At 55.8% G+C, this 115,343-nt stretch carries 99 protein-coding genes and 3 tRNA genes (1 of these 102 running past the window's edge); 70 read left to right on the top strand and 32 right to left on the bottom strand.

From position 1 onward, the window contains the following. A protein-coding gene (locus B5D49_RS00510) for a type II toxin-antitoxin system RelE/ParE family toxin (protein ID WP_078715696.1) crosses the window boundary here: on the top strand, positions 1–120 show its final stretch. Its footprint begins 180 nt before the window's first position; only the last 120 of its 300 coding nucleotides appear in the window; the start codon falls outside the window, past its left edge; it ends in the stop codon at positions 118–120. Between the two features lie 14 nt (positions 121–134). Here the strand turns inward: B5D49_RS00510 and B5D49_RS00505 are convergent, their stop codons facing one another. The 3 genes from B5D49_RS00505 to B5D49_RS00495 all read right to left on the bottom strand — a co-directional run bounded on the left by B5D49_RS00505 (position 135) and on the right by B5D49_RS00495 (position 2,302). Next, positions 135–545 (bottom strand): HNH endonuclease, encoded by a 411-nt coding sequence (locus tag B5D49_RS00505; RefSeq protein WP_078715695.1) that lies wholly within the window; start codon positions 543–545, stop codon positions 135–137. A gap of 259 nt (positions 546–804) precedes the next feature. Next, complete coding sequence (locus tag B5D49_RS00500) at positions 805–1,350, bottom strand: hypothetical protein (protein ID WP_078715694.1); 546 nt, start codon at positions 1,348–1,350, stop codon at positions 805–807. Positions 1,351–1,462: 112 nt separating this feature from the next. Then, on the bottom strand, positions 1,463–2,302 hold the full coding sequence (locus tag B5D49_RS00495; protein ID WP_078715693.1) for a hypothetical protein: 840 nt from the start codon (positions 2,300–2,302) through the stop codon (positions 1,463–1,465). A gap of 502 nt (positions 2,303–2,804) precedes the next feature. Here B5D49_RS00495 and B5D49_RS00485 point away from each other — a divergent pair. Continuing rightward, entirely contained in the window at positions 2,805–4,208 is a 1,404-nt protein-coding gene (locus B5D49_RS00485) for a toll/interleukin-1 receptor domain-containing protein (RefSeq protein ID WP_078715692.1), read from the top strand. A gap of 7 nt (positions 4,209–4,215) precedes the next feature. Here the strand turns inward: B5D49_RS00485 and B5D49_RS00480 are convergent, their stop codons facing one another. Continuing rightward, on the bottom strand, positions 4,216–5,625 hold the full coding sequence (locus B5D49_RS00480) for a DUF6035 family protein (protein ID WP_078715691.1): 1,410 nt from the start codon (positions 5,623–5,625) through the stop codon (positions 4,216–4,218). 36 nt (positions 5,626–5,661) lie between these two features. Further along, the gene (locus tag B5D49_RS00475; protein WP_159447078.1) at positions 5,662–9,861 is read right to left on the bottom strand and encodes a protein NO VEIN domain-containing protein; all 4,200 of its coding nucleotides are present in this window, start codon (positions 9,859–9,861) and stop codon (positions 5,662–5,664) included. 177 nt (positions 9,862–10,038) lie between these two features. Between B5D49_RS00475 and B5D49_RS00470 the strand changes: the two genes are divergently transcribed. The 3 genes from B5D49_RS00470 to B5D49_RS00460 all read left to right on the top strand — a co-directional run bounded on the left by B5D49_RS00470 (position 10,039) and on the right by B5D49_RS00460 (position 11,645). Next, positions 10,039–10,416, top strand: coding sequence for a DUF6573 family protein (locus B5D49_RS00470; RefSeq protein WP_078715689.1), 378 nt, complete (start codon positions 10,039–10,041; stop codon positions 10,414–10,416). A 179-nt stretch (positions 10,417–10,595) separates the two neighbouring features. Beyond that, complete coding sequence (locus B5D49_RS00465; RefSeq protein ID WP_078715688.1) at positions 10,596–10,850, top strand: hypothetical protein; 255 nt, start codon at positions 10,596–10,598, stop codon at positions 10,848–10,850. Between the two features lie 390 nt (positions 10,851–11,240). Continuing rightward, positions 11,241–11,645, top strand: coding sequence for a hypothetical protein (locus B5D49_RS00460; RefSeq protein WP_078715687.1), 405 nt, complete (start codon positions 11,241–11,243; stop codon positions 11,643–11,645). 218 nt (positions 11,646–11,863) lie between these two features. Here the strand turns inward: B5D49_RS00460 and B5D49_RS00455 are convergent, their stop codons facing one another. After that, positions 11,864–12,823: a radical SAM family protein gene (locus B5D49_RS00455; RefSeq protein ID WP_078715686.1), complete on the bottom strand. Its 960-nt coding sequence runs from the start codon at positions 12,821–12,823 to the stop codon at positions 11,864–11,866. A 790-nt stretch (positions 12,824–13,613) separates the two neighbouring features. Between B5D49_RS00455 and B5D49_RS00450 the strand changes: the two genes are divergently transcribed. From B5D49_RS00450 to B5D49_RS00435, 4 genes are all read left to right on the top strand, one after another. Further along, positions 13,614–14,642: a hypothetical protein gene (locus B5D49_RS00450; RefSeq protein WP_078715685.1), complete on the top strand. Its 1,029-nt coding sequence runs from the start codon at positions 13,614–13,616 to the stop codon at positions 14,640–14,642. Continuing rightward, positions 14,639–15,613 carry a hypothetical protein gene (locus B5D49_RS00445; RefSeq protein WP_078715684.1) on the top strand — a complete coding sequence of 325 codons (975 nt, stop codon included), beginning with the start codon at positions 14,639–14,641 and terminating at the stop codon, positions 15,611–15,613. The genes B5D49_RS00450 and B5D49_RS00445 overlap by 4 nt, the downstream gene beginning before the upstream one ends. Before the next feature lie 247 nt (positions 15,614–15,860). After that, positions 15,861–16,910, top strand: coding sequence for a replication initiation protein (locus B5D49_RS00440; protein ID WP_078715683.1), 1,050 nt, complete (start codon positions 15,861–15,863; stop codon positions 16,908–16,910). Positions 16,911–17,895: 985 nt separating this feature from the next. Beyond that, entirely contained in the window at positions 17,896–18,936 is a 1,041-nt protein-coding gene (locus B5D49_RS00435; RefSeq protein ID WP_078715682.1) for a tyrosine-type recombinase/integrase, read from the top strand. A gap of 192 nt (positions 18,937–19,128) precedes the next feature. Here B5D49_RS00435 and B5D49_RS00430 read toward each other — a convergent pair whose 3' ends face one another. After that, complete coding sequence (locus B5D49_RS00430) at positions 19,129–19,779, bottom strand: hypothetical protein (protein WP_078715681.1); 651 nt, start codon at positions 19,777–19,779, stop codon at positions 19,129–19,131. A 416-nt stretch (positions 19,780–20,195) separates the two neighbouring features. Beyond that, a tRNA-Ala gene (locus B5D49_RS00425) sits at positions 20,196–20,271 on the bottom strand. Between the two features lie 173 nt (positions 20,272–20,444). Between B5D49_RS00425 and B5D49_RS00420 the strand changes: the two genes are divergently transcribed. The 3 genes from B5D49_RS00420 to B5D49_RS00410 all read left to right on the top strand — a co-directional run bounded on the left by B5D49_RS00420 (position 20,445) and on the right by B5D49_RS00410 (position 23,739). Next, positions 20,445–21,032 carry a hypothetical protein gene (locus B5D49_RS00420; RefSeq protein WP_078715680.1) on the top strand — a complete coding sequence of 196 codons (588 nt, stop codon included), beginning with the start codon at positions 20,445–20,447 and terminating at the stop codon, positions 21,030–21,032. 426 nt (positions 21,033–21,458) lie between these two features. After that, positions 21,459–22,778 carry an APC family permease gene (locus tag B5D49_RS00415; protein WP_078715679.1) on the top strand — a complete coding sequence of 440 codons (1,320 nt, stop codon included), beginning with the start codon at positions 21,459–21,461 and terminating at the stop codon, positions 22,776–22,778. A 346-nt stretch (positions 22,779–23,124) separates the two neighbouring features. Then, on the top strand, positions 23,125–23,739 hold the full coding sequence (locus B5D49_RS00410; RefSeq protein ID WP_078715678.1) for a CDP-alcohol phosphatidyltransferase family protein: 615 nt from the start codon (positions 23,125–23,127) through the stop codon (positions 23,737–23,739). A gap of 131 nt (positions 23,740–23,870) precedes the next feature. Here the strand turns inward: B5D49_RS00410 and B5D49_RS00405 are convergent, their stop codons facing one another. From B5D49_RS00405 to B5D49_RS00395, 3 genes are all read right to left on the bottom strand, one after another. After that, complete coding sequence (locus B5D49_RS00405) at positions 23,871–25,100, bottom strand: hybrid sensor histidine kinase/response regulator (RefSeq protein ID WP_078715677.1); 1,230 nt, start codon at positions 25,098–25,100, stop codon at positions 23,871–23,873. Further along, the gene (locus B5D49_RS00400; RefSeq protein WP_078715676.1) at positions 25,097–28,423 is read right to left on the bottom strand and encodes a hybrid sensor histidine kinase/response regulator; all 3,327 of its coding nucleotides are present in this window, start codon (positions 28,421–28,423) and stop codon (positions 25,097–25,099) included. The genes B5D49_RS00405 and B5D49_RS00400 overlap by 4 nt, the downstream gene beginning before the upstream one ends. 150 nt (positions 28,424–28,573) lie before the next feature. Further along, positions 28,574–28,999, bottom strand: a complete 426-nt coding sequence (locus B5D49_RS00395) for a response regulator (protein WP_200806749.1) — start codon at positions 28,997–28,999, stop codon at positions 28,574–28,576. A 388-nt stretch (positions 29,000–29,387) separates the two neighbouring features. On the opposite strand from B5D49_RS00395, the gene B5D49_RS00390 reads away from it, so the two are divergent. Further along, positions 29,388–31,172 (top strand): ABC transporter ATP-binding protein, encoded by a 1,785-nt coding sequence (locus tag B5D49_RS00390; RefSeq protein WP_078715674.1) that lies wholly within the window; start codon positions 29,388–29,390, stop codon positions 31,170–31,172. A 105-nt stretch (positions 31,173–31,277) separates the two neighbouring features. Here B5D49_RS00390 and B5D49_RS00385 read toward each other — a convergent pair whose 3' ends face one another. The 5 genes from B5D49_RS00385 to B5D49_RS00365 form a co-directional block, all read right to left on the bottom strand. Then, a complete protein-coding gene (locus B5D49_RS00385) occupies positions 31,278–31,649 on the bottom strand; it encodes a cupin domain-containing protein (RefSeq protein ID WP_078715673.1) in 372 nt (123 codons plus the stop codon). Next, the gene (locus tag B5D49_RS00380) at positions 31,646–32,140 is read right to left on the bottom strand and encodes an Lrp/AsnC family transcriptional regulator (protein WP_078715672.1); all 495 of its coding nucleotides are present in this window, start codon (positions 32,138–32,140) and stop codon (positions 31,646–31,648) included. The genes B5D49_RS00385 and B5D49_RS00380 overlap by 4 nt, the downstream gene beginning before the upstream one ends. A 328-nt stretch (positions 32,141–32,468) precedes the next feature. Continuing rightward, positions 32,469–32,555: transfer RNA gene (locus tag B5D49_RS00375), tRNA-Leu, on the bottom strand. 98 nt (positions 32,556–32,653) lie between these two features. After that, positions 32,654–33,967, bottom strand: a complete 1,314-nt coding sequence (locus tag B5D49_RS00370; protein ID WP_078715671.1) for a citrate synthase — start codon at positions 33,965–33,967, stop codon at positions 32,654–32,656. A gap of 182 nt (positions 33,968–34,149) precedes the next feature. Next, positions 34,150–35,580: a sigma-54 interaction domain-containing protein gene (locus B5D49_RS00365; RefSeq protein ID WP_078715670.1), complete on the bottom strand. Its 1,431-nt coding sequence runs from the start codon at positions 35,578–35,580 to the stop codon at positions 34,150–34,152. Between the two features lie 210 nt (positions 35,581–35,790). Here B5D49_RS00365 and B5D49_RS00360 point away from each other — a divergent pair, with 210 nt between their 5' ends. The 4 genes from B5D49_RS00360 to B5D49_RS00345 all read left to right on the top strand — a co-directional run bounded on the left by B5D49_RS00360 (position 35,791) and on the right by B5D49_RS00345 (position 39,759). Beyond that, a complete protein-coding gene (locus B5D49_RS00360; protein WP_078716020.1) occupies positions 35,791–36,879 on the top strand; it encodes a 4Fe-4S dicluster domain-containing protein in 1,089 nt (362 codons plus the stop codon). Then, on the top strand, positions 36,872–37,339 hold the full coding sequence (locus B5D49_RS00355; RefSeq protein WP_078715669.1) for a hypothetical protein: 468 nt from the start codon (positions 36,872–36,874) through the stop codon (positions 37,337–37,339). The genes B5D49_RS00360 and B5D49_RS00355 overlap by 8 nt, the downstream gene beginning before the upstream one ends. Positions 37,340–37,465: 126 nt before the next feature. Continuing rightward, positions 37,466–39,103 (top strand): tetrathionate reductase family octaheme c-type cytochrome, encoded by a 1,638-nt coding sequence (locus tag B5D49_RS00350; protein ID WP_144019057.1) that lies wholly within the window; start codon positions 37,466–37,468, stop codon positions 39,101–39,103. Between the two features lie 2 nt (positions 39,104–39,105). Next, entirely contained in the window at positions 39,106–39,759 is a 654-nt protein-coding gene (locus tag B5D49_RS00345; RefSeq protein WP_078715667.1) for a cytochrome b/b6 domain-containing protein, read from the top strand. 103 nt (positions 39,760–39,862) lie between these two features. Here the strand turns inward: B5D49_RS00345 and B5D49_RS00340 are convergent, their stop codons facing one another. Beyond that, on the bottom strand, positions 39,863–40,516 hold the full coding sequence (locus tag B5D49_RS00340; RefSeq protein WP_078715666.1) for a hypothetical protein: 654 nt from the start codon (positions 40,514–40,516) through the stop codon (positions 39,863–39,865). Between the two features lie 26 nt (positions 40,517–40,542). Continuing rightward, positions 40,543–41,742: an aminopeptidase gene (locus tag B5D49_RS00335; protein ID WP_078715665.1), complete on the bottom strand. Its 1,200-nt coding sequence runs from the start codon at positions 41,740–41,742 to the stop codon at positions 40,543–40,545. A 313-nt stretch (positions 41,743–42,055) separates the two neighbouring features. On the opposite strand from B5D49_RS00335, the gene B5D49_RS00330 reads away from it, so the two are divergent. From B5D49_RS00330 to B5D49_RS00310, 5 genes are all read left to right on the top strand, one after another. Further along, on the top strand, positions 42,056–42,244 hold the full coding sequence (locus B5D49_RS00330; RefSeq protein ID WP_078715664.1) for a ferredoxin: 189 nt from the start codon (positions 42,056–42,058) through the stop codon (positions 42,242–42,244). Positions 42,245–42,495: 251 nt separating this feature from the next. Beyond that, positions 42,496–43,317 carry a YkgJ family cysteine cluster protein gene (locus B5D49_RS00325; RefSeq protein ID WP_078715663.1) on the top strand — a complete coding sequence of 274 codons (822 nt, stop codon included), beginning with the start codon at positions 42,496–42,498 and terminating at the stop codon, positions 43,315–43,317. 5 nt (positions 43,318–43,322) lie between these two features. After that, positions 43,323–43,670, top strand: a complete 348-nt coding sequence (locus B5D49_RS00320) for a hypothetical protein (RefSeq protein ID WP_078715662.1) — start codon at positions 43,323–43,325, stop codon at positions 43,668–43,670. 20 nt (positions 43,671–43,690) lie between these two features. Further along, entirely contained in the window at positions 43,691–44,314 is a 624-nt protein-coding gene (locus tag B5D49_RS00315) for a tetratricopeptide repeat protein (protein WP_078715661.1), read from the top strand. Positions 44,315–44,416: 102 nt separating this feature from the next. Next, positions 44,417–45,118 carry a DVU0298 family protein gene (locus B5D49_RS00310; protein WP_078715660.1) on the top strand — a complete coding sequence of 234 codons (702 nt, stop codon included), beginning with the start codon at positions 44,417–44,419 and terminating at the stop codon, positions 45,116–45,118. A gap of 116 nt (positions 45,119–45,234) precedes the next feature. Here B5D49_RS00310 and B5D49_RS00305 read toward each other — a convergent pair whose 3' ends face one another. Then, complete coding sequence (locus B5D49_RS00305; RefSeq protein ID WP_078715659.1) at positions 45,235–46,203, bottom strand: LuxR C-terminal-related transcriptional regulator; 969 nt, start codon at positions 46,201–46,203, stop codon at positions 45,235–45,237. Between the two features lie 73 nt (positions 46,204–46,276). Further along, on the bottom strand, positions 46,277–49,468 hold the full coding sequence (locus B5D49_RS00300) for a sensor domain-containing protein (protein ID WP_159447077.1): 3,192 nt from the start codon (positions 49,466–49,468) through the stop codon (positions 46,277–46,279). Between the two features lie 126 nt (positions 49,469–49,594). On the opposite strand from B5D49_RS00300, the gene B5D49_RS00295 reads away from it, so the two are divergent. Further along, positions 49,595–49,669: transfer RNA gene (locus B5D49_RS00295), tRNA-Val, on the top strand. A 128-nt stretch (positions 49,670–49,797) separates the two neighbouring features. Here B5D49_RS00295 and B5D49_RS00290 read toward each other — a convergent pair. Continuing rightward, a complete protein-coding gene (locus tag B5D49_RS00290; protein WP_078715657.1) occupies positions 49,798–52,119 on the bottom strand; it encodes a methyl-accepting chemotaxis protein in 2,322 nt (773 codons plus the stop codon). 289 nt (positions 52,120–52,408) lie between these two features. On the opposite strand from B5D49_RS00290, the gene thrS reads away from it, so the two are divergent. The 8 genes from thrS to B5D49_RS00250 all read left to right on the top strand — a co-directional run bounded on the left by thrS (position 52,409) and on the right by B5D49_RS00250 (position 62,752). Next, positions 52,409–54,367, top strand: a complete 1,959-nt coding sequence (gene thrS, locus B5D49_RS00285) for a threonine--tRNA ligase (RefSeq protein ID WP_078715656.1) — start codon at positions 52,409–52,411, stop codon at positions 54,365–54,367. Next, on the top strand, positions 54,330–54,878 hold the full coding sequence (gene infC, locus B5D49_RS00280) for a translation initiation factor IF-3 (RefSeq protein ID WP_078715655.1): 549 nt from the start codon (positions 54,330–54,332) through the stop codon (positions 54,876–54,878). Before thrS ends, infC begins: the two co-directional genes overlap by 38 nt. Before the next feature lie 87 nt (positions 54,879–54,965). Further along, the gene (gene rpmI / locus B5D49_RS00275) at positions 54,966–55,163 is read left to right on the top strand and encodes a 50S ribosomal protein L35 (protein WP_078715654.1); all 198 of its coding nucleotides are present in this window, start codon (positions 54,966–54,968) and stop codon (positions 55,161–55,163) included. 94 nt (positions 55,164–55,257) lie between these two features. Then, entirely contained in the window at positions 55,258–55,611 is a 354-nt protein-coding gene (rplT, locus tag B5D49_RS00270) for a 50S ribosomal protein L20 (protein WP_078715653.1), read from the top strand. 1 nt (position 55,612) lies between these two features. After that, a complete protein-coding gene (gene pheS, locus B5D49_RS00265) occupies positions 55,613–56,665 on the top strand; it encodes a phenylalanine--tRNA ligase subunit alpha (protein WP_078715652.1) in 1,053 nt (350 codons plus the stop codon). A 21-nt stretch (positions 56,666–56,686) separates the two neighbouring features. After that, complete coding sequence (gene pheT, locus B5D49_RS00260; RefSeq protein ID WP_078715651.1) at positions 56,687–59,083, top strand: phenylalanine--tRNA ligase subunit beta; 2,397 nt, start codon at positions 56,687–56,689, stop codon at positions 59,081–59,083. A gap of 115 nt (positions 59,084–59,198) precedes the next feature. After that, positions 59,199–59,618, top strand: a complete 420-nt coding sequence (locus B5D49_RS00255; RefSeq protein WP_078715650.1) for a MerR family transcriptional regulator — start codon at positions 59,199–59,201, stop codon at positions 59,616–59,618. A 74-nt stretch (positions 59,619–59,692) separates the two neighbouring features. Then, a complete protein-coding gene (locus B5D49_RS00250) occupies positions 59,693–62,752 on the top strand; it encodes an AsmA family protein (protein ID WP_144019032.1) in 3,060 nt (1,019 codons plus the stop codon). A gap of 261 nt (positions 62,753–63,013) precedes the next feature. Here the strand turns inward: B5D49_RS00250 and B5D49_RS00245 are convergent, their stop codons facing one another. From B5D49_RS00245 to B5D49_RS00225, 5 genes are all read right to left on the bottom strand, one after another. Continuing rightward, a complete protein-coding gene (locus tag B5D49_RS00245) occupies positions 63,014–63,913 on the bottom strand; it encodes a DMT family transporter (RefSeq protein WP_078715648.1) in 900 nt (299 codons plus the stop codon). An 8-nt stretch (positions 63,914–63,921) separates the two neighbouring features. Next, positions 63,922–65,463 (bottom strand): sigma-54-dependent Fis family transcriptional regulator, encoded by a 1,542-nt coding sequence (locus B5D49_RS00240; protein WP_078715647.1) that lies wholly within the window; start codon positions 65,461–65,463, stop codon positions 63,922–63,924. Between the two features lie 154 nt (positions 65,464–65,617). Then, positions 65,618–66,211: an indolepyruvate oxidoreductase subunit beta gene (locus tag B5D49_RS00235; protein WP_078715646.1), complete on the bottom strand. Its 594-nt coding sequence runs from the start codon at positions 66,209–66,211 to the stop codon at positions 65,618–65,620. Next, the gene (gene iorA, locus B5D49_RS00230) at positions 66,212–68,050 is read right to left on the bottom strand and encodes an indolepyruvate ferredoxin oxidoreductase subunit alpha (RefSeq protein WP_078715645.1); all 1,839 of its coding nucleotides are present in this window, start codon (positions 68,048–68,050) and stop codon (positions 66,212–66,214) included. It abuts the gene before it with no gap. A gap of 197 nt (positions 68,051–68,247) precedes the next feature. Continuing rightward, on the bottom strand, positions 68,248–68,907 hold the full coding sequence (locus tag B5D49_RS00225; RefSeq protein ID WP_144019031.1) for a hypothetical protein: 660 nt from the start codon (positions 68,905–68,907) through the stop codon (positions 68,248–68,250). 288 nt (positions 68,908–69,195) lie between these two features. On the opposite strand from B5D49_RS00225, the gene B5D49_RS00220 reads away from it, so the two are divergent. Continuing rightward, the gene (locus B5D49_RS00220) at positions 69,196–70,458 is read left to right on the top strand and encodes a glutamate-5-semialdehyde dehydrogenase (protein WP_144019030.1); all 1,263 of its coding nucleotides are present in this window, start codon (positions 69,196–69,198) and stop codon (positions 70,456–70,458) included. Positions 70,459–70,551: 93 nt separating this feature from the next. On the opposite strand, the gene B5D49_RS00215 is transcribed toward B5D49_RS00220, so the two are convergent. After that, on the bottom strand, positions 70,552–73,257 hold the full coding sequence (locus tag B5D49_RS00215) for a sigma 54-interacting transcriptional regulator (RefSeq protein WP_078715642.1): 2,706 nt from the start codon (positions 73,255–73,257) through the stop codon (positions 70,552–70,554). Between the two features lie 292 nt (positions 73,258–73,549). Here B5D49_RS00215 and B5D49_RS00210 point away from each other — a divergent pair, with 292 nt between their 5' ends. The 14 genes from B5D49_RS00210 to B5D49_RS00145 all read left to right on the top strand — a co-directional run bounded on the left by B5D49_RS00210 (position 73,550) and on the right by B5D49_RS00145 (position 88,013). Continuing rightward, entirely contained in the window at positions 73,550–75,292 is a 1,743-nt protein-coding gene (locus tag B5D49_RS00210) for a sensor histidine kinase (RefSeq protein ID WP_078715641.1), read from the top strand. A gap of 322 nt (positions 75,293–75,614) precedes the next feature. Continuing rightward, positions 75,615–76,031, top strand: a complete 417-nt coding sequence (locus B5D49_RS00205; protein WP_078716019.1) for a response regulator — start codon at positions 75,615–75,617, stop codon at positions 76,029–76,031. A gap of 19 nt (positions 76,032–76,050) precedes the next feature. Beyond that, positions 76,051–76,950: a CBS domain-containing protein gene (locus B5D49_RS00200; RefSeq protein WP_078715640.1), complete on the top strand. Its 900-nt coding sequence runs from the start codon at positions 76,051–76,053 to the stop codon at positions 76,948–76,950. A 49-nt stretch (positions 76,951–76,999) separates the two neighbouring features. Further along, positions 77,000–78,853 (top strand): SLC13 family permease, encoded by a 1,854-nt coding sequence (locus B5D49_RS00195; protein WP_078715639.1) that lies wholly within the window; start codon positions 77,000–77,002, stop codon positions 78,851–78,853. An 84-nt stretch (positions 78,854–78,937) separates the two neighbouring features. Next, positions 78,938–79,132, top strand: coding sequence for a hypothetical protein (locus B5D49_RS00190; protein WP_078715638.1), 195 nt, complete (start codon positions 78,938–78,940; stop codon positions 79,130–79,132). Next, the gene (locus B5D49_RS00185) at positions 79,129–79,731 is read left to right on the top strand and encodes a YIP1 family protein (RefSeq protein ID WP_078715637.1); all 603 of its coding nucleotides are present in this window, start codon (positions 79,129–79,131) and stop codon (positions 79,729–79,731) included. The genes B5D49_RS00190 and B5D49_RS00185 overlap by 4 nt, the downstream gene beginning before the upstream one ends. A 32-nt stretch (positions 79,732–79,763) precedes the next feature. After that, positions 79,764–80,132, top strand: a complete 369-nt coding sequence (locus tag B5D49_RS00180) for a response regulator (protein WP_078716018.1) — start codon at positions 79,764–79,766, stop codon at positions 80,130–80,132. Between the two features lie 12 nt (positions 80,133–80,144). Next, the gene (locus tag B5D49_RS00175) at positions 80,145–82,820 is read left to right on the top strand and encodes a PEP/pyruvate-binding domain-containing protein (RefSeq protein WP_078715636.1); all 2,676 of its coding nucleotides are present in this window, start codon (positions 80,145–80,147) and stop codon (positions 82,818–82,820) included. Positions 82,821–82,823: 3 nt separating this feature from the next. Next, positions 82,824–84,461 (top strand): ATP-binding protein, encoded by a 1,638-nt coding sequence (locus B5D49_RS00170; protein WP_078715635.1) that lies wholly within the window; start codon positions 82,824–82,826, stop codon positions 84,459–84,461. A 37-nt stretch (positions 84,462–84,498) separates the two neighbouring features. Then, positions 84,499–84,891, top strand: a complete 393-nt coding sequence (locus tag B5D49_RS00165; protein WP_078715634.1) for a response regulator — start codon at positions 84,499–84,501, stop codon at positions 84,889–84,891. Then, the gene (locus B5D49_RS00160) at positions 84,888–85,841 is read left to right on the top strand and encodes a sensor histidine kinase (RefSeq protein ID WP_078715633.1); all 954 of its coding nucleotides are present in this window, start codon (positions 84,888–84,890) and stop codon (positions 85,839–85,841) included. Before B5D49_RS00165 ends, B5D49_RS00160 begins: the two co-directional genes overlap by 4 nt. 2 nt (positions 85,842–85,843) lie before the next feature. Continuing rightward, complete coding sequence (locus tag B5D49_RS00155; RefSeq protein WP_078715632.1) at positions 85,844–86,266, top strand: response regulator; 423 nt, start codon at positions 85,844–85,846, stop codon at positions 86,264–86,266. Between the two features lie 110 nt (positions 86,267–86,376). Continuing rightward, positions 86,377–87,078, top strand: a complete 702-nt coding sequence (nadD, locus tag B5D49_RS00150; protein ID WP_078715631.1) for a nicotinate (nicotinamide) nucleotide adenylyltransferase — start codon at positions 86,377–86,379, stop codon at positions 87,076–87,078. Next, the gene (locus B5D49_RS00145) at positions 87,075–88,013 is read left to right on the top strand and encodes a hypothetical protein (RefSeq protein ID WP_078715630.1); all 939 of its coding nucleotides are present in this window, start codon (positions 87,075–87,077) and stop codon (positions 88,011–88,013) included. Before nadD ends, B5D49_RS00145 begins: the two co-directional genes overlap by 4 nt. A gap of 74 nt (positions 88,014–88,087) precedes the next feature. Here B5D49_RS00145 and B5D49_RS00140 read toward each other — a convergent pair whose 3' ends face one another. After that, on the bottom strand, positions 88,088–89,251 hold the full coding sequence (locus B5D49_RS00140; RefSeq protein ID WP_078715629.1) for a cysteine desulfurase family protein: 1,164 nt from the start codon (positions 89,249–89,251) through the stop codon (positions 88,088–88,090). 2 nt (positions 89,252–89,253) lie between these two features. Continuing rightward, on the bottom strand, positions 89,254–90,312 hold the full coding sequence (locus B5D49_RS00135) for a glycosyltransferase family 9 protein (protein WP_078715628.1): 1,059 nt from the start codon (positions 90,310–90,312) through the stop codon (positions 89,254–89,256). 135 nt (positions 90,313–90,447) lie between these two features. Here B5D49_RS00135 and B5D49_RS00130 point away from each other — a divergent pair, with 135 nt between their 5' ends. The 20 genes from B5D49_RS00130 to hisA all read left to right on the top strand — a co-directional run bounded on the left by B5D49_RS00130 (position 90,448) and on the right by hisA (position 108,972). Next, a complete protein-coding gene (locus B5D49_RS00130; protein ID WP_078715627.1) occupies positions 90,448–91,503 on the top strand; it encodes a hemolysin family protein in 1,056 nt (351 codons plus the stop codon). A 71-nt stretch (positions 91,504–91,574) separates the two neighbouring features. Continuing rightward, on the top strand, positions 91,575–91,991 hold the full coding sequence (locus B5D49_RS00125; protein ID WP_078715626.1) for a cytochrome c maturation protein CcmE: 417 nt from the start codon (positions 91,575–91,577) through the stop codon (positions 91,989–91,991). 120 nt (positions 91,992–92,111) lie between these two features. After that, positions 92,112–93,998 (top strand): heme lyase CcmF/NrfE family subunit, encoded by a 1,887-nt coding sequence (locus B5D49_RS00120; RefSeq protein ID WP_078715625.1) that lies wholly within the window; start codon positions 92,112–92,114, stop codon positions 93,996–93,998. Then, positions 93,995–94,654, top strand: coding sequence for an ABC transporter ATP-binding protein (locus B5D49_RS00115; RefSeq protein WP_078715624.1), 660 nt, complete (start codon positions 93,995–93,997; stop codon positions 94,652–94,654). Before B5D49_RS00120 ends, B5D49_RS00115 begins: the two co-directional genes overlap by 4 nt. Next, positions 94,648–95,325, top strand: a complete 678-nt coding sequence (locus B5D49_RS00110; RefSeq protein ID WP_078715623.1) for a heme exporter protein CcmB — start codon at positions 94,648–94,650, stop codon at positions 95,323–95,325. Before B5D49_RS00115 ends, B5D49_RS00110 begins: the two co-directional genes overlap by 7 nt. Before the next feature lie 99 nt (positions 95,326–95,424). After that, complete coding sequence (locus B5D49_RS00105; protein ID WP_078715622.1) at positions 95,425–96,108, top strand: cytochrome c biogenesis protein; 684 nt, start codon at positions 95,425–95,427, stop codon at positions 96,106–96,108. Then, positions 96,105–96,242 (top strand): CcmD family protein, encoded by a 138-nt coding sequence (locus B5D49_RS14680; RefSeq protein ID WP_144019029.1) that lies wholly within the window; start codon positions 96,105–96,107, stop codon positions 96,240–96,242. Before B5D49_RS00105 ends, B5D49_RS14680 begins: the two co-directional genes overlap by 4 nt. Beyond that, positions 96,235–96,861 carry a tetratricopeptide repeat protein gene (locus tag B5D49_RS00100; protein WP_144019028.1) on the top strand — a complete coding sequence of 209 codons (627 nt, stop codon included), beginning with the start codon at positions 96,235–96,237 and terminating at the stop codon, positions 96,859–96,861. The genes B5D49_RS14680 and B5D49_RS00100 overlap by 8 nt, the downstream gene beginning before the upstream one ends. A gap of 181 nt (positions 96,862–97,042) precedes the next feature. Next, positions 97,043–98,230 carry a branched-chain amino acid ABC transporter substrate-binding protein gene (locus B5D49_RS00095; protein ID WP_200806748.1) on the top strand — a complete coding sequence of 396 codons (1,188 nt, stop codon included), beginning with the start codon at positions 97,043–97,045 and terminating at the stop codon, positions 98,228–98,230. A gap of 95 nt (positions 98,231–98,325) precedes the next feature. Beyond that, positions 98,326–99,228: a branched-chain amino acid ABC transporter permease gene (locus B5D49_RS00090; protein WP_078715620.1), complete on the top strand. Its 903-nt coding sequence runs from the start codon at positions 98,326–98,328 to the stop codon at positions 99,226–99,228. 9 nt (positions 99,229–99,237) lie between these two features. Next, the gene (locus B5D49_RS00085; RefSeq protein ID WP_234990576.1) at positions 99,238–100,719 is read left to right on the top strand and encodes an ABC transporter permease subunit; all 1,482 of its coding nucleotides are present in this window, start codon (positions 99,238–99,240) and stop codon (positions 100,717–100,719) included. Continuing rightward, on the top strand, positions 100,712–101,503 hold the full coding sequence (locus tag B5D49_RS00080) for an ABC transporter ATP-binding protein (protein WP_078715619.1): 792 nt from the start codon (positions 100,712–100,714) through the stop codon (positions 101,501–101,503). Before B5D49_RS00085 ends, B5D49_RS00080 begins: the two co-directional genes overlap by 8 nt. Positions 101,504–101,507: 4 nt before the next feature. Beyond that, a complete protein-coding gene (locus B5D49_RS00075) occupies positions 101,508–102,215 on the top strand; it encodes an ABC transporter ATP-binding protein (RefSeq protein ID WP_078716016.1) in 708 nt (235 codons plus the stop codon). A gap of 41 nt (positions 102,216–102,256) precedes the next feature. Further along, complete coding sequence (gene guaB / locus B5D49_RS00070; protein ID WP_078715618.1) at positions 102,257–103,714, top strand: IMP dehydrogenase; 1,458 nt, start codon at positions 102,257–102,259, stop codon at positions 103,712–103,714. Between the two features lie 130 nt (positions 103,715–103,844). Next, positions 103,845–105,383, top strand: coding sequence for a glutamine-hydrolyzing GMP synthase (guaA, locus tag B5D49_RS00065; protein WP_078715617.1), 1,539 nt, complete (start codon positions 103,845–103,847; stop codon positions 105,381–105,383). Positions 105,384–105,425: 42 nt separating this feature from the next. After that, entirely contained in the window at positions 105,426–105,815 is a 390-nt protein-coding gene (tatB, locus tag B5D49_RS00060; protein WP_078715616.1) for a Sec-independent protein translocase protein TatB, read from the top strand. Continuing rightward, complete coding sequence (gene tatC / locus B5D49_RS00055) at positions 105,812–106,888, top strand: twin-arginine translocase subunit TatC (RefSeq protein ID WP_078715615.1); 1,077 nt, start codon at positions 105,812–105,814, stop codon at positions 106,886–106,888. The genes tatB and tatC overlap by 4 nt, the downstream gene beginning before the upstream one ends. 124 nt (positions 106,889–107,012) lie before the next feature. Next, positions 107,013–107,600 carry an imidazoleglycerol-phosphate dehydratase HisB gene (hisB, locus tag B5D49_RS00050; RefSeq protein WP_078715614.1) on the top strand — a complete coding sequence of 196 codons (588 nt, stop codon included), beginning with the start codon at positions 107,013–107,015 and terminating at the stop codon, positions 107,598–107,600. Further along, entirely contained in the window at positions 107,600–108,244 is a 645-nt protein-coding gene (locus B5D49_RS00045; protein WP_078715613.1) for a hypothetical protein, read from the top strand. Before hisB ends, B5D49_RS00045 begins: the two co-directional genes overlap by 1 nt. Next, a complete protein-coding gene (gene hisA, locus B5D49_RS00040; protein WP_078715612.1) occupies positions 108,241–108,972 on the top strand; it encodes a 1-(5-phosphoribosyl)-5-[(5-phosphoribosylamino)methylideneamino]imidazole-4-carboxamide isomerase in 732 nt (243 codons plus the stop codon). The genes B5D49_RS00045 and hisA overlap by 4 nt, the downstream gene beginning before the upstream one ends. An 82-nt stretch (positions 108,973–109,054) precedes the next feature. Here the strand turns inward: hisA and hflX are convergent, their stop codons facing one another. The 3 genes from hflX to B5D49_RS00025 all read right to left on the bottom strand — a co-directional run bounded on the left by hflX (position 109,055) and on the right by B5D49_RS00025 (position 112,055). After that, positions 109,055–110,650: a GTPase HflX gene (gene hflX / locus B5D49_RS00035; RefSeq protein WP_078715611.1), complete on the bottom strand. Its 1,596-nt coding sequence runs from the start codon at positions 110,648–110,650 to the stop codon at positions 109,055–109,057. Between the two features lie 89 nt (positions 110,651–110,739). After that, positions 110,740–111,339 (bottom strand): IMP cyclohydrolase, encoded by a 600-nt coding sequence (locus B5D49_RS00030; RefSeq protein ID WP_078715610.1) that lies wholly within the window; start codon positions 111,337–111,339, stop codon positions 110,740–110,742. A 152-nt stretch (positions 111,340–111,491) separates the two neighbouring features. Continuing rightward, a complete protein-coding gene (locus B5D49_RS00025; RefSeq protein WP_078716014.1) occupies positions 111,492–112,055 on the bottom strand; it encodes a tetratricopeptide repeat protein in 564 nt (187 codons plus the stop codon). A 432-nt stretch (positions 112,056–112,487) separates the two neighbouring features. Here B5D49_RS00025 and flgB point away from each other — a divergent pair, with 432 nt between their 5' ends. From flgB to fliF, 4 genes are read left to right on the top strand one after another with little or no spacing between them, the layout of a single operon-like run. Beyond that, the gene (flgB, locus tag B5D49_RS00020) at positions 112,488–112,898 is read left to right on the top strand and encodes a flagellar basal body rod protein FlgB (protein ID WP_078715609.1); all 411 of its coding nucleotides are present in this window, start codon (positions 112,488–112,490) and stop codon (positions 112,896–112,898) included. Continuing rightward, on the top strand, positions 112,899–113,336 hold the full coding sequence (flgC, locus tag B5D49_RS00015) for a flagellar basal body rod protein FlgC (RefSeq protein ID WP_078715608.1): 438 nt from the start codon (positions 112,899–112,901) through the stop codon (positions 113,334–113,336). A 43-nt stretch (positions 113,337–113,379) separates the two neighbouring features. Beyond that, complete coding sequence (fliE, locus tag B5D49_RS00010) at positions 113,380–113,703, top strand: flagellar hook-basal body complex protein FliE (protein ID WP_078715607.1); 324 nt, start codon at positions 113,380–113,382, stop codon at positions 113,701–113,703. Positions 113,704–113,743: 40 nt separating this feature from the next. Continuing rightward, positions 113,744–115,342 (top strand): flagellar basal-body MS-ring/collar protein FliF, encoded by a 1,599-nt coding sequence (gene fliF / locus B5D49_RS00005; protein ID WP_078715606.1) that lies wholly within the window; start codon positions 113,744–113,746, stop codon positions 115,340–115,342. Position 115,343: the final 1 nt, after the last annotated feature.

Genomic DNA, 115,343 nt, shown 5'->3' with positions numbered 1-115,343 from the left:
GAGTTGGTCATCCCTCACGTTCCTTATTTTCTGGTTTATCAGGTGCAACAGGATGTGGTTGATGTGCTGCGAGTCATGCATACATCGAAATTGTGGGCCGGAATAATTGAAGAAGATTAAACAGCTCCCCCAAACTACACCTTCGCGCCTTTGCCGAGATTGCAAGCATCACAAAGGGTCTGCAAATTCTCAGGAACCGTTAAACCACCCTTGGACCAAGGTTTGATATAATCAATGTGCAACTTGCAGTTGAAATCTGTCGCTGGACTTCTGCCACAGATAACACATTTGAAATTATCTCTTTTCAAAATATCATATCGAAAATCAAATTGAATATCGCTTGACTCGGCCTGAGTCTTTGTCCGTTTTATTGTTGGCTTTTCATCTTTGGCGACCTTAACACCCTCCTCCTCTTGAACTGGGTCCAAATCCGGACATGCTCGGAACAGTTCGCTTTCGTGACTGCCCCCGTTTTTGGTGTAGACCCACAGCCGGTTGACCAATTGGTTCACCACAAATAGAAAAAGGACCGCATAGCCTATCAAGCTAAACGGTCCTTTTACTTAAGAAAAATATGTGGTGGAGCTGGAGGGAATTGAACCCACGACCTCTTGAATGCCATGCCAGGATTGTTTACTTTATTCGTTGAAATTGTTCGACTTTTTGTTTTGCAGTCAACAGAAAATCAGGGATGTTGGATAGGTGTTAGAGGCACTTGGTTCTCCAAATGGTTGACCAAAAAGGTGTGACGCTTTGCGCTGCAACCCCAATATCGTCAGATACATTTGAACGTAGTGATTCCAGCTAATATGTGTAATCTAACAATTTTCTTTGAGAATCTAGTTCTTTAACAAAAGTCACACCAGCGTCACTAAGTTCTTTAACGCGCTGATAGGCCACATCTGCTACAGAGCCATCCAAATACTCTGAGTTGGGGATCTTTAGTAAACGACCATATGCATTCTTACAGACTTTTATATGATTCAAGGCCTTTACTACTGACTCAACAGTATTGAAAGATGTCTCAACCAGTGCGCTCTCTATGTCGTCTAAACAAACAATAATGTAAGAAATCTGTTCTTTTACTACTTCAATGTCTTCAACCGAAGCACTATACCTCCAATCTTCAAAACTACTGTATATATCATTTTTTGCTATATAAACTTGTATCAAAGACTTTCCGACTTCTCTTAATTCAACAATTATCTTTTGCTTTCTTACTCTTTCTTTACGTGAATGGCTTTCACACTGAAAATCTGAAATCAACTGATTCAATGTATTTGGAAGGTGTATTAAATAGTCAATAGATATCCGAATTTCTCGAATCAAGTCCGAAAGCTTGAATTCCATCTTCCACCTCTTATCTATGCATTATAAATATGTCTCAAAGAACCATACTAGAAGCCTTTATAATGTTCATTCAGCTCTCAATCAGTAACAATGTTTCAATTATTCACTCATCTCAATGTCCAACTATGGTTCGAATCCTATTAGCTAATTTATGTCTGAGTTTTAAAAGTCCCTCTCCGTTATTGAGGTATTTAATATAGCGAATATGCCTCAAATCAAAAGGAATATCGTATTCGTTCTGTGTCACCAAAACAACATCCCGACCAAGGGTATGAGCAATACCTACTTCATAAAACACATTTGGATTCTTTCCTGTGCAGTCGCAAACAACAACTCTAGAACGATCAATAAGCGAAACGACATCTTGTATGATTGATGGAGCCTCCCATATATCATCAACCCGCCTACACCTCAGACCTGCATCTTCCGAAGCTTGATTGATAACCTCGTGCACTTCCCTGAACCCAGCATCGAAGGGCATCATAGCGGACAAAAGTGAGGCATCAATCCTTTCGTGCTCAGGAAGCTCAAACACTGTTGGTCTTTGGCGTCGAGGGCGAACATTTCTAAGCAGAAAACGGTACAGGTCTACATTCTTGACTGCCCAATGATTCCGAGAGAATTCAAAGTCATGAGGCATGTCCAAGTCAATACGGTTTTCGTATAGCATCTCATTTTGCAGCACAGGAACATCTCTATCGAAGGCAACCTCAAGAGCCAAGGCGTCCCCTGCGAGCCTTGCCTGTACAATTCTACCGACATAAGCACTTTCTTGTCGTGTTCCTTCTTCACAGAATAAGCATGGTAAAGACTTCAAGAGATCAAGCTGTAGAGCTCCATTTTCTTTATACATATTAACAAGAGAATCTTCTGTATATTCAAAAACTCTTCCTAAGGGGACTTGCACTCGGCCAGATTCCCAGTCCACGTTAAACATCATGAGATTAAACAAGCATATCTCCTTACAATAAAATGTACCACACTCTTTATCCAATATCGATTATATCGTACCAGCCTCTTGACCAACATTCAAGCGCCTACCACACCACATCCCCCAGCTATCCCACACCTTTTCCCAGCCCAGTCAACACCTCATCCTCCCAAATTCTCCCTCATTGGTTGACCAACCGGTTCACCACAAACGAAAAAAAGGCGGTCAGACTCTTCGTCTAACCGCCCTTCTTCTTTGGGAAATTTTTGGTGGAGCTGGAGGGAATTGAACCCACGACCTCTTGAATGCCATGCAAGGAGACTCGTCTCCAAGCTCCAGGATTATTGAATTTATTTTTTCCCGGTCAACAGAAAATCAGTGATGTTGGAGGCGTGTTAAAGGCTCCGGTTGACCAATTTGGTTGACCAAATTTTGGTGCCACTGAGAACGGACATTCTATTCACATTTAGATGTGATTTGATTATGGATAGCTTGTTTCAACACTCTACGAACAAATAGGTCTATGCTACACGATATTTTTATTAGTCACGCATCAGAGGACAAAGACAAGTATGTCCGCGGACTTGCAGAAGCTCTTGAAAAAGAGAATGTAGCTGTTTGGTATGACGAGTTTTCCTTAAAACCCGGTGACAGCCTCAGAAGATCAATCGATCTAGGATTATCCAAATCCCGCTTTGGAATCGTTGTATTAAGCCCATCCTTCCTCGCGAAAAAATGGCCCGAATGGGAACTCGATGGACTCGTTCAGCGGCAGAACTCGTCAAACGATCCCGTCATCATACCCGTTTGGCTTGATGTCTCAGCAAAAGAGATCATCAATTACTCTCCTTCTCTCGCGGACAAATATGCGTTGCAAGCATCTGCCGGTGTGCAATCAAATGTTCAAGAAATTCTGAAGGTTGTAAAGCCACAAGGGTCTTCTTTAGTTGTAGCCAGAGATCGCTTGCTAAGCTTAGGATACAATCCCCCTGTCGTGACTGACGACTGGTGGCACAAGGCAATCGAATATACCGGCTCGAATGAGCTTGAAGGGACATTTCAAGATGCCATGGGGTGGGGGAGATGGGGATTTCCACTACCCGAAAATGGGCCAAGTACTGCTCAAAAGGGTGAGAGGATTGCTTGGGCTGTACTACAAACCGAGTGGATGGAACGGGCTGAACGCGAGCAAATCACACAAATAACTCACCCAGACATTGTACATGATTTTATTAACTCATCTATAGGGCTAGAAGACAGGTGTGGCAACAATCTGCATTACCTAGCCACCTATGCCCCTCAAACAACAATACGTGGATGCAGTGGACTATTTGAAGAACAATTTGATGCTGCTTTACGTTGGTCACAACAGAAGAATAATGAGAGGAGGCAAACCAATTCAAAATACGGCTCCGCCTTAACTACAGACGGTACCAGCCCTCGCTGCGATGAATTTATTGCACTCCGCGATGACAACTTTGGCTTTTATGGACCTGCAACCATAGCGTGCTTTTTTGTCCAAGGGCACCTAATGGGGCCAGAAGTCAAGTTTTATGACACAATCGATTACTTGGTGTGGATGCTCTCAGATCAAAGCTACTGGCTCCCCAAGGACCACCGCTCATATCTTATCGACGGAATGAAGCAGTGGGGTACTTGGGATTGGGAAGAATACGATAACTGGACTCACTTCCCTTCAAACAAAGATACTGGAGCCTTGTCTAAAGCAATTCTCAAGTCAAAATCCCCTAAAGACTTTAAATTAACCCCACGAGTTCTCAAAGACATCAAAACAAGATTTCAATACTCAGTTGAAATATTAGGACTCGACAACTCTGTGGAAGAACTTGTTGATGCATTTATTGAAAAAGAATTTATCAGTGACCTAATACTGAAACGCAAAAGAGGACGTAAACGTAGAAAGTGAATAAGAATCAACTACCCTTCTTAGATTTTGACAAAATTTTCTTATACACTTCATGTACCTCCGGAAATAAAACCTCTGTCAGCTCAGAGTAAATAGAATCATGGTGAAATTTTGAATTCTCGCCATCAGCACAAACAGACCTCCAGGCTTCTTCCTTCCGGTCAGTGATTGATGTGCTAGTTTCGTCCCTTGAGTATGCTTTCATTGCACAGCAAAACAAGAAGTATAGTGAAGTATGGGACTTATACACGTTGTCGTATATATTCTTGAAGTTTGAAAATCCCCAACCGCCGCCTCTCTTAGTCGGATCGCCAGTCCTCGCCGCGTTCATCATCCGCAAGTAGCCACTTAATCGCCACTTAATATCATTTGAACGCAAATTCATTTCAGGAAAGAACTTGTTCGCGTATTTTGATTGGTCATCAGCATCAAGAGTTGGATCGAAGGCATCGAAGAAGCTCTCCCGTATATTTCGGACTCGCTCTACTTCCCTCCACCTCTCCAACTCGGCATCAACAATTGCTCTTTTCCCATTGTAATCGAACCAATAAATCTGCTGATCTTCAACGCTTTTGCTCAAATCTTCAAAGTCAATAATATCGGAATATTCCGAATGAGAAAGCTGACCATCTTCATGTTTAGGCTCAACCCAAACACACTTCAGCCCCAGCTTTCCGTGCTGTTGGCACCATTCCTGCGCTTTCTGATCTAACACTATCGCGTTCATGTTGTTTGCGTGAAAGGTGTCAAATTCCATCATACGAGCATCGCGGAGTGAGAATTTTTTAAAAACCCAAACAAGCAATTCGCCTTTTTCTCGATAGAAATCTCTCCTAGCCAACACCACTTCCAGAAAAGTGGTCGATAACTGTATTTCAAAAACAACTCGTAAAGCACCATTGTACAAAGCCCTGACATCGGGCTTGCGCCACGTACTTGGGTCCTCTCCTTTTACAACCTCTTCAACTGCAATATCTGAAAAACGAGAATCAGCCTCCAACACCCTGCACAGGTCTCCTTTCATCTGTTTGTGAGGCAGAGACTCCTTTTGACCATTATACTTAGCTGCTTCAATGCGTTCTTTGGTCCAGTTCTTTTTCTCTAGTTGTGGGCAGTTATTTTCGCGTTTGATATGTGCAAAGTAGAAACGCTGTCCGCTCATAAGACAGTTTAAACGCAAAGGTTTGTGGCAATAGGGACAAATCACCTCTAACTGATCATCGTCGGTGATTTTATGCTGCCCTGCCAGTTTCCTACGCAATCTCATTGCGCCATTTACGTCACTCCCAATGGCATCCTGAGCAAGAAGAACTTTCCCCGTGCCAAGGTCCAAAACTTCTTTGACTTCAGGATTCTCGCAGCAAAGATTTTGGCGATTATCTAAATTGCCAGCTATGCGCTTATAGTCATCATCCACTTGCACACACCTCACCCAACTTACCACGTTAGCGCATTATTCTGCTGAACCACCTGAGACATTAAATCTCTCCAGAGACTCTGCACGATCCATGTCTACATAAATGGATTGCTCTAACGCATTCTTATGCGCCATCGGATTATTTAATATGCTTAATTCAAACGAACCTTCACCGTTTTTACTCATTCGATAGATGTAGTATTTTTCTTGTCTCTCATGTGCAGCATTCATTTCGTTGCCACGCAATTCAATCGCAGCTCCTTTGTCTCGACGTCCTTTAACTTCAATAAATCGTTCAACCCGGTCAGAATCTCTATTTTCTCCTGAAAGAAATTCATCTCTATGTTCCGCAGATGAAAAACTGAGAATATCGCAGCCAGGAGCTTCATAACCGGTAATATGTCCAACGAGTACAGGGAACCTATCAAAGAACGCCTCAACCTCTAGGGCTTTTCGTTCAACAAAATTATAGTCTGTCACCCGCCGAGTATGGCCTCCCTGCTTATTCACAACTCTCTTAACCGTTATATTACGCTTGGTTCTTTCTTTAGGATCAACGCAGTCCTTCCCTTCCACTTTCAAATCAGCTTCCTCTACCTTGTCTGGAGCTGGTGAAGGCGTACTGTCAACGGGTTCTGAGGTTGATGGAGAATCACTTTTACCCTCTGTTCGTTTTTCCAGTTCGGGAACTGGCACCCCTTGGGGAAGTACTGGTACAGATTCAATGACGGGAGTTCCAAAATCTTTAAGTATCCGTTCCATCTCTTCAGTAGTCGTTTCGATTCCCTTTTGCTCAAGAAGAGCCTCCCGGTCTTCTGGATCAGTTAAGAACATCGTCACAAACTCCGCGCCACTCGCAATCCTAAACAGTGAAGCGATAGCTGCGCCAATAGCTTCAGCTAATAGAGTAGACTTTGAATTGACGGATTTTGCAGGGTCGCTCCGCACATACAAAACACCATTATCAATAAGCCAGCCCCACACTGGAACAGAGTAGTTAATGGTTTTCCCCTGATAAAGCAGAGTCGTGCTTATCTTGGAACACACTCTTAATTTCAACCGCTTCAGAGACTCCAAATTCTGAACTTGGCTGGATTGTGCAACACGGAGACAGTACCAAAATGGCTTTACACTTTGAAATTCTACATCAAAATTTCCAGCCAAATCATAGCTGTTCACACGCTGCTCAATGTCCTCTTTATCAAGCGAGTTTACACCAAATGTTCGCCTCACTTTATCAGAGCCAACTCGGTGAGGCAGATCAACTAATGTAAACTCATCCAACAGAGCTTGTGGGAATCCTTGCAAGTCATCATGGCGCATCTCACCAATAGGGTAATACTCACCACACTTGCTCCACATCTTGCCAGACTCAAAAAACAGGCTACGCGCTCCTCTATCTTCTCCAAAAGCTGTGTCTATCGCGTCAATAACAGCTTTGTATAATGCTCTTGCAGACTTTCCATCAGGGTGGCGTTCAGGCCACTCAAGCAACAACTCATACAGACGATTTTTTTCAAGCTCCGCGATGCTGGAAGCGACACCCCCACGCCGCCAACCTTCAATCAGATCATTAATATCAAGGCCATACAATTCTAGCACATCACTTTCTGGATATACTGGTCTTAGAAAAAGTGCTTCATTTAATCGCGTACCTAAAACACAATCCTTAGGACGCATTTTGCTTCCATCTTTAGCAATTAACCATTCAGAACCTTCAAGCTTCCATTTGATAAAACTTGGCAATCTCCCCCTGTAACTCCTCCAGTTACGATCATTCCCTTTCTTCGCGCTAAAACGAGCATTCCACTCCCCGGCCCTAAGAAGTTGAGGCATCTTTTCATCCAGCGCTAACCAAGCAGCAATTGCTGCTGTCGGTGCGCTCTCAATTATTGCTTCCAGTCCATCAATGTTCTTCATGTCCCGAACAAAGAAACGAGCATTCCGGGAAGCCTCTTCTCTACTGTTAAAATGATATTCATTGAAGTTAACTGGATAGCTTATGGTTCCTAGCAGATACTCCTTATACTCTGTGTCGCTGCAATTTGTGGAGGTTTCTCTGGGCCACCTGGAGACACCAATCCACTGCATAAATGAGATTAACTCATCCTTTTCACAGTTCTTCAGCCCCAACGCATGAGGGGCTGCGACAAGTTGTTCAGGATGACATGCCCCATACAAGCTTTGAACGATGTTCCCATCACTACCGTAGCCCGTCCCCATATAAAGCGTATTAACGGGGCAACGGTCTCCATTGATATTGATTAATGACAAGGAAGCCCTTTCAGGAAATGCAGGACGTTTCTTGGTGGAGTCCTCCAACTCAAACAATTTGAAAAGGTATTGAATTAGCTCCTTTTGAACCATTTCTGAGGAGTCGCCTTCTTCCTTCGCGTATTGGTTTGAATTTGCAATCACACGTTGAATTAGATTCGCTAACGAGTACTCTTGTAGCCCGAAAGACCTCATCTTTCGTTGCAAATCACGAGAGTCAGACACGCGCAATCTATCGCTCAGCATACGCGCTAAATCCGAGTCCAAATATCGCAATGATACCCATGAAGGGGTTGAGGGCAGCTTTGATTCTTTTGGTGCAATCAGGACGGTTGCGTTATCAGGCACAGACTCCGCACTTGAACTTAATAAAAGGGCTGAACTATGGACGCTTGAAGAAACACAGTTCTCAATCAACCCAACAATCAATCGTACTCTTTCGCCTAAAGAAAGATTTTCAATAGCAAGCAACCGTTGTCGAAAGTCACTATCACTCAAAGCTTTCACTCCGAGCTTTTTGAAAAAGTCCCTCTCAGACACATCGGCTATAGGAGTTACATCTTCGAAAACTTCTGCGGGGAGCCAGGACTCATCTGCCCCATCAACAGAGTAAGCTTGGTCGTAGCGCACAGCCTTACCACCCAATGTTGGAACTATGCATTTTGTCCGAGCAGCATTTAGTAAAGCCTCTGGAAATACCATTTGTTCCAGATCGTGAGGGTACGAACTTCGAAGAGGGATTAATAAACGAAATCCAGCATTGCACCCGGCAGGATATTGAACAGCCCTTTGTTCAGCAATTGTGGCAACAAAACCAGCCAGCTCATGCAAGACATACCGATTACTGTTTTTGTCCAGAATGTGATTTCTACTTTGGTCAAGCTCTAGCGAGGCGTGACAGACTACCGGAATCGGCATCAAAATATTCGTCGGGAAATGAGAGAAAAGAGGTGATGCAACAAGTTCCCCACAATCCTGCACTTCAGGGACAGCTACAATAAGTTCAAACTGTACTTGGCCTTGCTGACTATCATCTACTTCTTCTTTCGGAACGATCCCTTCATAGTGAAAGACCCTCCATATTCCGATTGGGGCACCATTTTTCATCACCATCATTTGGGAATCATCATCTTTAATACGGGACCAGTTGTATTCATCCTCGTCGTGCAACCTAAATGCAATTTTATCTAGATGATGAACGAATAGGAGAATCTCTGGACGCAATGTCTGGATTTGCAATTTGGCAACTTCGTACAAGTCCTCAGACTTGAAAGGCATACCAATTACTGTCGTGTACTTCTCATCTAAATGCAGTTCTTGACACCTTTGGTACACAGCTTTTTGAGATGCCTCAGTCATATATTCTGACAAATCTCCGTTCTCGGAAAAAGCTGGAAAAGGCAGCCCGGGAGAGACACTGCCGTTGAGCCTTTGACTCTCATCCTGCACCAAGGAGTTTAACTCAGGACTCGCTTGGCACAACTGCTCTGTCTTTCTGGTCAAATATTGTTCGCAATAAGTAAGTGCTAACGACTGACTTAAGATCACTGGCCAATCGCTCCAGTTAAGGACAGCGCGAAAGCCAAGTCCTTTATTGCCAATATAAACGCCTTCGTTAAATTTCGGACTAAAATCTGGAGTCTGTAATGATTGAACACCACCTGTAGAAAATGCAGCACCACTATTGGCTACGATCAATCCAGCAGGACTTAACTCGATAAGGACTTGCCCTTGTTGTCCTATTTTTTTTGCTGCGTCGGCAGCATTTTGAAGCAACTCCAGTACTTCTCGTCCTTTGTACTCAGCAGTCGTGTCTCTTTCTCTACGGAAATGACCTATGAACAGCTCCGGCTTTGTACGGTATGCGTTTACTGTTTTCTGCTCCTCACCAGATAACCATTCATACCAATCTGATACGGAGGAAAGAACATCATTTTTAACAACACTGGACTGATCTAGCATGTCTGGAACCATCGGTATTGGGGAACGACTTTATTACATCAAATTGAACAAATATTCGGTCAACCGAAATCCGTCACACTCAGCACTGGACCGGGACTGGCAATTCGCCCGTGACCACATCTTCAAGCCGAGGATAACCTTCAGATTTCAACCAATTTTAATCTGGAGGAAGTATCCATGAATTTCGACGACTTTGATCTTGTGTACGCGTATACCAGAACGCAGGCAATAGCCGATGGTGTTTTGATTCCCATCTCTGAAGAAGAAAGCGGACTGAAGATACCTGCCGTTGTCTCAAGCAATCTCTTTCACCATTACATTGAGCCACCAGAAAAGCTCGTAGGGGAAGGGCAATCAACCACGGGTAGGCTCCATGACACGATAATGATGTTCAAAGCAGCCGCTTCTGTTCGATGGGATGGAACCAGAGTAGCGTTTGATGTGCTGTATCTGATGGGACCAGGACGACTTGAGAAAGTAAAAATACTAGGATTACTTTGTACTGATGACAAAGAGAAAGCCTGTTTGACGTTTTGTCTACCAGAAGACGAATAATTTTCATTATAACCCATAATAAATCTGATCAGACTTCTTTTGAGATAATTTTGTTTCGAGAGAAGTCCTTTCTATTTTTTGAACGGCAGATGCACTTCATAAGAGTATTTATTCTTTTCTCCTACTAATTACATTATGAAATTACTCGAATAGATATATCGATATAAAAGGAGTATCTTATGGAGGCATCAGTTGTTGCAAAGGTAGTGTTTGAGGATATCGTATACTTTTATGATACAACCGATTTGAACGCTGGAAACGGTTCAATACATTTCGGCTTAGAAAAAAATGAAGAAGATGGTGCTTATCTTGCCACAGTTTCCATCAAGGATGCTGATGGCAATGACATTGCATTTTGCGGACTCAAACCTGAAGACTTGTTGAATTCAGTAAGTCTTTGCCAACCGAACAAAATCAGAGACATTCTAGCCTAATAAAAGGCGGGTGAAATATCCCGCCTTCTGTCTCTACTATTTTTGAACGGCAGATGTGCTTCACCAGCGCAAGCAAACACGCCGTTATCGCATCACAAAGCATCTGGATAGATCAAAACTTCGGTCAACCGAAATCCAACAGCCCCTCCACTTCCCCGTCATATTTTTCTGCCCATCCAGCCCCACCCCCCACCCAAAATTCGCGCAAAACACCCTCAAGGACAAATCCAAACAAAAATCCTGACCAACCCTGCTCCAACCCCCAAAACGGGCAGGAGGAGCGAAATTTGGAAGCTTCCAAAACCAGTCACTTTAAGCACTGGCCCCACCTATGTCTGTTTCAAAGTTGATATATAGATATCCAATAAAAACAAATACATAGGAGGAAAAATGGCAAAGAAGAATGAATCCAAGAGGCGAATAGTCGAGAGCAAATACGATGCTCCTTTGCTCCGTCAATTGTGCGAAGAAGGAGCCGATGCCCAGACAGCGAAGAAGAAGCTGGGACTGGCATCGCTTCAGAGTCTCAGGACGCACTTGATGCGGTTGTCTGTGGAGGACAATCAACTGAGAACTCTTCCCGGCCTGTATGAACGAAGCAACAGTCGAGTTCGTGTCACCAAGCATGGCATCAAGATCACTCTCAAGAAACTGGAAGCCATTGAAGGAGACTTCCAGATCAACAGCGAGTTCACCATCGAAGTGGATGAGGACAACAGGATCATCCTTTCGCCCGTCACTGCCGCTGGCCCGGACGATGAAGAGGAAGCACCTGAATCGGACGGTGAAGCTTAACGAAATAGGAGCCGCAGTACTGACCTACTGTGGCTCCTGTCCTATTTTTTGCCGAGTTAATTTGGAATGTACGTTTCACTGCCCAATATCCCCGCCTGCTGATTGTCAATCCAGAGAAATAAAAATGACGGGATTGCTTGGTCATGGACCGAACAACCCCGCCTAAACTAGCGAATCTTAATGGTTCTGGAGCCTATTCGTGCTCCTGATTCATTTTCCTACAGCCAAATTACGTGTGAATCGTCAATCAGCTTTGCGCTGATAGCATCCTTACGATTGTACGAAAGGAAACGGATCGGAACGTCCAAAGCCAGATTCTTGCTCACCAGAGCCACGGTGTTGATGAGACCAGCGACATACTCATCATGGGAGTCCTTATTCTTGATCGCCTTGATGGAGCTAGCCCATTCGTGCTTACCGGCTTCATCCAGTGCCGCAACCATGTTGTTGAATCCCTGTCCACGACTGTTCACAGGCTCGACCCAGATAGTTTCGGGGTTGAACTGAAGGACTTCCTTAAACACAGACTCGACCTGATGATACTCAGTCAGAATACCAGGAATGCAGGGACAGACCATGCCATACATCCTGAATCCCAGACCATGTGCCTCCTTAAGCGCATCAATACGCTCTGTGATACTGGAGGTGTTGGGTTCAACGATGTCAATGAAGTCCTGCTGACTGGTCGGGGCCGTTAGACTCAGCGAGAAGTGGATACGGTCAGCGTACTCGGTGAAGTCCTTGAGTACATCAACAATACCCGCGTTCTTTGAAAGGACCCTGACCTGACAATGAGGGTTGTTGGTCAGCAACTCATACAGGCAATCACGGAACAGGTTAGTCTGCTGCACAGCAGGGCTAAACGGGTCAACCTTGGTACACATCATCACAACATCGGATGCGGTCAACTGCTTTGCGTCAGCAGCGACACGTTCCGGCGTTCCAAGGTCTATACAAGCAAGCTGCGCGTTGTGCGCCTTCTGAGCGGTGGTTCCGTTTTCTTTAAAAACGGGATTGGTCCGAGCGGATGCGATGGTGGGGGTGGAACAATATAGACATCCATGATCGCAAATCAAACCGATATCTAAAGAGTGACTGCAAAGTTCCTTCTTATCAAACTTAACAGTCCGATAAATAGCCTTCTTGCGAGTTGCAAGAAGCGGATTCATTAAACGCATGATAAAATCCTCCTAATTCGCCAGTTTGGTCGAACAGGAGAAATTCGGCTGCCCTAATATGAGCAAACGAAGTCAGAACCCCAGAAGGTCCGTCATGCATATATGAAGCTGCCTTGATCATTTTGTGCGAAAATTGATGTCCGTTTTCGTGGTTAAATTGCATCTGAGACAATAACCACTCGATCCCGGTTGGCAAGGGGGAGGACTCAACAAATCGATCAAGGTCCAGGATTCATGAGAATATGATGGCAGTCACAGCAACATCCATTGTGACTCCACCTTCTTTTTTGTCGTGATCGACCCTGAAGCAGACATCCACATGAGTGTGTAACCAGCCAAATAAGATGGACCCCATCAAAAAATTGCCAGACGGTTATTTCAAAACTGCCTGAATGAACAACAGTGACTGGTTCAAAGACGGACGTTGGCGTGTCATTGACGCATCGCATGAACAATAACCCCATGAGGTAGTCCACCCTTGATCTTGCACCCATTCTTACCCCGATATTTTTTCAGCCATGAAGAAAATGGACCACCTGAAAAATGGCGTCCTTTTTGCGATACTATTTCTTGACATGGCTGCTGTTGCTGTTTAAATTCTTCTTGTATTTTATGTAGTTGTGACACTTTTTTTATTTTTGAGATGTATGATGAAGAATACCCATGAAGTATGAGCAACCCACAGTGAACCCACAAGCAGACCTTTTCCGAATTTCTTCTGCAAGCTGATACGCTCATACACAGGCGGAAAGTCCAGGCGGCTGGACTTTTGAGCTGACGGAGGACGAAAATGGTAGACCAGCCAGAACAGCATGAAATCATCACCCAAGAGACACTGGATAAGATTCGGGAATACCACTGGACTCAGCTTGAGGCTGGCCCGCTCAATAAGAAGACCGTCGAGCGACTGCATCACATCTCTTTTCACTATAGAGATGGAACGACCCATGCTGAGATGAATCTCAATGAAGCTGTTGAAATTCTCACAGAGATCAGTCGTGACCTAGCTGTCTCTACTGGCCTGAAAATGGCTTCAGAAGCGTTATATAAGATTCAGTATGGGAAGTTGCTTCTCATGGTCGAAGAGCATATCCAGCACCATAACAAAAACATCACTGACGCAACCGTTAAACGAGAAACGTTTGAGGAAATCTCTGACAAGCTGTTCGACTCGATTGGGAAAAGGGCCAGACGATTTGACTTCATGCGAGTTGCTAAAATACCCAATGTTGAATCGTATTCGTTTCTGGGAATAACGAGGCTGGTAGCTCTTGCAAACGTTCTGGAGAGCATAGAGAACCCTGATCCGTTGCAGAAGCTGCTCAGTGAATCTGGGTACGAGTTCAAACTGGAAAACGATGATGACACAACCGAATTCGTATCCTTGGTGTCCAAAGCAGCAAACCGAAAATTATTGGCTGACAAAAAAGTCATCGTTGATGAACAGACATTAGCTACGATCACCCAACAGACAAAAGGTGGAATCTTACCGAAGTCTGCCGTTCAAAAAATTTCATCCGCAGTAAAAAGAAACAATACGATTGATAGCGAAGTTATTAGCTCAATTCAGAAGACAACGAAAAAATCTACCTCCCCTGATCTTTCGCCTTCCTATAACAAGTTGGAAGAAACTGTTTTGCAACTTACTGACATGATGGAAGAGATTCTCGATGATGGTTATATTCCTGATGGTTATCGGGGTGAGAGAACGGCGCATATGTTCGCCACCCTTGTCTCCCTTCAGGAAGAAGTTTTTCATGCTTGGTCGGATAGCACAAAAATGAAGTGGGCTGGCTTCAAGGAAGGTCTTGGTCGATGAAAATTTTTCAATCCTCCCTCAGCTACTATACGTTCGAACTTATCCATGAGTTCGCACCAGAAATAAAAGTCAATCTGCTCCGTTCATTTGGCCTGGACGATAACCAGACGTTCAAGATTCTGAAGGATTACCCACAGCACATCGACAAGGTTATTCTGGACAGTGGTGTCTGGTCCAAAAACCAGAACCCTGGAAAGGTGACGCATACCGTATATGACTATGGTGCGTTCCTGAAAGAACACGGCGACAAGTTCTACTGCTACTTCAACTACGATGAAGATTTCAATGAAGCAGAAAAGGACAACTTCGCCAGCAAGAATTGGGATAACCAGAAGATACTGGAAGACATGGGACTTAACCCTGTTCCTGTACTGCACTCCTTAGGCGACGATGAACTAAGCAGAATTATCGACCAGAGAGAGAAGTATCCACTGATCGCCATTGGCTCAAATGCTATCGGGATGAAGAATTTCAGGAATGCTGTAAAACAACTCTATGATGCAGGTGTCCGAGTCCATGCGTTTCGGATCGGTAGCGCAGACGTACTCCAAGGATTGCATGCGTGGTCAAGTGATTGCTCCAGCCATGCTCAATGGACCAAAGGAGGACGATGTGTCTTCTTTGATAATGCAACCAAGAAAGATCAGGCTGTCTCATTTCGTCCGTTCAACAAGCAAGGGAAGAAAAACGACGATTATTACCATCTGCACAAGGACATTGATAGGTTCAGATGGTTCGTTGAAGAATTCATTGGGTTCGAATTTGATGACCTGATTAAAAATTCCAGTTTCAGGACCTTTTCAAATTCCATGTATTTTTGGTGGCTGGAGAAATATGTGACTTCAGTTAATCTAGATTTGCAATCTCCTGATGGTCCCATAGTTTTTGAGCAAGATGGTGAAGATGCTCAGACGTTCGTACCTATATGGGACTTTCCCGATTCTTTGTGGGAAATGGATCGAGATTGGTAACGGCAGAATCAACAGGTCTCCCCGCCAATCTGCCGTTACCCCACAGCCTACCGATCAAATCTCACTTTCAATCATATCTCTAACGATTTGGCACTTTCTTGAAGTGCAACAGTATCTCATCCTCCAACACTGACGGACGATCCTGATTCAGATTGGCTCATTCTGATGACCGTTCTGCGTTGCTCTACGGATGAGAGCAACTTTGCTAAAGATATAAATGGGATGAACCCTAAACAGGAGGAATCCCATGAAACACGATGGTCCCGAAGTTCGTTTCTACAACCACCTTAGCCCACGCCCCAGAGCAACTGATGACAAAAAGAACAGGTGGTACATTTATTCAAAAGATCAAGCCTTGCAATACCAGTTTATCCAGCTCCCAGGTCAAAAACGAAAGTATATCTGCTTGGACCTGGACTATGAGATGGCAGGTAGCAGATGGATGGATGAAGTCATGTTGGAACCAACGATTGTCATCATCAACCCTAAAAACACTCACGCCAAGTATCTGTTTGAACTCAAAAGACCTGTTTACTTTCCATTGGCAGATGGAAGGAAGGCCAATTGGATCAGCCAGAAAGCAATCCGTTTTTTCAACAACGTGAGACGCGGCATGGATGTAGTTCTTGACGGTGATCATGGATACACAGGAAATGCGATTAACAACCCGTTCCATGATCACTGGAAAGTCCACTGGTGTGATGTGCAGTACGACCTTCAAGAGCTTTCCGAGTTCATTCCGTATGTTCACAAAGAATACGTACAGGTTGACGATGAGGTCTATGAGGGCCGCGAGAAGACAATGTTCCATCACTGCCGGAAGCTTCTGTATCCGAAAGTGAAGAACTACTCAGACTTTGATTCTTGGAAAACTGCCGTTGAAAAGGTTGTTCTCGATTACTATCACAATGTTGCGAAACAAATGGAAGGTGATCACGAACTAACCATTTCAGAGGCTTATTGTGTCATCAACTCAATCACTAAATGGACCTGGAACAAGAAGGATGATCCCAACTTCAAACAACACATGTACAACCGTGGCGTGATGAATCTCGGATCAATTGGCTATGATCTGCCAGATGACGAACTTGAAAAGGAACGTAAGCACCGCCTGTCACTCGGCGCTCACTACGTTAACCAGAAACGGACAAATCAAACTCGTCAGAAAATCCTGGACGCTATCGAAACTATGAAAGCAAACGGAGAGAAAGTAACACGGAAGAAAATCTGCAATGTCACTGGTCTTGGACAATCCACCTTAAATAGATACAAATCTATCATTAATAACCATAAATAATACCCTTATTATATTTTATATATATCGTATATTTATAACTAATTTAAATGACCAGTGATTACCGTGACTATACTCCCCCTTTAATTGCCACTATCTAATAAAGCGGGTGGGCATTTTTTTGTTGTATTGTTCGATTCTGATGAATGAAATGAAAGAACTATTACTTTCATCTGCATTATCTAGTTCTATACTTTTTATTCTTAGAGATATTTTATAAAGATATATATTACCATGGTGAAACTCTTTCACTGAAGGAGGTGACAATGGTTCATGCAACGATTGTTTCGAAAGAGACAATCTTCAGAATTTTACAGTTGAAACTCACTAAGAAAATACTCAAGAAGACACTGAAGGTCGTTATCATCGTCCTCATCGACGAAGGATTGCGAGATAAGCGTTGAAGGAGTGTTTTGGGAAAGGAAGATTCTCTTCGGGGTGTCTTCCTTTCTTTTTGTCTTTTGTTGAATGGCTTGAACGGCAGCACCGTCGAACACCTTAGCATAATTTTACAGTATTTTCAAATAGATATATATATTCCATCCACCGTCAAGGTCGTTCTGGCATGGCCCTGATCAAAAAAAATCAAAAAAAATTGCGCATCACCTGCCGGGTTCACCGGCTGATGATGAAGGGTCTTTACTTAGATGTATGAAAAACTGTTTGAGATGATGAAGAGACTAGCAGGAGAAATGGTGTAGAATTTACCAAAATATTTCAGCGTGTTACAGGCACAGGATGACAAAATCTACACCTACTGGACCATACCACACGGCACAGTCTGCGGCAACATATTTGGACTACAGCTACGACCGATTTCGGTTGCTGGCTCGTAAGCACCAGATCCCCAGACGCGGCCCTGGCAAGAACCGTTTCGCACAGTCGGATTTGGACCTGTTTATGGTCGATCCAGATGCATTTCTGGATGCTCCACTGCTGGTGAAACCAAAGAGACGCAAAGTTAAGAAACTCTAGCAAAGGAGGCTATATGGGAACCGTTTTCCCGCACCCGACCACCGGGCAATACGTTGCTCGTTGGTACTGGAAGGAAGGCAAGAAACGCATACAGAAGCAGAAGTCCTGCGGTTTCGGTGAAGAAGGCAAGAAAGCTGCTGAAAAGCTCGTCGCAGAAATGGATGCGAAAATCGAGCACAAGAAGAAGTCGTTACTGGATTCGCTCACAGGTGACATCGTGTATTTCGATGAACTCAGCCAGCATTACTTCGCGGCAGATGCACTCAAAGAACCGAAACGTTGGAAGACTGATTGGAAAAAATTGTTAAACGATCATTTGCTTGAAGATCTCGGTCAATTGCCGATGACCCAGCTCACTGAAGGATACGTTACAGCACTGGTGATGAGGGCATTTCCAGAAGCATCGCCAGTGACGCAGAGCGCGTACCTCAACTACATTAAGCGCATGTTCAACTTCGGAATTGAACGTGGGTACTTGAAGGAAAATCCGTTGCGTTTTGTCAAGAAGAAGAACTCGCCCCAGAAGCACTTGCTTTTGGACCTGGAGATGATCCGCAAGCTCAGAGAAACTGCCTCCAAGCATTCAGCTCAAGCGATCGAAATCCTTGCAAATACGGGAGTACGACCTGGGCCAAGCGAACTGCTCAGCCTGCGGTACGACACTGTATTATGGGACAAATCTGCGATCCGTGTTTGGTCTGCGAAGAATCAACGCTGGCGCACGATCCCGCTGAAGGCTTCGTTTCTCAAGAAACTCCGTGCATGGAAGAAGGAGAACAAGAGCGGCTATATCGTCGAGTATCGTGGCAAGCAGATCATGAGTTGCGCTGGAGCTTTTCGGCGCACCTGCGACAAGCTTAAAATCGACAAGTCGGTAGAGCAATACGACATCCGCCACTGGTTTTGCACTCAACTGCTGTCTAACGGCGTACCTGTGAAGACTGTCTCAGTGCTGATGGACCACTCATCTGCCAAGATGACCCTGGACCGCTATGCACATGTAATAATTGGAGATACAGAGAAAGCGATTGAACATTTACCCGATCTGGACTAGCTGGCCCGTCACGGACCAAGCGATGAAGGGAGGGCCAGAAATGGTCCTCCTTCATTTTTTTGGACGGTCCATTGCCGAATTCAGCTCAAGCGGTGGTGGGATGATGGGCCCAAGGATCGAACTCTTCTCACGGCGCGAACCAGCGCAGTCTATTTTCCGCCAGCACAGGGCTTAATGCCACATAATAAAAACTCAGGACCGTTTTTTTAAGCCATTCAAGTATTGACTATAACTTCGGTAAAGCAAATAATTCATTTTATACATATGGAACAAGGCGGTAGCACCATTCAGGAGCAATTCCTCTCTATCAACATCCATGGGCCATAAAACCTCCACTCCTCCTAAATCGCCTGAACCTCCGCCATGCATTTCAAGCAAAAGATAATTCTTCACGATATTGAAGATGTTACTCTTTGAAGACGAATACTTCTCTAGGAGCTTTCCCTCGTCACCGGCTAGCCCTGCATTTTCAGAAAACTTACAATCTCCACACTTGTTAAGTTCAATCAAATGCTCCCAAAAATCATCCCCCATGTACTTGAGGCGGTATGGATGCACAAAAGAAACGTCCAAGAAGAGCTTCCCTTCGTAAAAACCAAAATTAAAAGACTCTTGAAGTTTTTTTGACCGGGCTTGTCCAAGGTAACACCATGAGTTCTCTTGATGACCAAGGTAGAATTTCCATGTGTCCTTTACTTTCATGCTGCCAACCCAAAGAGAAAGAATTTCGGCAAAGACATGATCTATTTCTTGCGTTGACTCAGACTTTTTTACTCCAGAAGAAACATTGCCATAGGCGGTGGCAATGAGTTCATCCCATTCTGGCTTCCAAATATCTTTCATAACCACCCGTCCTGTTCGAAATAGTGTACAGTTTTTTTGAAACAGCATTTCTATAAGCGATTTAGGTAGAAACATACACCCTTCTGGCACGAAAAATCCTACGCGCCGCCACAGCCAGAGACACATAAAGATACACACAGAAAATACGATCCTAAAATTCTGCTTTGCGTACCTCCTGTATCAGTCGATGATGGAGGGTAGATGGGGATTTTGCTGAAGGATGTCTAACCCCGCAGGGTAATTAAGGGTTGAGCGTTTTCCGCTTCATACACCTTCATAAACAGTTCATACAGCGACTTAATCAGTGATCTCAAACACTTAGTCAACATAATGGTTGACCAGCTGGTTGACCAACCATAGAAAAAGGACCATCCAGCCTATCAAGCTAAACGGTCCTTTTACTTAAGAAAATATGGTGGTGGAGCTGGAGGGAATCGAACCCACGACCTCTTGAATGCCATTCAAGCGCTCTCCCAACTGAGCTACAGCCCCACTGCGTTGGGAAGAGTCGTGTGACACAAAAGCCACAAGCATGTCAACAACGAATCGCAAAAAGATATCCAGGCATTGCTATGCATGCAGTTGATTGGTATCCAGACCAGCCTTTCGACTATGGGATAATGGGAGTACCTTGCGAAGGCCTGTTTGGGGAAGGAGAGTGCAGGATGCAGGAATTGTTTGCGCGTTCGGAGCAGACTCTGGAGCGCGCCCGGCGTGTCGTACAGGATTCCGGCGTCATCTCATGCTGGGCTGCTGTTGGGGCGCGAGTGGAGCTTGTGGGGTCCATGCGGACAGGGTTGATGCTGCACCATCTTGATATTGATATGCATGTGTATACTTCGGATTGCAGTATTGCTGAGAGTTTTGGTGCAATGGCGAGCCTGGCGGGGGATTCGCGCATCCAGCGTGTGGAGTATGTGAATCTGCTGGAGGCCGAGGATCATTGTTTGGAGTGGCATGCCTGGTACAAGGATACGCAAGGAGCAATTTGGCAACTGGATATGATCCATATGTCGGAAACATCTCCTTTTGCAGGATATTTTGAGCGTGTTGCCGACGCCGTCCGCAATGCTCTGACTCCGGAAACCAGGCGGGCCATTCTGGAAATACGCCATGCGTTTCGGGATGATGCCGAGGTAAAGGGCATTCAGGTCTATCAGGCCGTGTTGCGGGATGGAATACGTGGACCCGGCGAGTTCCAGCGCTGGCAAGACGAGCATGCCGTGCAGGGGATCATTGACTGGATGCCGTGAACGGATGCGCTGTATGCGTGATGGCAATGCGTTGGCCGTTGGCTTTTGAGGGGAAGTCTCCGGGCTGACTTACGAAAGAGAAAACCAGTATTTTATAAACTTTCCAAATCGTTCTCCTGGTGCATCATAATTTATAGATTGCAAAATCAGCGAGGAGGGGATATCGCCATTGGGCGATTTCTCCCCCCTTTGGCCGTGCTGGAAAGTGCGCTCAGCTTGGAGGAACGCACAACGCTACGGATACAAAATGAGGTTTGTTGAAGCAGCGTTTTTTGTACCTTGTCCCGTGAAGCGCCTGGATTGGGAGGCGCGCCTATCGGTTGCAGTGTGTGATGTTCGGCTGGGAGCGTTGTTTCCGGCCAGGCCGTGACGCGTTCGGGCCTGCCTTGTACGGGACGTAAATTTTAAACCAAGCGTGTAGTGAGTATGGCTGAATTACAGAAGAAGTATGGATTCTGGACCGCGACCGCCATGGTCGTGGGAATCGTGATCGGGTCGGGCGTTTTCTTCAAAGCTGATGACGTGCTCAAGGCCTCGGGCGGCAGCCTGACCACCGCCCTGACCGCATGGCTCATCGGTGGATTGATCATGGTGGTCACGGCCTATGTGTTTTCCAAAATTGCCACCCGCATTGAAAAGGTAAACGGTGTGGTGGACTATTTTGAACAGGCATATGGGAGTAAGGCCGGATATCTGGTGGCCTGGTTCATGACCTTCATTTATTATCCCACACTGGTGGCTGTGCTGGCCTGGGTTTCGGCCAACTATACGGCGGGTCTGCTCCAGATGGAAAATGGCGTTTGGCCGATTTCCGCCATTTATCTGACCGCCTTTTTCCTGCTGAACTATTTTTCGCCCATTCTGGCGGGCAAATGGCAGGTCACTTCCACAGTGGTGAAGCTGATACCACTGGGACTTGTGGCCATTGTCGGCGGTGTGGTCGGGCTGAGCAGCGGCCAGACCATGACCAACTTCATGCAAACCGCGGACACGGTATCCGGCGAGGGCGGTCTGGCCGTGGCAACGCTTTCCACTGCGTTTGCGTATGAGGGCTGGATCATTGCCACGGTTATCAACGCGGAATTGCGGGACGCCAAGCGCACCCTGCCTCGAGCCTTGGTGGTGGGAACCATCGCCGTGGCCGCCATCTACATGCTCTACTACCTCGGTATTTCCGGCGTGCTGACCAACGCGGAAGTCCTGGCCGAAGGCGACGGCGCTCCGGTCAAGGTCATTGCCCTGATTTTCGATAAACTCAGCGGTACGGTTCTGACCGTGTTCGTGATCATTTCCTGCCTGGGTACATTGAACGGTCTGATTATGGGATCGGCCCGAGGCATGTATTCCATTGCTTCCCGCAGGATGGGACCAGCCCCGGACGTGTTCCGCAAGGTCAATCCCGTGACCAACAGCACCATCAATTCCGCAGTGCTGGGCTACCTGCTCTCCTGCATGTGGCTGGTCGTCTGGTACGGGAACTTCAATGGCTGGTGGGGACAGTTTATGGATATTTCCGAACTGCCGATCGCGTTTTTGTATGTGATCTACATCTCCATTTATATATGGGTGATGCGTACGTTCACAGACTTGGGAAGCTTTAGCCGTTTTCTTTGTCCACTGCTGGCGGCGGCCGGATCCCTATACATCATTTGGGGTGCAGTGCAGAAGGACATGTTCCTGCACTTTTTGGTTATCTCGCTGATCATTGTCGCGGTCGGGCTGCCCTACATGCGGGTGCGGCGCTAACGGATCAACGAGACTGCAAAAACCAGCATTGTCGGAAACTGGCGGATTGCCTTTTTGGGCAGCTTGCCAGGCTTCTGACAGTTTTGGGGAACTGTTGAAGTTCTGTGCGACGGGCCGCTTTTTCGTTTTCCCGGGAAGCGGCCCGTCTGCTGTTTCCAGGGTGTGGACATTTCTCCCGCATCGTGGAAAATATCTTTTTTCCCCTTCGTAAAGTCGTTTGCAGGTACGCGAGGACCGTGCTAGGCAACGTCTGTCGGCCAGTGGTGCCGGATCGCCGGGGGGCGGATTCGACTCGGCAAACCCCATGGGGGGGGAGGCATTCTGTCGGCGTAGCACGAGGTTGCAGATGGATTCATTCAATAGTCGCGAACGTGCGCAACAACGGCGCTTCGCGGAAAAGCGGGACCAGCTGTTTCGTCCCGTGGTGAACTGGCTGATGCAAAAGGGCATCACCTCCAACCAGGTTTCATTGCTTGGGGTGGGCTTTTTGGCGCTGGCTTGTCTCATGCCTCCGCCCCTGGCTTTGCCCGCGGTGGTGCTGATTATTTTGTATGTGCTGTGCGACGGCATCGATGGTCCATTGGCCCGGCAGTCCGGCAAGGCCCATGACGGCGGGTCATTGGTGGACATTGTTGCGGATCAAATGGGCGTGGTGTTGCTTACGGCTTCAGCCACCTACCACCTGGACGCGTTTGGACCGGCCATGGTGTTGTTCAGCGCGGCCTACACCGTGTTTATCGGTCTCGTGGTCTATGCCAATGAGCTGGACGTTTCCGTGCGCATCTTCGTACGTTCCAAGTATCCGTTTTACACGCTGTATGGAATCGGCCTATACCAAAATCAGGATATTGTTTCCTGGTTTTGTGGGCTGTTTGCAGTGTATTATGCCGTGGAGTCCTCCACGGTGCTCAAGAAGATTTACGATTACCACGCGTCTCAAACAGAACAGCGCGATTCATAGCCGGTGGAGGGCAGAGCGGTCTCGGTCATGGTCCACCCATGGCTGCTGCGCGGACCGACTGCCGGAATCGATCGGCTCAGGACTCAGCCGCTGTGCCGCGCAGTGTTGGTGTAAGCGTCTTCCGACAGTTGTCAGGCATGTTCGGGGGACGGGAGTTTGCACGGCACGGTGAAATAGGCCGACGTCCCCTGATCTTCCTTGCTTTCCAGCCAAATGGTGCCGCCCATGCGTGAAATCAGTTGACGCGAGATGGTCAATCCTAATCCCGCCCTGCTGAACCGTTTGGTCATGAACGGCTCGCCAATGGCAAACGCGTCAAACAGTTCGTCCAGATTCTGCTGGTCGATGCCGGTTCCCGTGTCCCGCACCTCAAAACAGAGCACCACGGTTCCGCTTTCCTGCATACGGCCGGGGGCGGAATGCTGTTCCTTTGAGGACGGCTGGGAGTGCGGTGAATCGGTCCATTCATAGACGGTGACGTTGATTTCTCCCTCCCGCGTAAAACGAGCAGCATTGTTGAGCAGATTGATGAGCACCTGCCGAACCTTGGGAGCGTCAAAAATCAGGGTGTCCGGAAGATCGGCATTGACCTGCCAAACAAATTCCAGCCCTTTTTCCCGGGCCTGTCGGTCGTACATGGTCAGGACCGGCGCCAGGGCATCAGGGAGGTTGTGCGCCTCCATACAGGCTGGCACCTTGCCGGAGTCCAGTGAAGACAATTGCAGCAAATCTTCCACCAGGTTGAGCAAATGCTGGGCGGAGTGGAGTTGGTCATGGAGAAAAGCGGCCTGCTCTTCCATGGGGTTGCTGTCCAGCAACAATTCCGTCATGCCGATGATGCCGTTGAGCGGAGTGCGAAGTTCGTGACTCATATTGGCCAGGAAGGCGCTTTTGGCTTTGGCGGCCTGTTCGCTGGAGTGTTTTGCCTGGACCAGCTCCCTGGTGCGTTCGTTCACGGTTTGTTCCAGCAGCCGTTTTTCGTTGGCCAGGGCCAAGTGGGTTTTGATGCGGGCCAGAATAATAGGCGCGCTGAACGGCTTGGTGATGTAGTCCACGGCTCCGGCTTCAAGGCCGCGTGCCTCGTCCTCTGTGCGGGTCAGAGCCGTGACGAATAACACGGGAATGCCTTTGGACCGGTCATCGGCCTTCAGCAAGCGGCAGACCGCGTATCCGTCCAATCCGGGCATCATCACGTCGAGTAAAATCAGGTCCGGCGGGTTGGAGAAGGTCAGCTCCAATGCGTCCGGACCGTTGGTCGCCACGCTGACATTGTATTCATCCATGAGCAATTCGCTCAGGATTTCTATGTTGAAGGGCTGGTCATCCACGATGAGGATGCGGGCCTTTTCCTTTTCCGTCATTGGTTGGCTCCCTGCGAGGTCGGATAGTTGCTCAACAGCTCGTGAAGCTCGTCATGGGCTGCGGCCAGATCGAAAATTTCCATGTGTTTTTCCATGCGCCTGGCCCGGCCGGGATCCAGTCCGGCCAGGGCTGGGCCGAGTTCCTTTAACAGGTGTTTGGCGGAAATGTCCGCCTGTGCCAAAAGTTCGAGCAATGCTTCCAGGCGTTGCCGTAGCTGCGGGGTGAGCGCGGTGGGTGTGGCCAGTGGAGACGGGGATGGTTCGTCGCTTCCGGAGGATGACTGCGTGCTTTTCCAGTCACGGAGAAAGCGGGAAGCATGCTTATGCAGTTGTTCCAGCGCGGCATGTTCCTGTTCCTCGTTTTCAATGGATTTTTCCAATGCGGCTGCCGCGTTTGCCAGGAGATTAAGCCCGAGATTCCCTGCCACGCCTTTGATGGCGTGTGTTTGCCGCAGGGCCGACATGCGTTGTCCCTCTGTGAGCAAGCGCGCTACAGCTGCGAGGGTTTCAGGGAGTTCTTGGGCAAAATTGTCCAGCAATCGAAGCAGGAGCTGATGGTTGCCGCGGACGCGGCGCAAGGCTGTCTCGGTATCCATGCCGGGAATCCGGGGTACGGATGCGGCGGCATATTCTGCCGATGGCATGGACGCGACGGGAGCGGAGGATGCTTCGGGTGCGCTGTTTGGTTTGATCCAACGGGCCAGCGTGAGCATGAGTTCTTCCGGGTCAATGGGTTTGGAAACGTGGTCGTTCATGCCGGCGGCCTTGCTTCGTTTCTTGTCCACGTTCAGGGCGTGGGCGGTCATGGCGATAATGGGCAGCTTTTGGTGTTCCGGCAAATTGCGGATCCGGCGTGTGGCCTCATATCCATCCATGCCAGGCATTTGGATGTCCATCAGCACGGCATCATAATTGTTGTTGACGACGTTCGTGAGTGCCTCGTTGCCGTTGGTGGCCACGTCGGGATTGATTCCGGCGCTTTGGAGGATCTCCTGGGCAACCTGGCGGTTGATCGCGTTGTCTTCCACCAGCAACACGTTGGCTCCATGCAGTGCCTCGGGGACGCCCACGGTGTTGCGGATTTTTGGAGTTGCTTGAAGATTCGACCGCTCCGAGTCCTGGAATAAGGACATGATGGTGTCCAATAGAATGGACCGGTTGAAGGGCTTGAGCAGAAAACCGTCGAGATTGACCCGTTCGACCCTGGCCATGGCTTCGTGCTGGCCGTGGGCCGTGAGCATGATGAGCTTGGGGGGCGGCGTAAATGTCTCCTTGACGCGTTGGGCCAACTCCATGCCGTCCATACCGGGCATGCGCCAGTCCGTGATGATCAAATGATATGGAGCGTTGTTCTCCTGAGCGCTTTGGATCATGCGGAGCGCTTCAATCGCGTCTTCAGCCGTGTCGGCATGAAGCTTGAATCCTTTGAGCATTTTTAAGAGCACCACGCGGGAGATCTGGTTGTCGTCCACGGCGAGTACGCGCAGACCTTCCAGCGGCACCAGAGCCGGGCGTGAAGGTTCGCGATGCTCTTCAGGGATGGAAAGCCGGATGGTAAAGCTGAAGCGGCTCCCTTCGCCGGGCGTGCTCCGCAGGTCCATTTGGCCGCCCATCAGTTCGACGATGCGTTTGCATATGGCAAGGCCCAACCCGGTCCCGCCGAATTTCCGGCTGATGGAGCCGTCGGCCTGGCTGAAGGGGGTGAAAAGCTGACCCACCTGTTCCGGGTCGATTCCGATACCCGTGTCCTGTACCGCGAATTCCAGCAGCACGGTGGCTCCCTCACGCTCCAGCATATCCACGCTCAGGAGCACTTCACCTTCTTGCGTGAATTTAACGGCATTGCCCAACAGATTCAGCAGCACCTGCCCGATTCTTGCCGAATCTCCCTGAAGCCGATGCGGTATTTCGCTTCGAATCTGGATGCGCAGGTCCAGGCCTTTATCTTCAGCGCTCACACTCACGATGTTCAGCACGTTGTCGAGCACGTCATCCAGCCGGAACGGTTCGTTTTCCAGGGTAAACTGGCCGGACTCGATCTTGGAAAAATCAAGCACCTCATTGATGATGCCCAGCAGTGACTTGGCTGATATATCGATTTTGGTTAGATAGTCTAATTGTTTAGGGGTAAGGTTCGTTCGAAGGGCAAGATACGTCATGCCGATGATGGCGTTCATGGGCGTGCGGATTTCATGGCTCATGCGTGCCAGAAATTCGCTCTTGGCACGGCTGGCCTCGATGGCGTGTCGGCGGGCGCGGTCCAATTTATTGCGGTTTTGCAAACTGATGTAGACGAGCCTGGCACGCATTGTCGCGAAAACAAGGATCAGAATCAGGGCGGCGAAAAAGTAGCTTAGAAATCGCTCCCGGCTTTCGGCTCGGAAGAGGGCATCTTCCGCAGGCAGGTGGGCAACGATTTTCCAGTGGAGCGCTTTGGGGCTGCGGCGGGTTCCGACGCGTGGTGACGTCACGAACAGGGTGGCAAAGGTGTAGCTTCCCTGAGGGGTGCTGCGTTGTCCTTGGAAATGTTGGCGGATGAAAGTCCACGCCTCGGGATGCTGCTGAAAGAAGGAGTGGTCTTCCTGGTCTGGAAACATGAAGGCGAATTCGTCACGCGGGGTAGGACCGAGCAGGTAGTAGCCGTCGCTATTGAGCAGGAACGACCGTACGCCGAGCCGAAGATTGGTGCGTCGCAGCGCCTGCAGGAGAATCTCGGCATTGTAGTTGAGCAGCAGCAACCCGTTTGGTTTTCCCCCTTGAAACAGAGGCATTCCAACACGCAGCATGGGGCGATGGGGCGTTTCAATCTGTTGGTTCTCAATATTCAGATCCATGGGGGAAATATAGATTTGCCCCTCTGGCAAGGCCATGGCTTCCCGAAAATAATAACGTTGGGACTTGTCCTGAAGTTGTTCCGGGGGGACCACTTCGGGGCGGCCCTGTTTTAGGTTCACGCGTAATAATTCCAGACCGGTGGCGGACAGGAAGCGAAGCTGGTCGTAGCCGTTGCTGATTTCAGCCAGAGAAATAAATTCCGAAGCCAGCCGTTTCATTTCTTCCGGAGTATCCTGGTGCGGCCTGTCCGGGCGATGGCGGGCGGAGAGCAGCTTCAGGTCGTGAAAAATTATGTCCAATTCCCGTCGGACCACCTGGGTGAGGGATTCCACGGCGGAGACTTGTTCACGATGTAAAATACGACGCTTTTCATCCAGATCCTGACGATAGAGCAGGTACATGCCCGTCCCGACGATCAGGGCGAGCAGGATAAAAGTAACGAAAAAGCTGCGGGCTGGAATCCCGTATGAGCGAAGTTGATTGAGCATGCTGTTTCCTCAAACGAGGGAAGGTGCCCCCTGAAAGATTGAGAGGAATTTAGCATACCAGACTGTCGGGGTGTGTTATAAACCGGGATGGTCGGCAAAAGGAAGGAACCGTCCCATGGAAAAGGGGGGGACGGTTCCGCTGTGGAGCGTTTAGTTGGGGCGGTGGTTCCATCCGAGCCAGTAAAAGCCCAGATCCGAAAGGAGCGTGTTGAAATTGGAAAAATCAACCGGCTTGACGAGATAGCTGTTGGCGTATTGCATATACGCATGCTTCACATCGCTGTCCGCCTCGCTGGTGGTCAGAATGACCACGGGAATGGCCCGCATCTGTTCATTGGTCTTGATGGTCTTGAGAACCTCCAGGCCGTCGATTTTGGGCAGCCGGAGATCCAGCAGAATCAAGCCGGGGCGTGGGCTTTTTTCCGGGTCTTCATATTGATTCCGCCGGAATAGATAGTCCAGTGCCTCTTCGCCGTCCTGCACATGGCAGATGCGGCTGCGCATCTTTTGGTCCCGCAATCCCCGGATCACAAGCTCGGCATGGGCGTCATTATCTTCCACAAGCAGTATGGTCATGGCCTCTCCTGAAACCTCGTCAATGCTGAACATTCTTGCACTCCAAAGGTAGGCATGGGGTTGTGCCGTGGGCTGTGTCAGCGTCTGGCCCGAGGCGAATTACCAGATTTGTATTCTCGCTCAAGTAAAAAAAAATTGCAACGATCCGAAGACATCATTGCAAAGGTTTGACCCGGGGGTGTCCGTGAAGGGGAAAAACAGGAAACGAGTCTCATAACAATCTGTTAACACGAAATAAAAAATGAAACTTGGGCGACGGTCCCATGAACATGGGCTTCTTGCCATTTTGATCGTTTTTGGTAGGTTGCGACAGCGCCGTGCCGGGCGCGCAGAACTTCGCATTTTCTCTCCGAATACCCGTTAGGAAGCCCGCAAGGGCGGAAGGACTATGAGTCAGCATACCAAGCAAGAATTTCAAAGCGATATCAAACTGCACCATTTCAACAACCGTCATTTGCTGTGGCGCTCATTCCATTATTTTTATCCACACATCTGGAAAGTGATCATCGCATCCGTGTCCGCACTGGTTGTTTCGGCCACCAACGGCGGCGTGGCCTATCTTGTGAAGCCCGCCATTGACGACATCTTCGTCAACAAGGATGTGGAAGCCCTGAAGTTGGTGCCGCTGCTGTTTATTGGCGTGATGCTGGCCAAGGGAGCCACGCGTTTTTTGCAGGTCTACCTCATGCGGGTCACCAACCTGCGGGTCGCACAGGTCTTGCGGGACCATTGCTACGACAAGGTCATGCGCATGCCCATGCGCTTTTTTGACGACAACCGCGTGGGCGTGCTCATGTCCCGCGTTATTGGTGATGTGGCTGGGGTCGGCGGCACCATGCCCGCGCTGATCATGATCGTCCGCGAGACGCTTACCGTGATTGGCCTGCTGGGGGTCGTCTTGTACCAGGATGCGTATTTGGCCATGTGGTCCATCTTGGTCATGCCCCTGGCTATTTATCCTTTTTTCTATTTCGGGAATAAACTGCGGAAAATCGGCAGAGAAAGCCGTGTCCGCGCTTCCACCATCAACACCGTGGCCCAGGAGACCTTCAGCGGGGTCCGTGTGGTCAAAGCCTTTGCCAACGAAAAGAACGAGATCAAGCGGTTTGTGCGCCAGAGCGCCGACGTGGTCCGCATTGCCCTGCGAGGGGTGTTGGCGTCGGAGCTTTCGTCGCGGGTCATGGAACTGGTGGGGGCTTTCGGCACGGGCCTGGTGATCTGGTACGGCGGCATGCAGGTTATTCAGGGCGTATCTACGCCTGGAACGTTTTTTTCCTTCATGGCTGCCATCATCATGCTCTATGAACCGGTCAAGAAAATCAACACCAGCTATCAGGATCTGCAAAAGGCCTTGGCCAGTGCGGAGCGCACTTTTGACCTGCTGGATTCGCCCGAGATCGTCCCTGAAAAAAGCGGCAGTGAGGAACTGAAGGAAACGTTCCAGCGGCTTGATATCGAGGATGTCCGGTTTTTCTATCCCGGGAACGCCAAGCCTGCGCTGGACGGGGTGAATCTGGAAGTTCGACAGGGGGAACGCGTGGCCATTGTGGGACCGTCGGGTTCGGGAAAAACCACGCTGGTGAACCTCTTGCCCCGTTTTCACGATGTGAGCGAAGGCCGGATTTTGCTCAACGGTCGTCCCGTGGCGGATTATACGCTCGAAAGCCTGCGCTTGAGCATGGGGATTGTTTCCCAGGATTCGTTCCTTTTCAACGATTCGGTGCGGAACAACATCGGGTATGTCAGCGGAGAACACAGTCAGGCGGATATTGAGCGCGCGGCCAAGGCAGCGTATGCGCATGATTTCATTATGGATCTTCCAGATGGTTACGACACCGTGGTTGGAGAGCGCGGAGTGGCCCTTTCCGGTGGGCAAAAGCAGCGCATCACCATTGCCCGCGCTCTGCTCAAAAATCCGCCGCTTATGATCCTGGATGAAGCGACCAGTGCGCTGGATACCGAGTCCGAACGCATCGTGCAGAAAGCGTTGGACAATCTCATGCGTGAGCGCACAAGTATTGTCATTGCCCATCGGCTTTCCACGGTGCTCAACGCACATCTGATCGTGGTCATGGAGCAGGGCAAAATCGTGTCTCAGGGTCGGCATTCGCAATTGCTGGAAAAGTGTCCCTTGTACCAGCGGCTGTATCGAATGCAGTTTGAAGGCGAGTAGGCGCGTGGATTGATGCATTGAACCGTTTTGAAACGAAAAAAAGCTCCGGGCATGATGTCCGGAGCTTTTTTACTGCCGCTCAAGCGGGCTTCGGTCAGTGCGTACTTATATCCATTCCGGTTCCACACGGCGATCGCTGTCCGCATCGCCCGTATTAACGGTGCCTTTTGGCTCGATGAGCATGATTTTGACTTCTTCGGGGCAAATCGGCATGTGCTCCACCCCACGCGGCACAACGATGCATTCCCCTTGTCCCACGGTCACGTCGCGGTCCCGGAAGCGCATGGTCAACTCCCCCTCCAGCACATGGAACATTTCGTCCTCGTGGGCATGGCTGTGCCAGAGAAACTCTCCCTGGAGCCGTGCCAGCTTTATGTACATGCCGTTCATTTCGGCCACGACTTTTCCCTCCCACTGTTCATTGAAGAGGGCGAATTTCTCTTTCAGTGAAATTTTATCCGGGGAAAGTTGACTCATGAGGGGACTCCTTGCTCCGTGATGGTGTCGGGAACGGTGGGACCGGGAGCTTCCTTGACCGGCCGTAGGCAGATGATGGTGCGGGTGGAATTGACGGAGGGAATGTCGTTGATGGTCAGGAGCAGGTCTTCCAGCTCCTCGGTGTCTCGGCAGCGGACTTTGGTGAGAAAGCACTCCTCGCCTGCCAGGTGAAACACCTCTTCCACATTGGATATGCCGGAAAGCGCCTGGCCGACGGCCCGGGCTTCGCGGTGGGGAGAAATGCGTACCCCCACGAAGGCCAGAAGGCGGAGGTCCAGTGGTTCGGGAGCCAAGATGGCGGCATACCCACGGATAATGCCCCGCGATTCCAGTTTGCGCACCCGCTCATGCACGGCGGAGGTGGTCAGCCCCACTTGGCGGGCGATTTCCGCATTGGACGTGCGGGCATCATTGCGCAGAATATCCAGAATCCGTCTGTTGGTTTCATCAATGCTTATCTGATCCATCATATTTTGACTATATTCCGGAAAGCAGCGCTTCGTCAACGACGAATCAACATGTTTTGGTGTTTTGATGGAACGAAATTACGGAAGAAAAAGGTTGAGTAGCTGGGAAAAGCCTTTGTGGGCAGAGCCTGGGAGATTGGCGCGAGCGGATAAGGGAATCGGGATTGGGGGAGACCGGGCAACCGTGTTTGTCGGTGCCGTTGCAGCAGGGTGAGGCGCGAACCTCCATGGCCCGGAAACAAAGCCGGACCGTGGCAAGTTGGGATCTGGATTCCCAGAGAGGAACAGCCCACAAAAAAACCCCGATACAAGATCGGGGTATATACTCAAGTGGTGCCCGGAAGAGGAATCGAACCTCCACTCCCGTAAGGGAACATGGTCCTGAACCATGCGCGTCTACCAGTTCCGCCATCCGGGCACATGTAAAAAGAGCTGTGTTTCGGCGTCTTCCGCGCCGTGCGAAGATGGTGTATATACGCCCTGTCTCCGCTTGGCAACCCTTTTTTTCAGTTTTTTTTACTCGGCAGGTTCACCCGGTTTTTTACGTTTGTTCATGGGGACGACCGGGCGGCGACGAGCGCCGGTGTAGATTTGCCGGGGCCGATGGATGCGCATGGCCGGATTCTGGAAGTCTTCATACCAATGGGCAACCCAGCCGGGCATGCGCCCGATGGCGAACATCACCGGGAACATGTTCACTGGGATGCCCAGGGTCCGGAGGATGATGCCCGAGTAAAAGTCCACGTTGGGATAAAGCTTGCGTTCCAGGAAGTAGTCGTCGGAAAGCGCGGCCTCGCCCAACTCCATGGCTGTATCCAGGAGCGGGTCGTGGTTGCCGGTTTTTTCCAGCAGGTCGTAGGCGGCCTTGCGCAGGATTTGGGACCGGGGATCAAAGTTTTTGTAGATCCGGTGGCCAAAGCCCATGAGCCGGAATTCCTTGTTTTTGACCCGCTCAATGTACTCCTTCACCGGGATGTCCTGCTCCCGGATGGTGGTGAGCATGTCGATGACCGCGGCGTTGGCGCCGCCGTGCAGTTTGCCCCACAACGCGCATATGCCCGCCGAAACCGAAGCGAACAGGTTGGCCTGCGTGGAACCGACCATGCGCACGGTGGAGCAGGAGCAGTTCTGTTCATGATCCGCGTGCAGGATGAAGAACAGGGACAAGGCGCGGACGGCCTCCTGCGGTGCGTCGTATATTTTGTTCGGAATGGAGAACATCATGTGCAGGAAGTTGCGGCAATAGGACAGACTTGGATTCGGGTACATGAATGGCCGCCCGATGGATTTGCGGTAGGCCCAGGCCGCAATGGTGCGTACTTTGGAAATGATTTTCGATACCGCCAGCAGGAACTGGTCCTTGCTTTCCAGTTCCAGCAGGTCGGGATGGTAGCATCCAAGGGAGTTGATCACGGCGGAGAGAATGGCCATGGGATGCCCCTGGGAGGGGAACCCGTCGAAGTGATGCCGCAGGCCTTCATGCAGTAGCTCCTGCTCCGTGAGCAGGGTGGAAAAATGTTGCAGTTGATCCCTGGTGGGCAGATAGCCGAAGATCAAAAGATAGGCTGTTTCGATAAAGGAACAATGCTCCGCGATTTCCTCGATGGGATAGCCGCGATAGTGCAGGGCGCCTTCCTCACCGTTCACGAAAGTGACGGACGAAGAGCAGGATCCGGTATTGCCGAAGCCGGGATCGTAGGTGATCAGTCCGGTGTCCTGCCGCAGTCGGGTGATGTCGATTCCGTATTCGTCTTCGCTGCCGCGAACAACGGGCAGTTCGATGGTTTTGCCGTCAAAGGTGAGTGTGGCTGAGTTTTTCGTACTGCTCATGAGGCTCCTTTTCCGTATTTGCACAGCAGAATATGCCGCTGGAAAGCCATGGAGGCTGTTTGAGGACGGGAGCCGATTGATGGGGAGCGGACGCTCCGTTCGGCTGTGCTATCTATAATGTTAACTATTCATTGTGTCCAGCGAAAATCTTTTTTGCTATTTGACAAAAACGTTATCGCTGGTCATGAGATGAGCTTTTTTTGCAGGTCGATTCCGTATTTTCGCATCCTGTTCAACACCGTTACCCGGCTGATTCCCAGAAGGCGTGCCGTTGCGGACTTGTTGCCGTTGGTCTCGCGCAGCGCGTGAACCAATTCCTGTTTTTGGCGCTCATCCCGCGTTCCCGCAACAGAGGCGGGTGAAAGATTCGTTCGTCCAACGCTGGTCCGGGGCGCCGTGAGTTGTGGCGGCAAATGTTCCGGGCCGATAACCTCCTCTCGACAGACCACTCCGGCGTATTCCAAGGCGCTTTTCAGTTCCCGCACGTTGCCGGGCCAGGAATACTCCATGAGCCGTTCCATGGCCTGGGTGCCGATGGAATTGGCAGAAGGAATCCGATGCGTTTCCGGGGAGTTTGTGGAGTCCTGGTCAACAGCCCGGCCGTGTTGTTTTAAAAAGTGTTCGGCCAGGAGCGGGATGTCCTCCCGCCGTTCGCGCAATGGCGGCAGATGGATGGGGATAACGTTGATGCGGTAAAAAAAGTCTTTGCGAAAGCGGCCCTGGTCCACGAGCGACCGCAGATCCTGGTTGGTGGCGGAAATCAGCCGGGCATCGAGCCGCAGGGGGCGATTGTCCCCGACCCGTTCAAAGCTGCGGGTTTCCAAGACCCGCAACAGCTTGACCTGCACGGCAGGCGGAATGTCTCCGATTTCATCCAAAAAGACGTCTCCGCCCCGGGCCTCCTCAAATCTTCCCTTGCGGTGGCGGTATGCGCCGGTGAACGCCCCCTTGACGTGCCCGAATATTTCACTTTCCAGCAGGGATTCGTTCAACGCGGCGCAATTGATTTGCACGAACGGTCCGTCGCGTCGCGGACCCAGGGCGTGAATAGCGGCGGCGGCCAGTTCCTTGCCCGTTCCGGATTCGCCGTGAATGATCACAGGGGCGTCGGACTGCGCGGCGCGCTCCAGCAGCGCAAAGACGTTGCGCATGACCGTGCTGTGTCCCACCATGCCGTAAAAGCGGTGTTCCCCGTCCAGCAGCCGGGAAAGCTCCTTGATTTTGCGGTCCCGCGCATCCAGTTCCGTGATGTCCGTGAGGGTTTCCACGGCACCGAGCACGATCCCGTCGCCGTCTTCGAGCAGGGAGGCGTTTTTGACCACATGAATGTATTCCCCGTCCTTGCGCCGGATGTGGCAGCTTTTCATATTTTCCCGGCGGACCTTGAAAAGCCGACACCAGTGCTTTTGCCCTTCGGCTCGGGAGCGGTGGCAAACGTCGCAGTCCAACACGCAGCAGGGAGCGTTGAGCAGTTCTTCGCGACTATAGCCCGTCATTCGCACCAGCGCGTCGTTGACCATCATGATGGTTCCGTCGGGCCGTGTCAGAAACAGCCCGTCCTGCATGGTGTTCAAAATTTCCCGTAGATAGAGATTGATCTCCTGTTCCGTCATAACGGCTCCAGCTGTTAAATTTTGAACAGGTGTATATGCAAGCGTATACGCAGGTGCGGCACCGAACACAAGTCCGGGATCGCAAAAAGCGGCGGATCCCCATGCGGTCAGCGTTGAACGCTGTTATGGTTTTTTTTGCACAAACGGCATGTTTCCTGCTATGATTGGAACGAAAAACGTATGAAAATAATGGAAGTTGAGGAAAACGACATGTCAAACAATACGTCAGGGGGAATGACCCGCCGGGGTTTTTTGCGTGCCTTGGGAGTCGGGGGCGTTGCCGTGGCCGGGGGCGCGCTGGTTCCGGCGGGTGGCCGCGCCGCGCAGGAACGGGTGCAAAGCTCTCCGGGCCAGGAGCTGGCCACGTTGCATGATCTGACCAAATGCGTGGGCTGCGGCGCTTGCGTGGATGCCTGTCGGGAGTCCAATGCCGGCAAATTCCCGGAGCCGGAAAAGCCGTTTCCACGCATGTATCCCGATCGGGTCAAGGTGGCGGATTGGTCGGAAAAGCGTGATGTGGACGACCGTTTGACCCCGTACAACTGGTTGTTTTTGCAATATGCCGAGGTGGAGCACCAAGGGCAGATCCATGAAGTGAATATCCCCCGGCGTTGCATGCATTGCCAAAATCCGCCCTGCGCGAATCTTTGCCCCTGGGGCGCTGCGGGCCGGGAGACCAACGGCATCGTGCGCATCAACGACAAAGTTTGCCTGGGCGGTTCCAAGTGCCGCTCCGTGTGTCCCTGGCATATTCCCCAGCGTCAGACAGGAGTAGGGCTGTATCTTGATCTTATGCCGTCCCTGGCGGGCAATGGGGTCATGTATAAGTGCGATCGCTGTTTTCAGTTGGTAGCGCAAGGGGAGACTCCGGCTTGCGTGAGCGCCTGTCCGTATGACGTGCAGACCATTGGTCCGCGGGAGCGGATCGTGGAGCAGGCTCACGCCTTGGCCGAGGAGATCGGCGGGTTTGTGTATGGGGAGCATGAAAATGGCGGAACCAATACTTTGTATGTTTCGCCGGTTCCCTTTGACAAACTGCATGCCGCCCTGGAGCGGGGCGGGCAGGTGGATTCCGCCAAAGGGCGGCCAGGACTGGAGCCGTTCCCCGACATGATGGGGTATGAAGAAAATCTGGCCGAGGCCGCGTTGATCGCGCCGTTTGCGGGCGTTGCTGCCGGGGTGCTGGCCGCGGGCAGGGCCATGTTCGGCAAACCGTCGTCGTCCCATCGGCCGGATGCTACGGCCGGAACCAACGGTGTGGAGAACCGGACCGGGGATCAGGAGGGCCGTCATGACTAGATCGCCGTTGCCGCGCTCTCTGAGCCGGTTGTTTGTCCTGCTGGTGGCTGCGCTTACGGTCACGGGCCTGGCGCAGATGCCCATCTTCAAAAGATATTATATCGCGGATATCCCAGGATTGGGATGGCTCAGCGACTACTACTTCACGCACATGGTGCATTACGTGGGCGCGGCTTTGCTCCTGGCGTTGCTGGGCTACGTGTCCGCCCGTTGGTTGCGGGAGTGGTCCGGTTCCATGCGCCTCACGCGGACAGGGCTGGTGCGTGTGGTCCTGTTGCTCGGCATTGTCGGGACCGGGGCGCTGCGCATGTATAAAAATCAGCCGGGCGTGTCTTTGGAGCCATTTACGGTCATGCTCGTGGATTGGACCCATCTGGGCCTGGTGCTGCTTTTGGGATTGGCCGCGGTATGGGCGCGGCTGATGGGGCGACGGGCGTATGCCGTTGCCGGGAGGCATTGAATCGGAACACAGGCCGTAGGGCCGAAGGAACATATGCAAGAGGGAGAACCGAAGTCCGAATGTGTAGAGGGAGGTAAACGGATCATGAGGCAGCAGTGGAGTATTGTGGGCTTGACCGTTGGCGCGATGCTTTTTCTCATCGTGTCGGCCGGAACGGTCCGGGCCGATGAAAATGCCCCGGGGAGGCTCATGGCGCGTCAGGCGACCATGACTTCTCATGCACCTATTACCGCGGATCATTCCAAGTTTCAGGAATTGCAGTTCGATCCCGTGAAACAGCGGTCATTCAAGGGACCGGAGGTGACGCGGGCTTGTCTGGGCTGTCACAACAAGGCGGCCATTCAGTTCCACCAGACCATTCACTGGACCTGGAGGGATCCTATTTCCGATCCGGAACGTAAAATCGGTAAGGGCGGATTGACGGTGAACAATTTTTGTGTGGCCGTACCGTCCAATGAGCCGCGTTGTACGTCCTGCCATGCGGGCTATGGATGGGAAAGCAAGGATTTTGATTTTGCAAACCCCGAGACCGTGGACTGTCTGGTCTGCCACGATCAGACCGGGGAGTATCAGAAGTTTCCGACCATGGCGGGGTATCCCGCGCCCTGGATCGCGGATCCTGAGAACCCCGGCGAACAAAAGGGCAAAACGTTCAGCAGTGGAAAGGTGTTTTACGCACCCAATTGGGCCGAAGTGGCGCAGAGCGTGGGCCGCCCGGATCGGACCAACTGCGGAACCTGCCACTTTTACGGTGGTGGCGGGGATGCTGTGAAGCATGGTGACCTGGATTCAAGTCTTTCCCATCCCGATAAGCACCTGGATGTGCATATGGGCACCAAGGATTCCGGCGGGCAGGAGTTCGCCTGTATCCGGTGCCATACCACCAAGGCCCACGACATTGCGGGACGCATTTATTCCAACCCCGCGGTCATGGAACGCAAGAGTCTGGTGGAACATGACCTGCAACCCAAGATCATGTGCGAGTCCTGCCACACCGCGGATCCGCATGGGGATCAGAAAATGAACGACCACACCGACCGTGTGGCCTGCCAGAGTTGTCACATTCCCACCTTCGCGCGGGTCAAGCCCACCAAGATGTGGTGGGATTGGTCCAAGGCCGGGGACAAGGAACGCAAGGCCGTTATGGATGAATACGGCAAGCCCGACTACGTGAAGAAGAAGGGTGAGTTCGTGTGGGCCAAGGACGTGGTTCCAGAGTACCATTGGTTCAACGGCGCCATGACCACCACCACGGCCGAAGACCGCATCGATCCTTCGGAAGAGGTCCGGCTGCAATGGCCCATGGGCGACCGGAGCGATCCCAACGCCCGGATCATGCCTTTCAAGGTGCATCGCGGCAAGACCCCGTATGACTCCGTGAACAACACCATGGCCATTCCGCATCTGTTCCCTTCGGGCAAGGACGACAAGACCGCGTATTGGAAAAACTTTGACTGGCATAAGGCCTTGGCCCAGGGCATGGAATACGCGGACGTGCCGTTTTCCGGTGAGTTCGGTTTCGTGGAAACCGCGTTTGCCTATCCGACCACCCACATGGTGGCACCCAAGGACAACGTGGTTCCCTGCGTGGAATGCCACGCCAAGCAGGGACGCCTCGCGGATCTTTCCGGCTTTTACATGCCCGGCCGCGACAGCGTGAAGGCCATTGATTACCTCGGGTGGGCCGGTGTGGTCGGGTCGCTTCTGGCCGTGCTCATCCACGGGCTGCTGCGGCTCTTTGCACGAAATCGCAGGGAGGGATAACCATGTCACAATTGAATATGAAGCGGATTTATCTGTATTCCAAGTTTGAGCGCTTCTGGCATTGGGTCCAGGCCGTGCTCATCACCCTGCTGCTTGTAACCGGTTTTGAGGTGCATGGTGTGTACACCCTGTTCGGGTTTGAACAGGCCGTGGACATCCATGCCACTGCCGGGATCTCCTGGGTGATTCTTTATGTCTTCATCGCCTTCTGGCTGCTGACCACCGGTGAGTGGAAGCAGTATATTCCCACCACAAAGCGGCTGCTGGTGGTGATGCGCTATTACGCCTTCGGGATTTTCCGGGGCGAGCCGCATCCCGTGCAGAAGAAGCGAGAGGCCAAGCACAATCCGCTCCAGCGTCTTACGTATCTGGGGTTGGCGTCCGTGCTTATTCCCATCATGCTGGCTACCGGCCTTGTCTACTACTACTACAACGAATTGGCGCTGAACGACCTGGGGCTGGTGGCCAACCTCCATGTTGTCGGAGCCTTCCTGATCCTGATGTTCTATGTGGTGCATGTGTATATGACCACCACCGGACATTCGGTCACGGCGCATATCCAGGCCATGTTTACGGGCTGGGAGGAAGTGGAGGACGAGTCGCAGGTGGAGGACTGGGAGCGTGCCGACAAGGTGGATAACGTGACCACCTCCTGATGGCCGTTGATCGCCTGTACAAGACAGGAAAACAAAGGCCGGGATTCCGCAGGGAATTCCGGCCTTTTTTCGTGTCAGGGAGGCGAGGTCGTGTGAAAAACGGTTAATGAACCTTGTAATACGTGCCGCCCTGACGGTCCGGAGTGAATTCAACACGTACCACGCTGAGCTGGCCGCACGCGTCAAAGGTCCAAAGCTCGGACCAAGCGTCATTGACGTGCCGGGGCGCCCGTTCCAATTCGCTGTTGACGGGAATAAAGCTCTGGCATTCGGGATGCCGGTCCATGAGCCGGGGCAGCGCCGCCTTCATGGTGTCGAGTTGCAGGCGCGGCGGTGCCTCGGTGCGACCCGGGAGCATGTGCCGAACCACCATCTGGCCATTTTGAGCCGTGAACAGAAAGTTGAATTGCCGTTCTCGGCCGCATGCCCTGCCGCGATACCGGTCGGCCCAGATTCCGTTGTGGGGACGGCCGTTGTCAAAGTCCACCCGTTCGTACACGGAAAGTCCGGCATGGCGGAGCGGGCCTGGCTGGGATGGTTCCCCGCATAGGACCATGCTCTGCCGCTGCCACTGGGAGAGAATAAGCTCCTGATAGATCGTGGTGTTCAGGAACTCGGCCAACTGTTCCACCGATGGATCGTCCTGGGCTGAACCGGGAAGCGGCCAGGCAAGGAAAAACATCCCAACCAGAAACAGCGCCGCAAAGACGCGGCTGCTGATGCGGGGGGATGAGCTTCTGAAGGTGGGCTGCCGCATGACGCAATTCCAGGGCATTGTGGCGATTAGTATTGGAATTCGCCGTTTTCGTAGATCACCACGGAGGAACCGTCTTTGAGCTTGGCCGTGACGGTCTTGTTTTCCGTGTTTACGAGATCCCAATGCAGGGCGGATTCGTTGAAACCCAATTCTTTCTTCCGGGTCGCATCCAATTGACGCTGGTCCCCGGCGTAGGTGTCCGCGTAGGAAGCTCCCACGGCCACGTGGCAGTTACCGTGTTCGCCGCCGAAGTTTTCATCAAACAGGGTGTTGGCCATGAACGCACTGATGCGGGAGAAACGGCGGTCCGTGAGGGAAAATTCACCGAGTTGGGAGGCGCCCTTGTCCATGTTCAATTGTTTGGTCACGAAGTCCGCGCCTTCTTCGGCATCGGAGCGAACGACCCGGCCCTTTTCAAATTCCAGGCGTACGCCGCGCACCAGGTTACCGGAGCGGAACGAGGGCTGGTCCGCGAAATAAACGCCGCGCGTGTCCCGCCAATCCGGGGAGAGGAAAATCTCAAAGCTGGGGATGTTGTGGCCGGATACGCCGAGCCATTGGCGGTCGTGGCCAGGATTCACAATGAGATCCGTGTGCTCGGATTCCACGTGCAGGGTTTCCACATCCAGGCTGTTGAGCCAGGCTTTGACCTGCTGGGCTTCGTCAAAGACGTTCCTCCAGGTGGCGGCGGGGTCGTCGTCCTCGAGAAAGCAGGCGTTCTTAATCTGTTGGGCGTATTCGTCCAGTGTCAAACCTGCGGCGTCGGCCATGGCCTTGGTGGGCCAGGCGCAGAGGGTCCAGCCCAGTTCACCGCTGATCTCGCGCTGTTCCATGATGTCACGCATGAACTTGCGGGCCACGGCCGCTTTTCCGATATAGGAAGGGTCCACTTCCTTGAGGTGCGTCAGAGAGGCCGGAGCAATGAGGGAGATGACTCCGGAAACGTTGGCCATAAATTCCTTGTCGCCTGCGGGAATGGCCGTGATTTGTTCTTCGGACCCCTTGCCGTAAAAGCTGAGTTCCATGTTCGGCGTCAATCCGGCGCGAGGCACGGGAACAATGCCTTGTTCGATGAGCAGGTCATACATTGCCTCGGCCAGGGGCAGGGCATCCAGGTCGTAACGCAGCAGCACGAAGTCGCCGGGCTTGTATTCCCCGGTGCGGGCCGTGGACAGACCCCACCAGAGGGTGCGGGCGTATTTTTGCAGCTCTTGCTTGGTAAACATGACGGTCCTTGTGACGGTTGCGGTTTGCGCGCGGCCGGACGGACTCCGAAGGCGCGAGAATACCCTCGAAGAATAGGCACCTTGGCCGGGAAGTCAATGATCTGGATCCGTACCGCGATTTGCCGCTTTTATCGTTGAGAATGTGGTTCTCTTCTTGACAGGATGGTGACGGGCATATATCTGCAAATTCGTAGTCCGCAACGGAGTCAGCCCCGGACTTGACCGGGACGATTGGGCCCGTTACCGGATGGTGAAAACATTTGGTTGAACGGGCGCATAGCCGCCCTAAAAAACTGATCTCGGAGGAATTGAGATGGGTTACACTGTTACGGTCGATAACGACAAGTGTGTCGGCGACGGCGAATGTGTGGATGTCTGCCCGGTTGAGGTTTACGAGCTTCAGGACGGTAAGGCTGTTCCCGTGAACATGGAAGAATGTCTGGGCTGTGAGTCCTGCGTGGAAGTCTGCGAGCAGGACGCCATCACCATCGAGGAAGACTAGTCGTTTCCTTGTCATGACGGAGGCGGGAGTGGTGGTTCGCCATCGCTCCCGCCTTTTGCTTTTTTTTGCCGCCGGGTACGGCAGAACGCTCCGCGTTCATGCCAGAACACGGCGGTTTTGCCATGGGCGCGGCCCCATTGGGCGTGGCAGGTTGACGAAGCGGCGAAAAGCATTAGATACATCCTGCCGGGGCAGGAATTCGCCCCAAAGCCCAAGCTATCATCAAGGCCCGATTGTTGAAGGAGAATCGCATGGCATTGGACCTCAGCCCTTTTTTTGAACGCTACGAAAACATCATCCGCCAGGTGGATGCCGTCTTCGCTCAAGTGCAGGAGCAGTATCCCGAACAGGTCCGGTGCGGCCGCGGGTGCAGCGACTGTTGTTACGCCTTGTTCGATCTCAGCCTCGTGGAAGCGCTGTATTTGAACCATCATTTCAATGAACGGTTTACCGGCATGGAGCGCAGCGAAGTGTTGGACCGGGCGGATGAGGCGGACCGCGAAATCCACCGGTTGAAACGGCGCGCCTACCGTGCCAGTCAGGACGGGCGCTCCACCGCAGACATCCTGGTGGAAATGGGCAAGGCCCGGGTACGCTGTCCCTTGCTGGGCAAGGACGACCTCTGCGTGCTCTACGAAAACCGTCCCCTGACATGTCGTCTTTACGGCGTGCCCCTGAATATCAACGGCGAACCCCACAGCTGCGGGCGTTCCGGTTTTGAACCCGGAAAGGCCTACCCCACCGTGCATGTGGAAAAATTGCAGGACTCGCTCATGAACCTGAGCCACGATCTGGCTCTGGCCATCAAGTCCCGCTACAGCGAATTGGGCGCCATGCTGGTCCCGCCTTCCATGGCCCTGCTGACGGACTACGATGAGTCGTACTTGGGTGTGCCGTCCGCTGGTGAAGCTGAAAAGCAGCCAGCCCAGGAGCAGACGGCTGAAACGCCGATCCCCTCCATGGACAAGGTCTCTGACGCCTGCAATGGCTGCGACAAGGACGAATCCGCCTGCGCGACCTGCAAGGACAAGTCCTTCAGTGTGGTGCTTGGCGGCTCCGACGACGAGGAGTAAGCGGCATGTGTGCAGCGATCCGAGACGACTTTGAAGCCCAAAAAAGGGCGATTTATGACAAAATGTCGCCCCGGCGCCGCAAGTTCGTGGACCGGATCGGCTACGAGCAGTGGGATCCGTTTGCCAAGCCGTTTGACCCCATCGACATCCGGCGCGATGTGACCGGACATACGGCGCATGAGCTGACCAATATGTTTCTTCGGTCCCTGAACCGGGAACCCGAACAGGACTATGTGGACGCCATTTCCGAATTGAACGTCACGCTGGTGACCATCCCGGATCGGGTGCGGCCACTGTTCGAGTTTTGCCAATGGTACGCCAAGCTCCTGGAGGAGCGGGGGCTCAAATTGTAACCCCAATGAGGATGCAGACAATGCAGCAGTTCGAGAACACCGACGAGTATATCGCGGACTTGAAGGCCAAACTGGCCAAAAACCGCGAATGCGGCAACACGCTGTACAATCTCGGCGTGGCCTATCTTTCCAAGCGTGAGTTCATGGAGGCGGAGCGCTACTTCCGTGAGGCCGTGGCCAACTCGCCCAAGCTGGCCGAAGCCTATGTGCAGCTCGGCGGCATTGCCATGCAGCGCGGGGACATGAAGACCTGTCTGACCTATAATGTGCAGGCCACGCAGCAGCGTCCCTTTTTTGCCGTACCCTGGGGCAACATCGGATTCTGCCAGCTCCAGATGGGCGAAACGGAAAAAGCCGTTCAATCCCTAAAGCGGGCCATCAAATACGACAACAAGTTCGTGCAGGCTTTGGCCACGCTGGGTAGCGCCTACTTCAGTCTGGGCGACCTGGAAGAAGCGGTCAAATCGCTTGAGGAAGCCGTGAAGCTGGAACCCAAGTTCGGCCCGGCCTGGAACAATCTGGCGTTGGTGCATGCCGAGCAGGGCGAATGGGCCAAGGCCAAGGAATGTGTGGGCAAGGCTCAGGAGAGCGGCTACGACGTTCCCGAAGATTTCCTTAAGGAAATCGAAACGAATTTGAAGTAGCGGACGATATTCCCGGGACCGGATTCACGGAGTGCGGTCCCGGGGTTCTGATGGGAAGGGTCACCGACAAACCGTTGGCCGAAATCCGGTCGGGGAGGCGGCATGGCAACGTTCCGAAAGCTGAAGCAGGAAATGCGCACCGCGTTGATGGCCGAGGACTGGGAGCAACGCCTTGACGGTTTTGCACATTTGCCGGAACGACGCATCACCGGACCGCTTCTTGCCTTGCGGTTGGACCGGGAGGAATTGGTCCGCTGGCGGGCGGCCGTGGCTCTGGGCAGGGTCGTGGCTCGTCTGGCCGAGGATGCCATGGAGTCGGCCCGGGTGCTCATGCGCACGTTGATGTGGTATCTGAATGAAGAGTCCGGCAATCTGGGCTGGGGTATTCCCGAGGCCATGGGCGAGGCAATGGCTGGTAACGCCCGGCTGGCGGAGGAATACCACACTATCCTTGCTTCCTATATTTATTGCGAAGAGGATTGCGACGGCAATTTTCTGGACCACCCGGAGTTGCGGCGGGGCGTGTTTTGGGGGCTGGCCCGTCTGGCGCAGGTGCGACCGGACAAGGTGGCCCATGCCGAACGTTTTCTTGTGGCCGCGTTGGACGAACCCGACTCCTGGAACAGGGGGCTGGCAGCATGGGCTTTGGGGCTGGTGGGCGCGCAGAGCGCACGCGAACCGCTGCAAGCGCTTTTGGACGATGACGCGGAATTGCGGATGTATCGTAATGGCGCCGTACAGTCTGTGAGCGTGGGCCGATTGGCCCAGGAAGCCTTGGAACATTTAACAGCCGAACAAGATTGATATTTATTTGAATCAAGGGGACGCATGTCCCGCGAGAGCGGCTCTTTTTCGGAAGGGCCGCTTTTTTGTCGGCTCAAGGCACATGGGGGCCGCGTGCGAGTGGTGAGAGTCGGGGATTAGAGCTGCAGATTCTTGGTGGCCCAGAGTGTGGCCTGAAGTCTGTTTGAGGCGTTGATCTTACGATAAACGTTGTAAAGGTGCGTCTTGACCGTGTGGACGCTGATGAAGAGCTGTTCGGCGATCTCCTTGTTCGTGGATCCAGCGGCCACGGCCCCAAGGATTTCCTTTTCCTTGCGTGTGAGGGGGTCTGGAATGGCCGGAGAGGATTCGGGGTCGATTTCCCGTTGTAACCCCCGCGTGAGCACTTCCCGGGCGTACCAGAGTTCGCCTTTGGAGATGGCTTCCAGCCCCCGGGCCACGTGATCCAGCGAATCATCCGCAAAAAAGATGCCTCTGGCCCCATGCCGCAGAGCGCTGTCTGCGATGACCTGATCCCGCTGGGCATTGAACAGGGCCACCACGCATTGCGCACCCTTGACCCCGATGGCCTCCTCCAGTTCCGAAAGGGGCAACCCGGCGCGAATGTCCAGGTAGTCCACCAGCGCGAGATACGTGGTGCTGTTTTCTTCCTCGGCCCGCTTGGCGAGCTTTTCCATGGGACCGTGATCTGCCCGCATTCCCAGTTCCGCGGTGACGTGCCGGGTCAGTAACTCGTTAAGCAGTTTGTTTTTTCCGGTGACATGGATAAAAAAGTGCGGCCGAATGGGTAGCAGTTGGTATCCAAGGTCGAACTGGATGGCCATGCCGTTGTCATGGCTTCGTACAACGGTGCCGGATGCCTGGATTTGCGATTGGCGGCCTTTGAGTTCCGGGATGTGGTCCAGGGGAACCATGAGCCTCAGGTTGACCTGCGTTCCCTCCGGCAGTGGCGCACGGGTATTGAGAAACGCACCTTGGGAGCAGATGTCCCGCGTAAGCAATTGTACGAGATCCTGGGCATCTCCAGACTTGGCCACGGAAACCGAGGCCGGGAGTTCCAGATCGAATCGTTCTGTTTTTCGTTTGCCCAAAGAACTTTTTTTCATTGGCTATCCTAGATCTTGCCCCACATAATGGGAAGAACCATCATTACTGTAGTGGCAAGAAAGCCCACCAAGGTCAATACCAGGTTGGATTATTCTGCACGAAATCCCGCGCCTTGTTTGCCGGGACCGGAGGGGAGAACAAAAAGCCCTGTCCCAGGTGACAACCAAGACGCTGCAGCTCGCGCAATTGGCTTATCTCTTCGATGCCTTCGGCAATGATGCGTTTGTCCAGTCCATGGGCCAGGGCCACGATGGAGCGGACAATTTCCATATCTCTGGTATTGTTGAGCATACCCCGGACAAAGCTTTGGTCGATTTTGATGCAGTCAAAGGGGAAACGGCTCAAGTGTGAAAGGGACGAATACCCGGTGCCGAAGTCGTCCACGGCCAGACGCACCCCCAGCTTGCTGATGTCCTTGAGCATTCGCAGGGCGCATTGGGGGTTGTTGATGACGCCGCTTTCCGTGATCTCAATTTTGATCAGTTCCGGGTTGACTCCGGTTTCATGCAGTGCCTGTTCCAATTCCTGCAGAATGCCGGGCCGGGAAATCTGTTCCGGAGAAAGATTCACGCTCATGCTAAGTGGTGCGGTGTTGTCGGAAAGTGCAAGCCACTGGGCCAGTTGCCGGAGGGAGCGGAAGAGCATTTGCTGCCCCAGCGCGGCAATGAGTCCGGATTCCTCGGCAATGGGGATGAACACGCCCGGAGAGACCAAGCCGCGAGTGGGATGGTTCCAGCGGGCCAACGCTTCAAAGCCGTGGAGCCGACCTGTCTCAATATCCACAAGAGGCTGATAATATGGTTCGAATTCGTCGCGGTCCAGGCCGTGCTGCATGTCCATTTCCAGACTTAGCCGTTCCCTCGCTTCATTGTGCATTGCTTCATCATATAATTCAGAGCGGGCGCGACCTGCCGATTTTGCCCGGTACATGGCCGTGTCCGCGTTGCGTAGCAGCTCCTGGGCGTCGGAAAGGGATTCGGACTCCATAACGATGCCGATGCTGACCGTGACGAAAAGGTCGTGACCTTTGACGCGGAATGGAGCCGCCATGGCCCGGTGGATATTTTCGGCAAAGGCCAAGGCTTGTTCGGGTCCGGCAACACCTTCCAGCAGAATGGTGAATTCGTCACCGCCCAACCGCGCCAGGGTGGCGTCACCGGGGAGCACTCCACGCAGCCGGTCTGTGAAATGCAGGAGCAGATCGTCCCCCGCGGCGTGGCCCAGCGAGTCATTGATGTTTTTGAATCGGTCCAGGTCAAGGAACAGCAGGGCCAGGGATTGACTCGCGGTCCGCCCGGCCCGGCCCAGAGCTTGTTCCATTCGATCCTGGAGCAGGGAGCGGTTCGGCAGCCCGGTAAGCCCGTCGTGCAGGGCGTCATGGGTGAGCTGCTCCTCCATGCGGCGGCGCAGTGTGATGTCCATGCCGTAGACATAGACCTGCTCCTGGTCTGGGACAGGATGGTAGGCCCAGCTGTAGATGCGGTCTCCGGGGCGGGATTCCACGTCCAGGCGGGAGGAGCGAGTATTCAGCACAGTGTGGACGATATCCACGTGGTTCGGCGGGAGCAGCTCCTCGCGTTCGATGTGCAGTTCTTCAAGAGCTGTTTTGGCCGCGGGGTTTTGATAGAGCGCCTTGCCTGCTGCGTCCATGGAAAACAGCGGGTTGGGATTTTCCCGGGGGAACGCGGCAAGTCGTTCGATCTCAATTTGTTGTTCATGAATTTCCGTAAAGTCCAGGAACAGGGCAAAGCCGCCGATGATGTTTCCGTCAAGATCATAGAGGGGGCTGGCGTCATAGCGGATCGTAAGCGGGCGGCCATGTACGGAAAGCAGGGACATGAGCAGGTTATGCCGTTCCTTTTTTCGGCGCATAACCTCCCCAAGAATGGTGTTGCTGGCCTTGCCGTCATAAAAAAAGTCGTTGAATGATTGTCCGAGATATTGTGACTCTGGAGAGTCCATCTCAAAAAGGTCAAGATAGGGCTTGTTTACAAAGGCGAGCCGTTCGTCCTTGTCCACGATGAGGCAGGGGACGGTCATGTTGCGCAGCACGCCGTCCATGAATCCGAATTGTTGCTTGAGGACCGTGACCATCTGCCGGACGCCCTGCGTATACTGGGCCAGGTCGCGGCTGAGATCCCGGTCATCCACCTCGGCGGAATAGTCCCCGCCAGCCACACGGCGGACGTAGTTGAGACCGAGTCGGACCGAGCGTGTCATGTCATGGGAGATGGCGGCCATGACCACGAGAGCAAGAAGGAGCGCGAGCGCGCCGCTGCCGAGTCCGGCAAGCCGCCAGGAATGGTAGGAGCGGATGCGGTGGCGTACCATGGTATCCAGCTCGGTCAGTCCCGTGAGTGCCAGAGCGGTCAGCGCGTCACGGGTGGCCGTTACGCTCCGGGCCGCTTCTTCAGGGCGTTGTTGACCGTGGCAAAGGAGCAGCATGGTTTCATCCGTTATGTCCGCAGCTGCCAGAAAGCGTTTTAACGCCGGGGCATAGTTGCGATGCAGTCCCGGCGTGTGGTCGTAAAAGTTGGAGTCTTCCATAATTGCACGCTGGGAGTGCGTCCCCACTTCTTCCAACAGCCCCATGCGGAGCAACCCCAGACGCTGCATAATGCGGTCTCGGGCCGACTGCCGGAAGGCCGGGGATCGGCCGACGCCCGGATATTCCAGAGCGGCTTGTTCCAGGAGGGAAAGTTCCCGGCTCACACGGGGCAACGTCAGTGCCGTGGCCGTTGCCAGGGCGTGGCTGTCCAGGGCGGGGTCCAGGGCGAGGTTGGCGCAGTCGCTGACCGCGGAAATGGCCTCAAGCAGCGTGCTCATGAAGGCATCGTAATGTTGTGGAGTCGGGGCGTTTTCAACCTCCTCCCAAGCCTTCCAGAGGTGAATCGGGTCCATGCGGTGCGCGTCTTCGGCGAGAAAGGACGGCGAGTCGCGGAGCGTCGCTGTTTCGGCCTGCACCGCTGTTTCCACAGCCTGTATGCTTTGGATGACGTTCTGGGACGGCGGCGAAAGGTCGTTGGAAGGAGCATCCGGATGTTGCAGATGGTAGGACTGGTGGTCGCCTATGGCGTCGAGCAGGGAAAAGGCCGGGCGCAGATAGCGTATGCCGGATAGTTCGGTCTGCCCGATGAGCAGGTCGTAGCGGGCGCCCAGTTCCATGAATACGCCGAGGACCAGGGCCGGGCCGAGAAGCACCAGGGCGGCGATGGTCAGTTTATAGGGCAGGGGCAGCCGACGAAATGCTTTGGGTGTATGCATCACGCATGGCATCATACCACAGCGGCTTTTCATGTCCATGCAGAAAAAAAATGGAAAAATGGTGGTAAATCTGTTGACAAGCAAAGGGCGCACGGCTAAATAGTGCTTCCCCGTTGAGGGGAAGACAGGCGCGTAGCTCAGGGGGAGAGCATCTGCTTGACGTGCAGAGGGTCGGGGGTTCAAATCCCTCCGCGCCTACCAGAAAAAACAAAGGCTTACGGCTACAACCGTGAGCCTTTTTTCTTTGCGTAGGTACAAAAACAGGTACGCTGTTATCGAAAACACGCCCCGTCAAAGCCTTTGTCATTGGCTCTGCGGGGCGTGTGTTTTTACCAGGCCGCGTACCCGTCATCGTCTCCAAGGTCGATCCGAGGCGTGTCGTCATGGCTGAAGACTTCACCGGCACGGGGGGCTTTCCCCGCGGGAAGGGCGTTCAGACTCGGCCTGTTTTCCCTCTGTTCCGGTTTCTGCTGTGTCTCGTTCAATTGGAATTCCGAAACCGCGGCGCGCAGTCGGCGTACCTGACTATCCAGTTCCGTAGCCGCTGCTGCGGTTTGCTCTGCACTGGATGTGTTTTGATGCGTCACGCTCTCGATTTGGGACAGCCCCGTATTCACTTCGGCGATGCCGCTGGCCTGCTGTGAGCTGGCCTCGGAGATGTCTTTGGTTATTTCAGCCGCCTGCAGAACCGCCGCCGAAATGGCTTCCAGCTGTTCCGCCGTGCTGTCCGAGAGTTTGGAACCCTGCTGGATTTGTGAAACAGAGCCTTCGATCAATTGCGCGGTTTCCTTGGCGGCCTCGGCGCTGCGTCCGGCCAGATTGCGAACTTCTTCCGCGACCACGGCAAACCCTTTGCCATGGTGACCGGCGCGGGCAGCCTCCACGGCCGCGTTCAGCGCCAGCAGGTTCGTTTGAAATGCGATCTCATCCACGACCTTGATGATTCGGCCGATTTGTCCGCTGGTTTCATTTATTTGGGCCATGGCTTGCAGGAGTCGTTGCATCTCCTGATTGCCCATTTCCGCGTTGTCACTGGCTTCCCCGGTGTGCCGGTTGGCCGTGGCCGCGTGTTCGGCGTTGGATTGGGTTTGGGCGCCGATCTGCGTAAGCGTGCTGGTGATTTGTTCCAGGGATGCGGCCTGTTCCGTGGCCCCCTGGGAAAGTGCTTGTGTTGCCGAGGAAACCTGGGCTGAACTGGCGGCAATGTCGGAAGCCGTTTGCTGGATTTCCCCTACGAGCCTCCGTAGGGCCGTAAGCATGTCCCGAAGAGCCAGACCCAGTTCGTCGTGGTCCGAGGCCGGAACAACGTCCGTGTCGAGTCGCCCTTTGGCAATGGTTCTTGCCACATCCGTCTTGTTTCGTAAGGCCTCGGCCAAAGTCTGGGCGCTGCGGGCCAAACGGCCGATTTCATCTTTGCGCTTGCGCAATGTCTCGTTTAAGTCCTGGCGCGTGTCGCCTTCGGCCATGGCCTGCAACTGTGTCACAATGGCTTGGACCGGGCGGCTCAAGGTTCGGGCGAACAGCGTGCTGCCCACCAGCGCCAGCAGCGCGATGCCACCGGAAAGAAGGAGAACCCAGAATTGCATGTTCTTTAGTTCTTGGGAAATGTGGTCCAGGGTGGCCGAATAGTCGGACAACGGGGCAGAGGCAACCACGATCCAGCCCCAGGGGGCGAAGAGCGAGGCCGCGGCAATGCGTGTACGGGTCTGACCGTTGCCGGTATCTTCTTCAAACGTGAAAGTGACCACGTCCCCCTCGGCGTCCACGGCCTGCTGAATCATCTCGTCATAAATCCTCCGGCCGTTGGCAGAGCGATGTTCCGACACGTTTTCGTCCAAAAGGGACGGGTCGGGATGGATCAAAACATTGCCTCTGTTCTGCCCATCGGCCCCGAGAATGAAAACATGCCCGCTTTTTCCCACGGTTCGATCGGTGAGCGCGGTCATAAGCGATTTGACACCGGTCTGAAGGATGCCGACATAGAGTGCGCCGATGACGTGGCCTTCTGCATCCTTGATGGGTTCGTACACGGTCAGGTACCAGTCGTTGACCACAAAGGCCCGTCCCCGGTAGGTGCGTCCGGAAAGCAGGGTGCGGACCACAGGACTTGTGGATGGAATGTACGTCCCCACGGCACGCTGGCCATTGTTCTTTAAAACGCTCGTGGAAACGCGAAGCATGTCGCCACGTTCGTTCATGCGTTGAAAAATGGTGCAGGTGACGCCGGTGAGTTCGGTCAGTTCATCCACAACCGGGGAAAAGTCGCTCGCCTTGGCGGTTTTGCCGATCCATTCGCCACCTAGCAGTAATTTGGGCAGGGTGATGCCCGTGCCTTGGCCCGTGTTTTGGTTTACGGCATTCCAATCCACACCTTCCTCGGAAAGGCTTGGAGGACCGTTGCGCAGAAGAAGTCGGCGGGCTACGTTCAACTGCCCTTCCAGGTTGTTGGTCAGGGTTTCATGCTGCGTTTGCAGGAGGTTGCTCATATCCTTATCCGCCAGGGCCACTTCACCTAGAATTTCTTCCTGCACAAGCGCCGTGATACGTTCAGAAAGAATGGATTGTCGAACCAACATGATGGTGAGAACGCAGGCCGTGACCATTAGGACAAGCCCGGTTCCCGACATGGTGATTTTTGTGCCGACCTTCATAATGAAAACCTCCCCCCGAGAGCTTCAAAAGAGCGGTTGGAACGGCGTGCTCGGTTTCACACGCCGCGTCACTTGGGTATTGTCGAGCCATTAAGGAGGTTTCATGATACGTGAGAAGCGTATTTCGTGCAATACAACCACCATAATAGGAGGAAAGCCCGAAGCCTGTGGAGCTTGACAGGTGGGGTTCTTGGGTTTAACTACCTTCGTCTTTAGAGGCGGCGGATACGCTTCGCACGGGCGGGACGTGAAGTCGCCCAGAAAGAATCCAATACCGGAGAAAAACACAGTGCAGATCGAAGTGAATGGCCAGACGGTGGAAGTCCAGGCCGGCGCCTCCTGCGGGGAAGCGCTTCAGCAGAGCCTGTCCAAGAAACAGTTCAAGAATACGGTTGTCTGCCGTTGCGGCGAGACCCTGCTTGATCTTACTTCCCCCTTGCCCGAGACCTGCACTACCATCGAGCCTGTCTTCGCGGAGAGCGAGGATGGGCTGGACGTCGTCCGACACTCCACGGCCCACCTCATGGCCGAAGCCGTGAAAAAGCTGTTTCCCGAAGCCAAGGTTACCATCGGTCCTGCGGTTGAAAACGGGTTTTATTACGACTTTGATTTCGAACGTGCCTTTACGCCCGAAGATCTGGAAAAGATCGAAGAGGAAATGAACCGCTCTGTGGGCGCGGACAAACCGTTCTCCCGCCGCGAGATGAGTGCGGCGGAGGCCAAGGCCTTTTTCGAGGCCCAAGGGGAGTCCTACAAAGGCGAGATCATCGATGATTTGGGAGCGGACGTCGTTTCAATATATGAACACGGCGATTTTACGGACCTGTGCCGTGGCCCGCATGTCCCCCGGACCGGTCTGCTCAAGGCCTTTAAACTGCTTTCCGTGGCCGGTGCCTACTGGCGCGGTGACGAGAACAACAAGCAACTGCAACGCATCTACGGAACGGCCTGGGCCACGCCCAAACAGCTCAAGCAGCATCTCCATCATCTGGAAGAGGCCAAAAAGCGCGACCATCGCAAATTGGGAACCCAGCTGGACCTGTTCTCCATCCACGAGGAAGTGGGCGGCGGAATGATTCTGTGGCACCCCAAAGGTGCCCTGGTGCGTGCTATCCTTGAGGACTTCGAGCGCAAGGAACATCTCAAGCGCGGTTATGATTTCGTGCAGGGACCGTTGATCCTCAAGCGGGAGCTGTGGGAAAAGTCCGGCCATTATGACCATTACCGTGAAAATATGTACTTCACGGAAATTGACGAGCAGTCCTACGGCATTAAGCCCATGAACTGCCTGTCGCATATGCTGATTTATAAATCCCGGATTCGGAGCTACCGCGACCTGCCCATCCGTTACTTTGAGCATGGTGTGGTGCATCGGCACGAGAAATCCGGTGTGCTGCACGGGCTGCTTCGCGTGCGCTCCTTTACCCAGGACGATTCGCACCTGCTGTGCCGTCCCGACCAGTTGCAGGATGAGATCATCGGGGTGGCCAAATTCGTCAAGGACGTGATGGGACTCTTCGATTTTGAATTCGAAGCCGAAGTTTCCACCCGCCCGGAAGGGTCCATCGGTTCGGACGAAGATTGGGAGCGGGCTACCGACGCCCTGCGCAGCGCCCTGGAAGCCATGGGCTGGGAATACGATATTAATGAAGGTGACGGCGCATTTTACGGGCCGAAAATCGACATCATCATCAAAGACGCTTTGGACCGCCGTTGGCAATGTGCCACGATTCAGTGTGATTTTACCTTGCCAGAGCGTTTCGACTTGGTATATGTGGGCGAGGACGGAGCACGTCATCGTCCCGTCATGTTGCACCGGGTGATTCTCGGATCCATTGAGCGCTTTTTGGGAGTGCTCATTGAGCACTACGCCGGGGCTTTCCCCGTGTGGCTTGCTCCGGTACAGGCCCGAGTGCTCACCGTGACGGACGCCCAAAACGAGTATGCGGAAGAGGTTCGCGCTGCCCTGGCCCAAAAGGGCATCCGGGTTGAAGCGGACACCCGTAACGAAAAACTCGGGTACAAGGTACGGGAAGCTCAACTTGAGAAGATCCCGTACATGCTGGTATGCGGTGACAAGGAAAAGGAAGCCGGGTGTGTCAACGTTCGCTGGCGCGACGGAGACGATCCCGGCCTGTTGACGCTTGAGGATGCTGCGGAATTGATTTTGGCCGCGGCCCGTGAGCCGTTTGAACGAGGAGGGATGAGCTATAGCTTTTCGACGTCAGGATCGCCGATTCCCGCGTAAGGATGATGGCGTCCGCCGCAACGAGCGGATCAGGATACCCAAGGTCCGCGTGGTTGACGAGGATGGGAACCAGCTGGGCATTCTGCCCACGCATGAGGCTTTGAGTTTGGCCCGCGAACGCGGTCTTGACCTGGTGGAGGTCGCCGCGAGCGCCGATCCGCCCGTTTGCAGGATCATGGATTACGGCCGGTTCAAGTATCAGCAGCAGAAGCGGCAGCAGGAAGCGAAAAAGAAGCAGACGGTCATTCAGATCAAGGAAGTCAAGTTCCGGCCCAAGACCGATGAACACGACTACCAGACCAAGCTTCGAAACATCGTGAAATTTCTCGAGAAGGGCGACCGCTGTAAGGTGACCGTGTTCTTCCGGGGACGCGAGATCGTGCATAAGGACCGTGGACTCATGGTCCTTGAGCGGGTCATCGAGGACACAAAGGAAATCTCCAAGGTGGAGCAGACGCCGTCCGCGGAAGGGCGGACCATGACCATGCTGCTCTCCCCCGTGAAAAAGTAGCCCTACTGCTTCGCGGAGTCCGAACGGGCCATGGAGACCCGTACCGATGCAACGATCCGGGCTATGCCCGGTATCTAGGAGGAAGCTATGCCTAAAATGAAGACAAACCGCAGCGCCGCAAAGCGTTTCGAAAAGACCGGGAGCGGCAAATTCCGCCGCCGCAGGAAGAACCTGCGTCACATCCTGACCAAGAAGAACGCCAAGCGGAAGCGTCGTCTCGGCAAGGCCACGTTGGTCGATCGGACCAACGAGTCCGCCGTGCGCCGACTGCTGCCCTACGTGTAGCCCCTGGGCGCACGGTTTCAACAACCTGTAACACCACCACCTGGCCACCCCCAACACTACGGGGACAGGCGGGTATGAAGCGATGGAGGCTTGAATGAGAGTGAAAAGAGGCGTGGCCGCGCGTCGCCGCCACAAGAAATATTTGAAGATGGCCAAGGGCTACCGGGGTGCCGGAAGCCGCCTGTACCGCACCGCCCGGGAGCGGGTTGAAAAAGCCCTTGCCCATGCCTACCGGGGCCGCAAAGAGCGTAAGCGCGAATTCCGCAAGCTGTGGATCGTGCGCATCAACGCCGCCGCCCGTCAGCACGGCCTTTCCTACAGCAAGTTCATCAACGGCCTGAAAAAAGCGAATATCGATCTGAACCGCAAGGTGCTGGCCGACATGGCCGTGCGCGACAAGGACGTGTTCGCCAAGATCGCCGAGCAGGCCAAAGCACAGCTGAAGTAAAATGCCCCAAGAACTACAGTCCTTTATTGAAGGACTTGAGAGCCTGGCCCGCGACTGTCAACCCAGAGCGGGTCAGGCTCGTTCTTTGAAGGAACTGGAGGAACTGCGCATTGAGTTCCTCGGACGCAAAGGCCGTCTGGCCGCCGGTATGACGAACCTGCGCGCCCTTTCCAACGAAGACAAGCCCGTAGCCGGAAAAAAGGCCAACGAAGTTAAAAGTCTTCTCACGCAGTTGCTGGACGCCCGCCAGGTCGAACTGGAACGCGCCCAGACCAGCGAGGGACTTTCCCGCTTCGACCCCACCCTGCCCGGACGCAAGCCCTGGGCCGGTTCTCTTCACCCTGTTACCCTGGTCATGGATGAAATCTGCGATGTTTTCACCGGACTGGGATTCGAAGTCGTTTCCGGTCCCGAAGTGGAAAACGACTGGCACAACTTCGAAGCGCTGAACATGCCGCCGGACCATCCCGCGCGCGACATGCAGGACACACTCTACATTTCCGAGCGTATTCTGCTTCGCACCCATACCTCCGGCCTGCAGGTGCGCACCATGGGCGACCGCAAGCCCCCCGTGGCAGCCGTGGCGCCCGGTCGGGTCTACCGTCGGGATTCGGATCTCACGCATACACCCATGTTCCACCAGATTGAAGGATTTCTCGCGGACAAGAACGTAAGCATGGCGGACCTGCGCGGCACCCTGGCCACGTTTGTGCGCCAGCTGTTTGGTTCGGATGTGAGTGTGCGCTTTCGTCCCAGTTTCTTCCCTTTTACCGAGCCGAGTGCCGAAGTGGATATCTCCTGCTTCAACTGCGGCGGCAAGGGAGAAAAGGACGGCGCCACCTGCCGTGTCTGCAAAGGTACGGGCTGGGTGGAAATCCTGGGCTGCGGTATGATCGATCCCAACGTATTCAAATCCGTGGGATATGATCCCGAGGAAATTCAGGGATTCGCCTTCGGCCTCGGCGTCGAACGCGTGGCCATGCTCAAGTACGGCATCGGCGACCTGCGGATGTTCTTTGAGAACGATATCCGCTTCCTGGAGCAGTTCTGCTAAATTCGCATTGTTGAGGCGCATATGCTTGTCAGTTTGAAATGGCTGCGTGAATTCACGCCCTATGAAGGCGGCGTCCAGGAGCTGGGCGACCGTCTGACCATGCTCGGTCTTGAGCTGGAGGAGATTTACGACCCGTTCGCGCCCCTGGCCGACATTGTTGTCGGGTATGTGGCCGAGTGCGGGAAGCATCCCGAAGCGGACAAGCTGTCCGTCTGCAAAGTGGATGTGGGCGAAGAGGTGCTGGACATCGTCTGCGGCGCGCCCAATGTGGCCCAGGGGCAAAAGGTTGCCGTCGCCAAGGTCGGCACCACACTGCCCGGCGGATTGAAGCTGAAAAAGGCCAAGCTTCGCGGGCAGCCTTCCCATGGTATGATCCTTTCCGAGCGGGAAATGGAGCTTTCCGACGACCACGAAGGCATTTTGGTTTTGCCCGACCATTGCCGCCCAGGGGATGCGTTTCTCGACGTGTTCGATCTGGACCGGGATGTGCTGGATATCGACATCACGCCCAACCGGTCGGATTGCCTGTCGCACCTGGGCATTGCCCGGGAAACCGCTCTGGCCTTCAACCTCCCCCTGACCCTGCCCGAACTTCGGCTGCAAGAAGGGGGGGAGCCGCACCGTCCGTATGCGGACATCATCATCGACGATCCCGAACTTTGCCCCATGTATTCGGCACGCTATCTGCGCGGCGCAAAGATCGGGCCTTCCCCGGCCTGGCTGCGCTACCGGCTACATGCCGTGGGAGTGCGTCCCATCAGTAACCTGGTGGATGTGACCAACTATATATTGATGGAGCTTGGTCAGCCCCTGCACGCTTTTGATTGGGATCTCATGCGTGGCGACCAGGTGCGCATTGCCCCGGCTCAGGACGGCATGACGCTGACGACCCTGGACGGACAGGAACGCACGCTGCTGGCGTCGGACCTGCTCATTTGGGACGGGGAGCGGCCCGTGGCCCTGGCCGGCGTCATGGGTGGCCTGGATACGGAAATCAGCGACCAATCCGGTAACGTGCTTCTGGAAGGCGCGGTGTTCCGTCCAGGAACCATTCGGAAAACAGCTCGCCGTCTGGCGCTGCATTCCGAGGCGTCCTACCGTTTTGAACGCGGAGTGGACCAGGTAAACACCCCGTATGCCACGGCCCGTGCCGCACAACTGATGGCCGAGCTTTCCGGGGCGCAGGTATTGCCGCATGTGTCCACGTCCGAACCGATCCCCTGGAAGCAGCGGCACCAGATTTTCCGTCGCTCCAGGCTCAATTCCCTGATCGGAATCGACTTTGAGCCTTCGTTTTGCGCTCAGGTTTTGGAAGGCATGGGCTGCGACGTAACCAAGACTGAGGATGACCGTTGGGATGTAACCAGCCCTTCACATCGCCCGGATTTGGAGCGCGAGGCGGATTTGTTTGAGGAAGTTGTCCGCGTGTACGGCATGGACCGGGTTCCGGAACGGCTTCCCCGCATCTCCAAGACGGCTGAATCCCGCATTACGCGGGAAACAGTCTATGGTGTGAATCGTTTGATCAAGAATTGGGCGCGTGGCGTGGGATTGCGCGAGGCCATCAACTACAGTTTTGTGGGGCAGGCCGATCTGGATGCGTTAGGGCTGCCCGTCGAGGGACGTGTGCAGGTGGCCAACCCGTTGTCCGAAGAGCAGAATGTGCTGCGTACGGCCCTGGCACCGGGGTTGCTCAACAGTCTGCGGAACAATCTGGCCCAAAAGAATACTCGTCTGCGGTTGTTTGAACTGGCCAAGATTTTTACCACGGATCCGGAGTCCGACACCGAGACCAGAGAGCAGGGGCGTCTCGGCATCCTGGTATACGGTTCCCGGTTTGCCGAGGACTGGCCGTGGAGCCAGGAAGATGCCGACTACCTGGATATCAAGGGAATTGTGGAACATCTTCTGGACCACTTCAAGTTGGGAGAAGCCTCCTTTGAGCTGGTTTCGGACCATTCCTTCCTGGAACCCTGTGTGGACGTTCGCTTGGGCGACGAGTCACTCGGCGTGATCGGCAAGGTGTTGCCCGAGGTGGCGGACCGCTGTCACGCCCTGAAGGACGTATGGCTCGCGGAACTGGATGCGGACCGTCTGGCGGTTCTGTTGGGCGGCAATCAGGTGCTCTTTGAAAACCTGCCGAATCTGCCGTCCGTGTGCCGCGACGTGACCTTGCAGGCACCGCATACCCTCAGTGTCGGGTCGATCCTCGATGCCGTGGAAGCGGACCGACCCAAGCTGCTGGAATCCGTTTCCCTGGTGGCGGTGTACGTTCCCGATGAGGCGAGCGATACCCGCAACCTCTCCTTCCGCATGGTCTACCGCCATGCCACAAAGACGTTGAAGGACAAGGAAGTGGAAAAAGTCCATACCCGTTTGGTCAAGCAGCTTACCGCAAAGCTGCCGGTCACGGTTTAAGCTTGTCCGTTTGCTTTTGAAGAGGTCCGCGTCATCCGGCGTGGGCCTCTTTTTTTGCGCCGGGAACCCAGGACCGGGCCTTTCCGATGGGGCGGTCCTCTGATATGCAACGTTTATGAACGATCCTGAAAAGACGCAACAGTATCGAATAGGTGAGGCCGCTCAGGAATTGGGCGTGAAAACCTCGGTGCTGCGCTTTTGGGAGGGGGAGTTCCAACAGTTGCGACCCGTGCGCACCCCATCCGGCCAGCGTCTGTATTCTCTGGAGCACATCGCGTTGCTGCGTCGCATCAAAAGCCTGCTGTATGACGAGGGCTTGACCATTGAAGGAGCGCGTAAACGGCTGGACGAGGGAGAAGGCGTCCAGGAACCGGAGGCTTCCGTACACGGTGGCGGACCGACCGTGGGGAATTGGACGGCTCGGGACGGGCTTTTGCAGGAAGTGGCCGATGAATTGCGAAGTCTGCTGCGCCTGCTGGATCGCTCTGACATGTCGTTGAACGCGGACCAGGACCAGTCCTCTTCCGAAAAATAATTTTTTCAGGATCGCACTGGGCGGCCGGTGTGATTCTAGCCCACAATACGCTTCGTTCCCATGGAGAGCGCGCCGTGAAACTGTTGTCGTTTTTTGTCAAATTTTTTCTGGTGTTGGTTGCGTTGGCGCTGACCGCACTGGTCGTGTTTGTGCTTCTGTTTGATCCCAACGATTATCGTGACCGCGTCTCGGCGCTGGTCCGGGAACATACCGGGCGGGAATTGATTCTGGCCGGTCCGTTGGAATTGTCCTGGTTCCCATGGCTGGCTGTGGAGGCTGGGAACGTGAGCCTGGGCAATGCGTCCGGATTCGGCAACCAGCCCATGGTGTCCGTGCGTTCGGTTTCTGCCGAGTTGCGCATTCTGCCTTTGCTCTTTGGGGAAATTGAAGTGGGCACCGTGAATTTGGCGGGGTTGGATCTGCGGTTGAATCGTGATGCAGAGGGCCGGAGCAACTGGGATGACCTCCTGGTTTCCCGCGGGGGGGACGCGGCATCGTCTTCAGCGGAGCCTGCGACCGAAGCCCGGCGGGTGCGGGCTACAGATCGGAAAAACACGGATACAGCTGGGAGTGAGCCGTTTCAGTTTTCCCTGGAGGGACTACAGGCTTCCGATGTGCATGTGGTTTGGGAAGATCGTGCCGCCGGCACGAAATATGTTTTTGAGGATGGACAGCTCGCTGTTGGAGCGGTCCGCCAGGGCGCTCCTTTGGATCTGGAGACGGAATTCGCCTTTGCTCTTGCGGAACCGGCAATGCGTGGCCGGTTCAAGCTGGCGGGGCGGCTTGCATTTGACTTGGCCGCCAACCAATTTGCCTCACCGCGCCTGACCCTGGCGCTTCGAGCGCAAGGTGCTTCGATTCCCGGTGGGGAGGCCCAGGTCAGTCTAGCGTTGGAACAATTGCGGCTCGACCTGGAACGGGAACGGGCCAGCGCTTCGGCATTTTTGCTGCAGGGGTACAAGGCCCGGGTAAGCGGATCGTTTTCTGCGCGGGATATTGTCAGCGGCCCCTCGGCAAGCGGAGTCGTCGAATTACAGCCCTGCGATGCAAAAGCCGTTTTACACGCCTTGGGAGTCCAGCCTCCGGTCACGTCCGCACCGGATGCGATGACGGATGTGAGTGCCACCGTGCGGTTCGATTACGCCCCACACCATCTGCGTGTCCCTTTTATACGTTTGGCGGTGGATGGGACAATCCTGGAAGGACGTGTGAGCGCGCAGCTCAACAAACCAGAGTATGCCCTTGCCCTCTCCTGTCCAGCACTGGATCTGACGCCGTATCTTCCGCCGCTGGAACCGGCGCAAGAAGGCCGGGAACCGTCTTTATCCACTGAGCCAGCCGGAACCGGAAAGGATTCGGTTACCGCCGAAGATGCCGCTTCCGAAGAGAGCGCGGAGCCGGAGTGGGTGCAACTGGCTCGAGGATTGTCTCTGGATCTCCATGTGGCCTTGGATGATCTGCGAGCCAGGAACATTCGATTACGCGGTCTGGATCTGACGGCCCGCGGACATCATGGCGTGGTGGCCGTGGAACCCTTGGATGTGCGCATAGAGCATGACAACGATCTCTTCACCCTGCAGCTGGGCAAAGGATTTGCGGATATGCACGCCATGCGGGCTCGTTGGGATTCCATTGCATTGCATACTCCGGGAGGAGGGATTTCCGGTTCCGTGCGGGCCACAAACCTGACCACGCAGCCGGAGATCAATGCGGATCTTGCCTTGGAGCATCTCAACCTGCGGACGTTGGCGGAACTGGCCGGCGATTTAATGCCGGTCTCCCTGCCGGAGACCAGCGACCAGGAGGTGTTGACGGATTGGCACGGCGCATTGACGCTTGGGTATTCGCCCGCAGGGATCCGCCTGGAGGATATGGACCTTCTGTTGGACGACACCACGGTATTGGGGCGGGCGGATGTTGACTGGGAGCAGGAACGGTATGATGCGCAGTTGCGGCTGGGCAAGCTGGATCTGGATCGCTATTTGCCCGCAAAGCAATCGAACCATGCCGGGGAAACAGCTCCGGAATCCGTAATGGACCGGAAACCTGACGATACCGGAACCGCGGTGACCAAGGCAGGGCAGACAGGCGACGTTGGCCGTGAGTCTTCAAATGCCAGGAAGGAATTGCTGGAGCGTTTGCGGCGGATGCGGGCGGATGTGCGGCTTGAGGCGGAGGCGCTGCAATACGACGGTTTGACTCTTTCTGATATCCATACAGGGCTGGGCGTGCAAGGGGGCGTTGTCCGGCTGGAGCCTTTTGCGTTGGACGTGGAGCAGGGGCATGTGGATATGATTTGGGAGATGGACGCGGCAGGTCAGGTTCAACATCAATGTATTCCCACGATCAAGGGCGTTCGATTGGGGCGGTTGCTTAAGCGGTACGCAGGTATTGATCAGGCGGGCGGAACGCTTTCCGTACGGACCATTGAACCGCTGACTTGGGAAGGCCTGGACGTGGAGCCGTTGAAACGGACGCTGTCCGGTTCGCTTGGGTTCGGGGTTCGCGATGGTGAATATCCCGGCCTGGACCTGTTCGCCATGCTGGCGGTGGTGGATTCCCTGACCAAGGCCGTGCTGGAAGGGGAGGAAGACGAGAGCACCAAATTCGGCGAGATTACCGGAACCCTGGTGGCCGATCAGGGGCGGATTCATTGTGATGATCTTTGCGTCAAGGCACCGGGACTTCGGGCCGGAGGAGAAGGGTTCGTCAACTTGCCGGACAACCGTATCGAATATTTGGTCCGGGCCATGGCAGTGCAGGATGCTTCGGGCCAGGGCGGTGCCGGGTGCGATGAATTTTACGGCGTCCCCATGCCGCTCCGCGTAAGCGGTACATTGGATAATCCCAGGTATTGGGTCAGTGCCGAAGAATATGCCGCCAGCATTGCCAGAGGCGCCGTTGGATTGGTGACCGGGGTCGTGGGAGGCATTTTGGACGGTGGCGGCCAGGTCGGGGACGTTATTGAAGGCGGCGCACAATCCGTGCAGGGCGCTGTGGAGAGTATTGTGGATGGTGTGGTGGACGGTGCGGACCAGGGAGCGACCGAGGGATCCGACGCGGTCGGCGGAGCCGTGGACCAGGGCCGCGAAGCTGTGGAGGACTTTATTGATGGGTTGGAGGGGCTATTTTAAAGGCTGATGCAGCGCGGCATTGTGCTGTAGCGGTCTGTGTGCGGGACCGACCCGGGAACAAAGTCTCTTCATTCCGCGGATCAGGTCTCCAACAGTCATTATATAAGGACCGAAACGCGTCAGCCGAGCCTTGAACGATCCAAAAATTCAGGATGCGAAAAAAAGTCGGGCCGGACAAAAAAGCTTTTACCCAGTCGAATGCAACGTGATTTCGTTCCAGGCTTTCCGCGACAACCGCGCAAGAAGCCATTGCGCTGACGTTTAGGCCGCCTTGACGCTGGGGCGGGTCGCCAGACGAATGCCGCCTAAGATCAGGATACCTGCGGCCCCGTGGAACCAGGCCACGGGTTCTCCCAGCAGCAACGCCGCTTCCAGCCCGCTGAACAGCGGAAGGGAGTAGTAGATCAGTCCGGCCTGACTCGGGCCGATGTCCTCCAAGGCGCACGACCAAAGCCAATAGGCGGCCAGGGACGCTCCAAGTCCAATATACAGGATGGAGCCGAATACTGTGGGTGAAAATTGCGGTACCGGGCCAAAGGCGACTTCCAAAGCCGTCCATGGCAGAAGCATGAGCAGCCCCAGACCGAAGCTGGCACCGAGTAATGCCGTGGGACCGATGTCCTTGGGTTTGCGTCGTACCAGAATGGAATAGGCCGCAAACAGGAGCGCCGCCAAAAGCATCCAAATATCGCCGGGATTGGGGCGTACCGCAAGGAGTGTTGCCGGATTCCCGCGTCCTACGAGCAGCAACACGCCGCAGAAGGCCGCGGTCAGGCCGGTCAATCGAGCCTTGGTGAGCGCTTCCCCCAGGAAAATGCGCGAAAGCAGGAGAATGAATGCGGGGATGCAGGTGGAAATCAGGGACATGTTCAGTGTGTCCGTTGTGCGTCCCGCCAGATAGATGAGCGTGTTGAAGAGCGTGACCCCGAGCAGGGCCGTGACCACGAGATAGCGGAAATTGCGACGAAGCGCGGGCCATTCCCGACGAAGGGACGGCAGAGCCAGCGGAGCCAAGGCGATGCAGGCCACGCTCCAGCGGAAAAAAGCCAGAGTCGCCGGAGGGATGACTTCAGCCAGACCCCGGGCCACCACGAAATTTCCAGACCAGATAATAGTGGCTGCCAGAGCTGCGAGAACTCCGCGGGTTTTGGACGATATCATATTTACGATTAGCGCTTGCGGCTTTTGCTGTTAACGAAACGTTTGACGTCAATGCCGTATTTTTTCACCTTGTAGTTCACAATACGGTAGGAAACGCGCAGATCCCGGGCGGCCTGGAGCATGTTGCCACGGCTTTTCTTCAGGGCGTCCACGAGCAGTTCCTGCTCGAATTTCCCCACGGCTTCGCCAAAAGAGAGACTGATCTCCGTGGACGAGCTTTCCGCGGTCTGCAACGTGGGCGGCAGATGGTATGTGCGGATGACTTCTTCCTCACAGACCAGCACAGCACGTTCCACGCAGTTTTGCAGTTCACGGACATTGCCGGGCCAGTGATACATGGAAAGCAGTTCAATGGCGGGAGTGGAGATGCGCCGGATGTGCTTGTCATACTCCGAGGAGAATTCCTCAAGGAAAAATTCGGCCAGGGGCAGGATGTCTTCCCGCCGTTCCCGTAGGGAGGGGATGAAGACCGGAAAGACATTGATGCGATAGTAGAGGTCTTCGCGGAATTTTCCCTGGGCGATGCGGTCCTCAAGAGGTTGGTGTGTGGCGCAGATGAGCCGCACGTCCACGGCGATGGGCATTTCTCCGCCCACCCTGGTGATTTCCTTTTCCTGAATGGCGCGGAGCACCTTGGCCTGGGCGTCCAGCGACAGTTCGCCAATTTCATCAAGGAACAGCGTGCCCTGGTGAGCCACTTCAAAGAGGCCGCGTTTGTTTTGGTAGGCACCGGTAAATGCGCCTTTTTGGTGACCAAACAGTTCGCTTTCCACCAGTTCCGCAGGCAGGGCCGCGCAGTTGAGCTTGATCAGCGGGCGCTCGGCCCGTGGGCTGCCGGCATGGATGGCCTCGGCCAACAGTTCCTTTCCAGTGCCGGATTCCCCGCGCAGCAGAACCGTGGCCCGGGACGGGGACACTTGGCGGGCCTGCCGGAGCACGAGACGCATGGCCTTTGAGGAGGCGACGAAATTTTTGGGAGGCTGCGCTTCGGGGAGTCCGGCCATTCCCTGATTCAAAAGATGCTTTTGAACGGCCAGCTCTTCCTGGAGGATGGCGACTTGGTGGGCAATGGCCGAAGCCACAGCTTCCAGAAAGCTGCGATGCCCTTCCAGCTCGTCTTTGGGCAGCATGACCAGATCCGCGCTGAGGACGCCGACCACTTCGGGTTTGCCCCTGGAATGGCTGACGATCGGGGTGCAGATGAAGGAAAGGCGCGCCATTTCCTCTTCGGTGCGACCAAAGGCCAGGTTCAGAAAATTGGGATTGTCGGAAATGCGCTGGACCACCACGGTTTCCCCGTTTTCAAACACCTGCCCCACCACGCCGCGCCCCGGGGCGTAGCTCACGGAATCGGCTTTGGAGGGACTGTAGCTCAGGGAGAGCTTGAGATCCTCGTCTTCCGTATCGGTGATGGCCAGAAAACAGCGCACATAGCCCAACTCCCGGGCCATGGTGGCGAGCAGACCGTTGAGGTTGTCCTCCAACCCACCCTTGCGGCCCAGGCCGTCCAGGATGTGCTTCAGGGTGAGTAGGTACTGATGGTCAGGCATGCTCGGATTGTCTCCTTGGTGACCGGAGAGCCGCCGGGAAGGGCGGAGCAACGGTTACCGGAAATCCAAGGCTCGGGACGGTGAAGACGAATCAATGGAAACGATTCGTGCTTTCGTTGTCCCGGAGCCTTGAGTTCCATGTTTTCGACCCTGGTCAGGCAACGGCTTTGCGGCCCAGCTCCAGAGCGTTAAGGTTGATATCGGCGATTTTCGCCTTCATGTTCGCCTTGATTGCTTCGGCGATTGCGTCGGGACCAAAGGGGAAGGCTCCGCGTTCCGCTGCGGCGCCCAGCAGGGCAAGGTTGCCGCTTTGCACGGCACCGGCCTGAATTCCCAGGCTCTGGCAGGGGACGTACCAGGCGTTTTCCGTCCAATCGGCCACGCGCTCCCGCACGGACTCCAAGTCCGGACAGCTGTGCTGACCTGTGGACACGGACAGGGGCGGGATGGCTTCGGAACTGGAAAAGACCAGACCATTGCGCCGCAGGTACGGCAGAGCGCGCAGGGTTTCCAGCGGTTCGAATCCGAGCAGGATGTCGGCTTCACCCGGACCGATTTTCGGGCTTTTGAGGCCGATGAGCAGCGTGGATTCCACCACACCGCCGCGTTGAGCCATGCCGTGGATTTCCCCGGACGTGACGGGCAGACCGCTCAAAAGCGCGGCCTTGGCCAACAGCGTCGTGGCGGTCAGGGTGCCCTGTCCGCCCACGCCGGTCATGAAGATGCGAAGCGGCTTGACGTTGCTCATCTATGCACCCCTTTTGCGAGCCTTGATATTGTCGGAAAGCTGCACACAGACCATGCAGCCGTTGCACATCAGTTCGTCGATTTCCATTTTGCCGTCGCAAAGGCGGAAGGCCGGGCAAGCCAGCTTTTCCAACACGCCTTCGGCCATGTCGTATCCGTCTTCCACGTATGCGGTCATCTTGGGCTTTTTGCGGTACACGCGGCGAGCGAAAAGCGGACACGGCTCCTCAGTGATGAGCACGCGCACACCCTTCATCCCGCGTAATTCCGTGTAGGCATCCAGGGTCTTGCTCACGTTCAGCGGGTTGACCTTGCGGATGGCGTCGACACCGCAACCTCGGCAGATGGACTCGATGTCCACCTGGGCCACGTCGTCGCCGAGCGGTTCGGGATCCACGCCCGGGTTGGGCTGATGCCCGGTCATGGCCGTGGTCCGGTTGTCCAGCACAACCAGCAGAAGATCGTGGTTATTGTGTACCGCGTTGATCAGGCCGGTGACGCCGGAGTGGAAAAACGTTGAGTCTCCGATAAAGCCGACCACAGTTTGCTTTGTGGCCTTGGACAGACCGGATCCGGCGCTGACACTCGATCCCATGCAGAGCAGAAAGTCGGCGCAGGCCAGGGGCGGAACAATGCCCAGGGTGTAGCAGCCGATGTCCGAGGAATAGATCGCGTCGTCACCAAAGACCTGGCGTGCGGCGTAGTACGCGGCGCGGTGCGGACAGCCCGCACACAGGTTCGGGGGACGCATGGGCAGCCCCTCGGCAGGCTCGCAGGAAACACACTGAAAATCCCCTTGTCCGGACAGGTGTTGCAGGGCTTCCGCCAGCACGCCCGTATTGAACTCACCCTGACGGGGCAGGATGTCCTTGCCCAGTACGGTAAGCGGTAAATTGTTCTTTTGGGCCAGCACCCGGATTTCATTTTCCAGAATCGGTTCCAATTCTTCGGCAACGAGTACTTTGTCCAGACCCGTCAGGAACTCGACGACTTTGGCTTCGGGCAGCGGAGCGGTAAAGCCCAGCTCCAGAACACGGATCTGGCCTTCCAGGCCACAGTCCAACAGGGCGTCGTGCAGGTAGGCGCGGCTGATGCCCGTGGCCACGACACCGATGCGGCCTTCCCCGGAAACGGCATTGAACACGGAGTGTTCTGCGTGTCCTCTGAGCACTTCGATGCGGTCCAGCAAACGGTCGTGCATGGACCGGGCAAAGGCGGGAATCGGGACGAATTGCGCCGGGTTTTTGGAGAAACCCTTGATTTCCTGGGGAGCCGAGACAGGGCCGCATTCCACCGGGCCGCGCAAGTGGTTCACGCGGGTGGTGGTGCGCAGCAGCACCGGAGAGCCGGTCTCGCGGGAAAGCAGGAGTGCGTCCCGGGTCATGTCTTTACATTCCTGGGCCGTGGACGGCTCAAAAACGGGCATCCCGGCGAGTCGGGCATAGTAACGGTTGTCCTGCTCGTTTTGGCTGGAATGGCAGCCCGGATCGTCGGCGGAAAGCAGTACCAGTCCTCCGGGGGTTCCGGTGTATGCCAGCGTCATGAAGGGGTCGGCTGCAACGTTCACGCCGACGTGCTTCATGGTGCAGAGGCAGAGAGCGCCTCCCAGGGTGGCCCCTCCGGCCACTTCCAGGGCGACTTTTTCATTTACGGAATATTCAAAGGTGTATTCCCCTTCGGGGGCGAGTCGGAAAAACGTGTCGGGCACTTCGGAAGACGGCGTGCCGGGGTAGCAGCTGACGAAATTGATGCCCGCTTCCACGGCTCCGCGCACGATGGCTTCGTTGCCGAGAAGAAGAAGCGTCTCGCCCGGCTTGGCGGCCAGGATGGGATGAGGCATGTTCCCTCCAGAGGGTTGGTGTTCAGCGGTTTGAGCCGATTTCGTTTATTAATGATCCTCCGCGCTGCGTACCGTGGTGGCGGCATCCTTTTCACTGTGTTCCGGTCCCGGTGGGGGGCGGTGTCCCAGGGAGAAGGAAAGCGTTGCGGAGGGTCGTATCTGAGACCACAAGACCTTGAACGGTAGGGCGTGATCGCCTATTTGGCCTGGAGTTCCTGCACCTTGTATTGCAGATAGGATGCGTCGGCCACTTGTCCGCCGGAGAGCAATGCCTGATAGGCTTCCAAAGCGGTCTGCGTATCCCCGGCCTCTTCCGCGGCCGCGGCCAGCAGGCGGTTTACAGGAATCAAAAAGGCTTCCGGAGCTTCGGACTGCATCAGGGCGGCAATCTCCTGAGCTTGGGCGGCATGACCATCCAGAAGCAGGCTGCGTCCTTTGCCCAACTTGGCAAGGATGCTCAGCTCCGGGGATTGCAGGCTTGCTTCCAAACGTTCCCAGGTACCGACGGCTTCCTGATAGCGTTCCTGCCGCATCTGCACGTCCGCCAGTTCAAAGAGCGCGCCGTTGCGTACGGCGTCCGGGGCATCCTCGACAAACGCGGCCAACGCGTCCACACGGGCATCGCCTTCGGTGGTGAGCAGGATTTGTCCCAGCTCTTCCGAGGCCGTGGACACGGAGTGCGCATTCCACAGCGTCACGCCCGCATAGACGGCAGCAACGGCGATGAGGGCCGCCGCACCGCCCAGGATGATGTTTTTGTAGCGCAGCAGGGTATCCAGCAGGCGGGATGCCTCCTGGTTGACCTCGCCTGCCAGGGCTTCCTCGTTGACGGGCATTTTCGTTGCGTGCTCAGACATGCGTACCTTCAGCCTCCATAAAAATTGTGTCGTTGGAAGTCGCGGATGCGGTAGTAAGCAAAATTGTAAAAAAGGTCAAAAAAGATCGGTGTCAGATCATAAAAAAAGGAAGGATACCCATCTTCCTCTCACCGTCCGCAGGGCAATTTACAAAAAAGGGAATTGACTGTCCACGAAAAGCGACATCTTTCCTCTCGCGTTGACAGCGAAGGCAGGCGGCGGTAGCTCATGAACAGTGTGGAGCATCCGACATGCTCCGGAACAACGGCGATAATTCACGGAGGAGATATGAGCGTCAAGCAGGAAATGCGTGCCATTGGAAAAAAAGCGGCTGCCGCTGCACGGGCCTTGGCCTCGGCCGAGGGATCCGCCCGGGCGCAGGCGTTGAATATTCTGGCCGACTTGCTGGAAAGCGAGCGTCGTTTCATTATGGATGAAAACGGCCGTGATTTGGATCAGGCCGAGAAGAATGGACTGGACGCGGCCCGCACCCAGCGTTTGACCATTTCCGACAAGGTCTTGGCTTCCATGGTGCAGGGCTGCCGTGACGTGGCGGCCATGGCCGATCCCGTTGGAGAGATCGAATCTATGGTGAAGCGGCCCAACGGCATGTTGGTGGGCCGGATGCGCATTCCCATGGGCGTCGTGGCCATGATCTACGAGTCCCGGCCCAATGCCACCATTGACGCGGGGATTCTCTGCCTCAAGGCGGGCAATGCCACTATCTTGCGAGGCGGCTCCGAGGCGTTTCACTCCAATCAGGCGCTGGCTTCGTTAATGCATCAGGCCTTGGAGCAGGCCGGGCTGCCCCGGGACGCCGTGCAGGTGGTACCCACCACGGATCGGGACGCGGTGAAGGAAATGCTCAAACTTTCGGATTATATCGACGTGGTCATCCCGCGTGGCGGCGAGGGACTGATTCGGGCTGTCACCGAGCAGGCCACCATGCCCGTGCTGAAGCACTATAAGGGTGTGTGCCATATTTACGCTGACGAGACATGCGATCTGGAACGGGCAGTGGAAATTATCCATAACGCCAAGACCCAGTACCCCAGTGGATGCAACGCCTTGGAGTGCCTATTGGTGCATGAGCGGGTGGCCGCCGGGCTGCTGCCCAGGGTTGCCGAGCGACTGGGACGGGATGCTGTGGTTTTTCATGCCTGCGAACGCTCCTTGCCATTGATGGGGGATGCGGATGTGCAGCCCGCTAAGGACGAAGACTGGGGCAAGGAATATTTGGAAATGACCATGGCCGTGAAGGTGGTGGACGATATGGAGGAGGCCGTGGAGCACATCGCTCAATACGGCTCCAACCATACCGAGGCCATCTTGACCAATGACCACGCCAAGGCCATGCGTTTTCTGCGTGAGGTGGACGCTTCCCTGGTGGTGGTCAATGCCACCACACGCTTCAACGACGGAGCGCAGTTGGGGTTGGGCGCGGAAATCGGCATTTCCACTTCCAAGCTGCATGCGTATGGCCCTATGGGCATCAAAGAGCTGACCTCCACCAAATTCGTGTTGCTCGGGGAAGGACACATCCGGCAATGACGGAGTATCGATTCCGCCCGCGCTGAAGGGCGCGACAACCCGCCGCCCTCACTGTATGCGGGGACGGCGGGTTTTTTATTACCCGATTCGAAATCAATCGTTGAGACGGCGCGCCTTGGGGTTGACCACATAACGCGTGGCCGGACCCCGGCCCTCCTTGATAAGTAATCCTTTTTTGACCATGTCCTGCAAATCGTAAATGGCCGTGCGCGACGCCAGTTTTCCGCCGACAATGCTCTGATAGTCGTTTCGGCTGACCACTCCTCGCTTGCGGATAACGGGTAGGGCGCGCTTTTGCCGCCGATTGAGTTCCGGCGGTCCGTCGGAGATGGGCGGCGTGGGCTTGGGAGCATCCGACCGGGAGCGTGTCGGGACGGATTTATGCCGTTCTTTCGGAGGGATATCCGGCTGTTTTGTGGAGTCCACGGATGCATCGCCGGATTGGACCCGGGCTTCCGAGGATGATTCCGGACCAGGAATCGAATCGTCCTGGCCGGGTGGCGTGGTATTGGTTTCGTCCAGCGGGGTTGCTTCCTGACCACTGGGATCATCGCATGGGCCGCAGCCGCCGATGGCGTCCTGATCCAAGGGGGAAACGTACCGAAGACCCTCGATTTCGAGCTTGATTTCTTCTGCCTGGATGACCTCTGTTTCCGCCATGACCGCGGCCCGGGTGATGCTGTTGATGAGTTCGCGAATGTTGCCCGGCCAGTGGTAGCCCGTCATTTTGCGCACGGCCCCCTTGCTCAGGCTCATGCCCGAGCGGTTTACCAGCAGTTCGGCCTGGCGAAGATAGTGCAGGGCCAGCAGGGGGATGCTCTCCGGATGTTCCCGCAGCGGGGGCGTCTGAATGGTGAGAACCTTCAGGCGATAGTACAGGTCTTCCCGGAAGTCTCCGTCCTGAATCATCTGGGCGAGGTTCGCGTTGGTGGCGCAAATGAGCCGTACGTCCACATCCACTTCCATGTCGCGCCCCAGGGGTTTGATTTTGCGCATGGCAATGGCGCGCAGCAGCGCTTGTTGGACCTTGGCGGATGCGGACTGGATTTCATCCAGAAACAAGGTGCCGCCGTCCGCTTCCTGGAATGCTCCCTTGCGGTCGGATCGCGCTTCGCTGAATGCGCCTTTGACGTGGCCGAACAGGGCGTCCAGAAGCAGGTTCTCATCCAGCGCCCCGCAGTTGATGGAGATGAATGGTCGCTCGGCCCGTCGGCTTTGACGGTGGACGGCTTCGGCCACCAATTGTTTGCCTGTGCCTGTTTCGCCCATGACCAATACGTCCACATCCACCTGGGCGGCCCGTGCAATGTCGGACTTGAACAAGGCCATGCGCGGTCCCACGCCCACGATGTCGGGCATGTCGCCCTGGAGAACCTCTTCAAGCAGGGCCGTGTCCCCCTCCAGGCGGGCCGGTTCCTTGAGGTTGACGTGTTCAATGGCTTCGTCGCGTTGGCGGATTTGTTCCATCTGGTCCCGGACGCGGTCGATCATCCCGTTGATGGCGGCTTGGAGGCGGCCGGTCTCATATCCGGATTCCGGCAGAGTCAGGCGTTGGAGACGCCCGGACGTCTGCATGGCGGACACGGCCTTGGTGAGTCGGTAAATTGGACCCATGGACAGTCGGCTCATGAGGTAGACCAGCAGGGAAAGCAGCAGCGTGCTGCCCAGGGTGATGAGCAGCATGACGTCGATGTATTCGTAGCCTGCCGTGACCGTGAGCCGGCTGCGGTCCACGAATGTGGCACCCGCGTAGACCATGGGCGGTTTGTTCGGCGACATTCGGAACCGGATGGGTGCCCAGGAAAGGTAATAGCTGTTGACTTCTTTGGAGGTATGGCCGTCGTCACGCAGGCGGAGAATGCCGTCACGCCCTTCGGCGGCATCCATGACCATGTTCCAATAATCGGCGTGAGCCGTACCCGGGCGAAATGCGCACGGCAGGCCGGGTCTGCCCAGGGTTCCCGTGTACCCGGACCGGGCCAGAAAAGTGCCCAACTCTGCGTTTGGTTTGTCCAACTGGTCGGATTGAAAGAGTATCCATCCTGTGGGATCAAACAGGTAGCTGAACCGCACTTCATCGGAGCGGGGATAGCCCCAGATGGGGGACCGCCGCGAATTGTAGAGGGAGAGCAGATTGCGCAGATCCCTGGCGCGGATGCCCAGACAAAGGTGTCCCGGACTGGTGGAACCCTTTGCCGTGAACGGCGTGGTGAATCGAATGATGCGTTCGCCCACCCTGTGGCCTGTATTTTGTGGCAGAGGCAGAGGATATTCCACGTCCAGAATAGGGGAGGGATGCACCTCTCCGTTGCGCAAGGGCGGCAGGTCATCCAGATGGCGAAACGGGCTGGGCCGTATGTCGGCAATGGCCGCTCCGGGAACGGGATGCGGTTCACCGGCATGCGTCACGAAAAAAATGTGTTGCCCGGCATTGGGCGCGATGTAGCCGAACTCGCAATAGTCGATGGAGCTGGATTCCTGCAGGGCGGCAAAGGCGGCGGGCATGCTTTCCGGCGTCAGGGAAAGACGGGAAAGCAGCAGGAGATCCCGCCGGCATTGATCCAGATGGTCTTCCACGGCATGGGCCAGGGCCAGATCGCGGATGCGTACGTTGCGCTCCAGCGCGATATCCATGTATTCCGTGGAAACCTTGTACATAGCGTACCCTGTTCCCGCGAGAATGATGGCCAGAAACGGAAGAATGGTAATGAGCAGTTTGGCCTTGAGTCCCAGAGCATGAAACAGTTGCGTAATAGAGCGCCAGGATCGCGTTGCGGCAGCGTCGGAATGCTCGGTCATGAGTTTCTCCCCAAAAGGACGCGTGTTGGTAAATCGCGCCAAAAGTCAGCATAGTTATCTATAAATAAAGATGTTTCTTTTTTTCGTTATCCCCAGGTGAGCGGTCCGTCAATGAGAAAGCGCAATGGCATGGGCATTGCTGCATGATCATGCAAAAGCGGCACCGCTTTGAAGAGATTTTGCGAAAAAAAAATGCGGATCTCGCCATGTTCAGGGCGTTGGATGAGTTGGTTTCCGGCTGCATAGTGCGGACGGGCAGGCAGGGCGGTGCCATAGGTATGTGGGGGAAGTGATGAGTAGGAATAAGGGCAAAAGCCGGGATACCGCAGATCCGGCCATTGGTCTGGAACCAAATCCGTTTCAGGGGATGCGGCGCAAATTATTGGTGGCACTTGGGGTGGCAACGCTGACGCCGTTTTTGTTTGTCCTCGTTGTGGGACATGCCGCGTATACAAATGCTGTCCGCACGGGATCCATGGAGACCATGCGACGTATCGTAGAGGACCATGGGCGAATGATCGAAACATATTTACGGGAGCGCCGTGCCGATTTGGAACTGCTCCTGGATTTCGAGGCACATGGAGAACTTGCCGATACCGATGTGCTTACCGACCGCTTGCAGTGGCTGCGGCGGAGTTGCCGGGCCTTTGTGGATTTGGGGTATATTGACGAGCAGGGGCGGCAGGTGGCGTATGCCGGGCCGCATTCCCTGGCAGGAAAGGACTACTCGCAGGCCGAGTGGTTTCAGGCCACGCTCACCAAGGGCGTTCACATCAGCGACGTATTTCTCGGATACCGGAATGAGCCGCACTTTGTGGTGGCCGTGGCCCGAAAAGTCGGGGAGCAGACAGCCGTATTGCGCGCCACCATGGATCCACATGAATTCTCCGGAATGGTGGAGCGTATTCGCATGGGATCCACTGGTGAAGCGTGGATTCTGGATGCCCATGGGCGTTACCAAACAGAACCGCGCAGTGGTGCGGCCCTGCTCAGCCAGGCGCGGGTGCCGGAGCAGGCGTTGCATCCCGGCCGGGGGATTCATGTGCTGGAGGCTGCGGGAGAAGACGGCACGGACTATTTGTATTGTGCGGCCTGGATTAACAACGGGAAGTGGCTGCTCGTGGCCCGGCAGGAAAAAAATGATGCTTTTGCGCACTTGCAGGAGGCCGCCAGTTGGATCGCTGCTATTTTTTTGCTGGGCGGCCTGATCATCTCGGTGTTGGCCTTCACCATCAGTGGTCGCCTGGAGCTGGCGCTCACCAGGGTATTTCATGAAAAAGAAGGGCTGCGCGATCATCTCTACAGGGCGGCCCGTCTGGCGGAAATAGGGGAAATGACCACGGGCATCGCTCACGAGATCAACAATCCGCTGCAAGTCATGAAAAGCGACCTTTCCTATATGGAAATGGTCATGACCGACATGGTGGAAAAAGGGACGCTGCAGGAAGGAGAGGATTGCGCGGAAGTGCGAACGTCCATGGAGCAGCTGCGGTTGCAGATTAGCCGTTGCGCAAAAATCACGCAATCCATTTTGCAATTCGGGCGGCAGGGCGACTCCGTGGTTCAGGATGTGGAACTGCGGGCGTATCTGCCCGAGGTGCTGGGCATGGTAGAGGAAAAGGCGGCCGTGCGCGGCATTGCATTGGAACTGGAAACGCCTCCCCATCCCGTGTTTGTACGGGCCGATCCCGGACAATTGCAGCAAGTGGTGCTCAACCTGCTGAATAACGCCCTGCATGCGGTGGAGGAGCATCATCCCGACGGGGGCGGCAAGGTCGTTGTGCTTTGCGGTCCTGGAGAAAAAGGAATGGTGGACATAGAAGTCCGGGACAATGGGTGCGGCATCAGCCCGGAAAATATGGAACGGATCTTTGCGCCGTTTTTCACCACAAAGCCAGTGGGAAAAGGAACAGGATTGGGCTTGAGCGTTTGCCACGGTATTGTGGGACGCATGGGCGGCAATATGGATGTACGAAGTCAGCCAGGACGGGGAACCCGGTTTACGGTTCGTCTGCCCCGGCCACAAAAGGGGTGAACGTAAATCACCTAGGAAGGGTTCTTACCCCGGCAGGGGGGAGACCCGTTGAATTGGCCCGCTTCCGAAAGGAGGCGGGCTTTTTGGTGTCCGCACGGAGTCCGCGGGCTGCACGTTGATCGCGCAAGGGGGGTAAGGCGTATCGCGCATGCGCGATTTTTGTATTTAACTAGTTTAAATAATGACCGAATATTGTGGCACATGGATTGCTTTGGAAGAGGAAATGTCGGAGGGGCCAGAGGATTTGCGAAACGGCCCGGGACGAAAGCCCGCGGGGGCCGTCCGTAAACGCAACGAACAGGAAAGGGCAAGAAGAGTCGCCATGAAAATCATGATTGTCGATGACGAACAGCGCCTCCTCTACACAACGAAGAAGTTGTTCTCCAAGATCGGGATCGACGTTCTCACCGCATCCAGCGGTGAAGACGCGTTGCGTCTTTTGGAGAGCGAGACGGTTCATGTCGTTTTTTTGGATATCAAAATGCCGGGTATGGATGGCCTGAAGGTCTTGAAGGAGATCAAAAAGATCAACCCCATGATCGAGGTCATCATGCTCACGGGGCACGCCTCGCTGGAAGCCGCGGTGGAAGGAATCCGGCTTGGTGCTGCTGATTATCTGATCAAACCGGTGAGCATGAAGAGCCTGCTCGGCAAGTCGGAAGAGGCGTTTGAAAGGAGGAAGAAACTCGAGGAGAAAATCTGCTTAGCCAGGAGTCGGAATGTCGTCAGAGGAGATTGACGCCCAAAAGGAGGTAGAAATGTCAATCAATATAAAAGTGTTGATGGTTGATGATGAGGAGCGGTTTCGCACCACCACGGCCAAGATTTTGGAGCGCAAGGGGTACGACACCGTCATGGCCGCCAGCGGCGAACAGGCCTTGGAAATGATGGTCGAGAAACCCGATGTGGTGGTTCTCGATATCAAAATGGAGGGCATGGACGGACACGAGACCTTGCGGAAAATCCGGGAGATCGACGCGGACGTGCCGGTGATCATGCTCACGGGACACGGAGCGCTGCCCAGCGCCAAGGAGGCGCTGGACTCCGGCGCGCAGGACTATTTGACCAAGCCCTGCGACGTGGATTTGCTCTCCGCGAAGATTCGCGATGCCGTGGCAGCGGCAAAGCAGGAATCCTACCAGGAGCGGTTGGCAGAAGAGGTGATGATTCCGCTTACCAACTATACGACCATTACCGAGGACGAGACCGTTCGTTCTGCCGTGGATAAACTGCGCAGTCTGAGCACGCAGCTGGTCACCACGGAACGTATCATGGATACCGGGCATCGCTCCATTCTCGTCTTCGACAAGGGAGGCGACCTCACCGGTATTCTCAGTCCCATGGATCTGATAGCGGCCGCTCGGCCACCTTATTTGAGCGCGCCCAAGCCGTCAATGGCCGACAGCCTGCAATACTCCACCATGTTCTGGCAGGGGCTGTTCACATCCCGGATTAAGGAAATCGCCGACATGAAGGTGGCGGACATCATGTCCGATACGCCGCCCGTAGTGGATGCGTCCACCAACCTGATGGAGATTGCCGAGACCATGTATTTCCAGCGGGCCAGGCGTTTGGCCGTGGCCAAGAATGGAAAGATCGTGGGCGTGGTTCGGGAGCAGGAGCTGTTTTTCGAAATAGGCCGCATTTTGGCGAACTGACGCCCGTTGTGGTCCGCACGGAAGCTCAAACCAAGACAAGAGGTGTGAAATGGCTGAATCCACCAAGAAGAAAGCCACAGGATACGATAAGTACGTAAACTGGAAGCTGCTGATCATACCGGTCATCCTGTTCGCGGTCATCGTGCTGTTGCCCACGCCGCAAAGCATGCAGAAAGTGGGCATGCAGTATCAGGTGGGACCCAAGGCGGTTGTCGGGTATCTGGCGCAGGAGCTGTTCCAGGAGAAATCGTCCAACCTGGCGCAGTGGCAGCTCGTCACCTGTCAGATGATGGAACAGAACATGCGCATGGGCGCCATGTCCAGAGACCGTTTTTTGAAGCGTGACGCCAAGTGGTGCAAAAAATATAAGATCCCCGTTGACGGTGCCAACCTTAAGCGGGCGCTGGAATACGTGGATACCGAGGTGACCGCGGATCAGTACCAGGCGTTGCTGAAAGGCGCGTTTGATCTGCGTATGCACCGGCTCAACTATGACGAATTGTCGGATAAGGATCAGGTCAAGGCGGATAAGGGGAGTTGGGAGATCAAGGTAGCCATCGCCCTGGTGGTCTTCGTGGTCTTCTGCTTTGTTACCGAATGCATGCCCCTGCCCGGCGTAGCCTTCTGCATCGGCCTGATCCTGGTTTTCACGGGTGTGGTCTCCCGGCGCGACGTGGCCGGACTGTATTGGTCGGACGCCTGCTGGTTCATCATGGGTTCTCTCATGTTTGCCGCGGCATTTGTCAAAACCGGCGTGGATAAGCGCGTTTGTCTGATGATGTTCAAAAAGTTGGCCGTGCCCAACGCCCGTTGGATTACGCTGATCTTTTTTGTCATCATCGCCCCGCTGGCCGCGTTCATTTCGGACCACGCCCTGGCCGCCATGTTCCTGCCCATCGGTATGTTGCTGTATCAGAACAGCCTCACCGATGAGATTCCCGAGGATCCGGAGCTGGCGAAAATGCTCATGATCGCCATTGCCATGGCCTGCAACATCGGTGGGCCGGGCGCTCCTTCGGGCGGCGCACGAAACGTGATCATGATGACCTACCTCACCGATATGTTCGGATTCGATATCGGGTACTTCCAGTGGGTCACCTACTGCTTCCCCTTCATCTTGATCATGATTCCCCTGACCTGGCTGCTGGTCAACTGGCGCTTCAAGCCGAGAATCACGTCTCTGGCTCCGGCCATGCGTCACCTCCAGAGCGAGATTGGCAAGATGGGCGGCTGGAACAAGCACCAGGTCTGGGCGCTGATCATCTTCCTGGTCATGGTGTACGGCTGGTTCACGGAAAAGATCTTCTACAACATGGGCATCTATCCCGTGCGTCTAGGCATCGGCGTTATCGCCGTGGCCGGTGCGGTGGCCTACCTGCTGGCCGGCGTGGTCAACTGGCGGGACTATCAGGAGAAGGTGGACTGGGGCGTTGTCTGGCTGTACGCGGGCGCGATCATCTTCGGTCGCACCCTGGATAAGACAGGCGCGGCCTATTGGCTGGCCCAGTCCGTGGTGGACTTCATGGCTCCGCTCGGTATGGACAGCGGCATCTCCCTGATGCTTACTTCCAACGGACTCACCGCTGTGCTGACCAACCTCATGGCGGATGGTCCCGCAGCAGCCGCGGTCGGTCCCATCACGTTGAACATGGCCGGCATCGTGCATCCGGGTACCACGTATCTGCCCTTCATGGCCATGTCCACGGCAGTGGCCTCGTCCTTTGCCTACTGCCTGATCATCGGTACGCCGCCCAACGCCATCGTGTACGCTTCGGGCTACCTGGAGCCAAAGGACTACCTCCGTGTGGGCGTACCCGCATGGTTTGTGGCCAACATCGTACTGATTCTGCTTACCGCTGTGTACTGGAGCTTAAGGGGGTTCGGCGATCTGCCGGGCTTCTGACCCCGTTGAATAAAAAATCCCCCGGCGGTCCGTTATGGGCCGCCGGGCCTGGAAAACAACCCACGAAAAACAAGGGGGAATACCATGCAGCGTCAGGACAAAACCAGCGATGCGGCTCCCATGGAAGGAACCGGCGAAAAGCAGCCGTTGTTTCGGTATGAAAACGGCCGGATCTATTTCACCAGGCGCACGGAACGGATGTTCTTTTTTCTGCTCACGGTGGCCATGTTGGTGCTCGGCGTGGTGGAAGGAGTGGGCGTGTTCGGAGGTGGGTCATGACCCGGCAAGGCCTTGCTCTTAAAGCCGATCCGGGGACGGAAAGCGAACGCCGCGTGGAAGCCGATACCTCGCCCTTGGATACCAGACGGTTTTTCACCACCATGACGGAAATTGTACGCGCCCCACGGATTTTCTTTGCCGGATTGGAGGATACGCCGCAAAATTATCGCAATGCCTGGCGATATCTGGCGCTTGCCGCATTGTTCCATACCATGGTCAGCGTCACCTATTTTTTCAACCACAAGTTGGCCATGGCCGGGATTCTGATGATCAATGCCATGGCTCTGCCCGCGTTGCTGGCTTTCTTGTGCCTTTTGGTCATGAACATGTTTCTGGGAGCGGGAACCACCTTTAAGCGTGTGTTCACCATTGTGGCCTTTGCCTCGGGTACGGTCATGCCCGTTTCCTGGATTCCGGCGTTGCAGGTGTTCACCGAACCGATTCGCGCACTGCTGGTCTGCGTTGGGCTGACCAAGGCCTGTGGCCTGCGGCCCTGGCAGTCCGTGTTTGCCGTTGTGTTGACCGTCATTTTGTTCCTGCTGCTGATGTGGTCGGCTCTGCCCGTGCTTATGGACCTGCAGGGCGGCTTGGCCGGTTAACGACCGGCGAAGGAGTGTTGGCCGTGCAAGAGATGCGGTTGTTGTTGGTGGATGATGAGTCGGAATTTCTGACCCTGGTGACCCGGCGAATGGCCCGACGCGGTGTGTTGGTGACCACGGCGGAGTCCGGACGGCAGGCTCTGGATTTACTGGAACACGGGACATTCGATGCCGTGGTGTTGGATGTCCGAATGCCCGGCATGGACGGCATTGAGACCTTGCGTCGCCTTAAGGAGCGGTTTCCGGATTTGGCCGTTATTTTGCTCACCGGCCATGCGGATACGGCTTCCGCGTTTACGGGAATGGAATTGGGAGCGTTTGATTACATGATCAAGCCTGTGGCGTTTGACGAATTGTTCGCCAAAATACGCGACGCTGCACGTTGTTCCACTCGGAACTGACGGGAGGAGAACATGGGGACGGCACTCTTGGCCATACGCCGGTTTCTCGGACGCGGCACCCGTGAACGCGGGGCAAGGCAGCTGGCGGAATTGCGTGAGGAGTACCGGGTGCGTTGCCGGAGTTTCCGTCTGCTGGTCAAGGCCAATCATGAAGCCTTGTCCGCTCTGGCGGAGTTGGAGGAACTGCGCCGGGCGGAGTCCCCGTTCGGCATGGCCAGAATCCGGGCGCTGTCCGTCCGTGCGCTGATGGCCGGATTTCAGATGGTGCGCCAGTTGAACCGCATGGTTCCCGGTCCCTATGAAGACTTGTTTGTATCGTTGAAGCAGATTCGGATGGCCGTGGATTCGGTTTTGCGCAGGCCCGAGCCGGTCAATCGGTCCAATAATGTTTTGGCCGTGGAGCGGTTGACCCGGGTGGACGCGAATGAAACCGGAGGGAAATTGGCCCGGTTGGGCGAGGCGCGGCAGCGCTTGGGAGTCCGTATCCCCGAGGGATTCGTTATCACGGCTTCGGCGTGTCGTCGGTTCCTGGAACGCAACGACCTTCCCGGTGAGATCGACCGGCTTTTGCAGATGGCGGATCTCGGAAATTTGGAAGCGTTGTACGCCCTCAGTTCCCAATTGCGTGGCATGGTGCAGGGGGCCACGATCCCGGCCGGTTTGTTGCGGGATATGAATGAAGAACTGGCGCGGATGCAGGCGTTGTCGCCCGAGCCGCTACGCTTGGCCGTGCGCTCCTCCGCCTTGGGAGAGGATGTGCCGGGAGCATCCTTTGCCGGACAGTTTCATACGGAGCTGAACGTGCGGCCGGAAAACGTGGCCGAGGCCTTCAAGGCTGTGGTGGCGAGCAAATATGGTCCATCAGCCATGGCTTACCGGCTGCATCGCGGGATTCGCGATTGCGACGTTGATATGTCTGTGGGTTGCATGGAAATGGTCCGGGCGCGTGCCGGGGGGGTGGTCTATACTCGCGACCCCTTGGAACCCGATGCGGATACCGTGGTCATCAGCGCAGTGCCTGGATTACCGCAGGCCATTGTGGACGGTGCGGCCGCCTGTGACCGGTTTTCCGTGACCCGAAAAGGCCGTCGAATGGTTTGCCGTGAGATAGGGCACAAGGAGCAGCGGACCGATTGCCATGACGGGGAAGGGACGGTTGCGTCGGAGTTGCCGCCCTCGGAGCAGGGACAACCAAGTATTACGGATGAACAGGCCGCTGCATTGGCCGGTTTGGGAATGCGCTTGGAAAAGATTTTTGACGCGCCCCAGGATGTGGAGTGGACCATTCGTGAGGATGGTGCGGTGGTGCTTTTGCAATGCCGGGACATGCATTTCGCGCAATCGCAGGCCGACGATGGAGAAGAGGAGGACGAGGGTGTGCCCGCAGCGGTGGACTTGCCGGATCCGTTGCTGTGCGGTGGCGTTCCCGCGTCTTCGGGTGCGGCTTCCGGTCCTGTGGTCATTGTGCGGAGCGATGCGGACGCGCTTCAGTTTCCTCCCGGTGCGGTGATGGTGGCGCGGAGTGCGCGGCCCCGCTGGGCGCCGCTCTTGTCCCGCGCCTGCGCCGTTATTACGGAGCACGGCTCTTCGGCCGGGCATTTGGCTTGTGTGGCCCGGGAATACGGTATCCCGGCCCTGTTTTCCGTGCCGGATGCCCTGACAGTGCTTTCTCCCATGCAGGAACAGGAACGAGTTGTCACGGTGGATGCGGACCATGGAGCCGTGTTTTCTGGACAGGTGGAGATCGTAACCAGGCGCGGCCCCGCACAGGGCGTTTTGTTTGGCAGTGCGGTCCATCAATGTTTGGAAACCGTTTTGGAGCATTTAACGCCGTTGCACTTGGATAACCCTGATGCGCGATCCTTTGCGCCGAATAATTGTCGAACCCTGCACGACGTGTTGCGCTACTGCCACGAAATGGGTGTTCGGGAGATGTTTGGCGCGGAGCCGCGAACAGCGCTGGAACGCGGCGTGAGCCGTCGTCTGGTGGATGGGGTGCCGTTACAATATTGGGTCGTGGATCTGGAGAACGGACTTGCGACGGCTGACCCGTCCTCCCCGGATGGGCGGCAAAAAACCGTGGATTTTTCCCTGGTGCGATCCCGTCCCATGCTGGCTCTTTGGGAGGGCATGCGGGCCATATCCTGGGAAGGACCGCCTGCTGTGGATGCCGGGGGACTGGTCTCCATTATGGTGCGGTCCGCCTCGGATCCCGGATTGGCGGAAGGGGCCGCATGTCCCTACGCGGTGCGAAATTATTTCTTGATCACTCGGGAGTATTGTTCCCTGCAATCCCGTTTTGGCTACCATTTCAGCACAGTGGAAGCTGTTCTGGGTGATGACCCCGAGGAAAATTACGTGATTTTCCAGTTCAAGGGCGGGGGCGCGGATCGGGAGCGCCGTGTGGCCCGGGCGCGCTTGGTTGGGGAGGTGCTGGAGGAACATTCGTTTTTGGTGGAGCTGAAGGACGACGCTCTGTATGCGCGTCTGGAAGTGGCCGAAGCGACGCAGATGGCCGAATTGCTTCGCATGGTGGGATATCTGGTGATCCACACGCGGCAGCTGGACATGGTCATGGGAGATTCCGCCGGGGTCGCCCGGGTGGCGGAGCGGATACGGCGGGATTTGCAAACCATTGCGGAATCGTTCCGCAACGGCAACGACCATGAGGCAACGCAGGGAGAATGAGCCATGGACGCCAGAGGATACGGCATTTTGCGGTGGAAGTTCATCGGAGTGATCGTCTGCTTTTCACTCATCCCGGTAGTGGCGCTCGGCTCATTCATCAATTCCCGGTTCAGCCGTACCTATGAGGAAAAAGTTACGTCCAACCTGCGGATTATGATTGAAAACAAGCGGTACGCCGTGGACATGTTTCTGCAGGAGCGCATCGCCCAGGTCCGCAACCTCGCGTATACGCATACCTTGTCGGAAATGGGCGACCAGACGTTTTTGTCGGAACTTTTCGGCACCATCCGCACGGGATCGGCTTCGTTCATTGATCTGGGTGTCATTGGCAGCGATGGCCGCCACGTGGCCTACGCCGGACCGTATGATCTGGTTGGCGCCAACTACGCGGATGAGGACTGGTTCCATCAGGTCACGCTGAAGGGGGTGTATGTCTCCGACGTGTTTATGGGCTTTCGCAATTATCCCCATTTCATCATCGCTGTGCTGCGCCGGGATGGAGATCAGAGCTGGATTTTGCGGGCGACCATTGATTCCGAAGTGTTCAACAGGCTGGTGCAGAGTGTGCAGCTCGGCAGACGCGGCGATGCCTATCTCGTGAATGGGGAGGGAGTGCTGCAAACTCCGTCCCGGTTCGGTCCGCCCGCGTTGGAGCGCTGCTTCCTGCCCGTAGAGGGCATCAACGAGCTGACGATTTTGGATCTGCCGAGCCATGAGCGACGGGAGTTGGCAGGAATTGTTCCCTTGCGGACCATGGACTGGAAATTGGTCATTTCCGAAGACCCCAGCGAGGAGATGTCCCCCTTGCTGACCGTTCGTTCCATTGCTCTGTTTTTGGTGCTGGGCGGGGTGGTGGTGATCTTTGCGGGCGCGTTTTTAACCACTCGGAGCATTGTCGCCAAAGTGGAACGGGCGGACCGTGAAAAGGCGGCGGCGGATGTGAATCTAATGCAGTCCAGCAAGCTCGCGGCCCTGGGCAAGATGGCCGCCGGGGTAGCCCATGAGGTCAACAATCCTCTGACGTTGATCCGTGAGGCCGCGGGCTGGATCACGGATTTGCTGACGGATGAGGATCCGGAATGCCTGAAGCATTTTGAGGAAATCGAAGAAGCGGCACGGGATATTGATCGGCATGTGGAGCGGGCCAAAACAGTGACCCACCGCATGCTCGGTTTTGCCCGGCGTATGGAGCCTGTGCAGGAGAATGTGGATGTGGGCGCATTGGTGGAAGGGACCATTTCTTTTTTGGCCAACGAAGCCATGCACCGCAATATCATCATTCAACGAGAATACGCCCCGGATCTGCCCCTGATCAACACGGACGCCACCCAGGTGCAGCAGGTCGTGCTCAATCTGCTTGAAAACGCCATTGACGCTGTGGGGCGCGACGGTTCCATCCAGGTGCGAACCGGAACCGGCAGCGGGGAAGTGAGCTTCAGCGTGAGCGATACGGGACCGGGAATCGATCCCCAATTGATACACAAGATTTTTGATCCGTTTTTCTCCACCAAAAAAGTGGGGGAGGGGACGGGACTGGGGCTTTCCATCACCTACGGCATTGTGGAGCGGTTGGGAGGCCGGATCAACGCGGAGAGCGAGCCTGGGCGGGGCGCCACGTTCACGGTGCATCTGCCTGCCTAGGCCGGAGCACGAACACGATGGAAACAAGGCGGGTAGCATGAGCAAGGTCAAGGTGTTGGTTGTGGACGACGAGCAAGACTTCGTGAAGCTTTTCGTCAAGCGTTTCCTGATGCGCAACCTGGATGTGCGGGGGGTGAACAGCGGCCAGGAGGCGCTGGAATACCTGCGGTCCAACGATATTGACGTGGTGGTGCTGGACGTGAAGATGCCGGGTATGGACGGCCTGGAAACCCTTCAGGAGATCAAAAAGCGGCACCCGCATGTGGAAGTGATCATGCTTACGGGCCATGGGTCCGTGAAATCCGGCATCCAGGGCATCAGTCTGGGGGCTTATGATTACGTGCTCAAGCCGTTCAAAATCGAGGATTTGTTGGGTCGAATTCTCAAGGCGTACGAGCGTTCCAGGTTGAACCGTGGGCGGCAGCCATGACCGCGTCCGTGGTCCGGACCGGACAGCCCGGTTGGTTGCACTCGCTGCTGATTGTGGAGCGGTATGTGGCTCCTGCCGTGGTCTTCTTGGTGGCCCTGGCCGCCCTGGAGGTTGGGGGGCGTTGCGGACTGCTCATCGCTGTGGGGTGTGCCGTGGCCCTGGCGCTGCTGGGCTTTCGTCTGTGGTGGGATCTCGCGGGCAGTCGTCGCGAAATCCGCGTGCTCAACGAGCAGTTGATACAGTCGCAAAAGCTTTCCGCCCTGGGCGAATTGTCCGCCGGGGTGGCCCATGAGATCAACAATCCCCTTGCCGTGATCGCTCAGGAAGTGGAGCTGATGGAAATGCTTTTACCCCGTGCCACATTTGAACGGATGGAAGATCGGGATGACGTGGTGGACTGTCTGGGAGAAATCACACGACAGGTGGACCGCTGCTGCCACATTACGCGGGGAATGCTTGATTTTGCCCGCAAACGGGAGGCCGTGATTCAGCAGACGGATATGAACCAGCTCATAGACGACATGGTTCGGCTGGTGGAGTTGGAGATTCGTAACAAGGAAATTTTTATCGAGCGAGAGTACGCGGAGCCGCCGCCGAACGTTTGCACAGACCCGCCTCTGGTACGGCAGGTGGTGCTCAACTTGTTGAACAATGCTGCCCAGGCCATGGGCGGGGACGGGCGCATCACCATTGCGACTCGGCATCTCGATGGTGACGGGGTGGAGATGAGGATTCGGGACACCGGACCGGGAATTGCCCGGGAACACCTGGAGAAAATTTTTAACCCGTTTTTCACCACCAAGGAACCGGGCAAGGGAACCGGACTGGGATTGTCCATCTGCCTTCGCATTGTCAACGAGTTGGGCGGAACCCTGGCCGTGGAAAGCGAACGGGGCAGGGGTGCGGAGTTCATCGTGCGCCTGCCGTCACTCACGCAACGGGAGGATTGATCATGGAGACGAAAATCCGTGTGTTGGTTGTGGATGACGAGGAACGGTTTTGCGAAAATATGGTCCGCCTGTTGAACCGGCAGGGAATGGAGGCTCAGGGAGTGCACGACGGTGCCGGGGCGTTGGATCTGCTGGCTGAAGCAGAGTTCGACGTGGTGCTGCTGGATATGAAGATGCCGGAAATGGACGGGCGGGCCGTCTTTGAGGGCATGGAGGCGTTGGGCGTGGACGCGCAGGTGGTCGTGCTTTCGGGCCATGCCTCGGTGAATGATGCCATGGAGATGATGTCTCACGGTGTTTTTGACTATTTGATCAAACCGTGTCCCACGGAAACATTGGTGAAAAAGGTCCGGCAGGCGCATCTTGAAAAACGTTTGGAACAGGGTGACGTGGACATGGACGACCTGACCCGTGTGGACGCCTGAGCCGGTCCTGCTTCAGGAGAGGGAAAAGCCCGTGTTCTATGGTTGAATCGGGACGAAGCCCGGCGTATAGTCTTCATTGGACGGGGATTGATGATACAGGAGGAAGTCCGATGGAGCCTCGACAAGGTGTGGGAATACTCGGCGGGAGTTTCAACCCGGTACACACGGGCCATGTGCGCATGGCGCTGGAGGTGCTGGAGCGGCTGCGATTGGAACGGGTGGATCTCGTCCCCGCTTCCATTCCGCCCCATAAGCCGATGAAGGGATTGCTGCCTTTTGATATCCGGTTGGGGCTGTGCGAGTTGGCCGTGGAAGGCATTCACGGCCTGCGGGCCAACCCCATTGAAGGAGAGCGGAGCGGGCCTTCGTATACGTGCGACACGCTGGAGTGCTATCCCACACCACCGCAGGAGCGTTTTTTTATCCTTGGAGCCGGCACCCTGCTGGAAATTCCCACTTGGCGGCACGGATTGGAAATTCCTGCGCTGGCCAACCTCGTGTGCGTGAATCGCGGGGGGGACAGGTGCAGCGGCTTTGAACCTGTGACCCGCCTGGTGGAAGAACGCTGGCCCGATGCAACGCAGCTTGCCTCGGGCCGGGAACCGTCCTGGCGGTTCTCCTCTGGAGCCAGATTGCTATGTCTTTCCGTTCCCCGTTTGGAAATCAAGGCCCGGGATATCCGGGAGCGTTGGCTGCAAGGACGTGACCTTTCCCTGTTGGTGCCTCCGGCGGTGCAGCGCGCCCTCCAGGAAGACGGCTCCGAGTTTGTCCAGGCCTGGGGCCGTCCACAAACCGCCGCGGGGGAAGAATGACCCGAAAGGGATTGGCCACCATTGTTTTTGTCGCCTCCGTCGTTGTCTTTTTGTTTGCCGGGATCGCGGCTTCCCGAGGATGGGAGCCGTTTTCCACGTGGTATTATTGTTTTGTCTGGTGGCCGTATATTTTTGCGGTGGAGTCGCTGCCAGCCATGCGAGGCGGTGAATCCGACCTGTATGACACCCCCCGGGACTGGCTGCTGCTCCTGCCCTTGTCCGTGACGCTTTGGCTGTTTTTTGAGCTGCTCAACTTTCGTCTGGGCAATTGGCGGTATGTGGGACTTCCTCCCGATGCGGCCTTGCGCTGGATAGGGTATTGCCTGTCCTACGCCACGGTGTTGCCCGCATTGTTCGCCACGGCCCGGTTGCTGGATGTGTTCGGCCTGTTCCGGGACGCGTCCGTCCCTCCTCTCAAAGACGCCCGAATGCTGCACTTGCCGCTGGCCTTTACCGGGGCGGCGTTTTTGATCCTGCCCATGGCGTTGCCGCGTTTCTTTTTCCCCTTGGTTTGGGGCGCGTTGGTCTTTTTGTTGGAGCCGTGGGTGCACGGCAACGGCGGACGGTCCCTATTGGCTGATTGGGAGCGGGGAGATGCGCGCAGATTGCTGCTTTTGCTCACTGCCGGACTGATCTGTGGCGGCTTGTGGGAGTTGTGGAACGCCCAGGCCGGAGCCAAATGGATGTACGACATTCCATTTGTGGGTGACTGGAAGATATTTGAGATGCCGGTTCCCGGTTTTCTTGGTTTTCCTGTCTTTGCCTTGGAGTGTTATGTGGCGGCCAATGCGTTTTTGCTTCTGCGCGAGCGGGTGGCGGATTGGACCGCTGTCCGGCGTCGTTGGTTTTGGACGGTGCTGGCGGTTGCGGCCGTGGTCTTCGATGCTTTTGTACTGGCCGGGGTGGACAGGTATACGGTGCTCAGTTTTCAGTGACCCCGGCGTCCGCCTTGCTGACTCAGCGTTTGCCCCCCGGTGATCTCGGAACCGGGGACGTTTCCGTTTGGCGTTCAGCGGGCAGGACGCAGCACTCGGGCCAGCCGTTCAATCAAGTCCAGCACGTCTTCACGGCTCGTTCCCCATCCCCAGGAAAAGCGGATGGATCCGGCAGCATATTCCACTGGAGCATCCATGGCGCGCAGCACATGGGAGATGGATGCCTTGTGCGGGTCGTTGGCTTCGTGTTCCGGGGCATGGCAGGCGGCTCCGGCAGAGACGGCCACATCGCGCAAGGCCAGTTCCTCCACGATTCGGCCCGCGTCCCATCCCCGGAATCCCACCAAAAGCGTATTGGGCAGCCGGGCTGCGTTTTCTCCAAAGATCATAAAGTCCGCTCCCAGGCGGGATAATCCGTCCCTAAGCACTTCCCCGAGCATGCGGCGTCGGGCCATTTCCTCCGGCAGATCGCGTCCGGCCAGGGCGCATGCCGCGCCAAGCCCCACGCTGAGCAATGTGTTTTCCGTGCCGGGTCGCAGACCGCGTTCCTGACCGCCGCCAAAGAGCAGCGCAGGTAAGGACACGCCGCGTCGGATGAACAAAGCGCCGATGCCTTTGGGGGCGTTGAGCTTATGACCTGCAATGGTCAAGAGATCCACGCCCAATGCGCGGACGTCCACGGGAATTTTACCGACTGCCTGCGAGGCATCTGTATGCAGCAGAACGCCGTGTTCCCGGCATGGTCCGGAAAGTTCCCACACGGGCTGGATCACACCGGTCTCGTTGTTGGCCAGCATGACGGAGACTAGGCGGGTGTTCGGGCGCAGGGCATTGTGCAGGTCCGAGGGGTGCATTCGACCCTGGTTGTCCACAGGCAACGCCGCAAGGGTTGCGCCTCGTCGGGCCATTTCTCTGGCCGGTTCCAGCACCGAGGGGTGTTCCACCTGGGTGGTGATCATGCCGGGATCGGGATTTTCCGCGTCAGGTCGAAGCAATCCCTGGATAATGGTATTGTTGGCTTCCGTGGCGCAGGAAGTAAAACAGATTTCATCCGGATTCGCGTTGATCAATGCCGCAACCTGCCCCCGGGCGGCTTCCAGCGCTTCCTTGGCGTCCAGTCCCCAGGCATGGCCACTGGACGGGTTGCCGAAAACCTTGTCCAGCAATGGAGCCATGGCAGCGCGGACTTGCGGGGCCAGAGGGGTGGTGGCGTTGTGGTCGAAATACAATGGACGCATGTTCACCTCGGCGGTTGGGATGCTGCGGCGGATGCAAGGATAGTCTGTACGGCCTGGAGTACGCTTTGCGGAGTGATGCCGCGCAAGCATTCCCGATGGTTGGAACAATGGTTTTTGCCGTGCAGGGAGCACGGGCGGCACGTCATGGGACGCTCAAGGATGACGTCGTGCGGGCCGGCCGGATAAAAGCCCCAGGCTCGGGACGTGGGGCCGAACAGAGCCGCTACGGGGGTGCGTACGCCGGCCGCCAGATGCATAGGACCGGAGTCGTTGGTTACGAGGACATCGGACCGGGAAAGCAGGGCGCAGGCTTCACTGAGGCTTGTGGTGTTGGTCAGGTCGCGGCCCGGAGCGTCACCGGAGGATTCCGGCGTGCGGTCCGGAAACAGCGGACTGCCGTTGTGGCCCATGACGAACCAGTCCAGTCCGGCGTCTGTGAGCAGGCGGGCGAGCACGCGCCAATGTTCCCTGGGCCAGGCCTTGTCCGGGTGGGTGGCGTAGGGATGCAGGGCCACCAGGGGACGCGAGCAGCCCTGGAGCAGGACGTTGGCCCGGGCCTGATCCCGGTGATCCGTGCGGATTTGCGGTAAAAGTTCCTCCGGCTCGGGAGGAATGTTTTCCAGGGCAAGGGAATACCGTTGTGGCACGTTGGTGCGTTCCAGAAAACGGCGAAACGGTTCCAGCCGAAGACGGTGGTAGAGCCGTCGTTGCAATCCGAATTTTGGATAGCGTTCCACAGGACCGCGCCAGAGGGTGGAGAGCAGGCGCGACCGCAGTGTGCCATGCAGGTCCAGCAGGGGTTTGCCCGCGTATTCACGGCTCAGTTGCAGCGCTGTTTGCAGCCAGCTCGTGCCGTGCAGACGCTCTTCGGGAATCGGAACCACGCGTTCAATGGCGGGATGCCCGCGAAGAATTGAGGCAGGTCCGGGTCGGGTGATGAAAATGAAGGAATATCCGTATTGACGGTGCCACCAGTCCAGAACTCCGGTGGTGAGCACCACGTCGCCCAAGGCTCCGAGACGGAAGGCGACACAGGTTTGGCTTGCGCGGGGTGATGTCACGTCGTATATCCTTTGAAGTTCCTGCGGACCAACACACTTCCCCAAGCAGGCGGCCAAGTCAAGGCCGGGATGTTGCGTGATGCGGTGCGCTTTGATACAAACGCGCTGGCTCCTCTAAGGGACCGGAAAAAAATAATGATAGAATTGATACTCGCCGTGGGACTGGCCACGTTCGTTTCGGCCTTTTGCTCGGTTGCCGAAGCCGTTCTGTATTCGTTTCCATGGAGTCTCGTGGAGTCGTTGAAGAAGGACGGATTACGCACCGGTGAAATGCTGGAGGCGTTGCGTAAAAACGTGGAAGAGCCGATTACGGCCATTTTGACGCTGAATACCGTGGCCCACACTGTGGGCGCGGCCCTGGCCGGTGCGGCATGGGCTTCTGTCTACGGGGAAGACAGCCTGGGCATGTTCGCCCTGGCCTTCACCATAGTCATTCTGCTTTTTTCCGAGATTCTGCCGAAAACAGTAGGGGTGGTGTATTCCAAGTCCCTGGCGCCGGCACTGGCCCGGCCCATGCTGTGGATGGTGGTGTTTTTCAAGCCTGTGGCGCGGATGGCGACGTTCATGGGGCGGATCATCCGCCGAAACCGGGATGCGCCCGATGCCAGCGAGGAAGATTTGCTGGCCCTGGTGAGCCTGACTCGGCGGGCGGGAACCATCAAACCGTATGAAGCCCGGTCCATCCACAATATTTTGTCCCTGGACGATAAGACTGTGGACCAGATCATGACGCCGCGGACCGTGGTGTTTTCCCTACCGGAAAGTATGACCGTGGCCCAGGCCAGGGAGTCGCGTTCCAATTGGCCGCATAGTCGGTTCCCCGTGTATGAGGGGGATGATCCCGAAGATGTCGTGGGCGTGGTTTACCGGCGGCAGGTTTTCGAGGCGCTGGCCGACGACAAGGACGACAAGCGCCTTGCCGACCTGATGCGGCCGGTGCGTTTCGTGCCGGAAAGCATGACGCTGGACAAGGTGTTGGTGCGGTTTCTGGAAAGCCGGATGCATCTGTTTGTGGTGTTGGACGAGTATGGCGGCATCGCCGGGGTGGTGACCCTGGAAGATGTGCTGGAAGAAATTCTCGGAAGTGAAATCGTGGACGAGACCGATCAGGTGGTGGACATGCGCGAACTGGCCCGCAAACGCCGGGACGCCGTGGCCTCACGCCGTGCCAAAGACAAGGGCCGGTCCTGAACCAGCGGCCGAATTCCTGAACGTCATGCGCTGCAAGGCGCAAAATCAACACAATATGAGGAGCACCCTTCATGAGTGCACAAAATTCCAAGGGAGTATACATCGCCGCGTTCGCGTTGCTGCTCGGCGGACTGGGATATCTCATCGTCACGGGCCTGAGCCAGGGGGCAACACCCACGCTCAGCGTGGCCCAGGCCGCGTCCATGGACGTGGAGGAGTTACGGCACGTGCGGCTTTTCGGCACGGTACTGCCTGAAGACATTGAACAGCGTTCGGACAATCTCGGCGTGGCCTTCCATGTGGCTGACAACACCGGGGCTTCGGTTTCCATGCGTGTGGAATATCGAGGCTCAGTGCCGGACACCTTCGCGGCCGGATCCGAAGTGATCATCAAGGGGGATTGGGACGAGCAGGCCGAAGTGTTTCGCGCCACCCAGCTGACCACGAAGTGTCCCTCAAAATATGAAGAAAAACGAGAGGAAGGGTAGTCGGGATCAAAAAAACAGCCCTGTTCCCCTTGTTTTTCGGCGCATCACGGACTATGGGAATCGTTCCCACTTCAACGGCGACACCCGCGCGACCTTCGCGCTGACATTCAAGGAGCACCTATGCATTTTGCCGCCTATGTGGGGCTGCTGTTCGCCTTGCTCGCCTCGCTCTTCCTCGCCGGACTCGCGGCCTACGCCTCCTGGCAGAACCGCGAGGGAACCCTGCCCTTTCTGGAACGGGGCCAACTGCTCAACGCCGTGTTGGTAGTTTTTTCCAGCTATCTTCTGCTCATTGCCCTGGTCGGGCGCGACTACTCCTTTTTGTACGTTTTCGAGAACGTGGACAACACGTTGTCCCTGCTCTATCGCATAACGGCATTTTGGGCCGGTCGGGCGGGTTCATTGCTGTTCTGGCATCTGATTATGGCGGTTGCCGGGGCCGTGTTTCTGTTCACCCGGGGGTATAAGAGCCTGTCGGATCAGACCCGCATGCTCTACTGGCTTTTGTTTTATGTGGTGCAGGCCTTTTTCCTTCTGCTGCTGGCCTGTCACAGCAACCCCTTCATTGAGGCCACTCCCGCCCCGGGCGACGGATTGGGCCTGAACCCGTTGTTGCAGAATCCTGGGATGGCCTTTCATCCCCCGTTGCTTTTCCTGGGGTATGGATTTTTTGCACTGCCGGCCTGTTGTGCCTTGGCCTGCATGCTCGCCGGGGAGCCTCGTTCCTGGCTGCGCGTCTGTCGAAATTGGATACTGACGGCCTGGGCCTTCTTGACGGCGGGCATCATCCTTGGCGGCTGGTGGTCTTATATGGAATTGGGATGGGGCGGCTACTGGGCTTGGGATCCCGTGGAAAACGCCTCGCTGATTCCCTGGTTCTCGGGTACGGCCCTGTTGCATACCGCCATTATTGAAAATCGACGGGGGGCATTGCAACGGACGAATGTCTTTCTCATGGCCGGAACCTTCCTGCTCTGCGTGTTTGGTACGTACCTTGTCCGGAGCGGTGTGGACGTGCAGAGTCTGCACACTTTCGGTTCCGGGGTGGTGGCCACACCATTGACCGTGTTTATGCTCGGCGGGCTGGCCGTGAGCCTGATTACCGTGCTGTTTGGTGAAAAGCCCGTGTACCGTGCACTTTCCGGCTTCACCAGTCGGCAGGGCATGCTGGTTATCTCCGCCTGGGTCTTTCTGGCGCTGGGCGTTGTGGTGGCACTCGGCACCATGTGGCCCGTGATCAGCAAGTTGTGGAGTCCCACGGCCGTGGGCTTGGATCCCGCGTTTTACAACCGTGTATGTCTGCCCCTGTTTACCTTGCTGGTTTTGGTCTTCTGCATCTGTCCCTGGTTCGGCTGGAAGGAAGGGATTCGCGATTCGCGCGGAGCCGCCGGGACCGCCGGTGTGTTTGGCGGTTCTCTCGTCATGTTCTGGCTGGCCGGAATTCATATTCCGCTGGCGCTCATTGCCGCCTCGGGCGCTGTGGCGGCCATGGCGTCCATTGTTCTGCTGATGGTGCTGATCCCGGCCACGCGCCGGACCCGCTTCTCCTGGGGACCACATCTGGTCCATCTCGGGCTGGCGCTCATGGCCTTGGCCGTGGCGTTTTCCGGACCGTACAAAGAAGAGACACAGGCCACGCTCCATCCCGGGGAAAGCATGCAGGTTGGGCATTATCTGTTAACGCATCAACAACTGAGCCAGGAACGTTCCCGGGCCGTCCTGTCCTATCGGGCTGAGTTGGTGGTGGTGCGTGACGGGGAGGAGATCGGCACGGTCCGTCCGGAACGGCGCTGGTATCCAAACTCCCGGAATTCTTTCGCGGAAGTGTCCGTTATTCCAGGCCTTGGGGATGAAATCTACGCCACGCTTTTGGGGTATGACGGAAAGGACGGCAGCGTGACCATCAGTGCGAGCGTGAACCCGCTTGTGAACTGGTTATGGATCGGTGGTACGTTGATGAGTCTGGCTCCGTTGGTGCTTTTGCGGAGAAATCCGGAGCCGGCATGAGCACGTCCCCGTTGTTGCGGCTGGAAAAGGCCGCGAAGTTTTATGGCGCCAAACTGGTTTTCCGTGACGTGACCTGTGCTGTGGAGCCGGGGCAGGTCATGCTGGTTGCCGGCCCAAACGGCGCGGGCAAGACCACGCTTCTGAAGGTTATGGCCGGATTGTCTCGGCCCTCTGCAGGAACCGTGCGATTGGATGTTCCACCGGAACGGACCGCCTATCTCGGACATGCCACCTTTTTGTATCCCGGACTCACCGCCTTGCAGAACCTGGGCTTTTGGGCGCGTATGTACGGCCTGCGCCGCAGTCGAAAACAGCTTATGGAAATGCTGGAGCGGGTGGGGCTTGTCAGAGTGGCCGAGGAACGGGCCGGGTCATTCTCCCGGGGCATGTCCCAGCGGCTGAATTTGGCCCGGGTCTTTCTGGTCGATCCCGCTCTCTTGTTTTTGGATGAGCCGGGTACTGGCCTGGACGTGACGTCCCTGGCGCTGTTGCGACGTGAAATAGGGCGTCTTGCCGAGGCTGGGACATCCATCGTCTGGATCAGTCATCAGGTTCGTGAAGACCGGGAATTGGCCCATACGGTCTTGGCGCTCTCCGGCGCGCGAATGCGGTATTGCGGGCCTGCGGCCGAGTATGAACCGGAGGCCGTATGCTGAAACGTGCTGTGGCCGTGGCATCCAAAGACTGGCGGCTTTCCTTTTCCGGCGGCCAGGGCGTGGTGCAGGCCGTCCTGTTGGGGTTGCTGCTCATTTTCTTGTTCAGTCTGGCCTATCCCGAAGGGCAGGCCATTCCGCCTCAGGCGGCTGCGGCCGTGTTCTGGCTGGCCTCGGCGTTTGGGCTGGTGCTCGTGTTTAACGGATTGTTCAGCCTGGAGGAGGCCGAGGGGGCCAGGCTGGGCCTGCTTTCCTCGCCTGCGCCCCGGCATTCGGTCTGGCTGGGCAAGGCTGTGGCCGGATTTGCCTTGCTGCTTCTTTCGCAGTTGATCTTTTTTCCGGGCATCGTGGTGTTCTTGGGGCAGGATGTGCGTGGTCCGCTGTGGCTGCTGGGCGCGGCCTGGCTGGGTGCCGACGTCGGGCTGGTGGTCCTGGGGGCGTTGCTGGGGGCGTTGGCTCAGGGGCAGGCTGCCCGGGAGTCTCTGCTGTCCGTCATCGTTTTTCCCCTGCTGATTCCCGCTCTGCTGGCGGGGATCACGTTGTTCGCCATGGTGCTGTCCGGTATGGACGCGGCCGGGGCGGATGCCTGGCTAGGACTGCTTGGCGCGTTCGACGCCCTGTACGCTGGTGCGGCCCTGCTGCTGTTTCCGTTTGTATACGGCGGCGAGGAGTAGCGGTCCGGATACGCGGCATTGCCGGGCCGGAAGACGCGGACGGAAAACCGGCCTCGATTTCGGATTGTTTCGGCAATTGTTTGGACCAAAGGAGACCCCATGAACCTGAACAGGATATTGACTCCGCTGGCGCTGGCGGCTCTGGCCGTGCATCAGTGGTTTATCTGGCAATATGCTCCCGTGGCTCAGTCCGGCCCGGTGCAAAAGATATTCTATCTCCATCTTCCGTTGGCCTGGTGGGCTTTGGTGAGCTTTTTTACCGTGTTCGCGGCCAGTATTCTTTTTTTGTGGAAGCGTTCCGAGGTGTGGGACGACCTGGCTGGAGCCGCGGCCGAAGTGGGGGTGCTTTTTTCCGGGCTTGCCCTGGTCAGCGGATCCATTTGGGCGCGGGCCGAGTGGGGCCACTGGTGGTTGTGGGATCCGAAGCTCACGACAGCCCTGATCATGTGGTACGTGTATGCGGGCTATTTGGTGCTCCGGGCTTCTCCCCTGGGGGGCGAAAGACGGCAGATCGTGGCCGCGGTTTTGGGCGTGGTGGCCTTTTTGGACGTTCCGCTGGTTTTTTTCGCCACGCGGCTCTGGGGTGGAGTGCACCCTGCGGATACCGCGCGCAAGGCTTCGGGAATGACCGGCTCCATGTGGCATACCGTATTTGTGGGTCTGGCCGCGTTCGGGGTGCTTTGGCTCGTGTTTCTGCTGGCTCGCCGGGCGCAACGTACGCGTGAAAAGCGTTTGGATGCGGAAATGGCTGAGCGGTTGATGGAAGACGGGGAGGGCAGATGAGTTCCAGCCTGTATATTACGTTGGCCAATGTCGCGGTATGGGGCGGATTGGCCGCATACGGCGTTTTTCTCATGACCCGGAATGGGCGTTTGAACCGTCGGGCAAAGCAATTGGAGTTGTTGCGCAATGACTAACGCACAGTCGACCCCTCCTGCGGTGGGTCGCAGGATTGTTATTTTGGCCGCCGTGCTCGGCATTCTGGCGATTTTTGTTTCGTCCATGCTCTACCGTTGGGATAATCCCAGTCTGAAGAAGACCATGCGGCAACCGTCGGCCTCCGCCCCGGGCGCTCCCGGCGCGCAGGGCGGTATGTCCGAGGGCATGGCCGGAATGGATATGGAAGGCGTGCGCGCCATGATCGAAGGTCTGGAACAGCGACTTGAGGAGAATCCTGAAGACCTTGAGGTGCTTATGCAGCTGGCCAATATCCGCATCCTGCGTGGCGATCGTGAAGGCGCGGCCCAGTATCTGGATCGGGCGCAACAGGCTGCCGCCGCGGACAAGATGGCCTTGATGGATCTTGCGAGCCGGTGGTTTGAGCTGGACCGGTACGACAAGGCGGCCCAGACTCTGGAACAAATTTTGGTCAACGAGCCGGAGGAAGTGTTCGCCCATTACAATTTGGGTGTTCTATACAAATTCCGATTGGATGAGCCTGAGAAAGGGGAGCGACATCTGCGCCGGGTGGCCGAAGGTGAACACGGTTTCGACGACTTGCGTGCGCAGGCGAAAAAAGCTCTGGAGGAAGACTAAAGCCCCGGAGCTGCGGGGTTCTCGTTGTTGACAAGTCGTAGGGAATATACCTAGATTAGCCCACTTCCCAAGAAGTCGGCGGGTTGCGTCCGCCGAAGTTTCCTGGAGGTATCCGACAATAGATTGAGGTCCGTGTTTCGTACACCTTTAGCGCCTGAAGAGCGTCAGGAGGGACAATTCTATGAAGATGAAGTGGTTGCTGAACATGCTGGCCGTGCTCATTGTGGCTGCGCTGGCTGTTGGTTGCGGTGAACAGAAAAAAGAAGAGACCGCCGCTGGTCAGGGAACCGAGGAAGCGGCTTCCGAAGAGACCGTTGCGGAACCGGCCGGGGAGATTGTCCTTGGCGTGCCTGGTGCGCATTCTGGTGACTTGGCCTCCTATGGCCTGCCCACGGTGAACGCTGCCGAGCTGGTGGCCGAAAAGATCAACGCCGAGGGCGGTGTGCTTGGACGCATGGTCAAGGTCGTGGCTCAGGATGACGAATGCAAGCCGGAAAAGGCCACTAACGCCGCCACCAAGCTGCTCTCCGAGGGCGTGCATGTGGTGCTTGGACACATCTGCTCCGGTGCAACCAAGGCGGCTTTGCCGATTTATACCGAAACCCGCATCGTGTGCATGTCGCCTTCCGCCACCAACCCGCCTCTGACCCAGAGCGGGGATTACCCGAACTTTTTCCGTACCATCGCCTCGGATGATGCTCAGGCGCAGCTTGGCGTGGATTTTGCCAAAAAGATCGGCCTGACCACCATTGCCGTGATTCATGACAAGGGCGACTACGGCAAGGGCTTTGCCTCCTTTGCCCGCGATTTCGTCGAAGCCGATCCGGACATGAACGTCGTGCTTTTTGAGGGCGTGACCCCCGGCGCGGTGGACTATTCCGCAGTTGTTCAGAAGATCAAGAATTCCGGTGCAGATGGCGTCATTTTTGGTGGCTACCATCCCGAAGCTTCCAAGATCGTGTCCCAGATGCGCAAAAAGGATCTGGATCTTCCGTTCATCTCTGATGACGGCGTGAAAGACGATACCTTCATCAAGGTGGCTGGCGAGTATGCTGAGGGCGTGTACGCCTCCGGCCCGCGCGACATTTCCGGCAACCCCCTGTATCAGGTGGCGTTGGACGCGCATAAGGCCAAGTACGGCACCGAGCCGGGTGCTTTCTTCTACGAAGCCTATTCCGCGGCCCTGGCATTGCTCAATGCCATCGAAAAGGCCGGTTCCACGGATTATGACGCCGTGGTCAACGCGTTACGTACCGAGTACGTTGATACGCCGGTGGGCAAGATCAAGTTCGACGCCAAGGGCGACGCCGAAGGGGTCGGCTTCTCCATGTATCAGGTTCAGGACGGAGAGTACGTCGAATTGCAGTAGGACAAGGAACGGGGCGGCTTAGGCCGCCCTGATTGGTCCCAGGGGGCAGGCGGCGGCCTGTTCCCTGGTATTGTTATTTCAAGCGGGTTGGTACAATGGATTACTTCTTGGAACTCTTTTTCGGGGGATTGACCCGGGGCAGCATCTACGCGCTCATCGCCTTAGGCTATACCATGGTCTACGGCATCATTGAGCTGATCAACTTCGCCCACGGAGAAATCTACATGATCGGCGCCTTTACCGGCCTGATCGTGGCCGGGGTGCTGGGAACCCTTGGATTCCCCATGCTCGGGATTCTGTTTGTAGCCTTGGCCTGTGCGGTTATCTGGTCCGCCGCCTACGGCTACACCGTGGAAAAAATCGCCTACAAACCGCTGCGTAATGCGCCGCGCCTTTCGCCGCTGATCTCTGCCATCGGTATGTCCATCTTTTTGCAGAACTATGTGCTGCTGGCGCAGACGTCTGACTTTTTGCCGTTCCCCCAGCTCACCCCGGATTTGGCGTTCATGGGTCCGCTTAAATCGTTTGTGAGCACCTCGGAACTCTTTATTATCGGGTCCACGGCCCTGGTCTGTGTCGGGCTGACGCTTTTCATCAAGTACACCCGTATGGGCAAGGCCATGCGCGCCACGGCCCAGAACCGGAAGATGGCCATGCTAGTGGGCATCAAGGTGGACAAGGTCATCTCCGCCACGTTTGTCATCGGCTCGGCCCTGGCCGCGGTGGGTGGTGTGCTTATCGCTTCCCATATCGGGCAGATCAACTTTTACTTCGGCTTTATCGCCGGGGTGAAGGCGTTTACCGCTGCCGTGCTCGGCGGTATCGGATCGGTTCCCGGTGCCATGCTCGGCGGTCTCATCCTCGGCTGGACTGAAGCGTTCGCCACTGGCTATGTATCATCAGACTACGAGGACGTGTTCGCCTTTGCTCTGCTGGTGCTCATTCTCATTTTCCGGCCCGAGGGCATCCTGGGCAAGGATTCCACCCAAAAGGTCTAGGAGGCGGATATGCGTGAAGTCATTCGAGCGCTGCTTGTCAGCCTCTGGTTCGTGTTCCTGACCTTTCCGATCCTTGTGATCAAGGTGGACACCATCAACGATATCATCGTCTGGCGCTGGATGAACTCCCTGTACATCGGTCTGGGGGTGCTTCTGCTCCAGGGGATTTGGCATGCCTGGAGGCATCTGCGCACGTTGCGCAAGGAAGATCGGGAACGGGACACGATCGCCTGGATCGTACTCGTCTGCCTGCCCGTGCTTTGGCTGGCATGGGTTGCCACCCGCAATACACAAAAGCCGCTGCATCCTGCGGACCGTGTGCTCATGCTTCTGGTGGCCCCGCTCTGGTTGGTGGATTATTTGCGCAGTCCTGCGAAGCGCGAACCCCAATGGCATGATTGGCCCTGTATGATTTTGTTTCCGCCGTCCCTGCTGGTGCGCGGATATTTTGCCCTGTTCCGCAAGGGGGGAGAAAAGGTTTCCATTCCCGGTGTGGAGCAGCCAAGCCTGATGCAGGTCATGCTGGAAAACCAGAAGGCCATGCGACCGCTTTATTTGCTGATTCTGATCCTGGCCGCGTGTTATCCCCAAATGGTGGAATTTTATCAGACCAACATCATGGTCAACTTCATGATTTGGATCGTGCTGGGGCTGGGGCTGAACATCGTGATCGGCCTGGCCGGATTGCTGGATCTCGGGTTCGTGGCCTTTTACGCAGTGGGTGCCTATGCCTATGCCTTGCTGAACCACCATTTCGGTCTGAGTTTTTGGTATGTGTTGCCCATCGGCATGGTCCTGGGAGCGGTCTGCGGTCTGTTGCTGGGCTATCCCGTGCTTCGTCTGCGCGGGGACTATCTGGCCATCGTGACGTTGGGATTCGGGGAAATCATCCGTCTGGTGCTGGAAAACTGGTCCAGTTTTACACACGGTCCATCGGGCATCTCCAACATCGACCGCCCGCCGTTTGTCACGGATCTCAGCATCATGCAGGCCACCGAGTATATGTATTACATCATGCTCGGGCTATTGCTGCTGACCATTTTTGTGGTCACGCGGTTGAAAAATTCACGCATCGGCCGGGCTTGGCTCGCTCTCAAAGAAGATGAGATAGCTTGTCAGGCCATGGGAATCGACAAGACCAAGACCAAGCTCGCGGCTTTTGCCCTGGGCGCGACCTGGGCCGGTCTTGTGGGTGTCGTCTTTGCGGCCAAGACCACCTTCATCAACCCCATGAGCTTCACTCTCATGGAATCCATCATCATTCTTTCCATCGTCGTGGTGGGTGGCATGGGATCCATCCCGGGCGTCATCACGGGGGCGCTGGTGCTCATCCTGGTGCCGGAATGGCTGCGTGGCGTGGAAGAGTACCGCATGCTCGCGTTCGGCGCGTTCATGGTCATGGTCATGGTCTTCCGTCCGCAGGGGTTGGTGAGTGCGCGACGCAAGGTTTATCAATACGACAAAGCAAAGGCGGTGAGCGCCCATGAATAAACCGGCCCTTGACGTGCGCGGCCTGTGCATGGACTTCGGCGGGCTGCGCGCTTTGAATAAGGTTGATCTGGAAGTGCGCCAGGGAGAGATCGCAGCGCTGATCGGTCCCAACGGTGCGGGCAAAACCACGTTCTTTAACTGCATTACCGGCATTTATGCCCCCACGGAGGGGGATATTCACGTTCTGCCCGATGGGGAGAACCGGGTGCGGATCAACGGACGCAAACCCAACCACGTTACAGAATTGGGCATGGCCAGGACGTTCCAGAACATCCGTTTGTTCCCGTCCATGACCGTGCTTGAAAATGTTATGATCGGGCGGCATTGCCGCAACCGTTCCTCCATCCTCGGCGCTGTATTGCGTGACGGACATACGCGACGTCAGGAGGATGAGGTCATCAGTCGCAGTTACGAAATGCTTGAACTCGTGGGGTTGGAACGCTGGGCCAATGAGTTGGCTACCAACCTGCCCTACGGTGCGCAGAGGCGGCTGGAGATTGCCCGGGCCATGGCTACGGAGCCGTTCCTGCTGCTCCTGGACGAACCGGCAGCGGGAATGAACCCGCAGGAAACCCGGCGGCTTAAGGATCTGATCGACCACATCCGCGAAACGTACCACATTGCCGTATTGCTCATTGAGCATGATATGAAAATGGTCATGAGCGTTTCCGACCGGATCTATGTCATGGATTACGGACAGCGTATCGCTGCGGGATCCCCCGAGGAAGTGAGTAAGAATCCGGAAGTGATCAAAGCCTACCTTGGGGAGGACGCCGATGACTAGCCCCATACTCGAATTGCGGTCCATCGACACATATTACGGCAAAATCCAGGCGCTTTATGGAGTGGATATCTCCATCAATGAAGGGGAGATCATCACCCTGATCGGGGCCAACGGCGCGGGGAAGAGCACCACGCTCATGTCCATTTGCGGGGTCACGCCGCCACGGAAAGGGCAGGTGTTTTTCCAGGGGCGGGACATCACCCGTACTTCGGCCGAGGCCATTGTTGCCCAGGGCATTTGTCAGGTGCCGGAGGGTCGCCTGATCTTTCCGGGCTTGACTGTCACGGAAAATCTGGACATGGGTGCATTCCTGCGCAACGACAGAAACGGCATCCGTCAGGATATGGAGCGGGTTTTCGAACTGTTCCCCATTCTTGCCGAGCGTCGTCGGCAGGCGGGCGGCACGCTTTCCGGCGGAGAGCAGCAGATGCTGGCCATCGGCCGAGCGCTCATGGCCCGCCCCAAGCTGCTGCTGCTGGATGAACCGTCCATGGGACTCGCCCCATTGGTGGTTCGGCAGATTTTTGATATCATCGTGCAGATCAACAAGGAGGAGGGTACCACCATCTTTTTGGTGGAGCAGAACGCCAACCTGGCCCTGAAAATCGGACATCGCGGATATGTGATGGAAAACGGGGTCATCACCATGGAAGACGACTGTGCAACCCTCCTTGCGGACGATAGTGTGAAAAAGGCCTATCTCGGCCTTTGAACATAGGAATAACAACCAATATCGCGCTAGCGAGGTTTTCAATGGAAAAGACTGTGATCAAAGCCCTGACGTTTGACGACGTGCTGCTGCTTCCGGGGTACTCCGAGACCACCCCGGACGCCGTGGACGTCTCCACTTATCTGACGCCGGACATCCGGCTGAACATTCCGCTCCTTTCGGCGGCCATGGATACGGTCACCGAAGCTCGCATGGCCATTTCCATGGCCAGACACGGCGGCGTGGGCGTTGTTCACAAGAATCTTTCCGTGCGTGAGCAGTGCGTGGAAGTGGACAAGGTCAAAAAGTCGGAATCCGGCATGATCATCGACCCCATTACCGTGCATCCGGACGACAGCCTGGGCAAGGTGCTGGACATCATGACCGAATACCGTATTTCCGGCTTGCCCGTTGTCAAGGGTGAGCATTTGGTGGGGATCATCACCAACCGGGACATCCGGTTCGTGAAAGATCGGGAGACGCGGGTATCCGAGCTGATGACCAGCCGCAACCTCGTTACCGTTCCCGTGGGTATTGCCCCGGAAGAGGCCAAACGGTATCTGCACCAGCATCGCATTGAAAAATTGCTGGTGGTGGATGACGAAAATACGCTCAAGGGATTGATCACCATCAAGGACATTGAAAAGGTCAAAAAATATCCCAACGCCTGCAAGGACGACCTGGGCCGTCTACGGGTGGGCGCGGCCATCGGCGTTGGGGAGAGCGGACTGGAGCGGGCCGAGGCACTGCTGCGAGCCGGTGCCGACTTCCTGGTTCTGGATTCGGCCCACGGCCATTCCAAGAATATTCTCGATTCCGTGCGCGCCCTGCGCAGCGCCTTCCCCAAGGCGCAGATTGTGGGCGGCAACGTGGCCACCTACGACGGTACCAAGGCGTTGATCGAAGCGGGCGTGGATACGGTCAAGGTCGGCATTGGTCCCGGTTCCATCTGCACCACGCGTATTGTGGCGGGCGTGGGGGTTCCCCAGGTCACGGCCGTGATGGAGTGCTCCCGGGCGGCCCACGAAGAAGATAAATGCATGATTGCGGACGGCGGCGTAAAATTTTCCGGCGACGTGGTCAAGGCCATTGCTTCGGGCGCGGACTCCGTGATGATGGGGTCGCTTCTGGCCGGGACCGAAGAGTCGCCGGGCGAAACCGTGCTCTACCAGGGACGGACCTATAAGACGTATCGTGGCATGGGGTCCATTGACGCCATGAAACGGGGCAGCTCGGACCGTTATTTCCAGGAAAAGTCCAAGAAGCTCGTGCCGGAAGGCATTGTGGGCAAGGTTCCCTATCGGGGCCGTGTGGCCGACTCCGTCCACCAGCTCATCGGCGGGCTGCGTTCGGGCATGGGCTACACCGGTTGCGCCACCATCAAGGCGCTCCAGAAAGATGCGCAGTTCGTACAGATTTCCATGGCCGGACTGCGGGAGTCCCACGTGCATGACGTGACCATCACCAAGGAAGCCCCCAACTATCGGGTGGATTCCAACTAGGTCCGGCGGTACGAAAGACAGCAAGACAACAACCCCGGCCTTGATCTCGTCGAGGCCGGGACAACAAGGTGCTTCGGCACAGGCGGTGACGGTGGCCCCGGGGTCGCGAACCGCTCTTCAGGAGAATTGTATGGATAAGGTCGTCATCCTTGACTTCGGATCCCAGTTTACCCAGCTCATTGCCCGGCGTGTTCGGGAGGCGGGCGTGTATTCCGAGATCCACCCCTGCACTGCGGACCCGGAAAAGGTCAAGGCGTTGAATCCGCAGGCGCTGATCCTCTCGGGCGGGCCGTCCAGCGTGCTGGATCCGGCTTCCCCGGCTCTGGATTCTGCCTATCTGGAATGGGGGATTCCCATCCTTGGGATTTGCTACGGCATGCAGCTGTTGTCCCACAATCTGGGCGGCAAGGTCGTGGCCTCGTCCGAACGGGAATACGGCCGCGCTGAATTTCAGGCCATGAACGATTGTCCGCTGTTTGAGGGCGTTGAGGAGTCGGATTCCATGACCGTATGGATGTCCCACGGGGATCGGGTGGAAGCCATCCCGCCGGACTTCGAGATCATGGGCCGGACCGAATCCATTCCATTTGCTGCCATGGGACACCCGGGCAAGCGCATCTATGCATTACAGTTCCACCCCGAGGTGGCGCATACGCAGGACGGCGCCTTGGTCTTGCAGAACTTTCTCTTCAAGGTGGCCGGACTCAACCCCACGTGGTCCATGGCCTCTTTTGTGGAGAATACGATCAAGGAATTAGCTGACACGATCGGTGATGCCAAAGTGGTGCTTGGTCTCTCCGGCGGCATCGACTCCACTGTGGCCGCGGTGCTCCTGCACAAGGCCATCGGCCACAACCTGCATTGCATTTTCGTGGATAACGGATTGCTGCGCATGGGTGAGCGGCAGGAGGTCATCGGCTTTCTGGAGGAGCACTTTGAACTGAACGTAAAGTGTGTGGATGCGGCCGATGAGTTCCTGGACAAGCTCGACGGGGTCACCGATCCAGAGAAAAAGCGAAAGATCATCGGGCATACCTTCATTGAAGTCTTTGACCGCGAGGCCAAGGCCATTGATGGTGTGAAGTTCCTGGGACAGGGTACGCTCTACCCGGACGTGATCGAGTCCGAATCCTTTAAGGGACCGTCGGCGGTGATCAAAAGCCATCACAACGTGGGGGGGCTGCCGGAAAAAATGAACCTCAAGCTGGTGGAACCCCTGCGTGAGCTGTTCAAGGACGAGGTGCGCCGCGCCGCGTATGAATTGGGCATGCCGGAACATATCATCTGGCGGCATCCCTTCCCCGGCCCTGGGCTGTCCATTCGCGTAGTTGGAGCCATTACCCGGGAGCGGCTGGAAATCTTGCGCCTTGCCGACCGCATCGTGCAGAACGAGTTGCTTGCCTCTGACTGGTATCGCAAGGTATGGCAAGGCTTTGCCGTGCTGTTGCCGCTCAAGACCGTGGGGGTTATGGGTGACGACCGCACCTATGAACACGTCATCGCGCTACGCATCGTGGATAGCGTGGATGCCATGACCGCGGATTGGTCGCGCTTGCCTTCTGAGCTTCTGGCGCGTATTTCCAATCGCATAATTAATGAAGTCAAGGGAGTGAACAGGGTGGTCCTGGACATTTCCTCCAAGCCGCCGAGCACCATTGAGTGGGAGTAGGCGGCACGGCGGCACGACTAACGGGACAGGACGGGAAACGGCATGTTCGGCATCGGCTCGACGGAACTGGTAATCATCATCGTTGTGGCGCTCGTCGTCATTGGACCGCAAAAACTGCCTGAAATGATGCGAACCCTGGGAAAGGGGCTCGCGGAATTCAAACGCGTTGGCCAGGATGTCAAGGAGACACTGGATAACGAGGTCAAACAGGCCGAGGATGAGATTAAAAAACAGGAACAGGAAGTAAAGGAAGCGGCGAAAAGCGCGGCTCGGGAAAAGGCGGAAGCCGTGCTCGAAAACGGCGGCAAGTCCGAAACCGAAGACGCCGCAAAGGAAGACGGTTCCATGGCTTCCAAGAACGAATCCGACGCTTCTCCGGCCACGTCCGCCTCGGTGGATGGTGAGACGGCCAAGGGAGGAGGCGCGGCATGACCACGGAGAACGGCAAGCCTGAAGAATTGCCTGTGACCGCGCAAGAGGATGCCGCTCCGGCTGGGGATCCTAACCTGGAGGATCCCGGCTTGGACGAGGCTGCGGAGGAGGAAGAAAATGACGGCCGCATGACACTGATGCAGCATCTGCTGGAGCTACGTAAGCGAGTGGTGCGATGCTTCATTGGTATTGGGGTCGGTTTCCTCATTTGCTATCCTTTCGCCGAACAGATGTTCCGCATCTTGATGGACCCCATGACCAAGGCGTTGACCAAGGTCACGGAGCACAAGTCCGTCCTGCCACAGGACTTTTTTGAAAAGTTTCAGCAGGCTGTCACTCAGGGACTCCAAGGAACGGACTTCCCCTACATGGATCAGCTTCCAACGTTTTTTGATTCGTTGCAGCAGTCCATGGTCAAGGTGGTCATGCATCAGGGGCAGTTCATCTACACCTATCCGCCGGAGGCATTTTTTGCCCATGTGAAGGTGGGGTTGGTAGCCGGATTCTTCCTCATGAGTCCGTTCCTGTTTTATCAGATTTGGGGTTTTGTGGCTCCAGGGCTGTATTCCCATGAACGGCGCTGGATCGTTCCGGTTGCGATGATTTCCGCCATATTCTTTGTGGCGGGCGGCTTGTTCGGCTATTTCGTCGTGTTTCCGTTCGGGTATGAATTCTTTGCCAGCTACGCTTCGGATATGATTTCCTTTACGCCGAAGCTCTCGGAATATCTTGGCTTCTCGCTACGACTCCTGATCGCATTCGGGTTGGTTTTTGAGCTGCCCATCTTCATTTTCTTCCTGGCGCGCATCGGTCTGGTGACGCACAAGGGACTGCGCCGCAACCAAAAGTATGCGATTTTGATCGCCTTTGTACTGGCCGCCGTGCTTACGCCGCCGGATCCTTTTACCCAATCGCTCATGGCTGGTCCGCTGGTCATTTTGTATGAAGTGGGCGTGTGGGTCGCGTTTGTGTTCGGCAAGCGCAAGAAAAAGGATGCCGAGGACCAGGAGGCACCCGAGGTAGCCACCGAGGATGCAGCCGAAGAAAAGACCGAGAAACAGGAAAGCGCGTAGCTTGGCCTCTTCGGGGAAATAGGAGCGGGAGATGCCTGCTCCTGTTTTTCTCGGAGGAAGAAAAACCTGGAAATCGGGAGGTTCCCTTTTTTCCGGTTCTCCTATACTACGAAAGGGTATGCCCATGCAGACACGTGAAGCCGCGCTGGAGCGCACCACTAAGGAGACGGACATCCGTCTGCGCCTTGTCTTGGACGGACAGGGGCGGGCCGAAGTGTCCACTGGATTCGCTTTTGCGGATCACATGCTCACGTTGATGACGTTCTGGGCCGGATTTGACCTGGAACTGGCCTGCAAGGGCGATCTGGAGATCGACGCCCATCACAGCCTGGAAGATGTCGGGCTTTGCCTTGGGCAGGCTCTGGCCGAGGCTTTGGGTGATAAAGCGGGCATTGAACGCATCGGCTGGGCCAAGGTGCCTATGGACGAAGCCCTGGCAGAATCCGTAGTGGATCTTTCGGGGCGGGCCTATTTGGTTTATGACGATGCCTTGTTGCCTGCCGTGATCGCGGGGGAGGAAAAGGATCTCTGGCGCGAATTTTTCAAATCGTTGGCCTTCCGCGCCGGTATGAATCTCCATTTGCGCTATGAATATGGCCTCAATGGCCACCATCTGCTGGAGGCGGCCTTCAAAGCCACGGGCATGGCCCTGAAGCGTGCCGTGAATCGTACCCGGCAGGGCGTGGCCAGCACCAAAGGGAGTCTGGACTGATGAAACGTTTCGCACCACTGCTGTTCATCCTGCTGACCGTCGCTATGCTTGCAGGCTGCGCTGAACGACGCATTCCGCCTATCGAGCGCCCCGAGGGCGTTTATGCCGTGGCCGGGGTGACCAGCCCACGGTATGATTGGCAGTTGCTGGCCGGGTATTTGCCGATGGAGGGAAAAGGTGTTTCCCGTGACGTGCTTACGGCGTTGGACGCCACTGTTGTGGAGCTTTTGGCCGAGCACGGTGTCAACGGCGTCACGCCTCCTGCCAATACCCGCCAGTGCCAGGAAATCGTAACCTTCGAAAATACCAGCGGCTCGCGCATCAGTGCCCTAAAATATTGGGTCCAGGTGGGAGAGTGCGCCAAGGCGGACTATCTTGTCGTGCCGCAATTGCTCTACTGGCAGGAACGCGAAGGGAGCGATTGGGGAGTGGACCGGCCTGCGGGCGTGGTCATGGATGTTTACATCATCGACGTGAATAGCGGTCGCTTGCTGGCCCGGCGTCATTATGACGAAACCCAGCGGCCCTTGTCTGCGGATTTGGGGAATGCCGGGCGGCATTTTGAGCGCGGCGGTAAGTGGCTGACGGCCAATGAACTGGCCCGGTACGGTCTGGACCGCATGTTGCGGGAGCTTGGTCTGTGATTCTGTTTCCTGCTGTCGATATCAAGGACGGACAATGCGTTCGTCTTAGTCAAGGAAAAGAGGACCAGGTCACGGTGTTTTCACCGGATCCGGTGGCCATGGCGCAGCAATGGGCGGACCGAGGGTGCGAATACCTGCATGTCATCGATCTTGATGGCGCATTTTCCGGCCAGCCCCGCAATGCGGAATTGATCCGCCGGATATGCACCGCCATCGACATTCCCGTTCAGCTGGGAGGCGGTGTACGTGATCTGACGATTGCCAAGGCGTATCTGGACGCGGGAGTGCAGCGGCTGATTATCGGCACCTTGGCTTTGGAGCAGCCCGAACGCTTTGCAGAGCTTTGTTCCGCTTTCCCCGGACAAGTGGGCGTATCGCTTGATGCCGTGGACGGCATGCTCAAGACCAAGGGCTGGGTGGAAGACGCAGGCCAACATATCTTTGATGTGCTTCCGCAAATGGAGAAGGCCGGAGCCGCGTTCATCATCTACACCGACATTGCCCGGGACGGCATGCAGACCGGCGTGAACCTGGAAGCGCTGGAAGCTCTATGCGAAAAGACTACGATACCGGTCATTGCCGCTGGAGGCGTTCATACACTGGATGATCTCAAGGCGTTGTATCCCCTGTGCGCAAAAGGACTTGAAGGCGCCATCTCCGGTCGGGCCATTTATACCGGAACGCTTGATGTCAGCGCGGCTCAGGACTGGATTCGCTCCATGCAATAACGCTGCCTGATTTCGACCAAAGTGAAAAGGGACTTCATCTTCGAAGATGAAGTCCCTTTTGGGTTCTGGGTGGCGCGTGCCATCACGTCCTGCTGTTGTCGCCGTGGGGCAGTGCTCCGAGAATACGTTCCACCAACGGTCCCAGGCTCGAGCGTTCCCGGGCAGTGATGGGAACGCCGGTAGGGAAGATGTTGCCGAGCCGCTCACGGTCATCCGCATCCAGCTTGTCCCATTTGTTCAGGGCTACAATCCGTTCCGGCTTTTGCAGGTCCATTTCTTCCAGAATGTTTTCCACGGCGTGGACATGCTCTTCCACTTCCGGGTGGGCTGCATCAGCCACAAGCAGCAGAACGTCGGCAAATTCGAGTTCTTCCAGTGTGGCGCGAAAGGCTTCGCGTAGATCGGGCGGCAGCCGTCGGATAAAGCCCACCGTGTCCGTGAGGATCACTTCACGATCACGCGGAAAGCGAATGCGCCGTGTCGTGGGATCCAGTGTTGCGAACAGTTTGTCTTCTGCCAACACATCGGCGTTGGTCAGCGTGTTCAGCAGCGTGGATTTTCCCGCGTTGGTGTAGCCCACCAGCGAGATAACGGGTACGCCGGATTTGGATCGGCGTTCGCGGGTTTGCGCGCGGTGACGGCGCACCGCCTCCAGCTCCTTTTTGAGCCTTGTCAGACGGTCTCGCGCCCTGCGGCGGTCTACCTCGAGCTTTGTTTCACCCGGGCCACGCCCGCCGATGCCTCCCATGAGTCGGGACATGGCTTTGCCCGCGCCCGTAAGCCGCGGTAGCATATATTTGAGCTGGGCCATTTCCACCTGGAGTTTCCCGGCCTTGCTGGTGGCGCGTTGGGCAAAAATATCCAGGATCAGCTGGGTGCGGTCGATGACGCGACGTTCCGTAAGTTCCGCAAGATTCCGCATTTGTGCGGGAGAAAGATCCTGGTCAAAGAGGATGAGACGAGCGCCGCATTGCAGGGCGCGAACTTCCAGTTCCGCGAGCTTGCCCTTGCCCATAATGGTGCGCGGGTCGGCCTTGCGTACACGTTGGACCAGCATGTCCGCCGGAACAAGCCCGGCCGTGCGAGCCAGCGCCGAAAGTTCGTCAAGAGAGCGTTCCTGGATTTGTCTTGAGGCCGTGGATACGCTGACCAATAATGCCCGGTCCCCATGTTCCAACTCGGGGCCGGGTTGGGAGCGGCTGAATTCCTCTTCCAGCGCCTCGGTCAGAGCATGCAGGTCCACGGTCTGATGGTCATACCGCTCCGGGGACAGCAGCTCATGGGTGCGATGGGAAGGGTTGGGCGGGAGCAGGTGCGCGACCTGAATCCGATCCGGCCAGCCCTCGGCATCGACGCTCAGGGCAGCTACACTGTCGAAGCGCAGGAAAACCATGTCCATCAGGTCTTCCTGGGAGAGTTTTTCGGAACCGAAGTGCGTATGTACCAGCCGCAAGCCCCGAAGCCGTCCAGCCCCCTGACGGGAGCGGGGCAACTCGGGAATGAAAATGGCTTCCGGGTCACCGACAAGGACCATGTCGGCGCGACCTTGGCGGTTGACCAACACAGCCACTTGCCGGCCAATGTCGTGGGAAAGGCCTGCCAACTCCCGGGCCTGTTCAACGCTGACCACTTCCCGCAAAGGGTAGCGACGTTGATACAGTCGGTTCAGCCGTTTCAATTCACTGGGCTTAAGCCCTTGGGTGTTGCCCTGTACGCGTTGCGCTATGGGATTGCTCCTTGGTTTGCAGGCTGGGGATGGGGACCGGTTCAGGCTGTATGGTCCGTCAGGTAGGCGCTGATCATGCGGTCGTACTCGGAGACCATGCCGAAGGTCTCGGCAGCGAGGCGGCGGCGCAGATCAAGCCCTACCTTGCCTTTGTTGGCGCGCATTTCATCCATGATGGCGGTATAGTGGGATACGCCCGGCACCACGAGGATGGAATGAAAGTTTTTGGCGGCGGCGCGCAGCATGGTCGGGCCGCCGATGTCGATTTCCTCAACGGCCTGCTTGAGATCCAGTTCTTTTTTCGCGGCGTCGGCAAAGTTGTAAAGATTGACGCAAATCAGATCGAACGGCTTGATCTCGTGCTGTTGGAGCGTCTCCAGATGTTCGGGATTATCTTTATCCGCAAGCACGCCGCCATGCACGTTGGGATGCAGGGTTTTGACGCGGCCACCCAGAATTTCAGGAAAGCCGGTCACGTCGCTGACCGGGGTCACGGGCAGTTCGGCTTCGGCAAGCATGCGGCGAGTGCCGCCTGTGGAAACCAGTTCCACTTGATTTTGGGCGAGAAAGGTCGCGAATTCGACAAGAAGCGACTTATCGGTGACGCTCAGCAGAGCGCGTCGGATAGGCAAAAAATCCATGACACACCTCACATTTGTTTTGTGAGGAAGTGCCAGATAATCCGGGCGTGCGCAAGTTCAGACCCGGGTAGACCCCAAATTCGGCAGGCGCGCTGTCCACCCGACGAGGAGTGGACAACGCGGCCCGGAGGGGACAAAAAATCGTGCGTCAGCTACACGCTGATCTGATTCAGCAATTCCTGGGCAGACTCATTGGACGGGTCGGTTTCCAGGATGCGTTCCAGATGCAAAATGGCGTCGTCCTTGCGGTCCATGCAGACCAGACAACCAGCCAAGGCGTAGCGGACTTCGTGCTTGCCCGGATCGATGGAGAGGTAATTCTCCAGGTGCGGAACCACCAGTTCCAGATTGGACGTTTCGTGTCCGAGCCGTACCAGGCTGAACAGGGCGACCATGTTTTCCGGGTTGATGGCCAGCGCTTCACTAAAGTGCTCGAACGCAACACCTGCTTCACCAGCTTCCATGAGAATCAGACCGATGCCGGCGTGACTCTTGTCCGTAGGTTCGATGGTGTGCGCCTTGCGATATTGCTCCATGGCTTCCTCAAGAGAGCCGCGTTGCACCGCGATGGTCGCCAGACCGAGATACGGATCAGGATGAATGCCGTTGGATTTGGCAGCCTTGTTGTAGTATTCCTCGGCCTTTTCCAGCTCTCCCATAAAGAGATAGCATTCTCCGAGTTCCTTGTTGATCTCGTAATCCAGGTGTGTACTCATGACATCCCCTCCAAATTCCTGCCGGTCGATCAAGACCGTGCGCTTTGAAATGTCTGCCCAGGTGGGCAGCAAAAGCAATGCAATGCTTGTGCCATGAAAGAAACTCCAGTGGTGGAGAAATTGGGCATGTCGCGTTTCATTCCGTAAAAAAGTTCACTATTCCAAACTGTAAACGAGGAATAGCCCTCGGCTTTCAAGTTGGGATCCTGGGTTTATAATCTGGGATGCTCGGCGAAGCATGGCGTGTTCATTTGGCTTCCGGCAAAGCCTGCCGACGGTTCTTCGACAGCCCCCAGGACACCATAAAATATTAAAGTGGTTTTATGTTAGGGTGTTACTCAAATGGAACGGTTGTTGCTTTGTTGGTTGCGTGTCGGGTTACCCCAAAGCGGGACACTCGGAAAAAAATGACCAGCAGAAGAGAGGCAAGGCATGAAGGGACTATTTTCATCGCATATCGACGTAACCGCCAAGGTTCTGGATCTTCGGTTGGAGCGTCAAAACCTCGTCGCCGGAAACCTCGCCAACGTGGATACTCCGGGATACAAGGCCCGTCGCCTGGAATTCGAAGATCGGTTGCAAGACGCTCTGGCCTTGGATCAACGCGGTAAGGTTACGCGCACCAGTTCCATGCATCTACCGTCCACTTTTTCGGCGGATGGATTTGAAGGGCGGGGCATCAAGGAGTTCGAGCCGCGCCAGGTGTTCGGCGAGGACCGTGTAGACCTGGATAAGGAAATGGCGCTGATGGGAAAAAACGCCATGCTCTACAACGCCTTGGCGGAAGTAATCACCAAGAATTTCCAAGGACTGCAAAAAGTCATTCAGGATGGGAGCAAATAAATGGATTTCATGACCGCACTTGATATCGGCGCGTCCGGCCTGCGCGCGCAGCGGGCCTACCTGAACGTCATTTCTATGAACATGGCCAATGCCCGGACCACGCGCACCGTGGAGGGGGGACCATACCAGCGGAAGGCGCTGTCGCTGGAATCTTCGCCGGTCTATACGCCTTTTGATGAGGCCATGAAGGACCAGCTCAACCGAGATCTGCACGGTGTGACCGTGCGGGGCATGGTCAAAGACGACCGGCCTTTTAAGATGGTGTATGAGCCGGGACACCCCGATGCCAACGAAGAGGGCTATGTGGCGTATCCGGACATCAATGTTGTGGAAGAAATGACCAACATGATCAACACCATGCGTAGCTATGAAGCCAACACCCAGTCCATTGACTCGGTGAAGAAGATGTTCACCAAGGCGCTTCGCATCGGCCGATAGCCAAAATGGACGCATCCTGTGGAACTAAAACACCGGGGAAGGAATCATGATTAAAAGTGTCGCCATGCAGGCCTACAAAAATGCCATGCAGGACGCGCAGGAACTGTCCCAGCAGGTACGCTCCACCACTCAGCGAAAAAAGCCGGTGGAAGGGTTCGGCGAGACGCTCACCGATTCGTTGTCCAAGGTCAACGAGATGCAGGGCGAGAAGTCCCGTATGATCGAGGAGTTCGCCTCCGGAAAGACCCAGAATGTGCATGAATTGATGATCTCCATGCAAAAAGCCGGCGTGGCCATGCAGATGACCAGTGCGGTTCGCGGCAAGATCATCTCCGCATATCAGGAAATCATGCGCATGCCCTTCTAGGGCCGGATCACCGTAGCACTACTTTTTGAGGAGAAAGCCCATGCCCCCGTTCCTGACCGAAACCTGGCAACGCTTTGCAAATTTTTGGCAGCGCCGCACTGTTTCCCAGCGTGTGCTCATCGGCGGACTCAGCGTCATCGTGACCCTGGCCTTTGTGTTCATGATCTATTGGCTGAACATGCCGGACTACCGGGTGCTGTATACCAAGCTGTATCCCGAGGACGCCTCCAAGGTGGTCTCCATGCTGCAGGCCGCCAAAGAACCGTACAAGCTGCAGGACGGTGGCCAGACCATCATGGTTCCCGCGGACCGTGTTTACGATCTGCGCCTGAAAATTGCCGGGGAAGGCACCCTGCACGGCCAAGGCATTGGCTTTGAAATTTTTGACAATATCAAGATCGGCCAGACCGATTTTGTGCAGCACATCAACTACCAGCGCGCCCTGCAGGGAGAACTTGCCCGGACCATTTCGGAGTTTCCCCAGGTGGAGCGCGCCAGAGTGCATTTGGTGCTTCCGCACAAGAGTTTGTTTATTGAGGAACAGGCTCCGCCGTCCGCGTCCGTAGTGCTCAAGCTCAAGGACCGGGCCGAATTGGGCAAAAAGGAGATCACCGGCATCGTCAACCTGGTGTCCATGTCCGTGGAGGGGCTGGAAAAAAGCCGTATCACCGTGACGGACATGCAGGGACAGCCTTTGTATGAACCCGAAGAAGACGGTGCCACGGTTGGCTTGTCCAGCTCGCAGTTGGATTATAAAAATGAGATGGAACGCAAGCTGGAGCGGCGAATTCAGGAGCTGCTCACTCCGGCGGTGGGACCGGGTAAAATCATTGCCCGCGTGAATGCGGAGCTGGATTTTTCCCAGCGCACAATCCATCGGGAGTTGTTCGACCCGGACGCCACGGTGTTGCGCTCCGAGACCCGCAGCGAGGAAACCACCCAGGGGCGCGCCAATCTGGACGGCGGCGTACCCGAGGCCAACTTCCGGGGTGACGGATTCACCGGAACCCAGTCCACACAGGACTCCACGCGGGAAACCCGTACTTCGAATTTTGAAATCAACCGTGAAGAGCAAAGTATTATCACTCCGGTGGGCGAACTGAAGCGACTGACGGTTGCGGTCCTGGTGGACGGCACCTATACTACCCCGGAGGAAGGGGCGGACCCTGTCTACGCACCGCGCACCGCCGAGGAAATGGCCGAGTATGAACGTCTGGTAAAGAGCGCCATTGGCTTTGATCCGGAGCGTGCCGACAGTGTGGAGGTTTCCAACATCTCCTTTGGCGTACCCGAGGGCATTGACAGCGATTCCCTGATGCGCACCATGCTGGAATACGCGCAGCGGTTCGGGAAGCCTTTCCTCAACGGCCTGCTCATCTTCCTGTTCCTCATCCTCGTGGTGCGGCCAGTGGTCATGGCCCTGATTCGTCCGCGGGTCAACGAGCAGGAAATGGACGAGGTCGCCGGGCTGCCCGGCGCGGATCAGCGTTTGGCCCTGGACGAGGCCGAGGTGGACGAGGAAGCCCTGGACACCTCCATGCGGCTGGAAAATGCCAAGAACATGGCCTTCCAGCTCTTTGATGAAAACACCGACCAGGCCGTGCGTCTGCTCAAGTCCTGGATCAAGCAGGAGGCTTAGA

The sequence above is a fragment of the Paucidesulfovibrio gracilis DSM 16080 genome, assembly GCF_900167125.1.
GTDB lineage: Bacteria > Desulfobacterota > Desulfovibrionia > Desulfovibrionales > Desulfovibrionaceae > Paucidesulfovibrio > Paucidesulfovibrio gracilis.
Note: the sequence above shows the minus strand (reverse complement) of the source record. Positions and strands in the feature narration are given on the sequence as shown.

Coding starts and splice junctions, on each gene's coding strand:
- B5D49_RS00450 (WP_078715685.1), top strand. CDS start 13,614: ATGGTAGACCAGCCAGAACAGCATGAAATCATCACCCAAGAGACACTG.
- B5D49_RS00080 (WP_078715619.1), top strand. CDS start 100,712: ATGAATAAACCGGCCCTTGACGTGCGCGGCCTGTGCATGGACTTCGGC.
- B5D49_RS00455 (WP_078715686.1), bottom strand. CDS start 12,823: ATGCGTTTAATGAATCCGCTTCTTGCAACTCGCAAGAAGGCTATTTAT.
- B5D49_RS00125 (WP_078715626.1), top strand. CDS start 91,575: ATGAGTGCACAAAATTCCAAGGGAGTATACATCGCCGCGTTCGCGTTG.
- B5D49_RS00390 (WP_078715674.1), top strand. CDS start 29,388: ATGAGTCAGCATACCAAGCAAGAATTTCAAAGCGATATCAAACTGCAC.
- B5D49_RS00400 (WP_078715676.1), bottom strand. CDS start 28,423: ATGCTCAATCAACTTCGCTCATACGGGATTCCAGCCCGCAGCTTTTTC.
- B5D49_RS00215 (WP_078715642.1), bottom strand. CDS start 73,257: ATGACCGAGCATTCCGACGCTGCCGCAACGCGATCCTGGCGCTCTATT.
- B5D49_RS00445 (WP_078715684.1), top strand. CDS start 14,639: ATGAAAATTTTTCAATCCTCCCTCAGCTACTATACGTTCGAACTTATC.
- B5D49_RS00405 (WP_078715677.1), bottom strand. CDS start 25,100: ATGACGGAAAAGGAAAAGGCCCGCATCCTCATCGTGGATGACCAGCCC.
- B5D49_RS00210 (WP_078715641.1), top strand. CDS start 73,550: ATGAGTAGGAATAAGGGCAAAAGCCGGGATACCGCAGATCCGGCCATT.
- B5D49_RS00100 (WP_144019028.1), top strand. CDS start 96,235: ATGACTAACGCACAGTCGACCCCTCCTGCGGTGGGTCGCAGGATTGTT.
- guaB (WP_078715618.1), top strand. CDS start 102,257: ATGGAAAAGACTGTGATCAAAGCCCTGACGTTTGACGACGTGCTGCTG.
- iorA (WP_078715645.1), bottom strand. CDS start 68,050: ATGCCTCATCCCATCCTGGCCGCCAAGCCGGGCGAGACGCTTCTTCTT.
- B5D49_RS00220 (WP_144019030.1), top strand. CDS start 69,196: ATGAGCGTCAAGCAGGAAATGCGTGCCATTGGAAAAAAAGCGGCTGCC.
- rpmI (WP_078715654.1), top strand. CDS start 54,966: ATGCCTAAAATGAAGACAAACCGCAGCGCCGCAAAGCGTTTCGAAAAG.
- B5D49_RS00205 (WP_078716019.1), top strand. CDS start 75,615: ATGAAAATCATGATTGTCGATGACGAACAGCGCCTCCTCTACACAACG.
- B5D49_RS00290 (WP_078715657.1), bottom strand. CDS start 52,119: ATGAAGGTCGGCACAAAAATCACCATGTCGGGAACCGGGCTTGTCCTA.
- B5D49_RS00140 (WP_078715629.1), bottom strand. CDS start 89,251: ATGCGTCCATTGTATTTCGACCACAACGCCACCACCCCTCTGGCCCCG.
- B5D49_RS00370 (WP_078715671.1), bottom strand. CDS start 33,967: ATGAGCAGTACGAAAAACTCAGCCACACTCACCTTTGACGGCAAAACC.
- B5D49_RS00335 (WP_078715665.1), bottom strand. CDS start 41,742: ATGTTTACCAAGCAAGAGCTGCAAAAATACGCCCGCACCCTCTGGTGG.
- B5D49_RS00095 (WP_200806748.1), top strand. CDS start 97,043: ATGAAGATGAAGTGGTTGCTGAACATGCTGGCCGTGCTCATTGTGGCT.
- B5D49_RS00320 (WP_078715662.1), top strand. CDS start 43,323: ATGTGTGCAGCGATCCGAGACGACTTTGAAGCCCAAAAAAGGGCGATT.
- B5D49_RS00410 (WP_078715678.1), top strand. CDS start 23,125: ATGGATTCATTCAATAGTCGCGAACGTGCGCAACAACGGCGCTTCGCG.
- B5D49_RS00345 (WP_078715667.1), top strand. CDS start 39,106: ATGTCACAATTGAATATGAAGCGGATTTATCTGTATTCCAAGTTTGAG.
- B5D49_RS00200 (WP_078715640.1), top strand. CDS start 76,051: ATGTCAATCAATATAAAAGTGTTGATGGTTGATGATGAGGAGCGGTTT.
- B5D49_RS00085 (WP_234990576.1), top strand. CDS start 99,238: ATGCGTGAAGTCATTCGAGCGCTGCTTGTCAGCCTCTGGTTCGTGTTC.
- B5D49_RS00130 (WP_078715627.1), top strand. CDS start 90,448: ATGATAGAATTGATACTCGCCGTGGGACTGGCCACGTTCGTTTCGGCC.
- pheT (WP_078715651.1), top strand. CDS start 56,687: ATGCTTGTCAGTTTGAAATGGCTGCGTGAATTCACGCCCTATGAAGGC.
- B5D49_RS00030 (WP_078715610.1), bottom strand. CDS start 111,339: ATGGATTTTTTGCCTATCCGACGCGCTCTGCTGAGCGTCACCGATAAG.
- B5D49_RS00190 (WP_078715638.1), top strand. CDS start 78,938: ATGCAGCGTCAGGACAAAACCAGCGATGCGGCTCCCATGGAAGGAACC.
- B5D49_RS00045 (WP_078715613.1), top strand. CDS start 107,600: ATGAAACGTTTCGCACCACTGCTGTTCATCCTGCTGACCGTCGCTATG.
- fliF (WP_078715606.1), top strand. CDS start 113,744: ATGCCCCCGTTCCTGACCGAAACCTGGCAACGCTTTGCAAATTTTTGG.
- B5D49_RS00415 (WP_078715679.1), top strand. CDS start 21,459: ATGGCTGAATTACAGAAGAAGTATGGATTCTGGACCGCGACCGCCATG.
- B5D49_RS00380 (WP_078715672.1), bottom strand. CDS start 32,140: ATGATGGATCAGATAAGCATTGATGAAACCAACAGACGGATTCTGGAT.
- B5D49_RS00195 (WP_078715639.1), top strand. CDS start 77,000: ATGGCTGAATCCACCAAGAAGAAAGCCACAGGATACGATAAGTACGTA.
- hisB (WP_078715614.1), top strand. CDS start 107,013: ATGCAGACACGTGAAGCCGCGCTGGAGCGCACCACTAAGGAGACGGAC.
- B5D49_RS00170 (WP_078715635.1), top strand. CDS start 82,824: ATGGACGCCAGAGGATACGGCATTTTGCGGTGGAAGTTCATCGGAGTG.
- B5D49_RS00120 (WP_078715625.1), top strand. CDS start 92,112: ATGCATTTTGCCGCCTATGTGGGGCTGCTGTTCGCCTTGCTCGCCTCG.
- B5D49_RS00430 (WP_078715681.1), bottom strand. CDS start 19,779: ATGAAAGATATTTGGAAGCCAGAATGGGATGAACTCATTGCCACCGCC.
- B5D49_RS00145 (WP_078715630.1), top strand. CDS start 87,075: ATGACCCGAAAGGGATTGGCCACCATTGTTTTTGTCGCCTCCGTCGTT.
- tatB (WP_078715616.1), top strand. CDS start 105,426: ATGTTCGGCATCGGCTCGACGGAACTGGTAATCATCATCGTTGTGGCG.
- B5D49_RS00255 (WP_078715650.1), top strand. CDS start 59,199: ATGAACGATCCTGAAAAGACGCAACAGTATCGAATAGGTGAGGCCGCT.
- B5D49_RS14680 (WP_144019029.1), top strand. CDS start 96,105: ATGAGTTCCAGCCTGTATATTACGTTGGCCAATGTCGCGGTATGGGGC.
- nadD (WP_078715631.1), top strand. CDS start 86,377: ATGGAGCCTCGACAAGGTGTGGGAATACTCGGCGGGAGTTTCAACCCG.
- B5D49_RS00090 (WP_078715620.1), top strand. CDS start 98,326: ATGGATTACTTCTTGGAACTCTTTTTCGGGGGATTGACCCGGGGCAGC.
- B5D49_RS00465 (WP_078715688.1), top strand. CDS start 10,596: ATGGAGGCATCAGTTGTTGCAAAGGTAGTGTTTGAGGATATCGTATAC.
- B5D49_RS00305 (WP_078715659.1), bottom strand. CDS start 46,203: ATGAAAAAAAGTTCTTTGGGCAAACGAAAAACAGAACGATTCGATCTG.
- B5D49_RS00440 (WP_078715683.1), top strand. CDS start 15,861: ATGAAACACGATGGTCCCGAAGTTCGTTTCTACAACCACCTTAGCCCA.
- B5D49_RS00395 (WP_200806749.1), bottom strand. CDS start 28,999: ATGACCATACTGCTTGTGGAAGATAATGACGCCCATGCCGAGCTTGTG.
- B5D49_RS00240 (WP_078715647.1), bottom strand. CDS start 65,463: ATGCCTGACCATCAGTACCTACTCACCCTGAAGCACATCCTGGACGGC.
- B5D49_RS00355 (WP_078715669.1), top strand. CDS start 36,872: ATGACTAGATCGCCGTTGCCGCGCTCTCTGAGCCGGTTGTTTGTCCTG.
- B5D49_RS00365 (WP_078715670.1), bottom strand. CDS start 35,580: ATGACGGAACAGGAGATCAATCTCTATCTACGGGAAATTTTGAACACC.
- B5D49_RS00500 (WP_078715694.1), bottom strand. CDS start 1,350: ATGGAATTCAAGCTTTCGGACTTGATTCGAGAAATTCGGATATCTATT.
- flgB (WP_078715609.1), top strand. CDS start 112,488: ATGAAGGGACTATTTTCATCGCATATCGACGTAACCGCCAAGGTTCTG.
- B5D49_RS00460 (WP_078715687.1), top strand. CDS start 11,241: ATGGCAAAGAAGAATGAATCCAAGAGGCGAATAGTCGAGAGCAAATAC.
- B5D49_RS00155 (WP_078715632.1), top strand. CDS start 85,844: ATGGAGACGAAAATCCGTGTGTTGGTTGTGGATGACGAGGAACGGTTT.
- pheS (WP_078715652.1), top strand. CDS start 55,613: ATGCCCCAAGAACTACAGTCCTTTATTGAAGGACTTGAGAGCCTGGCC.
- B5D49_RS00180 (WP_078716018.1), top strand. CDS start 79,764: ATGCGGTTGTTGTTGGTGGATGATGAGTCGGAATTTCTGACCCTGGTG.
- B5D49_RS00330 (WP_078715664.1), top strand. CDS start 42,056: ATGGGTTACACTGTTACGGTCGATAACGACAAGTGTGTCGGCGACGGC.
- B5D49_RS00300 (WP_159447077.1), bottom strand. CDS start 49,468: ATGCATACACCCAAAGCATTTCGTCGGCTGCCCCTGCCCTATAAACTG.
- B5D49_RS00115 (WP_078715624.1), top strand. CDS start 93,995: ATGAGCACGTCCCCGTTGTTGCGGCTGGAAAAGGCCGCGAAGTTTTAT.
- guaA (WP_078715617.1), top strand. CDS start 103,845: ATGGATAAGGTCGTCATCCTTGACTTCGGATCCCAGTTTACCCAGCTC.
- B5D49_RS00245 (WP_078715648.1), bottom strand. CDS start 63,913: ATGATATCGTCCAAAACCCGCGGAGTTCTCGCAGCTCTGGCAGCCACT.
- B5D49_RS00165 (WP_078715634.1), top strand. CDS start 84,499: ATGAGCAAGGTCAAGGTGTTGGTTGTGGACGACGAGCAAGACTTCGTG.
- B5D49_RS00340 (WP_078715666.1), bottom strand. CDS start 40,516: ATGCGGCAGCCCACCTTCAGAAGCTCATCCCCCCGCATCAGCAGCCGC.
- B5D49_RS00025 (WP_078716014.1), bottom strand. CDS start 112,055: ATGAGTACACACCTGGATTACGAGATCAACAAGGAACTCGGAGAATGC.
- B5D49_RS00435 (WP_078715682.1), top strand. CDS start 17,896: ATGGGAACCGTTTTCCCGCACCCGACCACCGGGCAATACGTTGCTCGT.
- B5D49_RS00420 (WP_078715680.1), top strand. CDS start 20,445: ATGCAGGAATTGTTTGCGCGTTCGGAGCAGACTCTGGAGCGCGCCCGG.
- B5D49_RS00315 (WP_078715661.1), top strand. CDS start 43,691: ATGCAGCAGTTCGAGAACACCGACGAGTATATCGCGGACTTGAAGGCC.
- flgC (WP_078715608.1), top strand. CDS start 112,899: ATGGATTTCATGACCGCACTTGATATCGGCGCGTCCGGCCTGCGCGCG.
- tatC (WP_078715615.1), top strand. CDS start 105,812: ATGACCACGGAGAACGGCAAGCCTGAAGAATTGCCTGTGACCGCGCAA.
- rplT (WP_078715653.1), top strand. CDS start 55,258: ATGAGAGTGAAAAGAGGCGTGGCCGCGCGTCGCCGCCACAAGAAATAT.
- B5D49_RS00325 (WP_078715663.1), top strand. CDS start 42,496: ATGGCATTGGACCTCAGCCCTTTTTTTGAACGCTACGAAAACATCATC.
- B5D49_RS00385 (WP_078715673.1), bottom strand. CDS start 31,649: ATGAGTCAACTTTCCCCGGATAAAATTTCACTGAAAGAGAAATTCGCC.
- B5D49_RS00470 (WP_078715689.1), top strand. CDS start 10,039: ATGAATTTCGACGACTTTGATCTTGTGTACGCGTATACCAGAACGCAG.
- B5D49_RS00310 (WP_078715660.1), top strand. CDS start 44,417: ATGGCAACGTTCCGAAAGCTGAAGCAGGAAATGCGCACCGCGTTGATG.
- B5D49_RS00105 (WP_078715622.1), top strand. CDS start 95,425: ATGAACCTGAACAGGATATTGACTCCGCTGGCGCTGGCGGCTCTGGCC.
- B5D49_RS00225 (WP_144019031.1), bottom strand. CDS start 68,907: ATGTCTGAGCACGCAACGAAAATGCCCGTCAACGAGGAAGCCCTGGCA.
- B5D49_RS00350 (WP_144019057.1), top strand. CDS start 37,466: ATGCTTTTTCTCATCGTGTCGGCCGGAACGGTCCGGGCCGATGAAAAT.
- B5D49_RS00475 (WP_159447078.1), bottom strand. CDS start 9,861: ATGCTAGATCAGTCCAGTGTTGTTAAAAATGATGTTCTTTCCTCCGTA.
- B5D49_RS00360 (WP_078716020.1), top strand. CDS start 35,791: ATGTCAAACAATACGTCAGGGGGAATGACCCGCCGGGGTTTTTTGCGT.
- B5D49_RS00175 (WP_078715636.1), top strand. CDS start 80,145: ATGGGGACGGCACTCTTGGCCATACGCCGGTTTCTCGGACGCGGCACC.
- B5D49_RS00110 (WP_078715623.1), top strand. CDS start 94,648: ATGCTGAAACGTGCTGTGGCCGTGGCATCCAAAGACTGGCGGCTTTCC.
- B5D49_RS00185 (WP_078715637.1), top strand. CDS start 79,129: ATGACCCGGCAAGGCCTTGCTCTTAAAGCCGATCCGGGGACGGAAAGC.
- B5D49_RS00160 (WP_078715633.1), top strand. CDS start 84,888: ATGACCGCGTCCGTGGTCCGGACCGGACAGCCCGGTTGGTTGCACTCG.
- B5D49_RS00485 (WP_078715692.1), top strand. CDS start 2,805: ATGCTACACGATATTTTTATTAGTCACGCATCAGAGGACAAAGACAAG.
- B5D49_RS00235 (WP_078715646.1), bottom strand. CDS start 66,211: ATGAGCAACGTCAAGCCGCTTCGCATCTTCATGACCGGCGTGGGCGGA.